At 54.1% G+C, this 115,343-nt stretch carries 69 protein-coding genes, 1 tRNA gene and 1 pseudogene (2 of these 71 only partly in view); 35 read left to right on the forward strand and 36 right to left on the reverse strand.

What is annotated here, in order from left to right; all coding sequences use genetic code 11:
* Window positions 1-2,734 carry the 3' portion of a biopolymer transporter Tol gene (locus Q8902_07070; protein MDP4199315.1) on the forward strand. 401 nt of this gene lie to the left of the window's left edge, so only the last 2,734 of its 3,135 coding nucleotides appear in the window; the start codon falls outside the window, past its left edge; it ends in the stop codon at window positions 2,732-2,734.
* On the opposite strand, the gene Q8902_07075 is transcribed toward Q8902_07070, so the two are convergent.
* Complete coding sequence (locus Q8902_07075; GenBank protein MDP4199316.1) at window positions 2,731-3,600, reverse strand: hypothetical protein; 870 nt, start codon at window positions 3,598-3,600, stop codon at window positions 2,731-2,733. The genes Q8902_07070 and Q8902_07075 overlap by 4 nt on opposite strands.
* 462 nt (window positions 3,601-4,062) lie before the next feature.
* Here Q8902_07075 and Q8902_07080 point away from each other — a divergent pair, with 462 nt between their 5' ends.
* The 6 genes from Q8902_07080 (at window position 4,063) to Q8902_07105 (ending at window position 16,385) form a co-directional block, all read left to right on the forward strand.
* Window positions 4,063-7,242 carry a hypothetical protein gene (locus Q8902_07080; protein MDP4199317.1) on the forward strand — a complete coding sequence of 1,060 codons (3,180 nt, stop codon included), beginning with the start codon at window positions 4,063-4,065 and terminating at the stop codon, window positions 7,240-7,242.
* Window positions 7,243-7,703: 461 nt separating this feature from the next.
* Complete coding sequence (locus tag Q8902_07085; GenBank protein MDP4199318.1) at window positions 7,704-8,366, forward strand: Ser-Thr-rich GPI-anchored membrane family protein; 663 nt, start codon at window positions 7,704-7,706, stop codon at window positions 8,364-8,366.
* 138 nt (window positions 8,367-8,504) lie between these two features.
* Window positions 8,505-9,227, forward strand: coding sequence for a hypothetical protein (locus Q8902_07090; GenBank protein ID MDP4199319.1), 723 nt, complete (start codon window positions 8,505-8,507; stop codon window positions 9,225-9,227).
* 215 nt (window positions 9,228-9,442) lie between these two features.
* On the forward strand, window positions 9,443-13,072 hold the full coding sequence (smc, locus tag Q8902_07095; GenBank protein MDP4199320.1) for a chromosome segregation protein SMC: 3,630 nt from the start codon (window positions 9,443-9,445) through the stop codon (window positions 13,070-13,072).
* 9 nt (window positions 13,073-13,081) lie between these two features.
* Window positions 13,082-14,389 (forward strand): nickel pincer cofactor biosynthesis protein LarC, encoded by a 1,308-nt coding sequence (gene larC, locus Q8902_07100; GenBank protein MDP4199321.1) that lies wholly within the window; start codon window positions 13,082-13,084, stop codon window positions 14,387-14,389.
* 49 nt (window positions 14,390-14,438) lie between these two features.
* Window positions 14,439-16,385, forward strand: coding sequence for an OmpA family protein (locus Q8902_07105; protein ID MDP4199322.1), 1,947 nt, complete (start codon window positions 14,439-14,441; stop codon window positions 16,383-16,385).
* A gap of 108 nt (window positions 16,386-16,493) precedes the next feature.
* Here Q8902_07105 and Q8902_07110 read toward each other — a convergent pair whose 3' ends face one another.
* Window positions 16,494-17,123, reverse strand: coding sequence for a T9SS type A sorting domain-containing protein (locus tag Q8902_07110; GenBank protein MDP4199323.1), 630 nt, complete (start codon window positions 17,121-17,123; stop codon window positions 16,494-16,496).
* A gap of 84 nt (window positions 17,124-17,207) precedes the next feature.
* Window positions 17,208-17,567: a hypothetical protein gene (locus Q8902_07115; protein ID MDP4199324.1), complete on the reverse strand. Its 360-nt coding sequence runs from the start codon at window positions 17,565-17,567 to the stop codon at window positions 17,208-17,210.
* A gap of 195 nt (window positions 17,568-17,762) precedes the next feature.
* Here Q8902_07115 and Q8902_07120 point away from each other — a divergent pair, with 195 nt between their 5' ends.
* On the forward strand, window positions 17,763-18,122 hold the full coding sequence (locus Q8902_07120) for a hypothetical protein (GenBank protein ID MDP4199325.1): 360 nt from the start codon (window positions 17,763-17,765) through the stop codon (window positions 18,120-18,122).
* Here Q8902_07120 and rpoN read toward each other — a convergent pair whose 3' ends face one another.
* A complete protein-coding gene (rpoN, locus tag Q8902_07125) occupies window positions 18,123-19,718 on the reverse strand; it encodes an RNA polymerase factor sigma-54 (GenBank protein MDP4199326.1) in 1,596 nt (531 codons plus the stop codon).
* Between the two features lie 353 nt (window positions 19,719-20,071).
* Here rpoN and Q8902_07130 point away from each other — a divergent pair, with 353 nt between their 5' ends.
* Window positions 20,072-25,432, forward strand: a complete 5,361-nt coding sequence (locus Q8902_07130) for a hypothetical protein (GenBank protein ID MDP4199327.1) — start codon at window positions 20,072-20,074, stop codon at window positions 25,430-25,432.
* A gap of 175 nt (window positions 25,433-25,607) precedes the next feature.
* Entirely contained in the window at window positions 25,608-26,990 is a 1,383-nt protein-coding gene (locus tag Q8902_07135) for an aspartate ammonia-lyase (protein MDP4199328.1), read from the forward strand.
* A 31-nt stretch (window positions 26,991-27,021) separates the two neighbouring features.
* Here Q8902_07135 and Q8902_07140 read toward each other — a convergent pair whose 3' ends face one another.
* Complete coding sequence (locus tag Q8902_07140; protein MDP4199329.1) at window positions 27,022-28,155, reverse strand: serine hydrolase domain-containing protein; 1,134 nt, start codon at window positions 28,153-28,155, stop codon at window positions 27,022-27,024.
* A gap of 285 nt (window positions 28,156-28,440) precedes the next feature.
* Between Q8902_07140 and Q8902_07145 the strand changes: the two genes are divergently transcribed.
* The gene (locus tag Q8902_07145; GenBank protein ID MDP4199330.1) at window positions 28,441-29,154 is read left to right on the forward strand and encodes a hypothetical protein; all 714 of its coding nucleotides are present in this window, start codon (window positions 28,441-28,443) and stop codon (window positions 29,152-29,154) included.
* Window positions 29,155-29,381: 227 nt separating this feature from the next.
* Here the strand turns inward: Q8902_07145 and Q8902_07150 are convergent, their stop codons facing one another.
* From Q8902_07150 to Q8902_07160, 3 genes are all read right to left on the reverse strand, one after another.
* A complete protein-coding gene (locus tag Q8902_07150; protein MDP4199331.1) occupies window positions 29,382-31,160 on the reverse strand; it encodes a T9SS type A sorting domain-containing protein in 1,779 nt (592 codons plus the stop codon).
* Window positions 31,157-34,822, reverse strand: a complete 3,666-nt coding sequence (locus Q8902_07155) for a hypothetical protein (protein MDP4199332.1) — start codon at window positions 34,820-34,822, stop codon at window positions 31,157-31,159. The genes Q8902_07150 and Q8902_07155 overlap by 4 nt, the downstream gene beginning before the upstream one ends.
* 161 nt (window positions 34,823-34,983) lie before the next feature.
* Window positions 34,984-35,175 carry a hypothetical protein gene (locus Q8902_07160; protein ID MDP4199333.1) on the reverse strand — a complete coding sequence of 64 codons (192 nt, stop codon included), beginning with the start codon at window positions 35,173-35,175 and terminating at the stop codon, window positions 34,984-34,986.
* Window positions 35,176-35,481: 306 nt separating this feature from the next.
* Here Q8902_07160 and Q8902_07165 point away from each other — a divergent pair, with 306 nt between their 5' ends.
* A complete protein-coding gene (locus Q8902_07165) occupies window positions 35,482-40,254 on the forward strand; it encodes a hypothetical protein (protein MDP4199334.1) in 4,773 nt (1,590 codons plus the stop codon).
* A gap of 64 nt (window positions 40,255-40,318) precedes the next feature.
* Here Q8902_07165 and Q8902_07170 read toward each other — a convergent pair whose 3' ends face one another.
* The 3 genes from Q8902_07170 to rsmG form a co-directional block, all read right to left on the reverse strand.
* Window positions 40,319-41,179: a glycosyltransferase gene (locus Q8902_07170; GenBank protein ID MDP4199335.1), complete on the reverse strand. Its 861-nt coding sequence runs from the start codon at window positions 41,177-41,179 to the stop codon at window positions 40,319-40,321.
* 115 nt (window positions 41,180-41,294) lie between these two features.
* Window positions 41,295-43,394: a DUF1926 domain-containing protein gene (locus tag Q8902_07175; GenBank protein ID MDP4199336.1), complete on the reverse strand. Its 2,100-nt coding sequence runs from the start codon at window positions 43,392-43,394 to the stop codon at window positions 41,295-41,297.
* A 155-nt stretch (window positions 43,395-43,549) separates the two neighbouring features.
* On the reverse strand, window positions 43,550-44,221 hold the full coding sequence (rsmG, locus tag Q8902_07180; protein ID MDP4199337.1) for a 16S rRNA (guanine(527)-N(7))-methyltransferase RsmG: 672 nt from the start codon (window positions 44,219-44,221) through the stop codon (window positions 43,550-43,552).
* An 84-nt stretch (window positions 44,222-44,305) separates the two neighbouring features.
* Here rsmG and Q8902_07185 point away from each other — a divergent pair, with 84 nt between their 5' ends.
* Window positions 44,306-45,349 carry a PA0069 family radical SAM protein gene (locus Q8902_07185; protein ID MDP4199338.1) on the forward strand — a complete coding sequence of 348 codons (1,044 nt, stop codon included), beginning with the start codon at window positions 44,306-44,308 and terminating at the stop codon, window positions 45,347-45,349.
* 46 nt (window positions 45,350-45,395) lie between these two features.
* On the forward strand, window positions 45,396-46,667 hold the full coding sequence (locus tag Q8902_07190; GenBank protein ID MDP4199339.1) for an aminoacetone oxidase family FAD-binding enzyme: 1,272 nt from the start codon (window positions 45,396-45,398) through the stop codon (window positions 46,665-46,667).
* A gap of 132 nt (window positions 46,668-46,799) precedes the next feature.
* On the opposite strand, the gene Q8902_07195 is transcribed toward Q8902_07190, so the two are convergent.
* Window positions 46,800-47,168 carry a hypothetical protein gene (locus Q8902_07195; GenBank protein ID MDP4199340.1) on the reverse strand — a complete coding sequence of 123 codons (369 nt, stop codon included), beginning with the start codon at window positions 47,166-47,168 and terminating at the stop codon, window positions 46,800-46,802.
* A gap of 374 nt (window positions 47,169-47,542) precedes the next feature.
* Here Q8902_07195 and Q8902_07200 point away from each other — a divergent pair, with 374 nt between their 5' ends.
* The 3 genes from Q8902_07200 to Q8902_07210 all read left to right on the forward strand — a co-directional run bounded on the left by Q8902_07200 (window position 47,543) and on the right by Q8902_07210 (window position 49,450).
* The gene (locus Q8902_07200; GenBank protein MDP4199341.1) at window positions 47,543-48,373 is read left to right on the forward strand and encodes a DUF4292 domain-containing protein; all 831 of its coding nucleotides are present in this window, start codon (window positions 47,543-47,545) and stop codon (window positions 48,371-48,373) included.
* Window positions 48,374-48,436: 63 nt separating this feature from the next.
* Window positions 48,437-49,207, forward strand: coding sequence for an ABC transporter ATP-binding protein (locus tag Q8902_07205; protein MDP4199342.1), 771 nt, complete (start codon window positions 48,437-48,439; stop codon window positions 49,205-49,207).
* 45 nt (window positions 49,208-49,252) lie between these two features.
* Complete coding sequence (locus tag Q8902_07210; protein ID MDP4199343.1) at window positions 49,253-49,450, forward strand: hypothetical protein; 198 nt, start codon at window positions 49,253-49,255, stop codon at window positions 49,448-49,450.
* A gap of 2 nt (window positions 49,451-49,452) precedes the next feature.
* Here the strand turns inward: Q8902_07210 and Q8902_07215 are convergent, their stop codons facing one another.
* Window positions 49,453-51,165 carry a class I adenylate-forming enzyme family protein gene (locus Q8902_07215; protein ID MDP4199344.1) on the reverse strand — a complete coding sequence of 571 codons (1,713 nt, stop codon included), beginning with the start codon at window positions 51,163-51,165 and terminating at the stop codon, window positions 49,453-49,455.
* 57 nt (window positions 51,166-51,222) lie between these two features.
* Entirely contained in the window at window positions 51,223-53,058 is a 1,836-nt protein-coding gene (locus Q8902_07220; protein ID MDP4199345.1) for a hypothetical protein, read from the reverse strand.
* A 144-nt stretch (window positions 53,059-53,202) separates the two neighbouring features.
* Between Q8902_07220 and Q8902_07225 the strand changes: the two genes are divergently transcribed.
* On the forward strand, window positions 53,203-54,174 hold the full coding sequence (locus Q8902_07225) for a YdcF family protein (GenBank protein ID MDP4199346.1): 972 nt from the start codon (window positions 53,203-53,205) through the stop codon (window positions 54,172-54,174).
* Window positions 54,175-54,188: 14 nt separating this feature from the next.
* On the opposite strand, the gene Q8902_07230 is transcribed toward Q8902_07225, so the two are convergent.
* From Q8902_07230 to rpsA, 3 genes are all read right to left on the reverse strand, one after another.
* Window positions 54,189-55,670 (reverse strand): nitronate monooxygenase, encoded by a 1,482-nt coding sequence (locus tag Q8902_07230; GenBank protein MDP4199347.1) that lies wholly within the window; start codon window positions 55,668-55,670, stop codon window positions 54,189-54,191.
* A 459-nt stretch (window positions 55,671-56,129) separates the two neighbouring features.
* Window positions 56,130-56,615 carry an IS200/IS605 family transposase gene (tnpA, locus tag Q8902_07235; GenBank protein ID MDP4199348.1) on the reverse strand — a complete coding sequence of 162 codons (486 nt, stop codon included), beginning with the start codon at window positions 56,613-56,615 and terminating at the stop codon, window positions 56,130-56,132.
* Between the two features lie 189 nt (window positions 56,616-56,804).
* Window positions 56,805-59,003 carry a 30S ribosomal protein S1 gene (rpsA, locus tag Q8902_07240; protein MDP4199349.1) on the reverse strand — a complete coding sequence of 733 codons (2,199 nt, stop codon included), beginning with the start codon at window positions 59,001-59,003 and terminating at the stop codon, window positions 56,805-56,807.
* A gap of 631 nt (window positions 59,004-59,634) precedes the next feature.
* Here rpsA and Q8902_07245 point away from each other — a divergent pair.
* Window positions 59,635-61,251 (forward strand): T9SS type A sorting domain-containing protein, encoded by a 1,617-nt coding sequence (locus Q8902_07245; GenBank protein ID MDP4199350.1) that lies wholly within the window; start codon window positions 59,635-59,637, stop codon window positions 61,249-61,251.
* Here the strand turns inward: Q8902_07245 and Q8902_07250 are convergent.
* The 3 genes from Q8902_07250 to Q8902_07260 are packed head-to-tail and all read right to left on the reverse strand — an operon-like array spanning window position 61,248 to window position 66,999.
* Entirely contained in the window at window positions 61,248-62,951 is a 1,704-nt protein-coding gene (locus tag Q8902_07250; GenBank protein MDP4199351.1) for a multicopper oxidase domain-containing protein, read from the reverse strand. The two genes, Q8902_07245 and Q8902_07250, sit on opposite strands and share 4 nt — an antisense overlap.
* Before the next feature lies 1 nt (window position 62,952).
* Entirely contained in the window at window positions 62,953-64,179 is a 1,227-nt protein-coding gene (locus tag Q8902_07255) for a kelch repeat-containing protein (GenBank protein ID MDP4199352.1), read from the reverse strand.
* A gap of 57 nt (window positions 64,180-64,236) precedes the next feature.
* Window positions 64,237-66,999 (reverse strand): PAS domain S-box protein, encoded by a 2,763-nt coding sequence (locus tag Q8902_07260; protein ID MDP4199353.1) that lies wholly within the window; start codon window positions 66,997-66,999, stop codon window positions 64,237-64,239.
* A 275-nt stretch (window positions 67,000-67,274) separates the two neighbouring features.
* On the opposite strand from Q8902_07260, the gene Q8902_07265 reads away from it, so the two are divergent.
* Window positions 67,275-67,347 (forward strand) — tRNA-Arg (locus tag Q8902_07265).
* A gap of 124 nt (window positions 67,348-67,471) precedes the next feature.
* Window positions 67,472-67,873 carry a hypothetical protein gene (locus Q8902_07270; protein ID MDP4199354.1) on the forward strand — a complete coding sequence of 134 codons (402 nt, stop codon included), beginning with the start codon at window positions 67,472-67,474 and terminating at the stop codon, window positions 67,871-67,873.
* Between the two features lie 26 nt (window positions 67,874-67,899).
* On the opposite strand, the gene Q8902_07275 is transcribed toward Q8902_07270, so the two are convergent.
* From Q8902_07275 to Q8902_07290, 4 genes are all read right to left on the reverse strand, one after another.
* Window positions 67,900-70,389, reverse strand: coding sequence for a thiamine pyrophosphate-dependent enzyme (locus Q8902_07275; protein MDP4199355.1), 2,490 nt, complete (start codon window positions 70,387-70,389; stop codon window positions 67,900-67,902).
* 235 nt (window positions 70,390-70,624) lie between these two features.
* The gene (miaA, locus tag Q8902_07280) at window positions 70,625-71,587 is read right to left on the reverse strand and encodes a tRNA (adenosine(37)-N6)-dimethylallyltransferase MiaA (GenBank protein ID MDP4199356.1); all 963 of its coding nucleotides are present in this window, start codon (window positions 71,585-71,587) and stop codon (window positions 70,625-70,627) included.
* Window positions 71,588-71,711: 124 nt separating this feature from the next.
* Window positions 71,712-72,347, reverse strand: coding sequence for a protein-L-isoaspartate(D-aspartate) O-methyltransferase (locus tag Q8902_07285; GenBank protein MDP4199357.1), 636 nt, complete (start codon window positions 72,345-72,347; stop codon window positions 71,712-71,714).
* 61 nt (window positions 72,348-72,408) lie between these two features.
* Entirely contained in the window at window positions 72,409-73,206 is a 798-nt protein-coding gene (locus tag Q8902_07290; protein MDP4199358.1) for a hypothetical protein, read from the reverse strand.
* 229 nt (window positions 73,207-73,435) lie between these two features.
* Here Q8902_07290 and Q8902_07295 point away from each other — a divergent pair, with 229 nt between their 5' ends.
* The 3 genes and pseudogenes from Q8902_07295 to Q8902_07305 all read left to right on the forward strand — a co-directional run bounded on the left by Q8902_07295 (window position 73,436) and on the right by Q8902_07305 (window position 79,485).
* Window positions 73,436-73,711: a hypothetical protein gene (locus Q8902_07295; protein ID MDP4199359.1), complete on the forward strand. Its 276-nt coding sequence runs from the start codon at window positions 73,436-73,438 to the stop codon at window positions 73,709-73,711.
* Window positions 73,712-73,896: 185 nt separating this feature from the next.
* Window positions 73,897-76,884 (forward strand): DEAD/DEAH box helicase family protein, encoded by a 2,988-nt coding sequence (locus tag Q8902_07300; GenBank protein MDP4199360.1) that lies wholly within the window; start codon window positions 73,897-73,899, stop codon window positions 76,882-76,884.
* A pseudogene (locus Q8902_07305) lies at window positions 76,877-79,485 on the forward strand (site-specific DNA-methyltransferase). Before Q8902_07300 ends, Q8902_07305 begins: the two are co-directional and overlap by 8 nt.
* 289 nt (window positions 79,486-79,774) lie before the next feature.
* Here Q8902_07305 and Q8902_07310 read toward each other — a convergent pair.
* Complete coding sequence (locus Q8902_07310; GenBank protein ID MDP4199361.1) at window positions 79,775-80,338, reverse strand: adenylate kinase; 564 nt, start codon at window positions 80,336-80,338, stop codon at window positions 79,775-79,777.
* Window positions 80,339-80,433: 95 nt separating this feature from the next.
* On the opposite strand from Q8902_07310, the gene Q8902_07315 reads away from it, so the two are divergent.
* The 3 genes from Q8902_07315 (at window position 80,434) to Q8902_07325 (ending at window position 85,018) form a co-directional block, all read left to right on the forward strand.
* Window positions 80,434-81,546, forward strand: coding sequence for a T9SS type A sorting domain-containing protein (locus Q8902_07315; protein MDP4199362.1), 1,113 nt, complete (start codon window positions 80,434-80,436; stop codon window positions 81,544-81,546).
* A 143-nt stretch (window positions 81,547-81,689) separates the two neighbouring features.
* Window positions 81,690-83,594: a hypothetical protein gene (locus Q8902_07320; GenBank protein MDP4199363.1), complete on the forward strand. Its 1,905-nt coding sequence runs from the start codon at window positions 81,690-81,692 to the stop codon at window positions 83,592-83,594.
* Window positions 83,595-83,665: 71 nt separating this feature from the next.
* Window positions 83,666-85,018: a replication-associated recombination protein A gene (locus Q8902_07325; GenBank protein ID MDP4199364.1), complete on the forward strand. Its 1,353-nt coding sequence runs from the start codon at window positions 83,666-83,668 to the stop codon at window positions 85,016-85,018.
* A gap of 54 nt (window positions 85,019-85,072) precedes the next feature.
* Here the strand turns inward: Q8902_07325 and Q8902_07330 are convergent, their stop codons facing one another.
* The 6 genes from Q8902_07330 to Q8902_07355 all read right to left on the reverse strand — a co-directional run bounded on the left by Q8902_07330 (window position 85,073) and on the right by Q8902_07355 (window position 94,956).
* Window positions 85,073-86,095, reverse strand: a complete 1,023-nt coding sequence (locus tag Q8902_07330; protein MDP4199365.1) for a hypothetical protein — start codon at window positions 86,093-86,095, stop codon at window positions 85,073-85,075.
* A gap of 40 nt (window positions 86,096-86,135) precedes the next feature.
* Window positions 86,136-87,803, reverse strand: a complete 1,668-nt coding sequence (locus Q8902_07335; GenBank protein MDP4199366.1) for a tetratricopeptide repeat protein — start codon at window positions 87,801-87,803, stop codon at window positions 86,136-86,138.
* A 72-nt stretch (window positions 87,804-87,875) separates the two neighbouring features.
* Window positions 87,876-89,867, reverse strand: coding sequence for a hypothetical protein (locus Q8902_07340; GenBank protein MDP4199367.1), 1,992 nt, complete (start codon window positions 89,865-89,867; stop codon window positions 87,876-87,878).
* Between the two features lie 146 nt (window positions 89,868-90,013).
* Entirely contained in the window at window positions 90,014-92,065 is a 2,052-nt protein-coding gene (locus Q8902_07345; protein ID MDP4199368.1) for a T9SS type A sorting domain-containing protein, read from the reverse strand.
* A gap of 209 nt (window positions 92,066-92,274) precedes the next feature.
* Window positions 92,275-94,290 (reverse strand): T9SS type A sorting domain-containing protein, encoded by a 2,016-nt coding sequence (locus Q8902_07350; protein ID MDP4199369.1) that lies wholly within the window; start codon window positions 94,288-94,290, stop codon window positions 92,275-92,277.
* Window positions 94,291-94,488: 198 nt separating this feature from the next.
* Window positions 94,489-94,956: a hypothetical protein gene (locus Q8902_07355; GenBank protein MDP4199370.1), complete on the reverse strand. Its 468-nt coding sequence runs from the start codon at window positions 94,954-94,956 to the stop codon at window positions 94,489-94,491.
* Between the two features lie 175 nt (window positions 94,957-95,131).
* Here Q8902_07355 and Q8902_07360 point away from each other — a divergent pair, with 175 nt between their 5' ends.
* On the forward strand, window positions 95,132-95,827 hold the full coding sequence (locus tag Q8902_07360; GenBank protein ID MDP4199371.1) for a porin family protein: 696 nt from the start codon (window positions 95,132-95,134) through the stop codon (window positions 95,825-95,827).
* Between the two features lie 503 nt (window positions 95,828-96,330).
* Here Q8902_07360 and Q8902_07365 read toward each other — a convergent pair.
* A complete protein-coding gene (locus tag Q8902_07365) occupies window positions 96,331-97,497 on the reverse strand; it encodes a VWA domain-containing protein (GenBank protein MDP4199372.1) in 1,167 nt (388 codons plus the stop codon).
* Window positions 97,498-97,635: 138 nt separating this feature from the next.
* Here Q8902_07365 and speY point away from each other — a divergent pair, with 138 nt between their 5' ends.
* Window positions 97,636-98,751, forward strand: coding sequence for a deoxyhypusine synthase (speY, locus tag Q8902_07370; GenBank protein MDP4199373.1), 1,116 nt, complete (start codon window positions 97,636-97,638; stop codon window positions 98,749-98,751).
* Window positions 98,752-98,919: 168 nt separating this feature from the next.
* Window positions 98,920-100,107 carry a citrate synthase gene (locus tag Q8902_07375; protein MDP4199374.1) on the forward strand — a complete coding sequence of 396 codons (1,188 nt, stop codon included), beginning with the start codon at window positions 98,920-98,922 and terminating at the stop codon, window positions 100,105-100,107.
* 401 nt (window positions 100,108-100,508) lie between these two features.
* Here the strand turns inward: Q8902_07375 and Q8902_07380 are convergent, their stop codons facing one another.
* From Q8902_07380 to Q8902_07390, 3 genes are all read right to left on the reverse strand, one after another.
* On the reverse strand, window positions 100,509-101,927 hold the full coding sequence (locus Q8902_07380; GenBank protein ID MDP4199375.1) for a rhodanese-like domain-containing protein: 1,419 nt from the start codon (window positions 101,925-101,927) through the stop codon (window positions 100,509-100,511).
* Between the two features lie 139 nt (window positions 101,928-102,066).
* The gene (locus tag Q8902_07385) at window positions 102,067-104,799 is read right to left on the reverse strand and encodes a T9SS type A sorting domain-containing protein (protein ID MDP4199376.1); all 2,733 of its coding nucleotides are present in this window, start codon (window positions 104,797-104,799) and stop codon (window positions 102,067-102,069) included.
* A gap of 19 nt (window positions 104,800-104,818) precedes the next feature.
* Window positions 104,819-108,136, reverse strand: coding sequence for a hypothetical protein (locus Q8902_07390; GenBank protein ID MDP4199377.1), 3,318 nt, complete (start codon window positions 108,134-108,136; stop codon window positions 104,819-104,821).
* Window positions 108,137-108,352: 216 nt separating this feature from the next.
* Here Q8902_07390 and Q8902_07395 point away from each other — a divergent pair, with 216 nt between their 5' ends.
* The 5 genes from Q8902_07395 (at window position 108,353) to Q8902_07415 (ending at window position 114,919) form a co-directional block, all read left to right on the forward strand.
* Window positions 108,353-109,081: a sugar phosphate nucleotidyltransferase gene (locus Q8902_07395; protein ID MDP4199378.1), complete on the forward strand. Its 729-nt coding sequence runs from the start codon at window positions 108,353-108,355 to the stop codon at window positions 109,079-109,081.
* 38 nt (window positions 109,082-109,119) lie between these two features.
* Entirely contained in the window at window positions 109,120-110,148 is a 1,029-nt protein-coding gene (locus tag Q8902_07400) for a dTDP-glucose 4,6-dehydratase (protein MDP4199379.1), read from the forward strand.
* Between the two features lie 7 nt (window positions 110,149-110,155).
* On the forward strand, window positions 110,156-111,001 hold the full coding sequence (locus Q8902_07405) for a sugar nucleotide-binding protein (GenBank protein ID MDP4199380.1): 846 nt from the start codon (window positions 110,156-110,158) through the stop codon (window positions 110,999-111,001).
* A gap of 74 nt (window positions 111,002-111,075) precedes the next feature.
* Window positions 111,076-112,911, forward strand: a complete 1,836-nt coding sequence (locus tag Q8902_07410; GenBank protein ID MDP4199381.1) for a long-chain fatty acid--CoA ligase — start codon at window positions 111,076-111,078, stop codon at window positions 112,909-112,911.
* A gap of 7 nt (window positions 112,912-112,918) precedes the next feature.
* Window positions 112,919-114,919: a hypothetical protein gene (locus Q8902_07415; protein MDP4199382.1), complete on the forward strand. Its 2,001-nt coding sequence runs from the start codon at window positions 112,919-112,921 to the stop codon at window positions 114,917-114,919.
* Window positions 114,920-114,967: 48 nt separating this feature from the next.
* Here the strand turns inward: Q8902_07415 and Q8902_07420 are convergent, their stop codons facing one another.
* Window positions 114,968-115,343, reverse strand: the final stretch of a protein-coding gene (locus tag Q8902_07420; GenBank protein MDP4199383.1) for an LptF/LptG family permease. It continues 773 nt past the right edge of the window; only the last 376 of its 1,149 coding nucleotides appear in the window; its start codon lies beyond the right edge, outside the window; its stop codon occupies window positions 114,968-114,970.

Genomic DNA, 115,343 nt, shown 5'->3' on the forward strand with positions numbered 1-115,343 from the left:
GTTCGAAGGGGATTTTGAATTATTCCGGCATGTCATTCATCATGAGTTGACCCACGCCGTCGTCAACGACATGTTTGTCGGAGGTACATATCAGTCCTTGCTAACGGGTGGAGGAATGGAAATTCCATCCTGGATGAACGAGGGCCTGGCGGAATACAATTCGCTCCATGGTTTGGACATCGAGACCGATATGTACATGCGTGATGCCGTGCTGAACGATGCGGTTCCGCCACTTACGCGCCTTGGCGGATATGTGCAGTATCGAGTCGGACAAACGATGTATTGGTATATCGATCAGCGATATGGCCCTGATAAAGTCGGAGAACTATTGCAGCGCATCAAGACGAGTCGTTCCGTCGAGGCTGGCTTCCGATCGACGTTTGGGATGACGATTCCCGAATTCGGCGACAAATTCCTGGAAGGCCTGAAGGTCCTATATTATCCCGACATTGCGCGCTATGCGGATCCGAATGACTATGCGGAAACCTTGGCGGACCACAAGAAGCTCGACGATTTTATGAATGTCTCCCCAGAGATTTCCCCACAAGGGGATCTCGTCGCATTCATCAGCGATCGGAGTGGGTACTACGATGTTTACGTACAGAGCTTGACACAGCCGAGCTCCATCAAAAAGATTTTGAATGGTGGCGGAGCGAGCGCGAATTTCGAAGAGTTGCATCTGCTTACGCCCGGTTTGAGTTGGTCGCCGGATGCGCGGCGCCTGGCGCTTGCCTCGAAGGCCGGCGAGACCGATGCGATTTTTTTGCTCGACGTCAATGGCGAAAATCAGCAGCGCTTGCCGAATATCGATCTCGATGGAATTCAGGGACTCAAGTGGTCCCCCGATGGCAAATATATCGCTGTTATCGGGATTAAAGACGGTCAGAGTGATTTGTATCTCTATGACATCGAGCACAAGCAGCTTCGAAATCTTACCGATGATGTCTTCGCCGATCATGAACCAACCTGGACAGCTGATTCGAAGTCGATCTATTTTACCAGTGAGCGAGAGAATAATCTCGTATCGGGTCAGTATCCCATCCAGCGTACTGCTGGTGTAAACTTCGAAAGTCCAAACCGGGAGATTTATCGCTATGACATGGCGACCAACGCTATCGTGCGGATTACCACGACGCCGAATGCAAATGAGTATTATCCTGCACTGACGCAGGATAATCATCTCTTTTATATTAGCGATGCCAATGGGATCAATAATATTTATCTGGCAAATGCCGATGGCTCGAACGCTCACCCCATCACGAATTCCGTATCGAAGATCGATCAAATCTCAATCTCGAATGATGGGACCAAGCTCTGTTTTTCAACGATGCACAAGGGCGGATACGATCTCTTTACATTACGGAATCCCATCGATCGTCACATCGATACCCTTGGTCTAACCGAATACCGTAAGAACAACGGTGGACGTCTCGTTTCTCGGATCGATACGTCGCTCAAGGCCGGCAACCAACCAGATTCAGCAAAGGGCTATGGGAATGTCGGTGTCGATTTGCATGATTATGTCTTTAGCCAGAACCCCGCTGAAGAACGTGGCACGCATGGCACGCGCGATCATCGCGCACCGGCCTCCGTCGTGACAAACTTCAAGGATTCGACCGGACACTATATCGTCCATGAATACAAGACGGTATTTTCGCCTGACGTTATCATTGGCTCTGCTGGCTATACCGGCTACTACGGTTTGCAGGGCACGACGCAGATGCTCTTCTCGGACGAACTCGGCAATCAGCAGATCTTCTTTGCCACTAATCTGATTCTGGATCTCCGCAATTCAGATTATATTCTGGCATACTACAATTTGTCGAATCGCATCAATTGGGGTTTGCAGGGATATCACAGCGCAGCCTTCTTGCAGGAAACCTCCGATCCTGATGCCCCAAACGAAATTCTTCCAATCGCCCGCTTTACTTCGACGGGTCTGGCGGGAATGGCCTCGTATCCATTGAATCGCTTTACGCGTTTCGATTTTTCGGTAACGGGTGCCCTATTCCAGAAAGATCTTATCGTTTCTGAGAATGTGCCGACGAAGAATGCCTACGCGATTTTTCCGCAGGTGAATTATGTCCATGATGACGCGCTCTACAGTTACTTCTATCCGATCGGCGGAACGCGATTTAATTTTGGCATTGCCGCTGCCCCGCAATTCGGAAGTGACTGGCTCGGATTCGTAACACCCACGATGGATCTTCGCCGCTATCTGAAGATCACGAGCACCTTCTCACTTGCGACTCGAGTGGCCGGTGCCGCAAGCTTCGGTCCCACGCCACAGCACTTCTTTATTGGCGGCGTCGACAATTGGATTAACCGGTTCTACAAAACTCAAGGCTTTCCAATCAACTCACCACAGGACTTCGCCTTTTTCACACCGGGTTTGCCGCTTCGAGGATTTGCCTATGATGAGCGGATCGGCACGCACTATGCGATGGCGAATATTGAATTGCGCTACCCATTCCCGATTAGTGTTGCAGGATTCCCGCTTGCATTCTTTGGCGATTCTTTCATCGATGCTGGAACCGCCTGGAATAATCAAGTCTATCTCTTCCAGCGGGCAGGCGATGGCAGTTGGATAACCCGCGATCTCCTGATGTCGGCCGGAACGGGTATCCGAACATATCTTCTCGGATTTTACACGCACTTCGACATTGCCTGGACCACCAATCTGGCATCGTGGTCCCATCCGAACTATATTATTTCGCTCGGCGAGGATTTCTAAATGTGTGGCTTGCCGGCGAGCGGATCCGTCCATAGATTGCTGGCCGGTGATGCTTCGAGTGCCGCTTGCGCCTCGACTTCGCGCCAGATCAACTGACACGGGAAGCGGTTCTCATTTAGCGCCCGGCAGAGTACCAGCGAGTCGAACGCATTGCCCAACTCCTGCAAGTGCTTCAGCTCCGGATAACCACGAACACCATGCAGCACCGTGAGTTGTATCTTATGCAAGTGCGCCAACTGCCCAATCGCTGCCAACTTCTGCCACTCCATGCCGTTCGTTTCGAGTGCATCGCGGGGCGAAATATCGATTGCCAGCCGCTCGATCTTCCGTTGCTGATACAGCGGAAGATTCGCCGCGAAATCGAACGTCAGGTCTACGGTCGGAATGATCTTCCGCGACGTAAACGTATCGCAATACGTCAGAAACAATTCTTCCGGCGTATCGAGTGGGAGGAAGATCCGGTAGATTCCCGCTTCCAGCATGGTACGGCAATCGTTTCGATGCCGGGGCGCTTCCGAAAGCGAAGCACACAGTGGAACATCCACGGCGGCGCGCATGCGCCGGATGAGGGCCAGGCTTTCCGCGTCCCACTGATCGCTATCGAAGAACTGAAGATTGATCATCTTCGAATTCTCTCGCCGCAGAAGCCGTGCTCGATCGACCGGGTCCTGCGAATAGATATCGCGCTCCGCGAAATGCGTCTCGTGCGCCAGGGCGCCGATTTGGCCGCCGCACAACCCGTGCTGGATCGGAATCGATGGAATGATCAGTACCATGAGTTCGCGCCCAACAGAGACGACGCGCCCAATAGTTTGTGTGGGTTTGTTCTTTTCATATTCATCCGCCGCCGCGGATTCATATTTCATAATTCATATTTTCCCAGAAAACGGGTGCCCAAAGTTAAAGTAATACTTTAACTCTCTCTTTTGAGTTGTCATTTAATGAACGCCCGGCCCGCACTCACGATTCGAAACGCCTTCTGTTTTCAATGAGCATGGGTGCCCATGACCCACGCAACTAATATAATACGCCGCTTGGCGATTGATACCTACCTTCAAAAATATATTTTCATAAATCTTCAGCCAGGCCTTGACTTATGGAAAAATAGTTTGTATATTGTCCTTTTATTGGTTCCGGTGCCCTTCACACCGGTGGTTGTTCTAAAAATATTCGCTCTGAGTTATGACACCAACTCTGCGTTCCGAAGTAGGTCATGCGTCCCCGCTTGACAATCTCCGATTTGTTGCAGTTTTCGCCTTCTTGCTGGCAGCAATGCTTGGGGGGGGGGGACAGCTATTCTTAAGGCGCAGACGCCACTCGCCAGATTCGTGCTCCCCACGAACACCACCGAAACCGCCGTCCAGCCCACGTTCCGGGTGATTACGAAGTATCGGATCGATACGAGTTCGATTCATTGGAAGCGCCTACTGATCGATGATAGTACTAAAGTTCAAGTCCCCACGATTTGCGTCCTACCCTATTCTTCATATCAATCGTTTGATACGTTAAGCTTTGCTGACACGATTTGGGCCCTAATAGCAGATACAGGAACGGGAACGATCATTAACGACACAACAATCGAATTCAAGGCTTCAACATTGCTTAATTCGCAGTTGTTTGAAGTTGTTTTAATGGGCCTCCGGGAGATTTCGGGGAGCGACACAATAAATGTCTCGGACACCGTAGCACGATTAAGGTTCACGACGATCGCTTTGCCTCCGAAGCTCATTACTATCAACGCTTTTGCGGGCAGTGCTCTCCGTATGCATGACACGGTCACCGCTCGATTCACAAGTAAGCTTGACAGTGCAAACACATCATCAGGGCCGATTCTCTCCCTTTTCGTAAGACATGCGACATTCGATACGACAAGTGATTCTCTGAGTGTCAACGACAGTACAATCGGGTCGCTTTCCTGGGTTGACGCGAATGATAGTTCAGTCGTACACACGCTGCCCACGACTCCATTCGGATTGGGCGACAATTATTTCATAAAATATGATCTCAGCGGTCTCACGGGCGATTCGACGCAGCAAGGGACATGGGATTTCAATTGCCGCAAGTCTTTTAGGCTTAATATCACTACACAGGCGACCGCCGGACTCACTTCGCTTCCAACAATCCATTTTGACCCGAGGATAAACGAGGAATACATGATCGCGGTCGATTCGTTAAACGATACAACCGCAATCCTTGACACGAATTTTGTTGGCAGGATCGTAAATGCGAATGATACGGTGACCTACGCTGCACCTGCCAGGTCGGCGTGTGCCGAATTTTGGAAATGGAGTTGTCCGGGATACCCGGCTTGGGATAACTCAACCGCGAATCCAATCGCGATATCGCTTGATCCCGACCATCTTTCTGATTTGAACCTCGTCGCTCTCTATAAGCCGATTCCACTCGATACGCTCATTGTGTCTGCCACGTGTCCAATCGGCTTCTACTGCGGCAATATTGAGATCAGGAGCGATTCGGTTGCATGCGGCGATGCTATTTCGGATACATGTGCCGACACGTGTAAGTACTATATTCAGCATCAACGGGTAGTAAGTCTCCGAGCTTACTCGAGTTCCAATCGATTTCAGTCTTGGAGTTCTTCCGATCCGAATATCGATGGTTCTACTTCGCCGTATGTGCAGTTAGTGATGAATGGTACGGAGAGCTTCGTCGCAAATTTTGCCCCTCCGCCCAGCCCGCAGCCACCGTTTGCGGACCTGTGCGCTTCAATCCAGAAGGACAATGGGCATTCGGGATGGAGTTGCAATTCGAGCATTGCGAACATTGTAATTCCAAGTTGTAACTTGTTGAGTGGGGGATGCATTAGTGTCCCCTATGGGTCATCAAACCCTGTAACCATCAAGATTCTTGATCGGACCTACGGCATTAAGAGCTATTCCGATGCTGGTGGTTTTCATGATTGGGGCGGGGTGGTGCATGACTTATATTCGGGCGGAGGCAATGGCACCTTCACATTAACGGAAGTTGCGCCAGCCAATGTTACATTCGTTGTCGCAAAATTGCGCAAAGTCACCCTAACCATTATTGTGGCGAGGACTGATAAGCTCCTGCCAAAAGGAACACTCGTGACTGGCGCAGAGCAAGGAAACTTCCAGAGCATGTGGTGTCAAGTATCCCAGCAAGATGGGAATGGCGAGGCACTGCCGTACCCTGGCGCTGCAAGCTCGCCAACCGTTCCAGACAAGATGAGCTTCACACTGGAGTATGACCTCGGTACAATAGTCAATCTTTCCCCTGGCGCGAATAACGGGTTTACTTTTTCCGGCTGGACCGGCGGAGGTACGAGTCCGTTAACATTAACCATGAGTGATAATATCACAGTCGGGGAGAATATCCAAGCAGCGTTCATGGTGGTTAGCATTCGTTTCACGCGCGATGTGGCCGTGAATGAACAGCGATGGTATGATGTAGTTGATTTGCCTGTCGATCAATGGGGTGACAATCAGGCCGACGTGTCCGCTCATCCAACTAATTCTCCAATGCATTGGGATACGACCGCTCCTCTTTCCTTCGTGGTAGAATTTAATCAGCCGATTGGAACAATCGGATCTGTTGATGGACACTACGGGCTTGCATACGAACGCTCCAAGGATTGGCGCCAAAGGCAACTATGTAGTCCGGCGGAGCCATCGTGGCATCTTAATCCTCAGGATCCATCCGGCAGCAGTATCATCGTAGATTTTGATTACGCCGGTTATCCCGACGTGTGGAAGGGTGAAGATTGCGCACTCGACATCGCAATGCACAACATCATCACGAACACGAACGGCGAACACCTTTCGAATCGAGTGCGATTGCCTTTTTCAACAGTCGGCCCTGATCTAAAGTGGGAAATTCAGTGGTTCTGGCCAATGGGCCTCTGCGACGAAAGTCTATTCGAGGTCGTGCTTGGTCTTCCAGGTTCACTAAGGAATGTCTATCAAACTGGTTTGTGGGCTTATGAAAGTTCTTCCAAGAATATTGCTCAACTTTCTCCGTTTGGCTGGCCAACTGATAAAAACCCACAAGATAGCAGCCAATATGGTTTAGTTTGCGACAAAAGCGCAGAAATAGACAAGAATTGTCTCACGGTCAATAGAGTTGCCGGTGATGGAATGCTGACGATGCGTACGGAATGTTTTACTCATGGGGGCGGATGCGAAGGCGGGAATATAAGTTCTGCAATCTCTTTCGTCCTTTGGGCCGCGGCTACAGTAGGGATGGACGGAGGCATATCGTACCTGGTTAAAACAATCGGTTTTGATGTCTTGCCCGCGGTGGTATCAAATCTGGGTCTAATATGGAGCACGTATCTAGAGACAGTCTCAAACTGGGGATGTGACAGATATGTAGGCTTTAGTTATTGGCCACCAGTCGGTCAAGCAAATTTTTGGGGATATTGGTTAAATGATGATGGGCATCATATTCCAGATCCAGATTGGGCCACCCCATACGGATACGGCGATTATGGAGCATTGAAATCCCATGTAAATGTAACCATCCAATAAAATGGTGAAGTTCAAAGTGACACTCTACATGTCTATTCTATTCGCTTTTAGTGCCTGTTCTATTCCGAACCACTTCGAAAGAAGCTATTTGGAGCGGGTTAAAAGAGCGGGAAACCATTTGAAGGTTTCAAACTCGAGCTTTGACTCAGTTTGGATGCGGGGCAGGCTATTCATTTCCAAGTATTCTGCATATCCCATAACCATCGACAACGATACACTTCTTGCAACAGCGCGTCCTTGTTTTTTCTGTGGGGGTTACGGTTACCGGATTGTTGCTTCGCATGATGGCGAGAGCGCTCACTCAATCGGCGCATTTTTTGAAATGGGTTTTTGGCATGCGTTTTATTCTGTGCTTATTCCGTACGGAATCCCTGAGAATGTAGACATTCTTGCCAGTTACATGAGAACGGACAGCTTGCCATACCCGGAATTAATTTCAAGGTAATTTACAAATATCAAGCATGACGAAAAGTACATACATCCTCATTTTTCAGTTGGCTCTGATTGTGCCAGTTGCACTCGCTCAAGCGCAATCAGTTTTCCTCACGCCGGCGGGCGGCGAGGAGATCGCGGCGGGATCGACGCAGACGATCACATGGAACAAAGATTTAGCCAAAGGTATGCTCACGCTCTCGTTGTGGGATGGTGGTCACGCGAAGTGGAACACTATCTTCGCGAACGTGCCTTCGGAGGAAGGACATATCGCGTGGTCCGTTCCTGCGAATCTCGCGGGCAAGCGGTTCCGCATCAAGCTTTCGTCAACGGACTCGCTGCATGGCTCCGGTCTCACGCGGACGTTCTTTACCATTACTCAGCCACCCCCCGCCCCTCACATTGAAAAGGCGGAGAAGTTCGCGAAGCTCTCAGCCGTTCGCGTTCATCCCAATCCCGCACGCGATCAGGCGCTGATCTGCATCGATGAGATAGCGGCTGGCGAGCCGTTCATCGCCGAAGTAGTCAGCATGACCGGCGAGCATATCGCTACGCTCTACGATGCGACGCCCGAAGCCGATCTCGGTCTGTGCCATCGTCTGGATTGCTCGCACCTCGCAGCCGGGACCTATTTCGTCCGCATCGCGAATTCGACACAGGGCCGGACGGTGAAGTTTGAAGTGGCGCGGTAGCCCCGCTTCGGTAAGCGTAATTGCTCATCGCCCCGCACGGTTGCCGTTCGGGGCGTTTCCTTTTTCGAATGTCCGGGAATGCGCCGCTATGCAACGTTCGTTTGCCGTTGCAGAATACCAGTTATCCCACACACCGCATTGTTCTCACCGTCGATCGGCCCGCTGCTTTATGGCTTCGCGCTCCTGCTGCTGTTCTTCGTGCTCATGAATGCCGACCGGCGGTTTCGTGAGCATGTGAGCCGCTCCATGCTCCGCCCTTTCAATTTTTTCGCGGACCTACGCGATCGCCGGCTGCTGCCGAACGCCCAAACGACCTTGCTGGCAGTGATCCTTTCCGGCTCGGCGGCGCTGTGTCTGGGCGCGATCCTTCGGCATGTTTATGCGCTGGAAGCGACCAGAAATGCTGCCGGACAAGTGCTGCCGGTCGGGCTGCGCTCCTGGGCGCAGTCGGAAGATGGGAGTTTCTTCGGCATGGTGCTCTGGCTCACGCTGATCGTGCTCACGGTGATTCTCTTTATGGTATTGGTGCTCCGGTTTATCGCGATCTTCAGAAAGGGCCGGATCATGATCGGGGACACGTACAATGTCGTTGTCTGGTCAGCGCTTCCCATTGTGGTGCTGTTGCCGTTCGATTTACTACTGCCCCGAATGGATGTGGAATTGAAGACAATCATACTCGCCGTGTCGATTTTGGTCGTGCTAATCCTTTGGGTGTATTACCGGCTGCTCAAAGGTGCGGGAGTGCTTTTCGATGTCTATCCGGCACGGCTGTACATTTATGGAACGTTCGCCTTGCTTGTCGTTACGATTCTTGTGCTTGGCTACCTTCAATCGCTTCATATCCTGTCGAATTTTCGATGAACGGGGATTCCGCGGATTAACGGGGATTCCCCGGATTGATTTTTGGGATTCTTCGCTTGTGATGGTTGCCGTAGGATTGCTCGAAGTGAGGTGATGAGAATCTGCGAACGGTTTTTTCAGGAAAGACTTTGCCCTGGCTTGGGTTCAAATAGCGAGCTCAATATCCTGCAATTTGTCTGGGAGATCCCCATTAATCCGCGTAATACAGGTTCTGAATGTATCTATCAAAATTAGAAATCATCGGGTTTAAGTCATTCGCGCAGAAGACTCTGCTGAAATTCGATGCCGGTATGACCGCAATTGTCGGTCCCAATGGCTGCGGCAAGACCAACGTGGTCGATGCGATCCGTTGGGCGCTTGGCGAGCAGAGAGCCAGCACGCTCCGCAGCGATCTGATGGAGAATGTCATCTTTAATGGGACGCGGACGCGCAAGCCCCTCGGCATGTCGGAAGTTTCTCTGACCATCGAGAACACGAAGGGTATTTTACCCACGGAATACCGCGAAGTGACAATCACTCGCCGATTATTCCGCTCCGGGGAGTCCGAATATTTGCTGAATAAGGCGCAGTGCCGCCTGAAGGACATTATCGAGCTCTTCATGGATACCGGCATGGGCGCCAACGCCTATTCGGTGATCGAACTGAAGATGATCGAAACGATCCTTTCGGACCGCACCGAAGAACGGCGCAAGCTCTTCGAGGAAGCAGCCGGCGTCACGAAATACAAAGCTCGCCGCAAGGAAGCGCTTCGACGGCTGGAGCAAGTCGCGCTGGATCTCTCTCGCGTGGATGATATTGTCAAGGAAGTGACGAAATCGGTCGCGACGCTGGAGCGGCAGGCCGAGCGTGCCAAACGCCACGCGGAGCTATCCGGCGAATTGCGGTCGCTCGAGATCGAACTGATCGAGCGCGAATTCGCCCAGCATATTGGGCGGATGAGTCCGTTGCGCGAGGAGCTATCCTCGGCGGCAAATCAACGCGATCAAATTACGGGCGAACTTTCGAAATACGAAGCATTGCTCGACGTACTCGAGCGCGAAGAGCACGATTTAGAAGCACAGCTTGCATCGGGCGACCGCGCTGTCCACGAAAAATCCGCGATCATCCAGCGGACCCGCGAGACGATTGTAGCTACCGAGGAGCGTCTCCGTTCACTCGCCGAACAACGTGAGCGTGCGACGACAGAGCGTGAGCGACTCATTCTCGAAAAGCAAGAACTGACCGAGCGGCTCTCCGTGATCGGCACCTCGCATGAGGAAGCGACTCGCAATCGTGCTGCGATAGAGGATGAGATGCGGGAGAAAGAGCAGATCAAGTCCCAGGCGGACGATGTGCTCCGCGCCAAACGTCAGGAATTGTCGAAGGCGCGCGATGAAGTCTATACGCTTCTGAATCTTCGCAACCAACGCTCGAACGAACTCGAGCGCCGGCGCGCCCGGTCCCACGAGATCGAACGTCGCCTGGCGCATATCGAAGCGGAACAATCCGGCATCAGCGGAAAGCGCGAGACACTCGAAACGCAAAGCACGGAGCTTGCCCGTGAACTCGAGACGGCCAATGCCGCCGTTGCCGCCGCCGAGCAAGAGGGGCTCGTGGCACAGGACCGAAAGGAGCAACTCAAAACCGAGTTAGACACGAAGCAGAACGAGTCCTTCGCATTGCAGGGCGAAATTGGCAAGAAGATCTCTAAGATCGAGTTTTTTACAAGTCTTGTGGAACAAGGCACCGGCGCTGGTGAAGCCGCGGAATACCTGATGGCTGAGCCTGGCTGGGCCTCACAAGAGCCGATCATGGTCGCCGACGCATTCACCACCGATGCGGCCTACCGCGCCGCGTTTGAAAGTGTATTAGGCGAAATCGCGTATTATCTCATCGTCCCCACAAGCCGAGATGCGTTCGAAGCCGTCGAAGTCCTTCGGCATTCACAAAAGGGCAAGGCGACTTTGGTCGCGCTCGATCGAGTGCCGGCTCCCACTGAAGCCTTGAGTCAGGGCGCGGTTTCCACTGGTGCGAGGCGCGCGCTTTCGCTTGCCAAGTTCGATGAGAAATATGGCAATCTTTTCCAACTCTTGCTGGGAAGCATCGTAATCGTCGATACGGTCGATCAGGCCTATGCCACGCTGGATGCGGATCGATCGGTCGAACGATGCGTAACGATCGAGGGTGAAGTCATTACACGTCAGGGTTTCGTCCGTGGCGGATCGCGTAAGAGCACCGAAGGCATCGTAATTGGCAAGCGCGAGCAGATCGAAGAGCTGGAGATTGAAGTCGAGAATCTGAAAGCGCAACTGGAGATTTGCGAGCAGCGCGTGGCAGAGCTCAACTCGGCATTTGAGGCGATCAATATCCGGGCAGCGGCGGCGCGAACTCGCGAGCGCGAGGAAGCGCGACGCGCCGTACAAGTGCGATCCTCCCAGGTCGAGTACGAACTGCGTCGCTCGCTCGAACAGCTTAACGCGCTCGGTGAGGAAGCGGGGCGGTTACGCAATGATCTTACTCCACTAACAGAATCACTGGCCGCGATTGCCGGTGAAGTTGCGGAGTTCGAGCGGCAGCATTCTGAAGCGATGGAGGGCGCCGCGCGTTCGCAACTCGCTGTCGAAACGGCCGAACAATTGCTCGCCGATGAATCGCGCCGCTGGACCGAGGTGCAAGTGCACTACGCGGGGCTTTCGAGTGAGATCACACGTCTGGAATCCGAGCGCCTGGGTGCCGAGCGTGCTATTGCATCGGCCACGCAGCTTGCGGAGCAACGCGTTCGCGAGCGAGAGCGCGCTGAGACCGACCACGTTGAGCATACAGCGAAGCTCGAGACGTTTCGCACAATGCTGACCGGCCTTGAAGCAGAGCTTGCCAGTGCTACCGGGCAACGCGACGAACTTGCTGAAGCCAAGCGGACCAAGCAAGCGGAAGCACATACATACCGCGAGGCCCTGCGCGAGGAACGCGCCCGTCACAATAAGACGATTGATATTACCCACGAACTTGAACTTAAGCTCCAGGAGATCGAGCAGAAGGTCCAGGCCCTTCGCGAGCGTGCCGCACAGGAGTTCGAAATCCTTTCGCTCGAACTGAAGTCGTTTGTCGAAGACGAGACCGGCACTGAAGGCGAAGCATTCAGCTTTGGAGATGCGCGCGAAAGTGTGCGGGAGCTAAAGCAAAAGATCAAGAACTTGGGAGCGGTCAATCTTTTGGCTTATGATGAATTCCAGAAGGAGAGCGAACGACTCCAATTCCTGACTGCACAGCGCAAGGATCTGAACGATGCGCAAAGGAATCTCGCAGAGACCATCGAAGAGATCAACCAAACCGCTACGCGCCAGTTTGTTGAGACATTCGAGGAGGTGCGCAAACACTTCCAGGATATTTTCCGGTCGCTTTTTGCAGAGGGTGACGAATGCGATCTCAATCTCGAAGCCGACAAAGATCCGCTCGAAGCACAAATCGAAATTACGGCCAAGCCACGAGGCAAGCGCGCTCAGTCCATCGACTTGCTTTCGCAAGGCGAGAAGACTATGACGGCAATCGCATTACTTTTCGCGATTTATCTCGTCAAGCCGAGTCCATTCTGCATCTTAGACGAAGTGGACGCACCGCTCGATGATTCAAACATCGATCGCTTCCTCACGATCATTCGCCGCTTCGCGCAAAACACGCAGTTCATCGTCGTGACGCACAACAAGCGCACGATGGCCGCCGCCGACGCGCTCTATGGCGTGACGCAGGAAGAGGACGGTCTCTCGAAGATCGTCAGCGTCCGCCTCAAACGCGAAGGGATGATCGTTCGTGGTAAAGGCGCCGAAGCGCAGGCAGTTTTGGCGGAAGAGTTGCTCGAAGCTGCATAGGAAGCCTGTATGCGTATCGCCTATTTCGATTGCTTTGCCGGTGTCAGCGGCGACATGACTGTTGCCGCAATGATCTCGGCCGGAATGCCGGTAGAGCATTTGCGCACCGAACTTGCTAAACTCCCGCTCACGGGCTACACCATCTCCACGCGCCTCCTCGAGCGGAGCATGATCTCCGCCGAGAAGTTCGATGTCAATCTCGAACATCATCATGATGAGCATGAGCATCATGATGAGCATGAACATCATAATGAAGGCCATGAGCATCACCACGATGACCATGGGCACCATCATGGCAATCATCATCATCACGAGCATCATGAGACTCATGTGCACTCGCATGGGATGAGCTATGCGGAGATCTATTCGCTCATTGGCGCAAGCACGCTTGCAGAACGAGTTCGCGCCCGGGCGCAAGCGATCTTTCATGCCATTGGAGAAGCTGAAGCGCAAATTCACAACGTGCCGCTGGAGAAGATTCATTTTCACGAAGTTGGCGCGATCGATTCGATTGTCGACATTGTCTCGGTCGCAATTGGGCTGGAGTATTTCGAGGTGGAGGAGTGTCGCTCGCGGGTTGTGCCGCTCGGCGCAGGAGGTATGATAGAGACAGCACATGGTCTTATGCCGATCCCGACGCCCGCGACACTTGAAATCCTGAAAGGGTATCCCACCGAGCTCGGTCGTGTCAGCACGGAAATGACAACGCCGACCGGCGCCGGGATTATTCGCGCCCTCAGCGGTGGGTTGCTCGCAACCAACGATCGCATTGAGCCCGTCACAGTCGGCTACGGCGCCGGTACGATGGAGTTCAAGGAAGTGCCGAATTTACTGCGAATTGTGATCGGTGAATTGAACGTGGCTCCGAGCGCGGGTGAAGCATTTCCCGATATTGATTATGTTATTCAGTTGACCACTGCGATCGATGATATGACGCCGGCCATGCTCGCTTCGGTCCAGGAGCGACTGATGGAAGCCGGTGCGCTCGACGCCTATCTTCGCTCGATTGTCATGAAAAAGGGCCGTGCCGCGCAGGAATTGGTGATTCTTTCGAGTGAGGACTTAGCTGAATCAATGCTCGGGATTCTAGCGCGCGAAACCACAACCCTTGGCGTTCGCATCGAAAAGATCGAGCGGCGCATTGCCCGCAGGAATGCCGTGCAGCTTAATCATGATGAATTTGGCCCGGTACGTGCCAAGGAGGTAGTGCGGAATGGCCGTCGGGAAACAGAAATTGAGCATGAGGAGGTGAAACGAATTGCCCGTGAGCATGGCTTATCAATGCGGGAAGTTTCCGAGCACTTCAGGCATGTGTAGAATTTGCCTTGCACATCCTGAGATTACGTAGCGTTCTTAGTTTGTTAGCATGCGCTCCCGGTTCCTGTCCATCGGATTTCTTTTGACGCTCGCGCTGTGTCCGTTTGGGACGCCCTCTGCGCGCGCGCAGTTTCTCGCGCTCCGATCGCCGTTCGAGCGCTTTACCGACTATCGTCTCATCATCGGCTGGGGTGCTTCGACGCCGCCAAATTCGCAGTGGGATGAGTTCACGCATTCCACTTGGGCGGTCACGAATAAACAGATCAACTTCAATCAATATGCTTCGATCGAGTACGGCCAGTTTCGATTGGGCTTTATGGCATACAAGTTTCCGACTTCCGTGTTGCCGTTCGTCGTATGGAATCCACAATTTCAAATCGATCGATTTGGGGTCGGCGGTGATTCCAACCGATTGGCGCTTTCGATTCGGGCCGAGAATCTCTTCGCTAAACGGGATGCGAATGAATACCTGGGCAATGGACAAAGCGACAAGAGCCGGTATCCCGATCGCAATTCTCTCTCGTTTCTCGTGACCTATTGGCTTGGCCACAATCTCGATACAAGTGACTATGCCCGGTTCCTACGAGAAGCATCAGCCGAAGATATGCGCGAAGATGTCGTGGCAGGTCCGGTGCTTCCAGGTTCTGGCAGCGAAGTGCGATACTCCACACGAAATGGCTTTAGTATCGGCTTTGGGCTTGGCTCCGGAAAGTATTCCGGCTCTGGTCCAATTTCGCGATATCTAAATTTTCTGAGCAATTACAATCCCTATACAGACAAAGGCTTTCCCGGCTTCAACCCGATGGCCCTGCTCCGGTATCGGCTACGCAATTTGATTGCACAACTCGATATTGCAGGCGATGATGTCAACATCGGAATCGTGCTTCGCAATCTGAGGCATCTGGATATTGAGACCGGATTGCTCCGGCTCGAGCATGTATTCCCTCGTTCTTCAAGAGGTCCGCACCGGCCGGAGGCATTTCTTTCGATGCGGTATGCTATCTCACTCGGCAAGCAAAGTGGCTTTTTCGAGTATGGCGATGCAATCCTGAACCAACTCGCGGATTCGGATGGCGACGGACTGACCGATCTCGAAGAGATCATGATCTATCACACTGATCCGAACAATCCGGATTCGGATGGGGATGGAATTCCGGATGGCGATGAAGTCCGAATCTACGGTACAAATCCGCTCAATCCGGATACCGATGGCGATGGGTTGAATGACGGCGATGAAGTTCATAAGTACCACACGAACCCCCGGCTCGCAGATACAGATGGTGACGGGCTCAACGATGGCGATGAGGTCCTGAAGTATCATACCGACCCTCTGTTGCGCGATACTGACGGCGATGGACTGGCCGATGGCGATGAGGTCAATAAGTACCACACTGACCCAACCAAACCCGATACCGATGGCGATGGACTAACTGACGGTGAGGAAGTGTTGACCTATAAGACCAATCCGCTATTACCCGATACGGATGGCGACGGTTTGACCGATGGCGAGGAAGTCAAAAAGATGCACTCGAATCCGCTCAACAAAGACACGGACGGCGATGGTGTTCCCGATGATCAGGATGGATGTCCGCTCGAACCGGGACCCAAGGAGAACAACGGTTGTCCGTTGGTTGCCTTTAAAGTCGGTCAGCGTATTGACTTGCCTCGCGTCGAGTTCGAGACCGGGAAGGCGACCTTGCTCGATCAGTCGTTCCCGGCGCTGAATCAATTGCTCGGACTCCTGACCAAGTATCCGACCGTCCGCATCTCGATTCAGGGACATACGGATAATACGGGTGATTCCACATTCAATCAGCGCCTCTCGGTATTGCGTGCAGCGTCCGTCAAGAGTTGGCTGGTTGATCACGGTATTCCACCATCACGTTTGGAAACCGCCGGATATGGCCAAACCCGGCCGATCACTACAAACTCTACCGACGCCGGCCGCGAGACCAATCGGCGAATTGAGTTTATTATCATCGAGTATAAGGAATAAGGGACACTCGAAAGTCACTCAAGTCGATTCCGCGAGGCTTAAAGGACTGCTGAGACCGAATCGAAACCCATCATCTTTTCAGCCTCACGGAATCACGATGCAGACAACTTACCTGACCACAATCATCTCGCGTCGTAACACGGCTTCTCCCGCCTGAAGGACATACTGATAGCTGCCGGAGGCAAGCTGTTTGGTATCGATCGTGAGCATGTGGAATCCCGCATCCATTTCCTGATCTGCAGCCTTAGTGACGAGCCTTCCGGTCCCATCATAGACTAACAACCGGACGTGAGATGGGATATCGAGTGTGAAATGGACCATTGTTACATTGTTCGCGGGATTGGGGAAGATCGGATCCATTGAGAGAATATTCGTTGCAGGATTCTCGACTCCTGCTCCCGCGCTCGCTGTAAAGCTACCGACCATGCCAAAACTGAAGTGGATATTGCAGTGGTAGGCGTAGCTCCCTGGGGTCGTCACGGTGTAACTAAATGTCGTAACACCACCACTCGTCATTTGGAATGATGATGCGCCAGCCGGGACGCTGGTTGAGGAGAGCGGATGATTTGTAAAATCACCGGACCAGACGATGACGTCGCCCACATTTACCGAGAGCGTCGATGGTTCGTAGGTCAGACTACCGCCCACTCCGAAATTGATGGTCCAAGTCTTCGCATGAGCAGTTCCAGCTGTTGCGAGTAGTGTCAAAAGTGAAGCAATATAGTAAAGTCGTTTCATAAGATTCTCCGTTCATGGTGGTGAAACACTGTCAATTCCAAAACTCATTTTCACTGGTACGAGCCCGAAATGCTTGCCGAAAAATTAGTCGATCTTTGCGGCAGGCGGGTCGGCAATGAAGCTCCCTGTCATTCCCTGATCGGAATGCTTATCGCATTCGTAAGTATAGTTACCGGCGACGGTGACAATGTAGCGGAAGAGTTTGCCCTTCTCAATATGCTCGAACGTCGCTGCCCCTGACGGGGCCTTGGTCAGCGTCAGCGGGTGGTCCTCGAAATCGCCTTGCCACAGGATCGTATCGCCGACGGCGACGGTCAACGATGCCGGTGTGTACTTGTTATGCAGTTTGCCGCCGAACGAAATCACATGCGTCGTTGCTCGCAGCGTGCCGGTTGTCATCGCGATTGCACAGAACAGTCCGAGGACGATTCCAATATGCTTCATGTATCCTCCTCTATTAGGTGAGTGTGTCCAATCGTAAGACACTTCAGAGGCCGATGGAATTACAAGCTCTGCAATAGATAAAATGTGCATACGAGGAACGGAGGAACAAGGCATGGAGCCGCGCTCGTCGGAACCTACAAGATCACGAACGTGTCCTGAATCGCGCTTTTTAACCAGCTTCTAATGACTTCCTCCATGTCTTCCAGTCTCATTACCGTGATTCGCTGGACAGCACGAATTGCCGGCTTACTCATCGTTCTGGTTGTACTCACGTTGGCCATTGGGGAGGGACTTCCGAATCCGACGGCGATGACGTTCCCTGAAGCAATTATGTCGGTCTTCTTGCTCTTTATGCTAGCAGGAATCCTGATTGCTTGGAAACGCGAGCTTCTAGGTGGTGCTATGCTGTTGGCCGGATATCTGGGTTACCGTGCGCATGAGCTATTGAATCGGCTGCCGATGCAATTGTTCTCGTTCCTGGACCTATTCCTTTTGCTCGGGCTGGTGAATATTGCGCTGTGGCGACTGGCAAAACGCGAGCGGATGCAATCCTAACTACATCAGCTTTTTGCGCAAACGGGCCACGGGCACATTCATCTGCTCGCGGTATTTCGCGACCGTGCGCCGAGCGACATCGAACCCTTCGGTATTCAGCAACTGGACAATTTTTTCATCGCTGAGTGGCTCGCGCCCGTCTTCGGCATCGATGATATCCTTGATGCGGGACTTCACGACTTTGTTTGCGACGGCTTCGCCTTCGCTATTTTCGCCACCTTCACCCGCGTGAGTCGGGATGGCCTCGCTGAAAAAGTACTTGAGTTCGAATACGCCAAAATCCGTTTGGCAGTATTTGCCATTGACGACGCGGCAAATAGTAGAAATGTCCATGCCGATATCCTCGGCAATGGTCTTGTAGATGAGTGGCCTCAGGAGCTTTTCGCCATGTTCGAAGAATCCCCGCTGATGCGCAATGATGGACTGCATGACTCGCATCATGGTTTCCCGGCGTTGGTAAATCGCCATGATGAAGAACTTAGCGGCCTCGAACTTCTTCTTGATGAAATCCTTGGCTTCCGCATTCAGATGCTGTCCATGTTCCGGCGCTTGCTTTCGGATTAGATCCTTATATGCCGCATTGACTCGAAGTGGCGGAACACCCCGCTCGTTCAGCGTAATGAGAAAATCTTTCCCATCGGGCGTCTTTTCGATATAAAAATCAGCCGTGATATACTTCGTGCTCTCCGAGAGTTCGCCGCTCGGCGCGCCCGGTTTCGGATTCAGATGCTGAATCAGTTCGATCGCTGGCTTCAGCTGGGTCAAGTCCATGCCCAGGTGTCGCGAGAGAGCCGCGAACCGGCGATTGACGAAATCATCGAATCGGTCGTGCACGATCCGTCGCGCGACTTCGCGCGTTGGATTATGGTTCGGCATGACTTCGAGCTGGACGGCCAGACACTCCCGGAGATCCCGCGCCGCACAACCGGCCGGATCGAGTTTCTGAATCTTGTGAAGGATTGCTTCCGCTTCGGGTAAGGTGTATTCAACACCATAAAACACGCCAGCGTCTTTTGCAACTTGTTCGAGCGGTACCCTCAAATACCCGTCCTCATCAATCGAACCAACGATTTCTTCAGCCAGAGCGCGGTACTTGTCAGGCAAGTTCAGCATCGCGATCTGGTTATAAAGCGATTCTGTGAACGATTCTTGTGCTGCGTGTGGCACATCTTCGCGGTCCTCATCAAACTGTCCGGCCGTCGGCGTCTTCCAGCCTTCGGTATCGTCGTTCATAAAGTCCTCGAACGAATAATCGTTTTCGGCGGCGGAAGTCTCTCTTGCGCTGTCTTCTTGCATGCGCTCTTCCCGATCGGCGGCACTGACCGCGGAGCGTTCATCCATCGATCCTTCGAGCGTCCCACCGGCAGCTTCCGCAATGGGCTCGGCCTCTACCCGCTCAGCAATTTGTTCTTCCGTCGGACCTTGCTGGGCCGATTCTTCTTCCTCGGAAGCCTCTTCGAGCATCGGATTCTCTTCGAGCTCGCTCTTGATGCGCTGCTCCAACGAAAGAATCGGGAGTTGCAGCAGCTTCAAATACTGCACCTGCTGCGGCGTGAGCCGCTGCTGGAGCGATTGACTTTGTCGTAACTGAAGCATGGAAGTGCAATCCTTAAATACGTTGGTTCACGGTCGGCAAACTTGCCATGCGCCTTAGAAGCGCGAGGCGGCCATCCACTAAAATGTGGGGAAGGCGATTAGAATTCCTCAATTATTGTGAGATCCAGCTAATTCCATGCCAATCGTGGAAAAACGGGTAATCGGACTGAAAATCCAAGGTATCGATCTGGCTCCGTTCCTCTCGTTCTCACCGAGGGGTGACTCAAGTCATGGTTTTTTCGTGACTTTTATCGGTAAGATCATGACTTCTGGCACTTGTAATATGAGCCTGTGATCGCCATCTTTGCAGCAACCGCAAAAATCCATTTTTCGGGGCTTAACTTGATCCTTCCATGACATCATACGTCCGTCACCATTCCATTCCAGCAGCAGTGTTAGTCATTGCATCAGTAATGCTCGTGCTCGTATTACCGAGTACGGGGATTGGGCAACCGAGGACCACGCCCGTATCCGAAGCGTCCGCTGTCCGCGGCGAACAGACTGTTATGACGCCAAACGCGCGGCACGATATTCCACGAACAATTTCGTATCAGGGTGTCCTCCGTGGAGCAAACGGGGCTTCCGTAACCGATGGAGAATATGCGATAACGGCGCGACTGTATTCCGACGCCGATGGCAAGAGCCTGGTCTGGCAAGGCACGTATCGAGTGACTGTGGAAAATGGAGTCTTTAACTTGACGCTAGGTACCGGGGCGTATCCATTGCCCTCACTTCATGCAATGGACGCGCCCATGTGGATCAGTATTCAAGTCGGGGAATCCGCCGAGGCACAGCCGCTTGCACCGCTCTCAGCCTCACCCTATTCCTTGAATGTGGCCGATAGCTCGATCACCTCGAAGAAGATCAGCACCGATTATGTGAAGTCCATTTCCGTCAATGGTCAAAAGCTAACGGGTCAGGGCCGTGATGTCAGTATTGTGACGGGTGATGGTATCCTCGCTTCCGTCGATCCGGCCACGAATTCAATTATCCTGAAATCCGATGCGCTCAATGCATCCAATATGAAAGGCGCTGCCCCGCAAGGCAATACGACGGTTACCGGCACACTGACCGTGACGCAATCGACCTACCTGAACACGCAGAGCGGTCAGACCTACCTCGGGACCAATAGCGGAAGCAATCCAGGGATCCTGAATCTGTACCAGGGCTATGGAAGTCACATGGCGATCCTGGAGCCTCCGGACAGTTTAACCAGCAATCCGGTAATCAAACTGCCGAGAGACAGTGGCAAGCTTCTGACCGAATCACGCAGCCTCACGGCGGGCGCGGGGCTTACTGGCGGTGGCGACCTGAGCGCAGACCGGACGCTCTCACTCGATCTTGGACATGCCAATACATGGACGGCCGTACAGACTTTCCCGGAGGATTCCGCACAAGGCAACAACCTCATGGCGGTACTTAATACCAGCCCCAGCACTCGTATCACGCGGCAAGGCAACACATTCAACGAGCCGGGTCTGCTTGTAAGGTTGGACGGTTCGGGGAATCTGGTTCTGGATGATAGCCTCGTTCTAATGACGTGTTGCCATCAACATAAGGATTCTGTTAGAATCCCATCGGGCAGCGGTACGCTGGTCCTCAACGGACAGAATACCTGGTTGGGTGATCAGACCCTTCCGCAGGATTCGCTGCAAGCGAACAACCTCATCGATGTGCTCAACCATAGCACGCGCCGCGTCAACCGGCCAATTCTGGATTATGCCGCACTGGACGCCATGAATGTTACCACTCAAGGCAATGCCTTCAACGGGCCAGGAGACTTGGTGCAGTTGGATGACTCCGGGGGCCTGAGTCTACCGGGCAGCATGAATGTTGTTGGCACCTACAAGATTGGTGGGGTTACTGTATTGGAGGATGTCGGGACTCTAACACTCGGTATAGACCATAGTGTAAATCTCGGACTTTACAACACGTGGCTGGGGGATCATACGGGGCACTCAAATACCAGTGGATCCATGAACACTTTCGTCGGGGAGGATGCAGGATACTCTAACATTGACGGCGATAACAATTTGTTTATCGGCTATAATGCTGGTGTTTTGAATACTTCGGGAGGCGGTAACATGTTCTCCGGCTCTTTTGCAGGACAGGAGAACAGCACCGGCAGTTTGAATACATTTTCGGGTGTAAATGCCGGCCAATTGAACTCGACTGGCACTGGCAATACATTTACAGGATGGGACGCCGGATACGCTTCTCTCACGGGAGACTACAACACATTCTCGGGCGAGGGCGCAGGCTGGTCTAACGCCTCGGGTTCAGACAACACCGTCCTTGGGCATAGGGCCGATGTTGGCGTCAACAATCTGACGAATGCTACCGCAATCGGTTCGCATGCTCTCGTGAATCAGGACAATTCACTGGTGCTTGGCTCAATCTTTCAAGTGAACCAGAGTGGTACCAGCACCAAGGTTGGCATCGGAACGACGACACCCGCGCAGGCACTCGATGTCGAAGGCAGCGCCGGCTCAGGCTTATATGGTAACATTCAGTTCTCACATGCGCTGATGCCGAATGGACTTCCCGGCGCGAATGGTGAGATTCTAACTTCGACCGGTGCGGATAACCCGCCCGTATGGTTGGACTTTTGCACTCTCTTGACTGCTGCGATTGCCGGTGGCTACTGCACAGGGCTCACCGGGCTTGTTGGGAATGACTGGCATCTTAACGGCAACGCGCCCACCAATCCAGGCATCGATTTCCTGGGTACGACGAACAACACGGCATTTGAGATCCATGTCAATCATGCCGGCTCAGCCTCTGGTGGCAATCAGCGTGTCATGCGATACGAGCCGAATGGAACAAGCGCCAACATTATCGGTGGCTTCAACGGGAACAACGTCGGCGCGAACGTCTATGGAGCCACAATCTCCGGCGGTGGCGCAAACGGAAATGTTAATATAGTTGCCGACAACTTCGGGACAATCGGCGGTGGATGGCATAATCAGGCCGGTAACAGCGGTGGCAACACCTCTTATGCGACCGTTGGTGGTGGTAATCAGAACACCGCATGGACAGGTGGTTCCACAGTAGCGGGCGGTGAGATCAATGCGGCCAACGGATCGGATGCGACCGTTGGTGGCGGCGAGCATAACACCGCCGGAGGATTTATTTCCACGATCGCGGGCGGAAATGGGAGTGTTACGAATGGCGCTTATTCATCGGTTGGCGGTGGGTTCAAACATGTGGCGAGTGGCTATGGCTCAGCTGTTGCCGGCGGTGCAAATAACACGGCGAGCGGAGAGTTCACCGCGATACCCGGCGGCCAGGGTCTGACTCTATCCGGCGCAGGAAGTTTTGGTTTCCTCGGCGGCAATAGCAATCAAGATTACTGGAATCCCTACGGAAACCACAACATGAGCGTGAGCGCCGCAAACACCACCGTCCTCGGGAACACCGATCTCTGGCTTGCTAACAACGACGCTGTAGCTCGCGCTCTTTACTTCTTCGCGCCAAACCCGACGCCGGCGGGACCCTTCCCCGGCACCACAAAGTTCACGGGGTTCGTTGCAGGTGCTCAGACGGCGAGCGTGATCTATACCTTGCCTCTCGCGGATGCGACATTCGCTGGCGAAGTGCTCTCCTCAAATGGCGCAGGGAGCCTTAGCTGGCAAGATCCATGCACACTCCTCGCAAATTGCCTCTCAGGGTTTGGTCTGACACCAGGTTCAGGATGTTCGACGAACCTCTTCACCAATCTGAACGGGATTACTACGACCGGCACGGCTCCCGGATGCTGGAATACCGGACACGGTAATAACGCCCTCTCAATGGGTGTCAATCTGACTGGCCGCGACAACACGGGCATCGGCGCGAATGCAGCGATGAACAACACGGATGGCAACTGGAATACGGCTATCGGAACGAACGCGATGCCATATAATCAGAGCGGCGGCAACAATACTGCCGTCGGTTGGTCATCGCTCTTCAATAATACATCAGGTGGGAACAGTGCTCTCGGTGCACACTCGCTGGAGAACAACACGTCGGGTGATCACAACACGGCGGTCGGCATAGGCGCGCTGCTTGGGACTACAACTGGATCCTCCAACAGTGCCTTAGGCGCTGGCGCGAATGTTGGCTCGGGTGCCCTGAGCAATGCGACCGCGATTGGCGCGAACGCGGTTGTATGCAGCTCGAACAGCCTTGTGCTCGGATCGATCAGCGGTCAAAACGGAGCACTCTCCAGCACGAACGTCGGTATTGGCACGTGTTCGCCGCAGCAGGCGCTCGACGTTGCGGCGAGCCCAGGCAACTATGGCAACGTCCAATTCTCCGGCGCGCTTATGCCCAACGGTCAACCGGGCGCGAATGGCGAAGTGCTGACATCGGCGGGTCCGAATAGTGCACCAATATGGCTGAATCTCTGCCAGAGCGTGGAGAGCTGCCTCGCGAATAGTTCGCTGTTGCCGTGTCCGGGAACGCAGTCAGGTGATCTGCTCGAATGGGATGGCACAAAATGGTGCGTCTCGCCAACGATGACCAACAAAGCCGGTGCGCTCGTCGATCAGAATGGCACGGGCGTCAATCCGAATCTTGGCCATGCCGCTCGCATGATGTGGATTCCCAGCCTGGCGGCGTTTCGAGCCGGTGACATCAACGCCGGGGATGATGGCAATAGCTGGGGCAATTCCGGAACTGACTGGGATGATCCCAATATCGGCTATGGATCGGCGGCGTTCGGTCAGGGGACGAAGGCAAGCGGAAATCACTCCTTCGCTGCCGGCTATAGTGTTTTTGCTACGGGCGTTCACGGCATTGCGTTTGGAGCGAATGGAACGACCGCGAGTGGAAATAATACGATCGCCTTAGGATCGGGAGTCTATGCCTCTGCCGACAACGGCGTGGCAATGGGGTGTGGGTCGTATGCCCAGGGATTGTACTCCACGGCAATGGGGAATAACTCCTTTGCAAGTGGCATGCACGCTACGTCGATCGGCGATTGGGCGCGTGCGCAAGGACAGACATCCATCGCCGCAGGTGAACAAGTGACTGCTGCGGGCAACTATTCCTTAGCGACCGGCAGCGGGATCAAGGTCGGGGATTATAGCTTCGGATTCAACGGCTGGACAGGGTTCCTGACAACGGATATATCGGCATTCGCAAGAACGGCCTATTTTGGTAATGTCGGTCTTTGGATCGGCAATACGGACGGTACCGCGCGCGCCTTGCGATTCTATGCGCCGAATACAAGCTTGACCTATACCGGTGCATCAACACGATACACATCCTTTGTGGCAAGCGCGTCGCAAGTCAACGCGAACATTCAGTACACACTTCCGACGGCGCAGGCAACGTCGAATGGCCAGGTCCTCACCAACGATGGAACTGGCACGCTGAGTTGGCAGCAGGCGAATAGCGCGTCTGGGGTGCCGATCGTACCGGCTGCCGTGGGAGACTTAGTCGTCGTGGCGGGTGGCAACGCTGTTGGTAATGATGCCTTTGGAACAGTGAACTTCAGTTGCAGCGCCTATGGGGCGGGTACGCTGACCGTCACATATGGCACAGCCTACACCGGTGCGAATCCCGTGGTCGTGCTGACCCCGGCGAACGATCAGGCCGCCTTCAGTACGAACGGTCTCGAAAAATACTGGGTCGAATCATTGCCGGGCAAATTCGTAATCCACATGTTTATCGGGGCGAGTTTTGGATCCGTTGCTGGAGCAACGTTCAATTACGTCGTGATGCACTGAGCTTAGCAGTTCTACACGCGCCCGAGGAGAGTTCGACGGATAAGCCAGCGGCAGATGTCGCTGGCTTTTCGTGGTTCATCGAGGGCGTGACACCTGAACTTTTTCGGGTTAATTCTGAAGGATTCGTTGTTTGGGGCGCCGAACAATCTTTTCCTCTAACAGCCTTAGCATTACTATGAGAACCGAACGCGACTCCCTCGGCGTCCTCGAACTTCCCGATGACGCATATTACGGTATCCAAACCCTCCGCGCCGTCCAGAACTATCCGATCTCTGGGCTCAAACCACATCCGACCTTTGTGCGGGCCTATGCGCTCCTGAAGAAGGCATGTGCCAAAGCGAACGAGCGCGCTGGGGCGCTTAAGCCCGAGCTCTCGAAAGCCATTTGCGATGTCTGTGACGAGATCATCGAAGGCGGCTTGCGGGATCAGTTCGTCGTCGATGTCTTCCAGGCCGGAGCCGGCACGAGCACCAACATGAACACCAACGAGGTGATCTCGAATCGTGCTCTTGAAAAGGCTGGCAAACCCCGCGGCGCATACGATCAGATTTCGCCAAACGATCATGTCAACATGTCGCAATCAACAAACGACAGTTATCCGACGGCCATGCGACTCTCTGCGATGCTGATGATGCGGGAGCGCATGTATCCTGCCATCGAGACTCTACGCGTTGCGTTCGAACAAAAGGCCACGGAATTTGACGATGCTGTGAAATCCGGCCGCACCCATTTGCAGGATGCCGTACCGATTACGCTCGGACAGGAATTTGGCGCATGGGCAACGATGATGCGCCGGCACACGAAACGCCTGATGGGTGCCGAGAATGATGTTGCCTATCTTGGAATTGGCGGCAGCGCTGCGGGATCAGGCCTCAACACGCCGGTCGGCTATCGGGGCTTTGTGGTTGAGGAGCTTCGCACTTACACGGGACTCGAAGTAAAGGAAGGTGTCGATCTTTTTGAACTCATGCAATCGCTCGCGCCATTCGTACACCTTATGGGTGCCATGAAGAATCTTGCGCTTGATATTATCAAGATCTCTGGCGATTTGCGGATGCTTTGCTCGGGACCCATGACCGGCTTCGCTGAAGTAACACTGCCGGCGGTCCAACCCGGATCGAGCATCATGCCCGGAAAGGTCAATCCATCCATACTGGAAATGGTATCGCAGGTCGCCATGCAAGTCGTAGGCTGCGAGCAGGTCGTTTCTTACGCATCGCAAGGGGGCCAACTCGAACTCAACGTAATGATGCCCGTCGTGCAGTTCAACATCGCGTTCGCAATCGAGATCTTTTCGAACACACTCGAAGTCATGGCGCGCAAGTGCATCGATGGCATCGTTTGCGATCGTGAGCGTATGCGACACTATGCAGAAACGAGTGGCAGCCTTGTAACTGCACTCGCTCCGGAGATCGGCTATCTCAAGGCGGCTGAACTCGCAAAAGCATCCCTGAAGAAGCGCAAGACAATCCGCGCACTCGTGCTCGAGGAGGGGCTGATGGAAGAGAAGCACCTGGACGCAGTTCTCGATCTGAAGAAGATGGCGAAAGGTAATTGAGCTTCGGCACTTTCAGAGCATACCGCTCCGGCTACTGAAGGTATGCTCTGATTGCCGCTCCAATCACTTCTTCGGCGGCTTGGACCGCAGCATCGTTTCCTGCATTGCATGTGACCATCACTGCAAAGTGTTTGCTCGGTGCGACCCAGACATTCACAAAGTTCATCGTATTGGACCCGGCATGATTCAATGCAATCCCGCCTGCCCATGACCGGTTCGTAATGATCCAGCCATCTCGATAGTCCATACTATCCGACCGTATGTAGGCAAGTTTGTCAAAGAATCGTCCCAGATTCAAACCGGGCAGGTGCATTGTTGAACCTGGGAGGAAAAGTCGAATAAACTTGCTCCAATCCTCCAGTGACAAGTGGAGGCGTCCTGCTGGATTCATCAGGGCGGGATTATCTGCGGAGAGCACGTTATCGATTGGTATTAGCCTGCCCGCCCTGTCCTCGTGCTCCCATGTGTTGTCGTTCGTACTACGAGTATTCATCAGTCCCCACCCTGCAGATGTAATTCCCAACGGTTGAAAGACGAGTGAATCCATAAGCCGTTCGTATTCTGTATTCGCCGCTCGTTCTGCCATCGCCGTTGCGATAACATAACCGGCATTGGAATAACTGTACTTCGACCCAGGCTTAAACTCCGGCGGATATGCGAGAAGCGTTGTGAGTAACTTTAACCGCTGATCTCGAAGGGGTCCTCGATAGGCATCGAAGAGTTTGCGCGAGAGTGCCTGTGGCCAATCATGCCATAGGCCTGCACGGTGCTCGAGGAGCGTCTCGAGTGTAATGGTATCATAACCCGGTAAGATCTTACCTTGAAGTTCGGGGAAGAGTTGGCCGATCGTCGATTGGTAAGTCAGGGCATGCGAATCAACGAGCCGTGCGATCATCGCAGCAGTGAACGCTTTCGTATCAGACCCAATATGCCAGAGATCGTTCAGCCGTTCACGTGCTGTGTCTCCCAGCTTCCTCAGACCAGTAACATCAACAAGCGCCAGCGTGTCTGCAGCAATCACGGCAATGCCCATTGCTGGTAGCGCGTGCTTCGAACAAGCGGTTTGCAGGGCTTCACGCACTGTTATTGACGCCGTCGTTTCGGACTGAGCATGCATGTCCGTAGCAAACACAAATAGAATCGCACCAAACAATACCAACTTCATGGATTGTACCTTACGGTTGAGTCTGCGTCCTTTTACTTTTCCTATTGTATAATCGTCGGCAGCCCACATTACAATTTCTAAACTTTCTATCAAAAAAGCGAAAACGAAATTATGGCACGGTCTTCGAACAATCCCATCTCAGTTCATTTACATTTCTCAAACACGTGCAACGGGCGATTCTCTATCGAAGTCACCTTGACGATTTTGACATCAAGAATTATACGTTGCATTGGCGATAAGACGGGCTTCCGCGTTGCCAAGTATTTCACTAATTATTAAACCGTTATGTCACTCAAATCAATCAAGCATCTTATCACTGCTTCAGCGATCGCCTTTTTTGCTACTATAGGTGTATCCAGTGCCTTCGCACAAATGGGCGGAGTCGGACAGCTTCACGACGAAGTAACCTGGCCGCAGACCATGACCGTTACCGTTGGAGGCGCGGCGAATGCCAACTGGCAGGAGTCCGGTAGCTTTTCCGTCGATGGCCTCAGCTACGATCAATCGCATGGACTTGCGAACCCGCAGTTTTCAGTCGGTGTGGAAATCCCGATCCTGAAAGACATGATGTTCGCACCGCGTATTTCCTATAACGATTATAGCGTACAATTCGACCAGGCCGAGGGTGGTATTCAGGACCCGCTTGTCGTCAGTTTGCTCACCGTCGGCTTAGACGCGATGTTCAAATATAGCTTCAATAACTTCCACGTCATGGCCGGTGGTGAACTGGCAACGCCAGTCAACGCGACCTATGCGCACAGCTCGCATATCGAGGACGCCACGCATTCCACAGTCGAAATTCCACAGAAGGAAGACTACCTGGGTGCCCTCAAGGGTGGCGTTGGCTATGACATCCCAATCAATAGCGGGAACACCATCTGGCTGACCCCGGAGGCCTTCTACACCTACCACCTCAACAGCGCGACCCGCGTCAACGGTAACGAGCTGAAGGTCACAGCGCTTTCTGGCGGAGCAAGCTTGAAGTTTGCTCTCCCGTAACCCAAGGGGTTTGCGGAAAGACAAATAGGCATAACGAGCGCCGCGAACAAATCGCGACGCTCGTTCTTTTTTGCACCGTTCATTTTAATATTTGAGTTTAGAATTCATAATGGCACCACTTTCTTGAAAAGAAAACTACATTTCACTTCGATATTTGAGTTTAATTTTCATAATAGCACCATTTTCTTGAAAACTCCCAAACCCGTGTTCCCGAAAATTCAAAAATTCTATCGAATAATCTCCACCCGCCGCGACGCACTGAATCCGCCGCTCGAAAGCCGAAGATAGTACACTCCCTCCGGCATCGCGGACACGTCGAAGGAGCAAACTCCCCCTCCTGCGAAGCCAAGCGGAGTAGGCTGGGGGGTGGTGGTGGCGTTAACCAGGCGCCCCAGCATATCATACATCTCCGCGCGCAGCCCTGCGGGATTGCCGCTCACCCGGACCTCGATCGCATCCCGCGCCGGATTCGGCACGACGCTTACAATCTCGAACGGCGACTGGCCCGACATATAGCGAAGTAGTGTGGAATCGCCGCAGCCGGTGAAGTCGATCTCCACCGAATCCGGGCCGGCCACCGAGAGCGCGGCGCAGTCGCAGTTCAGGCGCTTGCCAAAGAGATGCGCGGAGTCGAGATAGACTTTGGCGGAGGACGCCGCAAGCACGGTGCGGAATGTAAGTTGAATAATTGGATTCGGAAGCTGCACCGTATCCGCATCCCGAATCGTGAGCTCGAGCACGCCGCCGCTCGAACTTGAATCGACAATCGTCCAAGAGGCAGGCAACTTCAACGCGCTGAGATCGAGCGACGGATCGAACCGCAAAACGAAATGCGCCGAGTCGATGCCGACCGATGGATTTTCGGCCGATGAGTAGTTGACAGTCACCGAATCGCCAACCGGTATCTCGATTTTTTTCGAGCCGTCGGCGAAAGCAAATCCTGTCTGGAAATACTGCATCGAATCGATGTTCAGCATCCAAAGCGTCATGCCTGTAGCATCTCGATTAATTATCGAGACGTACGGGTAGCGCATCCAAAAGCGGTGATCGTATAGGGGCAACTCGCGAGTGTCCCACGGTTGCCCGCAAAGCGGTACCCATGAGCGTGCCTGATCCCGGGATAAATAACAGCCATCCGCCATTTGCACGATCAAGTGTGCGGAATCGCCGCGAATGGTACCGGTTGTTCTGGGGTCTGAAAAGCTGGAAGGAAATGAGGAGACCACCGACCAGCTATCCCAAAGGTCATCAGTTCGAAGTATGTTGGCGTACATATCCGTAATCGCGAACTGAGTTTGCGTACCGGCGATTGCCACGGGTTGCCAGCATTCGCTGTCAATTGCTAAAGGCACCCAGCTCCGCCCGCCGTTAGTCGTGCGAAGCCATGGCGCTCGGAATCCATCTTGACCGCCTTCAGCGACTATACCCCTCAAGTCATCGTTGAACGCAAACCCATTATACCCAAAGCCTGCGTTCAGCACCGGCTGCCATGTCGAGCCTTCGTCCCAGGAGACTAAGAGGTCATGGGTACTCCCAAACGTGGACCAGGTCGAGAGAAACAGACCGCCATTAAGTTTGTCATAATAGATGCCATTGCCATAGCTATGGCTGCTCGCAAGGAACGTCCACGACTCGCCCTGGTTCGTCGTCTTATAGACGCCCTGGTTGTTTTCGGCAAACCAGCCGGTAAGACTATCCTTGAATGTGATATCGTTAGCCCAAGATCCAACACCTACAGGAATGGCACGCCAGGTAGTACCCCCATTGGTAGTCTTGAACATAACCTCCTCGAGTAGTTGGGCGGTGGTCACGCTGTCGATGCCATAAACAAATCCAACGCGCGGGGGGCCGGGCAAGTCCAGAAAATACACGGTGCCATTCGGCGCGGACCAATGCGCCGTTACCATGACAGGATGCCATTGTGCCTCCGCAGTCTGTAGCACACCGACCACGCTCAGCACGAGGCTGAGCGTGATCGAGCGATTAAGACAGTGCGGAACTCTCATCTTCCCACAACGGTAAAGAAGAAGTCGCGGTCATGCTGAGAGCAGCCCGAACCCATACCGTTGTAGGTGTGGACGAAGAACGAGTTTCCGGCTATCCTTGAGACGGTTGCATACCCGCATCCTTCTCCACCGTTCTCTTCGACGGTCACGTTGATAGCAGCAGTCGTTAAGGTTCTATTTGTGCCATCCGAATTGTAGCAGTCAATACGAATCTGGTACAACCCGAGCCCGAGATGCTGTATGAATGCGCCTGTCGCAATCCCGAAGCTGTTCGGGACGTATATTGGTACGCCAATCGCACTGGTGCCCGGCACATCCCCCCACGCATTAATCACATTGTCCTTGTATGTTGCGCCTTGAATAGGATCGTTGCGAGGCGGACCACCCGTTCCATTGCCGAGCGAATCGTGGACGATGGAATGGCCGTTATCGGAAACTTCGAAGGCGTTTGAGCGGTGGGCGGAATCGGCAGATGTCCCATTGCCGACAACGAAGGTCCATAGATCTCCGATCGAAGGAAGGGTATCCACGAGGGGACTAATATGATATTGAGTCCGCTTAAGATTTGCGTTGTACTTGCCCACAACTGTCTGAAATTCATACGCTTCAAGACCAATGCCTCCAGGAATCGCCGCACCCTCGCCCGTTGCGTGGTTCTCGTACCCCCCGCCAACAGCGCCGTAATGGCCGTTGACAGTATTCTTATACCCACCACTGATCGCGGCCATAATTGGGGAAGCATACAATGCATCGAGGAGTGATGAATCAATCCACCGCCCGTCCAGCCAGCCGATCGTATCCTGCACACCGCCGGCGATCACGCCGACGGAAGCCGGCGAACTGCACCAGCAAGAGCTGACCTGCTGCCGGTCGATGAGATTCCACAACCCGCCCCCGATCGTACTGTAGCGGGCTCGTATGGTATTTGTATCTCCACCAGAAATTGTGGAGGCGAAGGCGGCAGTGTCAATCCGGTTTTTGATGCCGCCTCCCATCGTGCCAACCGGACTTAGAATAGCATTGAATTGTCCACCGCTGATGGACGAAAGAAACGCGTTCGTGTCAATCCTATTGTTCCCGCCACCGGCGATGATGGAGAGTCCTGTGGTGTCAGTCATGATCCTGTTACCGAATCCACCTCCAACCGTACTCAGTGGCGAAGCGATCGCATTGCTCTGGCCTCCAGCTATGGTGCCGCCCACTGTATCGATATGATTACTGTCACCACCCGAGATCGTCGAGTAATCGGAGGAAGCACCGATCACGTTCTTGCGTCCCCCGGCAATGGTACTAATGCTCGAAAGAATCATATTGCTATCACCACCTGCGATGACCGCATGGTCCGCGCTCTTCCCGATCGCGTTCTTCTCGCCTCCGCTCACGGCTGCATACGTCGCCGCCGAGTCGATCAGATTATGCGAGCCACTCCCAATCGCAGAGTACCATGCCGAGTTGATCATGTTGAACTCGCCATCGCCAATAATACTATAAGCCGAGTTATGGATCGTGTCGGCATGGCCAGCGACAATCGCACCCGAATATTTCGGATTGGACCATGTCGGTGGATCGTGCCAGATGGCGTTATCATATCCGGATCCGATAAACGCCATAGGCGTTCCAATATAGTTATGCTGGCCGTTGCCGATAAATCCTTCCCATGCATCCGAATCCAGCAGGTTCCGATAGCCCCCGGCAATGCCGCCGAAGCTCTCATTGATTTCGATATTGCCGAAGCCACCACCGATCCAGTTGTGATCCGTCCACAACGCAATTCGGTTCGAATCACCGCCACTGATGGCATTATACGGACCTTGAATATAGTTATTCCGCCCACCCGCGATCACGCTGAAATCAGACACACTATCGAGTATGTTGGGCTGCAATATCGAGCCACCCGAAAGTATCGCCGCGCCGCTGAGTCCCGGTGCGATGGTGTTCGCGCTCGAACCGCCAACGATATTCGGCGAAGTAGTGCCTTCCTCGTACCGCATGACGCGTTGGTTACCGCCGGATGTATCAAGCGTGTTATTGTGGATGTGTATCTCGAAACCCATACTATCGAGCGTACCGATGAAGTTCGTTGGTGTGGTAGTGCCACTGTTTCCAGTGAGGCTCCAGAAATTGCCACCTCCCGTGCCAGTATCGACATCTTTCCATTCGAGCGCGACGGGATATGGAGTACCCGCGCCGCCGCTGCCAAGGGTCTTCACCGCCAAGACGCGACCGACCTTTGGCGAATCGATGGGAAGAGTATAATCGTATGAGTAACTTTGTGCACCTGCTCGGAATGAACTGAAGAGTGCGCCAGTCAAATTATAGGTTAAGGAAGTGTTCGCAGCATAGAATTTCAGCTTGCGCGCTCGATTGTCCACGTTTCCGAGCATGAGATCGACGTTACCGAAATATGCTATTTGCGTCGAGTCCGAAAGATTGGTAATCTTGGGTGGCGATGTTGTCTGGTCAGCATTGAAGCCGAAAGAGTACTTGCCAAGTTTGAGATTTGCACCCCCTGCAATAGCCGATACGCTCCCGGTTATGGTATTTTGCCGACCTCCACTGATAACAGCGTCTGTGTCCCCTTCGGATGGGAAATTGCCAATCGAGTTGAACTCTCCGCCTCCAATCACACTGAGAGAAGTCGTCCGATCGATCACATTTGTGTCGCCTCCGCCTATGACCGATGCGTCGCCGTTGATCCGGTTCTGATGCCCACCTCCAATGAAATTCCATCGGTGATTTCCATTGTCTCCAGAGGGGAGGAGGTCCGGATCAATATCATAAATCGTATTATCCTGCCCTCCCCCAATAGTGTTATGGGTAATGACAGGATTGAGTTCGTCGCCATCCCAGCCATCAAAGCCGAGCTTCTGGAATCCGTAAATTGTATTTAGCTGGCCTCCACCAATGAAATTGTGATGGACGTTGGTATCTCCGCCTGGTACGTTCGTTTCGATGTAATTATCCTCACCACCGGTCAATGTGTTCTTCCCCCCGCTTGCGGTTCGATTCTTAATCGTATTATTAAACCCGCCACCGAGGAAATCCATGGTGCCTGCCGAAACATTTCCGCTGCCTCCGTTTGCATTATCCCAAGTTTGGACCTTCGCACCCTTGCTGTTAATCGCCTTGTCGAGCGCGAATAGCAAACTCGAAGAGACGGGATCGTAGGTTGCTTCGATTCCATTACCTGCAGCGATGTTGAGGGAGGTTCCGTTGCCTGTCACCTTCTGGCCGTTGATGCTGATCGAGCCGACGTAATCCGTCGCCAACTTCGCGGATGTAATTGAGCTGTCTGCAACATTCATCGCAAGCGGCACGGCACCAAGTCGTGTGCGGTGAAGTGGCACTCCACCGTTCACCCCGACCGAAACCCTCAGAGACTTGTCCATATCAGATGCTTTCGGCAGCGCTTTGCCAGTGCCTAAGCTAAGATTGAACACTCCTTGAGTCACTTGAGTCACGAATTCGTCCGACCAAATCTGGCTGCCTCCAATTTCGGCGGTCCAGAGTGAAACGGCAATACGGAACGACCCGTCTCCCGGCGAGCCATCCGAATTCGTGATTGTGCCTTGATAGCTAATGATCGGGCCACCGCTGGACTGCGCATGGGCCGTGTGACTCAAGAACAACGAAACGAGTAATAGCACGCAGAGTCTCTTCATAGGATTTCCTCCTAATTATTGGGAGCGTTTGACACATCTATCCTCCATGAGACGAACCCTGCGACAAGAACAACTCGGCAAAGAGCACCTTGTTACAGGCATTTCAACAAAACTTGGCTACAACGATACAAAGATCCAACAATTCTATCGAATGTGCCTCCTTACCGCACTTCTTCCCACACCTGATCGCTCGATCGGTTCTTGAGCAGCACGGCGAAGCCATTCTTGATCCAATCGAAATAGACATGCCGGTAGCCATACTTGCGGTAACGTCTCCGGCGCCGGGGTCGCGCACCTCCACGAGGCCTCGAGCTTCCCGCTTGACGGGCCTGCTCCAACAACCGTTTTCTCATTGCCTCGAAATACCACGGAATAATCTCGTCTTTCCAATAGGGCGAAAGAAAAATGTCGTATTATTGCAATTGGCCGTTCGATTGCGATGTGCCTGGGGCGTCCGGTATACTGATTAGCCGCGAAGCAAGGCATCTCATTGAAGCGGTCCCGTCACGGTTTCGTCGCCGATCTTGCTGCGGATTCTTTGACCGCCACGACTTGTGCGTTCTGCCTTAAGACGTGTCATATCCTGAGTCTGGTCAGGTTCGAGTGTCCCCGCTGTCAAGACGGTTGATATTGACATTCCACTATTGAACCAACGAGCCATGAATATCTATTTGCGTTCTTCGTTGCTTGGAGCATGCGTGCTGCTTGTCTCTTTGCCTGCACTGCGCATATCCGGTCAGACTCTCCCCGGCACCGCCGTTGTGTCGCCAAAGCCAGTCTTGCCGGAACAACGAATCGGGACGGAGGTTAGGACGGACGTACCACACCTGATATCGTATCAGGGATTGCTTCGAGCGGCGAGTGGATTATCTGTTTCCGATGGAGAGTATACCATCACGGCTCGGCTCTATTCCGATGCGACCGGCAGCCATGAGGTTTGGCACGGCACATACACTGTGAAGACGCAGAATGGCGTCTTCAACATTTCACTCGGATCTGGCGAATCCCCCCTCCCTCCGCCGGCGAAACTGAATGTTCCACTTTGGATTGGTATTCAGGTCGGGGAGACCACCGAATCACTGCCACTCGCTCCGCTCTCGGCTTCGCCCTATTCTTTGAATGTTGCGGATAGCTCCATCACATCTCAAAAGATTAGCACCGACTATGTCAAGTCCATATCGGTCAATGGCGAACGAATATCTGGGACGGCTCGTGATGTCAACATCGTGACCGGCGATGGACTCCTTGCCACGGTTGATCCGGCCACGAGTTCGATTCTTCTGAAATCGCAGGGAGTTGTGCCGACCACTCAGAAGGGCGCCGCGACGCAAGGCAACACCGTCGTCAGCGGCACGCTGACCGTCACACAAGCGACCTACCTGAACACCACGAGCGGCGAGACTTATTTGGGCAGCAACAGCGGTGGCGTACGCGGAGTGCTCAACCTCGCTCCTGGCTCGGGCACGAACTATACGGCGATCCAGGCGCCCAGCAGTATGTCATCGACGGTCATTTACACGCTGCCCGCTTCGCAAGGCTCTTCGGGGACGGTGCTCACCAACAATGGCAGCGGGACCCTGAGTTGGACCGCCGGGGGAGTCACTGGGAGTGGCACTGCCGGGACGATCCCGGTCTGGACCGGAGGTACCTCGCAGGGGAATTCTCATCTTACCGATGATGGCACGACGCTCAATTACTATTCGGGGCTCTTTACCGTCGATGGCTCCGCAGGCAGCATTGCCCTTGCCGGAAGTCTCTCATCGACCGGAGATGCAACGATTGCCACTGGACCATTCACGACCAATACTTTCGGCAACGATGGCAATGCTGTGAATTCGATTGGAAACGGTTCCAGCACCAGCAATGCATTTGGCAGCGGAGGCTTTGGTACTACTAACGAGATTGGGCTGTATGCCGATGATAATTGGATTGGGTCTCAGGCAACCCGTAACTTTATAGGGCAAGGCGCTGGCAGAAACGATATTGGAAATACCGGAGGTGAGATCAACGCGATCGGCGCGGCCTCTTCGACCAATTACATCAGAGGCACAATCCACATCAACGACTCGACGGCCATGCCGACCTATATCGGTACCGCCGGGTCTGGCATTGTCAATATTGGCAATACGACTGGCGGAACGACTATCGAAGGCGCAACGCACATTAACGATGCGACAGCCGCTACCACCAACATCGGCACAGGCGGAACGGGCATTGTCAACATCGGCAATACAAGCGGAGGAACGACCATAACTGGTCAAGTTATCCTCGCCGGTCTCTTCCCTGGCACTCCCGCAAAGTATCTTGCGCTCAATGCTTCGAATCAAGTCGTGCTCGCAAGTGGCGGCGGGATCACTGGCTCAGGAGTGGCGAACCAAGTCGCCTACTGGAACGGAACGACCTCGGAAACTGGCAACTCCAATTTTACCTGGGATAATACGAACCAGTTGCTGAGCGTCGGCAACGGGTACCAGATCGGCGCAAGCACGGTGTTGGCCGATCCAGGTACGCAGAACATCTTCATCGGTGTCGGAGCGGGTGTGAGCAACACGGCGGGCAATGAGAACATGTTCTCTGGAGTCGATGCGGGTCACTCCAACACGTCGGGCGAACAGAATACCTTCTCCGGGTTCCAGGCGGGTTATGGCAACACGTCCGGCTCAGACAACACATTCCTGGGAATCTACGCCGGGTTTCCGAACACGACGGGCTACAACAATACCTACGCAGGTGCCCTGGCCGGTTTTGCCAACACGACGGGCATTAATAATGCTTTCTTCGGAGAGGAAGCCGGATTTGCCAACACGACAGGCTTTTATAATACATTCTTAGGTCAGGGCGCCGGTTTCTCCGAAACGAGTGGGTCGGGTAATGTCTTCTCCGGAGTCGATGCCGGATTTTCCACCACAACGGGTACCCAGAATACCTTCACAGGTATGCAAGCGGGTTACGCGAACACGACTGGCCAGTTCAATACCTTTACCGGCTTCAATGACGGATTGAACACAACCGGAGTCGATAATTCCTTCTTCGGTGCCCTTGCCGGAGGTACCAACTCATCGGGCCATGACAATACCATCATGGGGTATAACGCGGATGTCGGGAGTGCCGGCCTCTCAAACGCGACCGCCATCGGCGCAGGTGCGGTCGTCGCCAATAGCAACACGATCCAACTTGGTAACGGCAGTGTGACAAAGGTTAATACATCCGGCGCTATCCAATTTTCCGGCGCGCTCATGCCGAACGCCTCGGCCGGCACGACCGGGCAGGTCCTGACTTCGCAGGGACCGGGAACCCCTCCAATCTGGGCTCCTGGCGGCGGCGGAATTACAGGCTCTGGTACGGCGAATCAGATTACCTACTGGAATGGAACGAGCTCCGAAACCGGCAGTGCAAACTTCACATTGGATACAACAAACGAGTTGCTGAACGTTGGCAGCGGCGATAATATTAGGAGCGGCTATCAGATCAACGGAAGCACCGTACTTGCGGACCGCCCGAATTACGACATCTTCGTTGGGGTGGGCGCCGGAACAAGCAACACGACAGGCGCGAACAATACCTTCCTGGGATACTTGTCTGGTACCACAAACGCCGATGGTTCCAACAATTCGTTCTCAGGCTATGAGGCTGGTTACTCGAACACATCCGGTTACGAGAATACATTCTTGGGTTCACGGGCCGGTTACAGCAACACGACGGGATATGACAATGTGTTTACGGGACACTGGACTGGTCTTTCCAACACGACGGGATTTAACAATACGTTCTCCGGAGACCATGCCGGTGCTGGCAACACGACAGGCAATTATAATACGTTCTCGGGCCAGCTCTCCGGCACTGCCAACTCGACAGGCTCCTATAATACCTTCACCGGATCCCAGACCGGGGAGGGCAATTCCTCGGGCGCATTGAATACGTTTACGGGATACCAAGCCGGATATTCCAATACAACCGGCAATAATAACACCTTCGAGGGGGGGGCCGTCGGGTATTACAACACGACAGGGTCTTACAACATCTATATCGGACTGACGACCGGTTACAACAGCTCCACGGGCTCGGATAACACATTCGTTGGAAGCAGTTCCGGTATTACGAATACCACAGGTGGCCATCTCACGTTGCTCGGCTATTCATCGGATGTCGCAAGTAGTGGATTGACGAATGCCACGGCTATCGGCAACGGTGCGGTGGTCGCCGCGAGCAACACAATCCAGCTTGGCAACGCGAGCGTGACACTCGTCAATACGCATGGAAGCCTGCAATTCGCCGGCGCACTCATGCCTAATGATTCGGCGGGCACGACCGGGCAAGTGCTGACCTCGCAGGGTCCCGGAGCACCGCCGGTTTGGACATCAGGCGGAGGCGGCATCACCGGTTCCGGTGCAGCGAACCAAGTCGCATATTGGAATGGCGCGAGTTCGGAAACCGGCGATGCCAACTTCACTTGGGATGGCACACATGAGCTGTTGAACGTCGGCAATTCCGGTCTTGGCGGCTACCAGATTTATGGCAGCACCATCCTCTCGAGTCCGTGGGGATGGTATAACATCGCTTTGGGAGCGGACGCCGGAGTTCACAACACCAGCGGCGCTCAAAATACATTCCTGGGTGGTGGAGCGGGTAACCAAAATACGACGGGCCACGATAATATGTTCTCTGGATCGTACGCTGGCACTTCCAACACGTCTGGCTATTCCAATACCTTCTCGGGACCATACGCCGGTGAGTCCAACACGACAGGCAATTCCAACACGTTCTCGGGACTTGAATCCGGTTTATACAACACCACGGGTTCTAACAATACATTCGTCGGAGAATACGCCGGCTCAAGTAACTATGGCGCCGTTCGCAACACAACAGAAAGCAACAATACGTTGCTGGGTGCTTCGGCACAGATTGGACTTGCGGGCATTACAAATGCCACAGCGATCGGCTACGGAGCAGTCGTCGATACCACGGATGAAATCCAGCTTGGAAACGGGTACATGAAGTTGGTCAATACCTCGGGTGCTTTCCAATTCTCAGGTGCGCTGAAACCAGGTGGATCGGCTGGCACGAACAATCAGGTGCTTACTTCGACTGGCGCGAGTAGCGCTCCCGTCTGGCAAAATGCCACGGCGCTACTTGGCTCGGGACCATTGGTGGTCAGTTACGCGTCCGTTGCGTCCGGCAGCAGCCTTACCGGCAGTTCTGGGTCGCCGTATGGCTACGCGGTCGTCGACGTGCAGGACGATGGCACAAGCGCCCCGGCAACACTGACATTGCCTACCGGCGCTCCGAATGGACAGGTACTCATGGTAACAACGGAGGACGTGCAGGGACTCATGATCACCTCCAGTGCAATCAGCCTCATCTATCCGACACAGTCCGAACGCTTCATCTGGACGGGTGGCGGTTCGGGTTCATGGAAGCGAGAGACTCCATAGGAAGTAACGGGTGGATGTGTAATGCATAGCGGGTGGCTGGAAGCGGCGGCTCGCTATGCATTCTTTACCGGACTTCTTCCCACACCTGATCGCTCGATCGGTTCTTGAGCAGGACGGCGAAGCCATTCTTGATCCAATCGAAATACACATGCCGGTAGCCATACTTGCGGTAGCGGCGCGGGGACTCATAGACGAGCAACGCATGATCGAACCGAATGCTGCCGATCGAACGCAATCGGCGATAGAGATCGAAATCTTCGCCAGCGGCCATGCCGGGATTGTATCCGCGCAATGCTTCGAAGGCTTTGCGGCGAACGATCTGGCACTCGCCGCGGCCCATGCCGAGTCCAAATGCATTGCAGATCTTCACATAGCGATTGAAATACGCATGGAACAGCCGGTCACTTAATCGCCGCTCTTCGGGAAACACTTCGACACGCGTGGCAATCGCGGCGAGTCCTTCATCGACAGCAAACCGCTGCTGCGCGCGTTCGAGAAATTGCGCGGCATCGGCCAGCAGCGTATCGGCATTCAGGAAGAGCAACAAATCGGCACGCGCAAGTGAGGCGCCACGGTTGCGCCCTTCGGCAATCGTTTGCCGCCACGCGCCTTCATGCGTCGCAATGGAATCCGCGTAGGCGGTGGCAATCCCAATCGTGTCATCGGTCGAGCCTCCATCGCTGACGATAAGTTCAAGCGCGAATCGCTGCCGGATCTCGGTAGTAAATTGCGAGAGACACCGTTCGAGTAGTTTCTCTTCGTTCTTCGTCGGAATGACAATCGAAATCGCAGGCTCCGCCTGTCCCGATCCGGGAAGTCCGATTTGGATTGGCTGCTGCCGCGAAGCGCGCTTGGGTGTCATCGACATATCAAACACTCCAAAGAGAAGCTCATTCCAACTGTCATTGCGAGCAGTGCGAAGCACGGTCCCGTGGTATCGAGGGAAGCAATCCCTTGCCGCGAAGCCAAGGGGCTTCCCGAGCGGGATTGCTTCTCTCCACTTCGTTTCGCTCGCAATGACATCATCAAATTCTTGTTTGCTATAACGACTCAAAACCTACCGTCATCTCAGCCTTCCATTTCTTGTTGCCTGGCAGATCAATTGTCCATATAGGCATCAGAATCGATCCTTGAAAGATCCGCTCGAATCCCGACTCGCTCGTCGAAACTGTTTCGATCGGGAAGCGGATGATCTGGCTTGCGCTCGGCGCGTGCAATGCAATTGCCAGCCGCAAGTACTCATCCACTAACCGCAAATGTCCTCCCTGAGTCGAGCCGCTGCTATTCATCTGCGGCTCGGCAAGGCGCACACCGTTCGATTCGAAATAGCGGTCGGGCGCCGTTGGCGCAAGCAGATTGAATGCCCATTCGGACGCAAAGCACAAACGAACGGGCTCCGGCGATTCGTTCGTAAGCCGGTAGGTCACAATTATCTGACCATCCTGCAATGCCAGCGTTTTCACCATGTGAACAGAATGCTGGTCAACCGTACCGGATCTTGAGAGTGACAGCACATCGCCCGCATAATTCGACTCAAATCCCGAAGTCACGAAATCGCCGAGTTCTTGATGTTGATTCGTCCGCAATGCCTCCGCGGTCATTCCCGGCGCGAAGAAATGCTCGATCAGCGAACCTCGCCGGTAAGCGTCATAGATCAAAAGCTTTTCGAGTCCCGGCTCCTTCGACTCGACCATATCATGGATCGACTTGGTGCCTTCTTCATGTGGCTGACGTGCCACCTCGGTCAGTTTGCGATGATAGGCTTCCTCACGGCGCGAGATGACATTCATCGCATGGAATTGCCTCGGCTTGAAGTCGATCTCCGCGATCATCCCGCCGAGCGATGGCTTGACGTAGAGCGATAGCTCCCGAGATTCCAGAACGATCTCATCGGCGCCATCGCAATCGATATCGCGGGATTCCATGCGAACGCCGGAGAGTTGCTCCGCTTCGTCGAGCAACCGGTCCGCGCGGACGAGCGCGGAGTAATTCGCATGTCGTAAGTTCGGCAAATACGCGCCGCCAAACACGCCATGCCAATAGGGATCGTTACACTGCGAAGCGAGCAATTCGTGCTCGGCCTCGGCAATGTCAAGTCCAAGCGCGCGCACCGCGGCACACCGCTCGCTCGTGCGCAACATGTGTTTGTGCAAGTGATTGACTTCGGGATACTTCGCGAGGAACGTGCGCCAGTATCCACCACGCACAAATGGCATCACATGGTCCCACCGCTTCTCATGATGTAGTGAGTGCACGAAGTCTTCGTGCTCGTGCGTTCTGCGCGCGGTTGGCAGCGACCACTCGTTCATCTCGGCATAGCTTGCGTTTGGCAAATACACGCGGCCGCGCGGCGGAAGTGCGTCGATCACTTCCCCGGGATGCATCATGCGAATCCAATCGGAATTCTCATCAAGCTTGCGGAATAGCTCTTCGAGCCAACCCGCATGCTCGCCTGAACCATAGACATGATCGTAGGTGCGCGGCCACACGCCGAACTTCTCACCATCATCGGCAAAGCTGACGACATTCGTGTCGTTTTCGCTGGAGGCATCCCGCAGTACGCGGATTGTCTCATCGACTGCAGCAAAGGGAATCGTATACCGGAGCGCCTTCGAGATCGGAAAGACCGCGAGCGTTTTGCCCAAGTCTTCCGTCAGATAGTATCCATTCAAATCCTCCTCGCGCAACCCCGCATGGAGGAAGTGTGTATCATCGAGCAGCACGTAGCGCATGCCGGCATCGTGCAGCGCCGATGCGAGTGGCTGCTCCCACACGCGCTCGGCCAGCCACATCCCACGCGGCTCTGTGCCGAAGAGATGCCGGATGCGCTGCGAGAGTAACGTGATTTGCTTTTGCTGATCGTTCGCGGGAATCACCGAAAGGATCGGCTCGAAGAATCCGCCGGAGATAATCTCCATCTGTCCACTCGCGACCATCGCGCGCAATCGCTTGATGTGTTCGGGATGCTTTGCCGAAATCCAATTGAGCAGAATGCCGGTGAAGTGCGTTGCGAAGCGAATGGGGTAGCGCGCGGCCAACTCGAAAAACGGCCGGTACGATTTCTCGAAAGCCTCTTCGAAGACATGATCGAAGTTGCCGAGCGGCTGGTGGTTGTGAGTGGTGAAGGTGAAGATGACCATGGGTCCGAAACTGAGAATAGAACCTGGATTACGCGGATTGAGGGTGTCGCAACCATGGTTGCGACAGATTACACGGACGATTTGCCGGATTTGTGAGTGGTAAACGCAAGAAGGGCAATGAAAAGTCTGTGCCGATCCAGCGTCAGATTTCTGAACTACTTGTTGAAATCCACGCGCACGAGCTTCTTCTCATCGCGCTGGAAATCGGGATAGCCGATGAGATCGAGGGGTTTCTCCGCAACGTGGGCTACGAACTTCAGTCGTTTCGTCCGGTTGATTTCTTCCGAGAGATCGCCGCCTTTGAGTGAAAAGAGCACGCCGCCCGGCTTTAGCAACCCGCGCGACCACTTCGCCATATCCTCCAGCGGCGCAACAGCGCGAGAGACGATCGCATTGTAAGCGTGAGAATGCTCCGGTACTTTCGCAAATTCTTCCACGCGCGCGGCGATGGCTCGAATGCCAGTGAGCCCAATGGCTGAGATCATCTCGTTCACGGCCATGATCTTCTTCTGTGTGGAATCGACGAGAGTAATATCAAGCGTAGGTACGGCAATCTTAAGAGGAATACCGGGCAGCCCTCCGCCCGTCCCGATGTCGAGCACGCGCTTATCCCGAAAGTCATAATCACAAATCGCTGGCATGGCGAGCACCAAAGAGTGAAAAATATGCCGGTCGAGAATGTGATCGGTATCTTTGCGAGAGATGAGATTGATCTTCTCGTTCCACTCCGCGAGGAGTCGCGCATACTGCTCCAACAGCGACTGCTGTTGGCTGTCGAGTCGCAGTTGATTTTCCTGAATTACGATTTGTAGCTCGGTTATTGTCATCTTTGCAAGATTCAGGAACAAAGTTCTCGCGGCATGCCTTCCATCTAAGTCGCGCCTATGCTATTATAGGCACCTATCCTTGTCATGCACCGCGGAACAGAATTACGAACGCCAAATCGGTTCGAACGGACCTCGCTCGAAGCCTTCGAAGATGGCTGGGAAGCACCCGAACTGCGGGAGCTTCCGGTCATTCAAACAGAATTCCTGCCGGACCACACGAAGTCGATTCTTGCTAAGAATGACAGCCCGGATGTGGGCTTTCAGTATTCCATCAATGCCTACCGCGGTTGCGAGCATGGCTGTGCCTATTGCTATGCGCGGCCCACGCATGAATATCTCGGCTTTAATGCTGGCATTGACTTCGAATCGAAGATCATGGTCAAACATGATGCGGCAGAACTGTTGCGTTCAGCATTCGATCGGCCGTCATGGAAGCCGCAGGTCGTACTCATGAGTGGCAACACGGATTGTTATCAGCCGGCCGAGCGAATCTACGGCATCACGCGGCAATTGCTTGAAGTATTTCTCGCATATCGCAATCCGGTCGGGATCATTTCCAAGAACGCATTGGTACTTCGCGATCTCGATTTGCTTTCCGAATTAGCTTGTATGAATCTGGTCTCAGTGCATCATTCGGTCACCACACTCGATCGCGCACTTGCTCGCAAACTCGAGCCACGGACATCGACTCCGGAACGGCGACTCGCTTCGATGCGCGCGCTTACCGATGCCGGCGTGCCGACTGGCGTGATGATCGGTCCCGTCATCCCCGGACTGAACGATGAGGAAATTCCGGCGATCCTGCAGGCCGCTCGCGATGCGGGAGCCAGCAGCGCCGGATACAATATGGTGCGGCTGCCATATTCTGTCAAACCGATATTCGAGGAATGGCTCGATCGCAATGTCCCGATGGAAGCGAAGAAGGTGCGCGCACGGATCGAGATGGTGCGCGATGGGCGAATGAACGACCCAGATTTTGGAAGCCGCATGCGTGGGACCGGTGCGTACGCGGACTATATCAAGGATGTCTTCAAAAAAACATGCACACGTCTCGGCTTAAACCAGGATCATGCCGAACTCACCACGGAGCATTTCCGACGCCCGGGAGAGATGACCCTGTTCGATTGATGGTGCGCCGCTCAATCGGTTTTGTCGCGAGCGGTGTTGTGCGCATGTGACCAAATCGATTGCGATCGTGGGTGGGGGAGCGGGCGGCATCTTTGCAGCACTCGGAGCTGCACGAACTGCTCGTGAGCATGCGCAACATATTGCGGTACATCTGTTCGAACGCAATGCACGTCTCGGAATTAAGATTCTCATCTCGGGTGGGGGCAAGTGCAATATTACCCATGCAGGTCCAACGAATGAGGTACTGCGGGAGGGCTTCCCGCAAAAGAACGAGCAACGATTCCTTAAATTCTCGCTGCACACCTATACCAACAATGATGTGCTTGCGCTGCTCGCCGCGCATGATGTCTCGTGTCACGCACGGGAAAATGGTCGTGTCTTTCCCAATTCAGGTCGAGCTGATGATGTGCTCGCCGCGTTCGAAGCGGAATTGCAGAACGCGAATGTCATACTCCATTTGAATTCGCGCGTCACCAAAATCGAATCTATTGCCGGTGCGTGGGAAGTCGTCACCGATAGGCAGTCATTGAAGGCTGACGCATTGATACTGGCTACCGGCGGCACGAGCTATCGCAAAGTGGGAACGACCGGTGATGGCCTGACTTATGCCGCTCGGCTCGGACATACGATCGTGCCGAATCGCGCGGCTCTTGCGCCGATCTATTTGAAGCATCCGCCGGAACAAGATCTGGTCGGTATCGCACTTCGTGATATTGAACTTCTGATTGTTCGTGACAAACAGACACTCAGCGCGTTGCGGGGCGATGTCCTATTGACCCACCGCGGGCTCTCCGGTCCTACCGTGCTCGGTATTAGCCGCGAAGCCGCAGTGCATGCCGAACGTGGTTCGATTGAATTGGCTGCGAACTTGCTGGGCATGAATGAAGAGCAAGTGCGCACCACACTAACCGACCTTCAGGGCACTCGCTCGCAGCAGCAAATCAAGACGTGGCTCGAGGAGTTGCTTCCAAATCGATTTGTGCCGCACATTCTCGCGCAGGCCCGACTACCAATCGACCGGAAGTGGCACGCACTCACGCGGGAAGAACGGGTCCGGTTGCGCTCGGCACTCACACACTATTCCTTTGGCCTGGTTGCGGATATACCGGTCGATCGCGGCGAGGTCACGGCCGGCGGAGTAAGCCTCGCGGAGGTGGCACCTGCAACGATGAAGTCGTGGCTTATTCCGAATCTCTATTTTGCCGGGGAGATGCTTGACATTGCTGGCGAGATTGGCGGATACAATCTTCAGGCGGCATACTCGACCGGTTGGGTGGCCGGATCAGCAGCGGCGCAATCCATTTTGGAGCACGCATAAAAAAAACGGCAGTCCCCGTTAAGGGCCTGCCGCCGTGTTCTGCTGCTATTGCTTCTTCAATGACTCTCCTGTGAGTGAGGTCATTCCGGGCGGATGCTGCTTATCATCCGCGCCGCTCGGTGAGAGTTACACTTAGTTCATTTGATCCTTGCGAAGTGAGGCATCACGCTCGAGTGTCGCCTCTCGCATGACCACTGTGAAATCCTGTTCGATCTGCTGAGTGTGCTCGCTTTCCGGTGTCGTGATGAGCACGTCCTTCGTCAGGATCGAATCGCCTTCGAGGTGTACCCAGTATGATTTACCGGGCTTGAGGATCACGAGATATTTTCCCGTCTCCTTGTTCGATGTACTGCTGGTGATCTCGCGCGCGGTATCTCCGACGACGCGGACACTGACGCGCACCGAGGTCGGCTTCGCGTTATCCTCGGAACGAACAGTGCCTTTAAGTACGACAACTGCGTGCGAAAGTTGCGCGCGCGCGGTCGTGCCCTGCCCTGTCATAAAAATTATAAGGAGTCCTGTGAAAATGGCAGCGTGAAGAGAAATTGGCTTCATGTATGGGCGAAGGTGAATGGTGATTAATGGAGCTTCCGGTGTGATGGCAAAAATACGATGCGTCGATTACGGTGTTATGACGGGAGAGTTACCCGTTCATGGCATGATTCAATGTTCACTAAAGGCTGCAAATACGCTGCTGACACTCCATTACGTCCATTTGAATGCCAGCTTTCCGGATCACACCAATTTGCGTTTTATCTACTTGTCTTTGGCAGGTTCCCAATCCAGATGGTGGGCAGTCAAGTGAACACCTGGGAGGTCGGACTGTATACTCTGGCATTTCTGTTACTATATCATTAATTCTTCGTATTATTGTTATGATACCGCGTTTTAGTATCCTTCAGGCCGCGACCCTTGCATCGCTTGCCCTTGTGGGTTGCTCCTCATCCACGAGCACGACCCGCACGCCAGCCGCACCCGTAAAGGCCGCGAGTGCCATCGAGATCGGTCGGCTCCGCACCGCGCTCGATGCTGAATCCTTCGTCGCACGTACTCTCTATGTCGAAGGCGATATCACGCTCGATCAAAACGGCGAATCGAATTCGGCCACCTTTGTGATGCGAAGCAAGCGACTCAGCGAGACAGGCCGAATCGATTCATTGAGTATCGAGATCAAAGGACCCTTCGGTATTAAGGTGGCGCGTTTTCTTGCGGCGCCGGAAGGTTACAAGTTTTATGACGTCCTACATGGCGAAACGATGAGCGGCAAGACAGATGCGCATGCCCTGGAAGGGTTGACACATCTCCGTGGCCTTTCACTCGCAATGATGAGCGATCTTGCGTTCGGACTCGCGCCGGGCATCGATGCCGTTAGCGCCGAGGATTCCGTCACACTATTAACCTCCGGCACTCTCGAACAGCTCATTGTTCGGCGCCCGGAGGATGTATCGGAAATAATCGATCTGGAGAGTAGTAGTCATAGTGCCGCTTCGCCGGTCCTTGTCGATCGGTATCGACGGTGGAATGGCACGGCAACGGATGGGCCACCAGCGGTTGCAATTCGTTTTTCAAATCGGACACTCCTCGATGGCTTCTCGATTCCGAAACACATTGAAGCGAATGCTGGAATTGACAAACTCACGCTCGATTACACGAGGATCGAACTGAACCCCAGTCCGATCACGGTGAAAATCAAAATGCCCAAGTAAATCGTGCTACGCTCGGTACTCGTTACTTTCTTTTGTTGCGCGAACCATATTGTTGAGTAAGGCATGATCGAAATCCTTCGTCTCAGTAGGCGTTACGGCGACACTCTTGCCGTAGAGGACTTGTCGCTTCGGATCGAGACGGGCGAGATCTTTGCGCTGCTCGGACCGAATGGCGCAGGAAAATCGACGACGGTGAAGGTCTTGACGGGCCTGATCCGACCCTCGACCGGACTGGTCCGCGTTGCTGGCTTTGATGTCGTCGAGAATCCCATCGAAGTAAAATCGCGCACCGGGTATGTGCCCGAGAATGCTGTACTTTATGAGAGCCTCACGGCCGATGAGTATCTCGATCTCATCGGTGAACTTCGACACATGGAGAAGGAACGGCTTCATGCTCGCCGGGATGAGTTGTTCGCACTCTTCGATCTGCAATCGGAAGACCGAAAGAAACTACTCTCGGAATTCTCCAAAGGGATGAAGCAGAAAGTCCTGCTAATCGCTGCGCTCGCACATAATCCGGAAGTGTTGATTCTCGATGAGCCGCTTTCAGGCCTGGATGCCAGTGCCGCGCTGATTTTCAAGGAAGTGCTTCGCCGCTACGCGCACGAAGGCAATAAGACAATCTTCTTCTCCTCGCATGTTCTCGATGTGGTCGAGCGGCTCTGCGATCGTATCGCGATCATCAGCAAAGGGCGTCTCATCGCAATTGGTACCGCGCCGGAATTGCTCGAACAAGCCGGGGAGCCTTCGCTCGAACGTGCATTCAATCGGCTTACCGGCGGCGCGGACATCGAGCGCTCGACCGAAGATGTCTTGCGCGCGTTGCAGGAATGATTCAGCACGGATTGCGTTGCCGTCCTAACACACATCGGAGGAATTATGCCAGCAGTGTCTGTATCGGCATCCATTGATATTCGCAAGATCGAGATCACCGAGGTTGTTCGTATCAGCGATTGGCTCGACAAGTATATTCGTCTCGAAAATCCGGCGCTTACCGATAGCGAATTACTGCTCGATGTTCTGGTCCGTTCGACCAGAGAGTACGAAGGGGATTTCGGAGTGTTCGAGCAGTCATAGACTTAGCCTTTCCGAAACTGTGCCGTTTTCCACTCCCGAAAGAGCGGCTTGCACTTGTTCCTCTGGTATTTGCCGGTGCTCGTGACGGGAATATCGCTGCCAAAGACAATCACCTTTGGCGCTTTTGCATGTGGGAGTTCGGTGCGACAAAACGCGATGACATCATCGGCATTAAGGGACGCACCCTCATTCGGCTGCACATAGGCACCGACCTCTTCGCCATAAAAATCATTCTCGAACCCAACGGCAATCGCAGCCTTCACACCGGGACACCGAGCGAGCACTTCATCGATCTCGAGCGGTGAAATGTTGACGCCGCCGCGAATGATCAGTTCCTTCAATCGTCCCGTGATAAAGAAGAACTTGCGCGTCTGATCGTCGAGCTGATAAAAGCCTTCATCACCCGACCGAAACCAACCATAGTTGAACGTCTTCTCATTGGCGTCAGCATTTTCGTAGTAGTACTTCATCACGTTGACGCCGCGAATGGCGATCTCGCCTTTCTCGCCTGCCGGGAGTTCGTGTCCCCGCTCGTCCGCGATCATCATATTGTTCTGGGGTATCGCCACACCGATGGCCGGAAATCCGAAATCGCGCATCCAGTGACGATGTTGTTCCGGCGTGAGATCGATTGGCAAGAAGCACGAGTAACAGGTGGTTTCGCTCAGGCCATAGCCGTGCACGATGGAAATGCCGAACGTCTCTTCGAATTCCTGCGCTAACTCGACTGTGAGCGGGCCGGCGCCGCAGATGATATGCCTGAGAGTGGAGAGTGGAGAGTGGAGAGTGGAGAGAGCGGACTCGTTGCTCTCATTGCTCTTATCCAAACGATGAGTCCCGTTAGTCCTACTATATTCCAGCAAGAAGGCCAGCAAGGTAGGCACAACGCTTACCACATTCACCCGCTCGTTTACGATTCGTTCGAAGAAATGCTCGGACTGAAATTTCTGGTTGAGTATGACGGTGCCACCAAAGTACATTGGGGTGACGAGCGTTACGACCGTGCCATTGACATGATGGATCGGCAATACACACATCATCCGCTGAGAATTCGTCATCGCGTGCCACTCGGTAATGCCCCGGGCATCGCAGAGCAAGTTGTATTGCGTAAGCACGACTCCTTTGGGGTTGCCCGTCGTGCCACTGGTATAGACGATGAGAGCCTCGTCGCTGATCGTGACCGCTTCCTGGCTGGTATAGAACGGAGATGCCTGATCGACCGAGTCCTCGAAGCTTCCCGGAACATCCACTCCACACAGCAGGACAGAGGCAACAGTGGGGACCGACGCGAGAATCGGCAGGATACGCTCGGAGTAGTCCGATCTCAAAAAGGCAAGCTTCGCCTGACTATTCTCAAGGATATACCGGATGCGGTGGTCGTCCTCTGAAAGACTGACCGGGACGACACAGACTCCCATAAGCCACGCGGCAAAATACTGGAGAACGGTATCCGAATGATTGTGGCTGATCGTTGCAACCCGATCCCCTCGCCGGATGCCGTGCGCATGCATGACATTGGCGCATTGCGAGACAAGCGCGAAGAAATCCTTATATCCCAATTGCGTTCGGTTGCCGGCCAGATCATAGAAGATCAAATACGGTTTTGTGTCATAATACCGCGCTTGCCGGAACAGCAATTCCCCAATATTCTGATAATCGATCTTGCCCGGATCCGGATTATCAATCGAACGGGCGTGCGCAATTCTGGCGGTCAAATCATCCGATAACATGCGAAACGCAACACATCCGTGGCGTCGGGGGTGTCCGGATTCTCAACCACGCTTAACACGTTTGACCTTTCGCTTCCCTAACAGAGCTTTGCGAAGTGCGAGTTGAGATGGACGGTCCTTTGCGCTAACCAATGCTTTGCTTTTTGCCGAAGGCGAACCTGGAACGAGCACGGTTACCGCATGTGCGTTGTGGACGACTTTCAACTTCACGGGCTCACCGCGTCGAGCAGCGGCTTTGGCCTCGGCAACTGCTCGCTCCGATACCCGTTCGCCGTTGATTGCCGTTACCGTATCGCCCTTTTCGAACGGCGAATGCACGACCGTGTCGCGCGGTGTTGCTGTAATGATCGCCGTACCGGCAGCATTCAATGCCAGGTCCAGACCCAATTGACCGTTGGACTTCATCGCCTCGGGTAATTCTTTTGCCGCCCCGAGTTTGTCCAGATAGGCCTCGACCGGTAGTGGCTCCGTGCCGGCGATGTAGCGTACGTAGATCGTATCCAGCGGCGTATCGGAGAATTTCTCGATGGTGTTGATAAACTTCTTATCATCATAGGTTCGCCCGCTCGATGCCTCTGAGGACATGCGAAGGAGGACGTTGTCAAGCGAGCGTTGCCCGTGCGTTCGCGATCGAATCTCGATGTCCATGAGCAGTGCTGCCAGAGCACCACGTGCGCGCAAGGCCTCGCAGTGTGACGGTTCGTATTTAGCCGCACGTTCGGACAGCGTTTCGAGCGAAATATGATCGGACGATTCCGCGCATGCTTCCCAGCGGTCGATGGCATCGAAAAATGCGGACGGGGTCAGATAGCCATAGCGCACCAGCAAAAGATCGGCATAATAGTCTGAGAGGCCTTCGTTAAACCACAGCGAGCGCGCGGAGAGCGGCAAGGCAAAATCAACCGGACCGAGTGCCGAGATGTGGAATTGTTTGCCGTTCCATGTCTTAAAAAATGTGGATGCGATCAGGTGCTCGTCGTTCTCTCCGTTCGCGGCCCAGTCGGCGCCTGCGATGGTAAAAATGCTCGATCCGGCATGTGCAAGACCGAACCGTTCGGCACGACCGGAACCTGCATAAACTGCGAACATATATTCCCGAAACGGCACCTTGCCATAGAACGAAGTCTCTGCAAGTACGACCCGTCGCGCCCGCATCGCAAAGGAGTCGATCGGAAAGCTCTCATCGCCGGCGGCAACGACGAGATAATTTACACCGCTTTCAGCGAACGAGGAAGTCTTCAGACCGGGCGCAACGATCAGTGGCGCATCTGCCAGCGATTCGTAATCTGATACTTTATAGACCAGTTGATGAAATCGAGCTTCGTCAGTAAAATCTCCATCGCTCGCGGATTCGAGCGTTGTCGCCACCAGCCAATCCTTCGGCACCGTAAGAATGATGGTCGCAGGGATGTCCTTGTTATCATTCACATACCCGAAGAGTGCCTCTGTATTCGCGAAGACTCCGTCTGCGTCAATCTTTGCAATGCCAACGAGGGGCGTAGTATTGTCCGAAGCTGAGTTCTCGATGCGGTATCGAATCTCACCGATCGACGTGGCATTTCCGATCTTCCATCGATCGGTTTTCACCCGCTTGATCGAGAGCTCGTGCCCGGCCGTGTCATACGCGGTCAAATCCTTAATGAACCGGCCATAGTGAAATTCGCTGTAGATTCCAGGCACCCAAACCGGCATCTGAAAGGTCAGGGTGTCTGGGCGCAGATCCAGCAACTGGATCGTGATGGCAGCGTAGTGCTCCGCGGCATGAGTGAGATCCACGCGATACACCAGCCGCTGGGCGTTCGAGACCAATGGCCAGGTCGCGACCAGCCAACAAAGTAGTAGGGCTCTCGCAAGAGCCCGTGAAATAGCTTTCGACATAAGGAAAAATTATCCGAGGGGGCGCTTCGGAGAGCCCATTAAGATGAAGGTCAAAGGCCGTGCCATACGCCACTATGAATTATGGGACGGGAAATTTTGTCTTTGCGGATTATTCTGAACTCATCCACCACATTTCGTCGGATTTTGCTCGGCTTAGTCTTGCTCGAGCAAATCCGCGCATACATCGTTCTGACTCAGGCGCGCTATTCCGGCCAGGGTCTCGCGACGGAGTATTTTCGACTCAACACGACCAGTGACTTGCTTTCCCTGGGCTTTGCGATCCTCATTGTTGCACTGACCTGTTGGGGCATGCTGTTCCCACGACGAATCGGGGAAGGTCGTACGCTGACACTTGCGCTGTTTTCGACCGTGATGCTCTGGCTCGACTATGGCGTCCGCAGAAGCGAGGCCAGCGACTTTTCGCCTGAGGCCGCAGTGGCACTGTTACTCTCCATGTGTCTCTTACTGGCCGTTCTACTGACGCACTCCAGACCGCAGCTTTCCGTTTGGGCAAAGTCCTTTCGGATATTGCGCAACACGGGAGTGATCCTGCTGTTATTCGTCCTATTCGCGTTTGGATATGCCTTTGTGTTCCCGACCTATTCGGGTACGCAAGAGATTATCGGGTTCAATGCCGATGCCGGTGTGGTCCTCGGTGCGGCGGTGTGGCGTGGACATGGGTTAGGTGACCGGCCAAGTCCAGCGCTTCAGGAGCGCCTCGACGTTGGATATGATCTTCTGGTCCGGCGGGCCGTGCCACGGTTGGTCCTGACCGGAGCGAGTGCGCCCGGCGAGTTAGCCGAGGCAGAGGTTGCCCGGCAAGATCTTCTGAAGCGTGGAATCGATGCCTCGCAAATCATCATGGAGACGACATCGCATACAACTCTGGAGCAGGTCCGCTATATGCGCGAAGAGTTGCAGGGAAAGCAAAACTGGTCGCGTTTTGTCCTCATCAGCGATCAGTATCATCTTGCGCGCGTGAGTGAAATGTGCCGGTTCAATCGGCTGAGCACAATTGCCTGCCCATCACGGATTCGACAATCATTTCTGGACCTCCTCTATTATCGTCTTCGGGAGAGCGTTGCGCTCATGGAGTATTGGCTCCTGGGGAGATAGAAGGTCGCCGGGGCCTAACCTGCTGCCATCACGGCAGGGGCATGTATGACATGGTTCGCCTTGGTATCCGAAAACAGATACTCGATCACCTCGGCTGCGGTATAACTTCGCTCGCCATTTTGCAGAAAATGCCCAACGCGGTGCAAAGAATCACCGGCGGTAACAAGACCCTGCTCCACATAACCCGATAGTTGCTCTTGCGCCAGACCAACATTCGCCATGAGTGCATTGCAAAGACATTTTCGTCCGACAGTATCCTCGGCCTTGCCACCCTTCTTCACGTAACTATTGACCGGTTCGCCGGGACAACGGTATCCAATAGTCCCATCGGGGCGTTTGTAGGTCGATCGTAAAAACCCAAGTTGGCAAAGGCGCGGACGTTCACCGTAAAGTTCGTTATCCGAAAGCGTCTCTTCGAGTTGGACAATCTTGAACGGAAAACCGGTCGGTGATGCCGCCGGATCGGTAAAGACTTGCGCGTTACCATTTGCGACCTGCTCGAGCGTCTGCCGCTTGAGCGTTTCCTCCAGGCCGGACTCTTCGCAAAACGCGAATGGGGTTCCGATTTGAACGCCGGTGGCACCGGCAGCCAGTGCTTCCTGCAGTGCAGTCGGCGTTCCATAATCTCCGGCGAGCCAAAAAGGAAGACCCAACTCCCGGAATTTCTCCAGATTGGCGGCATCGCGCGGCCCATAAACTGGCTCGCCCGATTCGGTCAGACGCAATGGGCCACGGGGCGGCGCATTGTGCCCGCCGGCAAGCGCGTTCTCGATCACGAAGCCATCGATGCGGCCGTTGGCTTTTTGCACGAGCATCTGTGCAAGAACGTCGGATGAAACAATGGCCAGGAAGTTTGGACGACGTAGCGGAGGCAATGTCATCCCAAGCACGGCTTTCGGATCGAGCGACATTCGCGTTTCCTCGTCGGAGGAGGCGGCGCCATCTACCTGGATGCGCATGGTAGTCGTCTCGTGATTGGCGAGGCGATCCAGAATTCCGGGAATTTCGCGCGGGATGCCGGCGCCCATGAGCACATAGTCCACATCCGCAAGCATGGCACCATAAAGCGACGCCAGATTTGGGAGTTGGACTTTCTCCAACAGGTTAATGCCTACGACGCCGGTGTGGCCTTCCTTGGCAAGATACACCTCGCAAAAATTCGCGGCGATCGTGAGCGCGAGCAACTCCGCCCCAGCGGCGAGCGTGAACATCGGGACGCTGTGGACGGCACGGCGTCCCGTGGAACGCTGCTTGTTGAAATGCTGCTTAAGGATGCGCTCCGCAATGGCGGGGACAGGAAACTTGGCCAACGCGCGACGCAAATGACCACCGATATCACCATCCTGGAGCCGCTGAGCGAAGACGACGTTCAGCACCGTTCCGGACACGACGCCGAGCTGCCCCTGCCGCGAAACAGCGCGAGCCAGGCGCCAACCAGAAATAGCCACGCCCATCCCGCCTTGGATGATCGGAGGGTGAGTCCCTGCGGTATTCAATAATTTCCTTTGAATCGTGTAATAGAGGACACTGCGCGCATTTCCGCTACTGAACAGATAAACCCAACACACGACGGGGCAAAGTCATTTCCCGGTTGAGTGAAGCGCCCTCTAAACCATGATTATAGGCGATTTTGCTGTCTTAGCTGGGGGCTGCAAGTCTCATTTCTTAATCTCTAGAATCTCTCAAAATCAAGGCTCAGACAGCTTCATCCCCTTCCCGCTCTGCATCCAGCCGTCGCCACGAAGCACGTACCAGTAGCACCCAGGCGAAAGTGAGGTGGCATCGAGCGGATTTCGCTCGGGCCAGCGGGATACTCTCGCTCCAATGAGCGAACGAGGCGGCCCGTGTTTCGCATCCATTTCATACAACGAAGATAATACGTCTCTCCAGGTTCCGCAAGGTCACTTCTCACTACCTCCAAGAACCAAAAGAGGCGCCGCCCCTCCGATCGCCTCTCACTCAAACAACCACCGCAAGTCATACTCGATGCCGCATGCATCCAAAATGCCCACGACCTCATCCTCATACTTCTGCTTTCGGTGGTGCGATTCCTGATTGTGGATGTATCGCTCGACCGAGTGCGTTGCGGACGGGCTGACGCTAATCGCGCAATATCCGCGCTGCCACTCGAACTTCTGGTGCAACTCGTCGTAAACCCACTTCGAGGAATTCGTCTTAATCAGGCGGAGGATGTCTTTCAGCGCCGCCTCGCGTGTGATGAGGGCTTGCAAATGAATGTGGTCCTCCATGCCGCCCGCCGCGATGAGTGTATGATGCTGATCGCGAAGAATCCCACCGATGTAGCCGTAGAGCCGGTCCTTCCACTCGGGCTTGATAAGCGGCTCGCGATACTTCGTGCTAAAAATCAGATGAACGAAGAGAGATGAAGAAGAGAGATGAATATGATTGTGGCATCGTGGGAGGACCTCCTTTCGATGCAAAGATACGAAAAATACGACATGGGGCTCACGCCGCCAGGCTAAGACCTTTCGCTGCTCCGCAGCTACGCATCAGCCTCGAAGCGGCGGAAGGATTTAGCCTGGCGGCGCAAGCCCCAGGGATCCAGATAAAACCAAAAGCGGCGCCGGTCTTTCGATCGACGCCGCTTCTGAAACAACTATTAAAGCCGATTATCCTTCGACTTCGTCTGTCGGCTCTGGCACGACTTCACCCGGCGCGGGTGGCGCGGGCTCCATCATTTCCTCGGGGAGATCGAAGTGACCGAGCTCCTTCGGTGATGGTGCTTGCTCGACGAGTTTCGCGAGATCGACTTCGCCAGTGCCTTCGGCCGGTGTGGTCTTCTTGCGGCCACGACGTGGCTTGCCATCGGCGGGCTCTTCGCGGCGCTTCTGCATCTCTTCCAACGTCTCCTTCGGAATCGGATGCTTCGCGTTGAACTCTTCGAGTGCCTGGCGGTCCTGCGACTTAAGCCACTCGGTTGCCGATAGCACGATCTTGTGGTTCTCTGCATCGAACTCGATGACGCGCAGGCTCAGTGTGTCATCGATGTGGAAAGAATCCGAAATCGTTTTGATCGGGAAGAATGCAAGCTGCGAAATTGGCACGAAGCCATCGATGCCCAGTCCCGACGGGTCTTGCAACTCGACGATAACGCCCTTCTCGATAATGCGCTCGATCTTTCCTTCGACATCCTTGCCTTCACCGTAGATCGTCTCGAGATTCTCCCACGGATTATCGAGCACCTGCTTGTGACCAAGCGAGATACGACGATTCTCGAGATCGATCCCGAGGATCATCACGTCGATTTCCTGGCCCTTCTTCAGGACTTCACCTGGATGACGAACTTTCTTCGTCCACGACAGATCGCTGATATGGACCAGACCATCGACACCCGGCTCGAGTTCGACAAAGGCGCCGAACTGTGTGATGTTGCGGACGATGCCATGATGCTTCGATCCCATCGGATACTTCTCGAGGAAGAGGGTCCAGGGATCGGGCTCGAGCTGCTTGAGTCCAAGCGAAATCTTCTTCGAATCCTGATCGATGTTGAGGATGATTGCTTCTGTCTCGGCGCCCAACGTGAGCAGCGATGATGGATGCTTCACATGCTGCGTCCACGACATTTCGCTGACGTGGATGAGGCCCTCGATACCCTTTTCGAGTTCGATAAACGCACCGTAGTCCGTCATCGAAACGACCTTGCCCTTGACGCGCTGGCCAACGGCATAGCGCTGTTCGATCTCGGCCCACGGATGCGGGGTGAGCTGCTTCATGCCGAGCGAAATCCGGCGCTTGTTCTCGTCGTAATCGAGCACGACCACGGTAACGACCTGATCGAGCTTGACCACTTCGGATGGATGCTGCACGCGGCCCCACGTGAGGTCCGTGATATGTACGAGACCATCGATACCACCAAGATCGACGAACGCACCGAAATCCGCGATCGCCTTGACCGTGCCTTCGAGCACCTGTCCGCGTTCGAGCTTCTCGACGATTTCCTTGCGCTGATCGAGCAAATGCTCTTCGAGCAAGACCTTGTGACTGACGACGACATTCTCGTTCGGGAAGTTGATCTTCACAACGCGAACATCGAGTGTCTTGCCGAGGAACGCATCGAAATCGCGCACCGGCTTGACATCGATCTGGCTGCCTGGAAGGAATGCCTCGACGCCGAGAACATCCACGACCATACCGCCTTTGATACGGCGCATGCACTTGGCCTGCAGGATTTCGCCGGTCTTTTGTGCTTCAATGATGCGCTGCCATGTGCGGGTAAACTCCGCTTGCTTGCGCGAAAGCACGAGGCGGCCTTCCTTATCCTCGATCGACTCTAAAAATACTTCGACTTCATCGCCGGTCGCGAGGTCCGGTGAAAGATTGAACTCACTCTTGGAGATCACGCCTTCGGACTTGAAGCCGATATCGATCGTGACTTCTCCATCCGTGATGGCAACGACGCGACCCTTGATGATCTCGCCATCTTTGAGCGGTGAAAGCGCACCGCCATACAATTTTTCGAGTTCGGCGTGCTCTTCCTTGGAGTATCCACCGCCGAGCTTAATGTTGGGATCGATGATCGTCAGATTGCCGCGATCGCGTCCACCACCCTGGTTCGATCGTATCGTAGAGGAGGTCGTGGGCCGCAGTTTCTTGCGCTCTTTTGCTTCAGTTGTTGCCGGAATCACAGCCGCCGGCGTCACATCCGGAGCGATCTGTGCTGTGGCTGGTGCGGCAGGTTCTGCAATCTCCGCGAGTTCTGTCTCCGGATGATGGTGACCGTTAGTAACTGGTGCCTCGAGAGTGGCACTGATTGTGTCAGTGGTAGCATCCGCCGCTACCGGCGAAATTTGTTCGTTAATGTCTGTCATGGTGTCTTCTAATCTCCGGGCACGAAATGGTTAATAATCCGGAGCGCCCGCACGGCCCGTAACGCACATGCCTCCGACTGTAAATGACCCCTTTTTCAAGGGCGGGTCACAACGGCGTCGCCTAATAAGTAGTGCCCTCACGACGCCGGGATGGTTTTAGGGTACTTCACCTCCGCCTTTGTAATGTGCGGGTTTGTCCGATGGTTTTCCGCCTGCATACGCTAGACTAATGTGGGAAAACATATTTATCGACTATTCCCGCAAGAGCGAAAACCGAAACTGCCCTCTCGCTCGATTCGGACTACTTCCTTCCGAAGTGGTTAGTCGGCAGGTGTATTTTTCAAGGGGAATGAACGCTGAAACTGTTGCAGCCTTGGGGCGGTCCCTTCCGCGGGAATGGACGTTTTGTACGATCTACAATGATCAGGGGTTGTAGCTTATCCCGCCCTCGAGTACATCGAACTGATGAAGGACCGGCAGCGATGGGTGAGAGCCCGTGCTCGGCAATCTTACCCCAGGGGTCCATTTCCGCCGCGGTACTGAGGGCCGGGGCTGCCGCCGCAGGCGTTGATTGTTATGGATTGATTTGTGGGATTGGAATCCAAATGACTTGACCGGGAGTTGAACAGTTGTGAAATCTTTCTCTTGCCCGTCAATCGGCAGCATTACTGCATGCCTCTTCCTGCTGCTTGCTCCAATAGCGTTTCCCATAATCGCTTCGGCGCAAACCTCGATCATTGCGATCGTTGACACCACCTTCGCTCAGGCAATGGGTGGAAAAGTCGAGACCGCGCTTGGCGCATACGATGATGAAGCAACCGACTTCTACGTCTATTTTGGAAGCAAGATCACAGTTTGCGGTAAAGTCGGAACTGCGGACCCAGCACTCGAGAGATTTGGAGTGATTCGTTTGAATCCAGAAGGCACATTCGATTCGACCTTTGGCACAAATGGTCGCGCTGTTCTCTCGTGGGGCCCATCCGACTACCCTAATCGCATCTACATGCAGCCAGACATGACGGTACTCGCCGCGGGCGTGAGCGGCCTGACGGATCTTGCCGGCGACCAGGTCCCTGCACTCTTCAAAATTAAGTCGAACGGAGAGCCCGATTCAAGCTTTGGTACCAACGGGCGCGCCGTTCTCCGACACGATGCGGCATCGCGCGGTGAATTCAGAAATTTATTCCCGGCTGGCAACGCCTTCATCGCCTGCGGTAGCATCACTGCCAATAGCGCGAACGGTTCAACCGGGTTCTATGCGGTTCGCTTCGGTCCGGCCGGATCGCCCGACTCCGCGTTCGGCACGAACGGTATGGGCTTTCTTCCGTCGAACGTCCATTCCGTGAGCGGCTTTCTTTCGAAGAATGCGACTGTCATCTTTACAGGCGTCTTGGAGACCGGAGGGAAATCCGTGATCGCTCTCGGACGCCTGACGGCATCCGGGCAACCGGATTCATCGTTTGGCGTGAACGGGGTCAAGAACACGGGGATCGTCTTGACCGCAGACACAGAGATTGTCTCGGCGATTCAACAAAACTTCGATCTCCTGGTTGCCGCGCCACTACAAGGTGCCTCGCAGACACGACCGTTCACGCTGGTTCGCTTTACTTCCGATGGAGCGATCGATAGCTCCTACGGAACGTACGGCCTCTCAACAATTCCGATCGCTCCGTATGCGACGGCTCGAGGCATTAACATCGCGAACAACGGCAAGACGGTCGTCAACGGCAGTGTCGGAAGGACGATCGAACAGTCCGCGACCGCTCGTATCGATCTCGAGGGCGTTCCCGATCCGACCTTCAACCGCACGGGTATGGCCGTGATCGATTTGGATCACGGTCTATATTCGAATTACTTGATTCAGTTCGTCGGTATCGGCGGAAAACATTACATGGGCTTTGGCGGCACAAGGCAAAATGGCAAATTAAATTTTATGGTCGCCCGTTTCAAGGACGATACTGTCCGCAGTGACGTTCGAATCGCTCAGCCGGTTCGAGGTTCGTTCCAGTGCTATCCGAATCCTGCTTCGAACGAGGTAACCATTACCGCGGCAAGCGGGTCAATTCAGGGACTCTCTGTTCTCCTCAATGCGCTCGGCAGATCGATCGTATCGAGCGAAAGTCCGCGCGTTTCTCTTGACCCTGGGGCGCGATCGCTCGACGTATCCGACCTTCCAAATGGATTGTATTACTGCATCATCGAATCTTCGGGAATCCGGTCGATGCAGAAGTTCATCGTCGCACATTAACGACAGAGCGCCGCGTCCGCCCGCATCACGAGCAGTCGGGCAGTTAGCCGGCCTAACTCAATCGTATACGTTCCGGACGCGAGGCCATTCGTGAGTAACAGGTATCGATCTGTCCCTGCCGAAAGGGTCTCTTTCACCACGGTGGCGCCCCGGGCATTGACGACTGTTAAGCTCTCGTCGCTTCTCAATGTCGGGAAATGCAGATTCGTAGCATCGGCTGCAGGATTCGGAATGATGTCGAGCGAGGACGCGTCCGCAGCTGACTCGTCCACTCCACTCTGCGGATCGACCTGGAAATTCGCCATCATCCCAGCGTCCGCATGCTCCAATTTGTGACAGTGAATGACGAACAGGCCGGGATACTTGTCGAACTTCATCAGCACATTCACTTTCCCAAACGGATCGAGGCGGATGACATCTTTCCATCCGCGCTCATGGACATCGGGCGGATTCCCATCGCGGTCGACCACCTGAAACTGCCCGCCATGCACATGGACCGGGTGTGTGTTCGCTCCTTCACTCTGGAACGTCCATTGTTCGAGATCGCCGAAGGGGACATGGGCATCGATGCGCGTAAGGTCGTATTGGAGATCGTTGATATGATGGAGCGCCGCGAAGGTCCAGACACGGGTTCGCTTTGCATCGGCCACAGTATGTGGAATAATGGCCGGGAGTGTCGTCGGGATCGTCCCTCCGGAGGTACCAGTCTTGCTGATTTGAAATTCCAGCAAGTTGAGTTCGGCCCCTTGCGGCACGGCCCCGGAGCCCGGTGCATCGCTGAACGTGAATGACAATGATTTGAGCGTCACAGACTGCCCCTGAGCATAGCGCGAGAAATCAATCAGAACGTCCAGCCGCTCCGCCGGTGCAAGGTTCACGGAAGTAACGGATGTCGGCGCATCGAGGAAGCCGCCGTCATTTCCAATCACGATAAACACGCTGCCATCCGAGAGCGCGAGTTTGTAAAAGCGGCCGTTCGATGCGTTGACAATTCGGAAGCGGTACAGTGTCGGCGCAATGGCGAGGAACGGGTTTGGCGTACCATTGATCAGGATCGTATCACCAAGCCAGGCGCTCATGATGTCTGCTCCGGTCGGATTGTAGATGAGTTGACGGTTTGCGTCCACTCGCTTATCCTGGACCATCAATGGGACATCGTACTCGCCGGATGGGAGTCCCATCGCCAGTTCTTCCGCGTCTTCAATCAGGAAGAAGCCGGCCATGCCCATGTAGACCTGCCGGGCTGTCGCCATGTGCGGATGAGGATGATAGAAATTGATACTGGCACGCTGAACGATCGGGAAGGAGACGCTATAGGATGATCCCGTAGCGATGACATCGATCGGGTGACCGCTCGCGGCGGCCGGAGCATCGACGCCATGCCAGTGGAGCACGGTTTCTTCCGCTAACTGATTGTGGACCGTTGCCGCAAACGTATCGCCCCTTCTTATTTTGATCGTCGGCGAAGGGAACGAGCCATTGATGAGGAGCAAGTTCGTCTCGACATCCGGATACACGCGGAACGTACCCGGTGCAAGTGTCAAATCGCCACCCGTAATGACAGGAGGAATCCGGAGCGGCTGAGGATCGAGCGAGAGCGCACGTGGATGGCTTTGGACCCACGCGAACAGCTCCGGCGACACGGCGGCGGCAATCCCGGCCTGAGCCGCGCGATGCAAAAACGTGCGACGAGTAATCATCCTATTGTTTCAGAAGCATCTCTTCGATCTCCGAAGTCCCGGTCCGGATTCGAATTGGATACGCTCCGTTCGGTAAACTGGAAAGGTCAACGGTGCTATTCAAGGGATGCTGTTCGATGTCCTCGGTCACCAGGACTTGCCCGAGGAGATTTGTGATCGTGATATGCAAAGGACTTTCCGACCCAGCCTGTATGGTGACGCGGCCATCCGTTGGGTTTGGATAAACTGCAATCGAGCCTCTGGAAGGGAAGAGCGAAACGCTACTTTGCGCGGGAGTGAACACCTCGTTCATATTCAAGAAGCCAGTGCCGTCTCGCCCACCCATCACATAGACTCGACCGCCGCACAGTGCCCCGCAGAGCCCCGCACTTCCATGCAGCGTGCCCGATGTTGAAGGGCTGGTCCACATGTTCGAGACGGGATCGAACAGTTCGAAGGTATTCAGATAACTGAATCCATCGAATCCGCCAAAGGTATAAATCTTACCATCAATAACGGCAGCGCACAGTCCTTGTCGCTGCGTAAAAGTACCCGTGACCGTCGGAACAGACCAGGTTTTCGTCGTAGGATCGAACACTTCCGGTGAAGGCAGCGAGGCATTCCCTTGCCCGCCGATAGCGTAGATTTTCCCACCGATGATTGTGGCTGTAAGATCGGAGCGCGGGGTGAGCGTTCCGCTGGTTACCGGTGTCGACCACTCATTCGTCGTTGGGTCGAAAACTTCCAGAGTGTTCAGCACACCGTTGTTCATATCGTAACCACCCAGCACAAACACCCTATTATTTAGGAAAACAGCGGCGGAACGCCACCGTGGCGTATAGGTCCCGCTCATCATAGGTGCGGACCATGCCTTCGAGACGGGATCGAAAATCTCGACGGTGTTCAGCGCCCCCGTGGCGTTCGCACCGCCAAACGTATAGATCTTCCCATCGATCGCGACCGAGCAGAGTCCTCTTCGAGGTGTGAATGTTCCAGTCGTGGCTACAGTGTCCCAGGAATTTGTCGAAGGGTCAAACACTTCAAGCCGGTTGATGTAGGATTGTCCGTTGAATCCACCGATTGCATATATCTTGCCGCCCACTACGCATGTGGTGAACGCTCCACGGGGAGTGAACCCGTTGGAAGAAAGGTCGGCCCAGCTACCGAGTAGATCCTCGGCGGTGGCGGGTTGAGCGCGGGTGTAAGCGGAAAAAGAAAGCAGGAAGAAAAAAAGCAGGCAAGCTCGCATTATCGATACGCAACTGACCCCAGACAAGAACAATTCTGATGCGAGATATGCCGTGACTCAGCGCGCCGAGCCCACGGGTTGGAGGTTTTTCTCTAGAACCTTGTATAATTGTTGGCTTGTGAACGGCTTGGTGAGATAATCGACGCAGCCGGCATCGAGTGCGGTTTGCCGATCCGTCTGTCCGGCAAAGGCAGTCACCGCAACAACCGGAATGCTGGCCGTGCGCGCATCGCGTTTGAGTTCGCGCGTCAGATCGAGCCCGGTAGTGAACTCACCGAGATTGATATCCATCAGAATCAGGTCGGGAAGCACTTGTGCGAGTGATTGCCGTGCCTGAAAGATATTGGTTGCCCGGATCACATTGTATCGCGGTCGTAGTAATGCTTCGGCAAGCTTCACGGATTCGGGCGAATCCTCCACGAGCAGGATGGAGCGCATGACTTCTGGTTCTGTCTCTACCACTGGTTCTGTATCTACCATTGGTACAGGCGAAGCTACCTCCACGCCTTGCGGCAGATTGCGGGGCAACTGCACCACGAACCGGCTTCCGGCACCGGGGGCGCTGTGCACTTCAATCGAGCCGCCCATGGCCAGTACGAGGTGACTTGCAATCGTCAATCCAAGGCCTGTGCCTTGATGGGTCCGGTCGAGGCCTGTCGATACTTGATGAAATTCTTCAAAGATGTTTGGCAATCGCTCCTCCGCGATCCCAAGACCGGTATCCTCAACAACCAGTCGAAAGTCGCCGCTCAAGAGCTCATCGCCAATCTTAAACGAATGAAATCCCGCTGGTACGTTTTCCAGGCAGTCCGATGCGGTGAGAATCCGGATAGTAACATCACCCTGCTCGGTAAACTTGATTGCATTACCGACGAGGTTTGTCACCACACGCTCGAACTGTTGCGGATCGATGAGGGCCATTGCGTTTTGGAGCGTCGGTGTAAACCGTAGGCGGAGTTTTCGGCGCGCCGCGAGCGGTTCAAGCAATGCACAGGTGCGCTGCACTTCCGCATTCACATCCACCATCAACGGCGAGAGGACCACGCGGTGGGACTCGACTTGGGCCAAATCGAGAATGCTGTTGATCGTCCCAAGGAGGCGTGTTGAGCTCGACTCGATAATGGACGCATAGTCTTTCAATTCAGGATCGGTCACACGCTCGGCCAGGATTCCCGCAAACCCCAGGATTGCCGTCATGGGCGTGCGGATCTCGTGACTCATATTGGCGAGAAAGCTCGATTTCAATTTACTCATTTCCTCGGCATGTTCCTTGGCGCTGAGCGCTTGGTTACGCTCCTGCTCGAGTTGAGCTTCGAGGGTTTTCCGTTCGGAGATGTCCTGCGCGCTTCCGACAACACGTACCGCCCAGTTCCGATTGTCACGCTCGATGACCCCACGGTCCCAGACCGAAATGTAATATCCATCCCGATGTTGAATGCGATATTCCATCTCATATTGCTTCTCGTGCCGCAATGCATTCTTCACAATCTCGCGAACACCAGGAAGATCTTCGGGATGGATTCGGCTGAGCCACCAATCGAGCTTGCGAGTAAACAGGTCAACATTGGGATCGAACCCAAGGAGCGGAAAGAGTCCCGGCGTATCGATGAACTCGCCGGTCTGAATGTTCCACTCATAGATGACAGCCGTGACCGCATCGGCAGCCAGCCGAAACCGGTCATTGGCTTGTCCCAGATCGCGCTCGGACTTAACACGTGCGGTAATATCATGCGTGGCTCCAACGAGACGAGTTGCTGTTCCCAATTCATCATAGGATACGATGCCTCGATCCCAAACCCATACCCAGTGACCGTCCTTATGAAGCATTCGATATTCTGCTTCGCAAATCTTACCGTTCGGAAACTGCTGAATGACCGCCCCGTTTGCTATGGCGAGATCTTCGGGATGAATGCGGGACTGCCACCACGTGAGCGTTGCCGTCTCCGGCTCCGCGATCGGGTCATATCCCAATAAGGCCAGAAGACTGGCCGACCGTCTGGACTCGCCGGTAGTCAAATTCAAATCGTAAATCATCGAATTGACCGCTTTGGAGGCGAGTTGAAACCGCTCGTTCGCTTCCTTCAACTCTTGCTCAGCACGAACCTGTGCCGTTACATCCTTCAAAAGTGCGATACGCGCGGGTTTCCCATGATATTCAATGGGGCCGCTATTCACGTCCACATGAATGAGGCTTCCATCTTTCTTCTGGTGGAGTTGGATGCCACGCACGGAGTTTCCTTCCTTCGCCATGAGTGGCAGAAGATCTTTGAGCCGTTCTCGTTCCGAAGGTGGGCGAATGTCCCAAATTGTCAAACTCGTAAATTCTTCCAGGCTGTAGCCATATTGCCGGCAGGTCGCAGGATTGACCTTCAGGATTCGGAGCGTTTCCGGATCGATCACCCACATTGCAAGGGGACTACTTTCGAATAACATCCGGTACTGTGCTTCGGAGGTCACCAACTGTCTCGATTCCTCCCAAGTCGCGGTCACGTCTTTCCCAAAAACTGCGACGGATTCGATCTCATCTCCACTGCGAATCGGGTTGAACGAAAATTGGATAATCGATCGGCCCGCGGGCGTATCGTAGGGTCGTTCAACGGAGAATTGCTCGCCGGCGAATGCGCGATCGTAGGCATCATTCCAAAACGAAGCCTCGCCCGGTGGAAGAAATGCTCCGAGGTCCATCCCCTGGGTGAGTTGGACGCCGTAGATCCGTTGCATGATCTCCTCCAGGATCGAATTGAAAGCAACCAGGCGGCGATCCCGATCGACCGAGCTAATTGCCTGGTCCGAATGATCGAGGACTGTTTTCAGTCTCATGTGAAATCGGGATAATTCTGCATTCGAATTTTGGAAAGGCATTTCTTCCAACATTCCCGATGAAATGTCAGACTGCATTTCCGGCTCTTTCTGATACGGTCGCTGCAATTTTGGCGAAAAACAAAGCGTTTAAGTACAAGTTCTCAGCTTAAGGGATATCTTCCAGGCAACCGTCAAGTTTTCTTACCATTGCTTTTACACCAACTCGCAAAAGCCGGTTCCCTCAGTAGGTTTTTCCGAACGCAGATGTGTGTTCGATAGTTAGTCGGTCAGCAGCACCAGTAGCTCAATGGATAGAGTACCGGTCTTCGGAACCGAGGGTTGGGGGTTCGAGTCCCTCCTGGTGCACATCGCGAGTCAAATATAAGACAGTCCCAGGATCACGTCACACATAGTTGTCAACATAAGTCAACTCATCCGGTGACAGGCGGCATAGGCCTTGTAGTTTTCCGAGTTATTTCGGAATATTATCATGAGCTACAACCGTAATCCCTATCTCTTATCCATACTCTGCGCTATTGGACTTTTCGTCGTGGGATGCACCAGCTCCCAAAAGTCTACGAATGGCTCAACCTTTAATAAAACCGCTACGGGCAGTATTGTCCAAGTGACCGAGGATGAGTACCACATCCACATGCCGACCGCATTTCCGGGTCCAATCGTCTCGTTCCATATCACGAATATGGGGGAGCACAATCATAACTTCAAGATCAAAGGTGGTAGTGTCGAGCAACAGCTACCAGCCGAGATCCTCCCCGGACAGAGCGCGGATTTAACCGCGCATCTCGCACCGGGACAATATGATATCTATTGCCCCTTATTGGGTCACTCCGATCTCGGAATGCGCCTGACCGTGACTGTTACGCAGCCATAGGTTTGGCCACAAGATCAGCCATACGATTACCAGATCTCTGGAAATTGGGTCGGGTCGCTCTCGCGCATGAGCGAGTATGCGGCTTCGAGGACGTCTTCGACTTGTGGTTTCGAAAAATAATCGCCGTCTGTCGCATAGGCCGGACGGTGGTCTTTCGCGGTGAGCGTCACCGGCTTCGCATCGAGCCAGCGATATCCATCCTGCTTTTCGAGAACCTCTCGGAGCATATACGCAGAAGCTCCGCCGGGGACATCTTCGTCTAAGAAGATGATACGGCTGGTCTTCTTAATAGACTCCAGGATTCTGCCGTGAATGTCGAACGGCAACAAGGTCTGCACATCGATTACCTCGAGCGAGACTCCAAGTTTTTCGAGTTCGACCGCCGCGTCCATCGCAATGCGGCACGACGCGCCATACGTTACGAGCGTAATGTCCGATCCTTCGCGTAAGATTTCCGGGATGCCTAGCGGTACCGTAAACTCACCAATGTTTGCGGGGATTGTCTCCTTGAGACGATAACCGTTTAACACTTCCACAATGAGCGCTGGATCGTCCGAGCGGAACATGGTATTGTAAAAGCCGGCGGCTTGTGTCATGTTTCGCGGCACGAGCACGTACATTCCACGCAGCGCACTCAGGATCATACCCATCGGCGAGCCGGAGTGCCACACGCCTTCTAATCGGTGACCACGCGTTCGGACGATGACCGGCGCCTTCTGTCCGGATTTGGTCCGCCATCGTACTGTTGCCAGATCGTCCGAAATTGTTTGAAGTGCAAACAGTAAATAATCGATGTACTGAATTTCGACGATCGGTCTCAGACCGCGCATCGCAGCGCCAATGCCCTGACCGACGATGGTCGCCTCGCGAATGCCGGTATCGGTCACGCGGCTTTCACCGAACTTCGCCTGTAAATCTTCGAAGCCTTTATTGACATCGCCGATCACGCCGATGTCCTCGCCGATGGCAAAGATGCGCGGGTCGCGTGCCAAGGCATGATCGAAACAGGCCTGCATCACCTGGCGGCCATCCACCTTGGCTTCGTTGCCAGTGTATTCTGCTTTGATCTCCGGCACCCGTAACGCGGACTCCGAACTCTCGCTATAAATGTGCGACGTATACTCGTCGAAGTGCCTGGCATCCGCCTGACATTTCCATGCCAGTAATTCTGCGGCGATAGCAGGATTCTTCACGAGGCGGAGCACTTTCCCGACTGCGCTGTATACGTCCTTATCGAAGGGCTCTTTGATCGCGTTCAGCGAATCCTTGATGGCAAGGACCTCGCTCCCGCTCTCGACCTGCGCCGCTATGCGCTCGAAGATTGCGCTCACTTCCGCAATGCCGGTTTGAATCGGTGCAAGATATCCATCCCACGCGGCTTGTTTGGCTTGATCGACGATCTTCTTATCCTCGGCTTCAATCGAATCAACTTCTTCCGCGCTTGCAATGCCGGAGTCAATAAGCCACTGGCGCATGCGCTTGACGCAATCATGCCGATCCTCCCACTCGAGGCGCTCTTTCGATTTATAGCGTTCGTGCGAACCTGAAGTCGAGTGGCCTTGTGGTTGAGTCAGCTCCGCGATATGAAGGAATACCGGTGTATGCTCCTTGCGGGCGCGCTCGGTGCCTTCGCGATAGGCCTTCACCAACTCTGCATAGTCCCACCCGTTGACTCGGTAAATCAGATAGCCTTCACCAAACTCGTTCGTCTCGAATCCTCGGAGTATGGCAGAAATATCTTCTTTGCACGTCTGGTATTTAGCTGGCACACTGATACCGTAGCCATCGTCCCACACACTAATTGCCATTGGGATACGCAGCACACCCGCGGCATTGAACGCTTCCCAGAATAATCCTTCAGAGGTCGAGGCATTGCCGATCGTGCCGAACGCAACTTCGTTACCGTGATCGGAGAATTGTTCGAAGCCCTCCTGCAATACTGGTGTCTCGCGAAAAAGTTTTGAAGCATACGCGAGTCCGACCAGGCGTGGCATTTGTCCGCTTGTCGGCGAGATGTCCGCGGACGAATTCTTCTGCTTCATGAGGTCTTTCCATGAGCCGTCCTCTTTCAAACTCCGCGTAGCAAAGTGGCCATTCATCATCCGTCCGGCCGATGCAGGTTCGGCCTCGATAGACGTATGGGCATACAACTGTGCGAAGAACTCCTGAATAGTGTAGAGGCCCGCAGCGAACATGAACGTCTGATCGCGGTAGTAGCCGCTACGCCAGTCGCCGTTTTTGAATGCGCGTGCCATGGCAACCTGCGGGACTTCTTTGCCATCGCCGAAAATCCCGAATTTCGCCTTGCCGGTCAGCACTTCGCGCCGGCCGAGCAGACTCGCTAATCGACTTTGATGCGATATTCGATAATCGTTGAGAATTTCTTCGCGCGTGAGTCCGAGCTCGCGCCAGGTTTCCGTCTTTGTTTTCTTGTCTGACACCGTATGGCCATTAGAGCCATTTTTGGGGAGGTCCGTCGTGTCAGATCGTTTTGCCTTTGCGGCCTTGGTTGGCATAGTTGCCGCGTAAACAGAAGGGGGAGAGGTTTTTATCCCTGAGCAATGCCAGAATTGCGCGCCGAACGCCCGGGTTCTGCAAGTTGGAGGGTTTGGATGGCTTCAACAGAGACTGAATCTTGATTTTATGAGATTGCCAGAGATAAGTCAGATTGTTTCCCCCGATTCAATCTGCCGCATGTCCGGTCAATCTCATAAAATCAAGATTCAGCCTCTAGGTCGAGAGTCCAGGCCGTCAGGCAAGGACTGGTTCTATCTGCCGGTACTTCTTCATCCACGTCACCTGCCGCTTGGCATATTGGCGGGTGCGGATAACAATTCGTTCGCGGGCCTCCTGAAGCGAGAGAAGGCCTTCGACAACATCGAACATTTCCCGATAGCCAATTGCACGCATCCCATAGGCTTCGCGCGTGACGCCGCGGCGCATCAGACGTTCGGCTTCGATGGGCCAGCCTCGCGCGATCATCCGATCGACTCGTACTTCAATTCGATGCCAGATTTCCGGGCGGGGATGATCGATGACGTGAAACTCCGGTTCATACTCGAATGGCTCTGGTTTGCGCTCTCGAGCGACACCAAGCGGCTCGCCCGTCGCATAGAAATGCTCCCAGGCCCGCTGCAAGCGGATCGGGTTCATCTCGCGGAGAATCTGATCGAATAGGACAGGATCGACTCCTCGAAGACGCTGGTGCATTTCCTCGAATCCATATTCCTCGATCTCGGACCGGGTCCGGTCTCGAGCGGCATCGAGTTTCCCATTGAGGGGCTCGACAGATATGATCCCATCGAAGAGGGCATCGATATACAGCCCGGTCCCTCCAACCACAATTGGTGTCTTGCCACGACTCATGATGTCGCGGATTGCTTCACGCCCCAGGCGGGAATACTCGGCGGCACTGAAGTGATCGTGTGGATCGAGAAAGTCGATCAGATGGTGCGGAATGCGCGAAAGGGTATCTTTGTCCGGCTTTGCGGTACCGATATCAAACCCACGATAGAGTAAGAATGCATCGGCATTGATAATCTCGACCAGCGGATCCGCTTCGGCAATCCTCAGGGCAAAGTCTGTCTTGCCCGCTGCCGTAGGACCTGTAACGACCAAAATTGTGCGTAAATATGTCACGGGGAGAGCATGGGTAAGGAGGTAACGAAGGAAAATCCCGTTCTCAGTTGTGAAAAACCGTTCATACTGTTTCATCACACAAAAAGAACGAGATTTTTGAGTATTATTTCCAGTCACCTCCGCGGTGACATTCTACCGGCAAGGCATATTTTAAGAAAGGCGTTTCGTAAGAAAAATATCGAGGGACCTCTCTAAGATGTCAAGCGGACCAGCCCTCTTTCCCGATGAGTGGGACAAACGCAAAATCAATCAGCTCCTCGGCCTTCAACTCGTCTCCATTCTTTCGGATCAAATACATGCGTTGCCGACCCATATCGCCAATGGGAATCACCAAGCGGCCACCATTTGGCGAAAGTTGTTTGGCGAGCGATTCCGGTACGTCCGGGGCGCCGGCAGTGACGAGGATGGCGTCGAACGGTGCGTATTCGGACCAACCGCGTGTTCCATCGCCAGCTCGGGAAATCACTCGATATCCGAGTGATTCCAAGCGTTTGCGTGCTACTTCCAGCAACGGGATATGCCGCTCGATCGTATAGACACGCATTCCCATTTGTGCCAGTATCGCCGCCTGATAGCCAGAGCCGGTGCCGATTTCCAGGATCTTCTCGCCGGGTTTTAGCCCGAGAACTTCTGTTTGATATGCTACGGCAAATGGCTGGGAGATCGTCTGTCCCTCACCGATTGGCAGCGCGGAATCTTCATATGCCTGACGCACGAATGTTGCTTCTAAAAATCGCTCGCGTGGGACTTTCGAGATTGCATCGAGCACCCGTTCATCGCGGATGCCTCGGGCGCGGAGTTCTTCGACCAATCGTTCGCGGGCAATTGAGACCATCCCGCCATGTTTCTTCGCTTGCAGTTGCACGTGTTCTTAACTACGAATTCAAAATGCTATACTAATATCCATAGACGATCCCGCCATCTTCGATCGAGAGCCATTCTCCTTCTGGCACGAACGAACGCTCGCGAGTCGATGGCGTGGAGAACCGGTCATCCAGAGGGATTTCGAACCGCACCGCCGTCCGCGCATCAACCGGCCCGATCAACCAATAGTCGCAGCAACCTTCATGTTGCTTGCGGAGTCCGAGCGCATCGAATACGCGCCGTAGCAATGCTTGCGAGGAATCGCTCGCGGTCAGCAGAAGCCAGGAGATCCGCCGGTAACTATTCGATTCTGCTGGCGCGCCGGTCGGAGTGATCGGAGCGCGACGGCTTTCGCCTGCGCCATCGCGCGGCACAAACACCATGTCGAGCGGTGCAATGCCGCGCAGACCAAACCCGGAGGAGGTCAGCGGTCCGTGCGGAATCGCCAGCGAGTCGAATCGCGCGAGCACATTCGAAACATCATCGACCGCGAAACTTACTCCTGCAACATGATCGCCGTATGCCGCGAGCGCGCGAGCCTTCCAATCACTCGTGTCCAATTTTGAGCTGGAGACGAAATCGATCGACTCTCCACTCGGCAACCGGATCGTGACCGGACCATAGGGCGCAAATTCTTCCGGGCCAAACGAAAACCCCTGCAGAAGAAACGAGCGCATCGTGCTATCCAAATTCGCCGTAAGATAGGTAATGCGCTCCAAACGGATGGAGGAGGTCTGCGCCTGCAACCGGCCAGGCGTGACCAGCGAGGAGACCGGGAACACCAGTAAGCAGATTGGGAACATCCGCCCAATTTGCTTCAGAATGGCCATTCTTGCTTTCAGACAATCACTCAAAGGCACTTTTTTGCCCGGTTAGCTGTACTCAACGCGCCTAACTTAGCTTCTTCTTATGCAAAGGAAACTTTGAACAGGGATCCTCGCGGGAGAGTTAAGCGAATCGCGAACAAGATAGTTTGACAAATTGCCGCCGATGATGGGCCATCGCGGGCGAGCGGTCATCAAACGATCACTACCCAACGAACAAACGACGCCTATGCGCATGCAGTCGAAAGATAAAGAAATCCTTCCGGGCACCGAAGAGCCGAGCATCAAGATCGGCACACCGCTCAGCCGATTGCAGGTCTCCCTCATCCAGGAATCGCTCCGCGAGACCGGATGGAAGCATTCGGACTACTTCCACGGCAACCACACGCCGGGCGGCATCCGTCCAACGTTCAAGATGACCGTCTTCCAGGCCAAAGCCGGACTCAAGCGCTCCGAAGTCGTCCAGAAAATCCAGGGCATCGTCGGGAAGTTCAAAGAAGAGAAGGCGTAAGCCGCGCGTTTCCCGAGGCGAGCGCCAGCCCCAGCGGGGCGAAATATTTCAAGCCCCCGGCGTAAGCCGGGGGTTTTGCGTTTTTGGTTGAGATCATGAGTCCCGTTAGGGATGGAATATAAACGCGAGGAAACCGAAACCTCCGAATTTCCTTTCCAGCATGCGCGATTAAACCCTGATTCAACATGCCGGAGCCTCCCCACCCTGTTACAATCGAGAATCCGATCATCAACTCGCCATACGTCGAGCCGAATCGGCACTTTAAGTTTGAAGATTACGGCATCACCGACACGATCGAGGATGGCCGTCGCACAAGCTCTTACTTCATCCCAATCGCGAAGGCAAAGAAGAAGCAAGGATCGAAGCAGCTCATACTCGACACAGAGTGGACGCAAGACCGCATCGAAGAGAACAAACTGGTCAATGACATTCGGCAGCGTGTTGCAATGTGGAGGAAGGGCGGATATGTTGGTGTCACGCCGGTTACGGCGCAACTGATCGAGTATTGGACTAACCCCGAGCGCGATAAGAAATTATTCTTCTGCCAAAACGAGGCATTAGAGACCGCGATTTACATTGCTGAAGTTGCCAAGAAATTCAACGATGCATGGATAGAGAACCGGCTTCGCGAAGCGAACGACAGTTCTAATCCCGGACTGCCGAGAACGGCATTCAAGATGGCTACCGGTTCGGGTAAAACGGTGGTCATGGCGATGCTGATTGCCTGGCAAACGCTGAACAAGCGGGCCAATCCGCAAGACGCTCGCTTCTCCGACACGTTCCTGATCGTCACGCCGGGCATTACAATCCGCGACCGGCTGCGCGTGCTCATGCCGAACGATCCGGAGAATTACTATCGGCAGCGGGACATCATTCCCGCGCAAATGCAGGACTGGCTTGGGCAGGCGAAGATTCTCATTACGAACTTTCACGCTTTCCAACTCAAGGAAAAGATTGCGGCCGGTAAGATTACGAAGTCTATTCTCTCCGATGGCAAGCCGGGACTCTTTACCGAAACGCCAGACCAGATGGTGCGGCGGGTGTGCCGTGAGTTCGGAAACAAGAAGAACATCATCGTTCTGAACGATGAAGCGCACCACTGCTACCGGCGCAGGCCCGATGATGAGGATGAAGAGAAACTGACCGGGGACGACCGCACGGAAGCCAAGAGTCGCGAAGAAGAAGCTCGAATCTGGATTTCCGGCATCGAGGCGATTCAGGCGAAGATCGGAGTAAAAGCGATTTACGATCTCTCCGCAACGCCGTTCTTCCTTCGCGGTTCGGGCTATCCCGAAGGCACGCTCTTCCCGTGGGTTGCCTCCGACTTCTCGCTCATCGACGCCATCGAGGCGGGAATCGTAAAAGTACCGCGCGTGCCGGTGGCCGATGACTCCATGACCGGCGATCAACCGACGTATCGCGATCTCTGGCTAAGGATTAGCAAGGACCTTCCGAAGAAAGGACGCAAAACCGAAGAGGCCGGAGCCGAGCCGAACCTTCCAGTTGAGCTGCAAGGAGCTTTGCATAGTCTCTACGGGAATTACGAGAAGTATTACCGGCTCTGGGAGCAGAACACGGAGGCTCGCGCACGAGGAATCACGCCGCCGGTCTTCATCGTGGTCTGCAACAATACCAACGTTTCGAAATTAGTATTCGACTTTATCGCCGGTTGGGAAAAGAAGATTGGCGAAAAGAACATCGTGCAAGCTGGTCAGCTTGCGATATTCCGGAACGACGATGGCAATGGCGGCTGGCTTCAGAGGCCGAACACCATCCTTGTCGATAGCCATCAGCTTGAGTCTGGTGAATCCATGAGCGAGGAGTTCAAGAATATCGCTGCGCGCGAGATCGAGGAATTCAAAGCGGAATACCGGGTGCGATTTCCCGGGCGCGACGCCGAAAATCTGACCGACGAGGATTTGCTCCGCGAAGTGATGAACACCGTCGGCAAGGCCGGCAAATTGGGCGAGCACATCAAGTGCGTGGTGAGTGTATCCATGCTGACCGAAGGCTGGGACGCAAACACCGTAACGCACGTGCTTGGCGTTCGCGCGTTCGGCACGCAGCTACTTTGCGAGCAAGTGGTTGGGCGTGCGTTGCGGCGAATGAGTTACTTCCCGAATGACAAAGGCCACTTCAATCCCGAATATGCGGAGGTCTATGGCGTCCCGTTCTCATTCATTCCGACGAGCGGGGCGACGAAGGACCCGAAGCCGGGTCCGATCCCGACACGCGTGCGGGCACTCGAAGAGCGGTTGGGATGCGAGATCACATTCCCTCGTCTGCTCGGATACCGCTACGATCTGAGCGGTGAACAGCTTCACGCAACGTTTAGCGAGGAATCACGGCTATCGCTTTCCACGGCTGACATTCCGACCATTACCGAGAATGCGCCAATCGTTGGAGAAACCAGCATTCACACACTGGAGGACCTACAGCGCCGCCGGCCAAACGAAGTCGCGTTCTTGCTTGCGAAGCTGACGCTCGAAAAATATTTCCGCGATGATGACGGAAACGGCAAACCCTGGCTCTTCCCGCAATTGCTCGCAATCACGAAACGATGGCTCGATGAGTGCGTGATCTGCAAGGACAACACCTTCCCTCAACTGCTGCTCCTCATCGAGTTCGCGCACGATGCCGCCGACCGAATCTACAAGGCCATCGTGGCTTCGAATGAAGGCACGGCAACGCTCAAGCCGATTCTGCGTCCATACGATACAATCGGTTCTACGAAGTATGTCGATTTCGACAGCACCAAACCAGTGTACCGGACGCGAGAAGACAAATGCCACATCTCACACGTGGTAGCGGATACGGATTCCTGGGAGCAGAAGATGGCGCAGTCGCTCGAAGACATGAAAGAAGTACGGCGCTACGTGAAGAATCAGAGTCTTGGTTTTACGATACCATATACGATCAATGGCGGAGGTCATGATTACAACCCGGACTTTATCGCATGTATTGATGATGGGCAGGACGATCTTCTGAACCTGATCGTCGAAGTGACAGGCGAAAAGAAGAAGGACAAACTTGCGAAAGTCTCCACAGCGAAGACGTTGTGGATTCCGGCGGTCAACAATCACGGCGGATTTGGCCGGTGGGCGTTTATCGAAATAGACGATCCCTGGAATGCGAAGAATACGATTCGAGAATTTTTGAAGAAACATGGCTAAGAAACCGACCACCCCCACAAAAGTCGAATCCATTCGGCACAAGGATAAACGGACGAACATCCCGACCGAAGAGCTGCGCGATTTCGTCACCGAGGACGAGGTGGCGCCGAAGACCATGCTCTATCCGCGCGACCCATCGCTCGATCCGCAGCTCGTCTGGAAGGGCAAGGACGAACAGGACCAGCAAGACCTCGCCGTCCCGGTCGTGCCGATTTACATTCAGGAGAAGATCCATCCGCAAGCCATTATCGACGCGCTGCCACGCATCGAGCGGGCGGAAGACGCGCCGAACCTCTTCGGCGATTTCAACGGAGGGCCAAAAGACTTCGAGCAAAAAGTCGAGTTCTACCAGCACGAGCAGAACTGGACCAACCGTATGATCTTAGGCGATTCGCTCCTCGTAATGACTTCGCTCGCCGAAAAAGAAGGACTGAAAGGGAAAGTCCAGACCATCTATCTCGATCCGCCGTATGGGATTAAGTTTGGCTCCAACTGGCAGGTGAGCACGCGCAAACGCGATGTGAAAGATGGAAGCGCCGCCGACGTAACACGACAACCAGAGCAAATTCGCGCATTTCGAGATACATGGAAATATGAGATTCATTCCTATCTCGCATATCTTCGTGATCGGTTGGTGGCTTCACGTGAACTTCTCACGGAGACGGGTAGCGTTTTCGTACAAATTGGTGACGAGAATGTTCATCTCGTCCGTTGCGTACTCGATGAAGTATTCGGAAGTGAGAACTTCGTCGGTGAGATCGCCTTCACAAAGACAGGTGGCTTCGGCTCGGAGTACATAACGGGCGTATTTGATGTGATTCTGTTTTATGCTAAGAACCGAAGCACGCTTAAGTATCGGAAGCTCTATGTCGCTAAATCGGATACAAGGAGCGGACTGAGCAATTATGGGTTGCTTCTATTGAAAGATGGTACAACGCGCAACCTGTCGAAGGAAGAGAAAGAAGATCCGTCAATTATCCCTGCGGGATCAAGATTGTTTGGAGTGCATGCGCTGACCAGCGGCGGCGGTACCACCCTGCACCAGCCATTTGAGTTCGAGGGCACTGTGTACAACCTTAAACCAGGAGACAACTGGAAAGCAAGTTATCCTGTAGGCCTTAATCGCCTAGTCCTTGCGCAGCGTGTTGCCTCAACTGCCAAGCGAGTCGGCTATGTCAGATACTTCGACGATTTCCCCCATGTTGAAATCAATAATCTGTGGACAGACACGAGGGGTGAAATGGACATTTCTTATGTGGTTCAGACGAGTACGAAGATATTGAGCGTTGCGTCCTCTTGACGACCGACCCCGGGGATCTCGTTCTCGACCCAACGTGCGGAAGCGGCACGACGGCTTATGTTGCGGAGCAATGGGGCCGGAGATGGATCACGTGCGATACGAGCCGCGTGGCGCTGGCGCTTGCCCGCACACGCATGATGGGGGCGAAATATCCCTATTATCTGCTTGCCGATTCACAGGAAGGAATTAAGAAAGAGTCCGAACTGACGGGTAAGATGCCGCCGGAATACAAGACGGACGGCGACATCCGGAAGGGCTTCGTCTATAAGCGTGTGCCGCATGTTACGCTTAAATCCATTGCGAATAATCCGGACATCAAGGACGGAATGACGCGCCAGCAAATAGACGCTGCGATTGCTCGCCACGCCGACAGCGAAACGCTTTACGATCAGCCTTACGAGGACAACAAGCGGGTGCGCGTGTGCGGGCCGTTTTCGGTCGAGAGCCTTTCGCCGCACCGTGTGCTTTCGACCGCGGAGGACGATCAGTCCGGCACGATGTCGGAAGAAGAGGCGAAGAAAGAACAAGACTTCGGGCAGATGATCTTGGACAATCTCCGCAAGGCCGGCGTGCAGAACACACACAAAGCCGAGCGGCTTACATTCGACCGTTTGGATACCTACGCCGGCGCTTGGATTCAGGCTGCGGGTGAATACACGGATGCCGATGGCAAGACGCGGCGCGTTGCCGTCTCGATCGGCCCGGAGCATGGGACCGTGGGGCCACAGCAAGTGAAGGAAGCCGCGAAGGAAGCGGTGCAGGGCGTTGGGTTCGACATGCTGATCGTCTGCGGCTTCGCGTTCGATCCGCACGTTGCCGAAGAGACGAAGCGGTACGGCAAGCTCGTCGTCTGGCCTGCAAAGATGAACCCCGATCTTGCGATGGGCGATGAGTTACTGAAGAAGACCGGCGCGGGAAATTTGTTTATGGTCTTCGGCGAGCCGGATGTCCAAATCACAAAGCAGAAGGACGGAAAGCTTGTTGCGGAGATCAAAGGCGTGGACGTGTACGACCCGACGACCGGGGCGATCCGCAACTCCTCGACGGACGACATTGCGTGCTGGTTCATCGACACGGATTACAATGGCGAGAGCTTCTTCGTCCGCCACGCCTATTTCACCGGCGCGGAAGAACCCTACGATAAGCTGAAGCGCGCACTCCGCGCGGACATAGATGAATCGGCCTGGAGCACGCTCTACAGCACCACGAGCCGCCCATTCCCAAAACCGGAAACCGGAAAGATCGCCGTGAAGGTGATCAACCATTATGGGGATGAGGTGCTGAAAGTATTTCCAGTTTAGCCATCAAAAAAAACTTCGTGAATTCTTTGATGGGCACCTTGCGCGCGGGGTGAGGAATGTTGTATGTTGTTCAGCAAGTGATAGGCACCAAGCTGGGGGAAAAGGATGAAGGATGAAGGCGGAGCAGGCCAGTTAGCTCATTGACAACTTAGGCGATTTCACGCAAATGGAGAGGGCGTTCATTAAATGACAATTCAAAAGAGAGAAAATCGCTTCAAGGAGAAAGAAGCGATGAATGCATTCTGGCGGAGGCACACTCCGTGAACTTCAAACGAACGGAGGCTGAAAACTATTGGAGCGCCTTCTCGATCCTCGCGGTCACATCCTCGACCGGCCCGAGTCCATCGACCGGCAGGACTTTGCGCTTCGTTTGGTAGTAGGTCTTGACCGGCTCGGTCTGGGTGTTATAGACATCGAGGCGGTGTCGAATGGTCTCGGGGGTGTCGTCCTTGCGTCCTTGTTCGAGTCCGCGATTGACCATGCGGTTGATCAGCTCCTGGTCCGGCGCGGTGAGAATGACGATGCGGACATCGGCGATGCCGAGTTCGGTGAAGAGATTATCGAGCGCGCGGGCCTGCTCAACGGTGCGTGGGAATCCATCGAGCAGGAATCCTCTGGACTTCTCGCGATTGGCTTCGAGGACTTCGCGGACGAGTCCGATGATAATATCATCGGGCACGAGCGCGCCTTTTTCGACGAAGCTTTTGGCTGTCCGGCCAAGAGCGGAGCCTTCAGCGATGGCGCTGCGAAGAATATCGCCGGTGGAGATGTGGACGAGGTTATGGCTGGCGGCAAGTCGCGAGGCTTGTGTGCCTTTGCCGGCGCCCGGAGGACCAAAGAGAATGATATTCATGGGGTCGATAACAGAGGGCATAGGGTATAGGGTTTAGGCTATGAAAGCAAAATAATACCCTAAACCCTCTACCCTATACCCTATGTTACGATACAATGCGTCTCTTATCTACGGCCTTCATCGTAGGGTCCCTGTTCCTCTCCGGTCTGGTTTCTGCGCAACCAAAACCGGTTGCGAGCAAGGACACCCTGAATTTCGGTCCGGTCGTGCTGCGCGATTCGAAAGTGCTTTTTCTATCGGTCCGAAATACCGGGAGCGTATCCATCGCATACGGTGGATTTGTCGGACCATTCGGCGCTGATTTTAGAATGACGCCTGTCAGCTATAAGCCAGTGCTCGATCCGGATAGTGCCATCGGATTCAACGTGACCTTCTCACCCCAGACGATCACAGCGAATCATATCCATCGGGACTCCGTCGAGTTTCAGTTTAGCGGTCTGCCGAATATCGTCGTGCAACTGGTTGGCGAGGATCACGTCCCAATAATGGATACGGTGGCGATTGACGATACATTTCTTGGCTTTGCGGGTCAGATCATCCGGATTCCACAACGTCTAGTTGGATCACTCGCCGGAGCACTCGACTCGATCTATGGCTTTAGCGAACTGGTGACCTACGATCCGCAAGTTCTGGCATTCCAGCGAGTGTTTCCGGGGGCATGTCTCAAGGGATGGCAAGTTGCTGCGTATCAAACCATACTCGGTCAGGTCCCTATCCGAGGTAATTCCGGCGGAACGGGGATGATCGGTCCGGGAGAGTTCATCACTCTGCAATTTCAAGTCATCTCTACAGCGAAGACATTTCAATGGACTTCGATTCGGCAAGATAGCCTCGTCTTTGGTCTTGGCTTCGAACCATTGATGTCGAGCGATCCTGGGAAAGCGACCGTGATCGATTCGTGCACGAGCGTCACCGGTTCTGCCCATGCTCCGGGAACGATGATTATGCAGAATGTTCCGAATCCATTTTTCTCGGAGACGACCTTTACGTTTCAGGTTGGTTCTATGCCTGGCGAGACTGGAAGTCATGTCAGTATTCGGCTATATGACTCGCGGGGTCAGTTGGTCGCAAACCCGGTGGATCAGGATTGCCCGATGGGTACGCATACCGCCACAATGCCGCGCGGTAATCTTTCGGCGGGGGTCTACACGTGTGTCTTTGAGGCGGGTTCGTATCGGACTATCCGAAAAGTCGTCGTTATGCCGTAGTCGGGCCGTCAAGCCCGGCATTCGAAACCGATAATGACGGTTGCGAGTTGGTAATAACGATGCCTCTCACTGGTCGCACAATGTTTGCAGGAGTACGTTCGCGAATGTCGCTTCGCTCACTTTTTTCTATTTGTATTTACGCCGTGATGCTCATCACGGTTTCCTCACTGCGCGCACAAATTCCGGATGATGACCGGCAAGCGCCGCCACTCAGTCCGCAGGAATATGCGCAGAAGCTACGTTTAGCTGAGGTCTATGAAGAGACCCATGATGTACAAAATGCAGCGCGCGTTTACGAGGAGTTATATCATACAAATCCTTCGGACCAGATCGTGTTCGAAGGCTTGACGCGCTGCCTCGTCTATCTCAAGAAGTTCGATGAAGCAGAGAAGATCGTTTCTTACCGGCTTGCGAAGGATGGCTCATCCGATGTGCTGCTGCTCTGGGCGCGGCTCGAAGCACGATTGAACAAGCGCACTGAAGCGCTCGATGCATTTCATAAGGCAGAGGAGGCAATGCACGCGACCGATTGTAGTCAGCTATTTCCGATTGTCTATGCCATGATGGATGTCTCCTACAATCAGGAGGCGATGCAAGTGCTCGATCGAATGCGAAAGCTTGCGACCAACGATGCAGAGGTATGTTCAAGCCAGATTGCCGGACTCTATCTCCGATTAGGGGATTTCGATCGCGCGGCGACCGAGTTTGTCGGAATTCTGAAAGGGGGAGAGGCGAACCTCGGGATGGTTGAGCAGCGGCTCGCAGAATATACCACCGACTCGATGTCGCGCACGGCAGTGTTGGGCTCGCTCGAGCGCGCAATTCACGCGGCGAGCTCGGATGGCGAGCCAGCGGTTGCCAATCTCCGCCTGCTCTCCTGGCTATATCAGGAGAAGAAGGATTACGCGAAGGCGCTTCAAACGATGACCCAACTGGATGGCCTCGCAGCCAACGCAGGCTCCGACCATACAATGCAAGGATTTGAACTCCTGCAATTTGCTGATCGGGTTCGGAACGAGGGTGCTCTGGACGTTGCCGTTAAGGCGTATCGAGAAGCGCTGAAGCGGCTCGAATCCAGCAGCAGTGCCCGGAATAATTACTTCATCCAGCAGGCTCAGTTGGGGTCATTGAAGACGGAGGATGCCTATTACTCTATGCTTGGCTCCCCAAAGGATTCCATGCGGACGCTCATCATTGGCTACGAGGACTTTGCTGCAAAACCCGCAGCGGGCGGTATGACCGAACTGGCGCTCGATGCGCTGACACATGCCGGACAGATTGCTTTCCATGTTCTATTCGATCTGGACCGCGCAACGAAGGATTATGAGTCGGCGATTACGCTCTCTCATGGCGTGAGCGAGCCGATGCAGCGGGCGGCATTTGGTCTTGTGGATATCGCATTCGCGAAACAGGAGTTTCCGCTCGCCGAGCGCCGGTTGCAGACGATCGAGCATGCGCTGGCCCAACGTGCGACACCATCGGACAAAGAAGTGCGGAATCACATTTTGTATGACCGCGCGCTTTCCAATTACTATCAGGACAATTTCGATACATCACTGGCACAAGCGCAATCCGTCGCGAACGATGCCGGAAGCGATTTCGCGAATGATGCGATTCAGCTTTCGGGATTGATCGAGGAGAATGTTAATCCGGCGAACCGCCCGGCTCTAGCTGCTTATGCGAAGGCTGCTCTTGCAGAGGTCAGCCGGCGTTACGATACGGCTCAACTCGGTTATGCGAGTGTTGCGCAGCTATTTCCAAGTTCTCCCCTGGCCGATGATGCCACGATCCGATCCGCCGAGGTACTCGTGAAGTTAGGGAAAGCACAGGAAGCGGTTGGGGTGCTCGATACGATGCAAGAGACGATGCTGAAGAGTCCGCTACTCGATGTCGCCGCATTTCGCGCTGCCGAAATCACCGAAAAAGATTTACATGACAAAGCGCACGCGCAAAAACGATACGAAGATTTTCTCGCGCGCTATCCTTCTTCGACGTTTACCGAAACCGCCAGAGAGCGAGCCCGCAAGTTGCGAGGTGATGCATTCTGAACCGTGAGTTATACGGATGATGCGAATTCCGCGGATTGATTGTACGGATTGTATTGCTTCCGCTTGAGACTATGAGCAAGATTCCGAAAATCTATCCTGAACATCTGCCTTCGCATAACCCCGGTTCGTTCTCCCCGTTGGCCGAGCGGCTACGTCCGCAAACATTAGAGGAGGTTGTTGGTCAACGATCGCTGCTTGGTCCCGGTAAGCCGCTTCGTGTCATGGCCGAGCGGGGCAAACTGCACTCGATGGTCCTGTGGGGTCCGCCCGGAACTGGCAAGACAACGATCGCCAACATACTCGCTCGGACCGCTCGCGCGCCATTTTTTTCGCTGTCGGCGATCAGCGCCGGCGTCAAGGATTTACGGGAAGCCATCGAGTTGGCGCGTGAAGCCAACCGTACTTCCGAGGAGCGAAGCGTGCTGTTCATCGATGAAGTCCACCGCTTCTCGAAATCGCAACAAGACGCGCTGCTGGGTGCCGTCGAACATGGCGATGTGACACTCATCGGCGCCACGACGGAAAATCCATCGTTTGAAGTGATCTCGCCGCTCCTAAGCCGTGCGCGCGTCTTTGTACTCGAAAGCCTTTCGCGCGAAGACCTCGAAACACTGCTCGAACGCGCATTGAAAGAAGACGAAGAACTTCGCGAGTTGCATCTTGAACTTGGCGAGGACGCTCGCCGCACGCTGATGGTACTCTCCGGCGGCGATGCACGCAAAATGCTGAATGCACTTGAGCTTGCGGTTCAATTAGCGCCCCCGCCTTTTGAAGGCGGCGGCACGGGGGTGGTTTCCGCCGAATCCATTGAAGCCGCTGTTGGACGCAAGGCATCGCGCTATGACAAAGCCGGCGAAGAACATTACAATATCATTAGCGCCTTTATCAAGTCGATGCGCGGCAGCGATCCGAACGCCGCGCTCTACTGGCTGGCGCGTATGATCGAGTCGGGCGAAGATCCGGAGTTCATCGCGCGCCGCATGATTATCTTTGCGAGCGAAGACATCGGGAATGCCGACCCGAACGCGCTCTTGCTCGCGACCGCATGTTGGGATGCCGTTCGAGCTGTTGGATTTCCCGAGGCGACGATTATCTTTGGACACGTCGTGGCATATCTTGCGTCGGCCGTGAAATCCAACGCGACATATATGGGTATTTCTGCCGCGCTGGATGACGCGAAAAACAATCCTGATCAGCCTGTACCGTTGCATCTCCGCAATGCGCCGACAAAGCTGATGAAAGAACTCGGCTACCATGCAGGCTACCGCTACGCGCATTCCGAAGAAGGACATTTCGCGCGCGGAATGACGTATTTGCCCGAAGGCTACGAAGATAAGGTATACTACAAACCGACCGAGCAAGGCCGCGAGAAGACGATTCTCGATCGGCTCAAGGCATTATGGCCAGGGAAGTACAAAGTCTGAACCCGGATTCCATTAGTGAAATCAGAAAAACAGGCGTAATCTCGGGTTCAGACATTAACGCAGCAAGGCTACACGCCGCACTTCATGCACTGGCTGGCCGTCATCGCTTATGCCGGATACATCGAAGTAGTAAGTGCCTGGCGCATTTTGCTGGCCGGATGCCGATGCACCATCCCATGTCCAGTCCTGCACAAAGTTCGCCTCGCGCAATGTGCGGCCAAGAATGTCGGTCACCTTTACATGGAGATTGATCACTCCGTCCGAGTGAATCGTAATGGCGCCGTAAGCAGGGTTGGGATACAGCCAGAAATTAGTGGTGGATGACTGCGAGATTACGGAAGAGGGCGTTAGCCTAACTCCTTGAACCGCAATCGCGACTTCTGGAAGAATCGGATGATTCGGCATACTCACAATCAATACATCCGACCTAAAGCCGATAAACGTGCTCTGAAACGAGATTGGAATATCGAAACTCTGTCCAGGTGGCAGCGCGATCGGCCATTGGTTAAATGTCGTATCGAGGTGGAAAGCCTCACCGTATTGGAATTTAATCGATTCAATTTGAACGGTCGAAGCTTGAGCGTTTTGGATGCGGGCGTGAAGGAAGGCGCTGTCACTGGTGTATTGCATGGCAATCACCTGTGGTGCGTTTGTTAGATAGAAGGTCGAATAATCCGGCGCTGGCCCCAGAGCCGTCGCGTAGATAGTCAAGCTAAATGTGCAGGAATCTCTCGAAAATGTGACTGTGATTGTATCGCTTTTTAGCTTTGTTGGTTGAAAAATCACCAGAAACGGGAATGGCCTGGTGGAATCGACTGGCAATTTTCCATTCTGAATATAGAACGACGAATCATTCGGCGAAGACACAGCGACTGAGTCACGCCTCGTGAATGAATCGAGTAGGATCAGGGTGTCCGTGGTCCAGCCTCTATACATCGCAGACATGAAATGTGACCCGAAACCGTGACAACTCAGTGTAATCGTGTCATTTTGCTGAGCAGCAGCCCGACCATTTAGGGCCGCAACGATGAAGAATGCCTGAAGAATGCAGAGCGCGAGCGATTTTGAACTTTTCACTTCTGCAAATTTACAATGGAAAGTGCGCTCGTGCTTCATATCAGCCTCCGAGGCTTGTCAAAAAGGAGACCAAGTTGTTCACCCCCTCAAGCCGCAGCTTATGCCGGATCGACTGCCGGTGGTTTTCCACAGTCCGTACAGAAAGACAGAATAGATTCGCAATCGCCTTTGTGGGAAGGTCCAACTTGATCAGCGCAGCAATTTTCAGCTCCGTTGGAGTCAGTGACGGGTAGGCGGCCGATAGCCTTCCAAGAAAATCACGATGAATCTGGTTGAACTGGTGCTCGAATGTCTCCCAGTCACGATCGGTCCGAATGTGATCGTCAATTTTCTCAAGAATCGACTTTGCCCGGCGGGAGGATTTCATGGCCGGCTCGATCTCCAGCTTCAAATCGCAAAGGAATTCGTTTTTCTCGACAAGTTGCAGGGCCAGAGTCGTTAGTTCATTCGATTGTCGCTCCGATTCTGAACGGAGAAGTTCGGCCCGGGCATTCGCATCCATTGCCAGCCGCTCCATCCGTTCTCGCTCACGGTCTGCTTTCTCTATCTCAACACGGGCCGAGATTTCAATGAGTGCGCGCTGGCGTTGCTGACTGTTTATCTCTTCATTGAGCTTGATATATCGATTGAAATACTCAATGGATAACTTAAGCTTCCCAGCAGATTCATAAGCTTTTGCGAGGGCACTCGAGCATTCACATTCCAATGCGACCATTCCCGATTGCGAACTCACTTGTATCGATTCTTTGAGAGCTTTTATGCCTTCTACCGGCTTGCCCGCTTCGACCAGCGTTCGTCCATAACCCATCAGACTCGCACTTAACATGCGCTTGAGACCCAATAGCCGGGAAAGCTCAGCCGCACGCTCAAAGTGCTGTTGGGCAGCCTTCCCATGACCAGCGGCCATATCAAGTTCACCCAAACTGTTTTCGATGTACGCTTCCGATTCCTTGCGACCTACTCCGGTAGCAACATGCAATGCCGCTTTGAAGAATCGACGGGTTTCCCTGTCATTCTGTTGTTGTTGAGCGATAAGGCCACGATTATACAGGATGCTTGCCATGCCGGAATCATCCTCCTGTTCCTTCGCGAGCAGGTAACTACGCTCAAAGAAATGGTCGGCGCGGTCCAGAGCCTGAACTTCAAGATAAACTCTTGCGATATTTCCTAGGACAATAGAACGGCGCAAAGGATCGTCGGAGCGTTCGAGAATAGACAAACTCGCATACTGGTATTCCAGCGCTTTAGGGTAATCGCCCTGCTCCAGCGCAGCATTGCCAAGAGCGCCGAGGATATCGACCTCCGACTGCCGATGTTGCTCGCGCGAAAGCTTCAAGGCTTGTTCGTAGTAATCAATCGCTTCTTTGTATTTTCCTTGGTTGGAAAGTGCCAACCCAAGCGAAAACATTGGCCCTTCGACTAGATGGTGAGGACTGTCAAGTTCAATCGCTTTGTGGAATGACTTTTCGGCAACCGCATATTCGCACAACTGGAACTGAGCACAGCCGAGACGATAGTGGGCGCTCGCTTCTTTGTCGCGGTCCTTCCGTTTCTTCGCGAGTGTGAGTGCTTCCTGTGCCCACTTGGCGGCGTCTTTCGGACTTGACCGGTAGAAATCTCTGCTCGATTCAAGCAGGACGCGAAGGCGCTCTTCCGGAGAAGAGGCCTTCGCGATTGCTTGCTTCGCTGCTTCGAGATCGTGCTTCATTGGGAGTACAGTCCTGAAAACTAAGTCTGAGTGCTGAGCACGAGAGGATACTCAGCACTCAGTTCTTAGCACTTACTGAAAGATGAGGCGCTTCGATATGGTGAATGCATTTCCATTTTGGTCCACGCCGCTAGCACGGACGATATAGAATCCACCGTTTCGGGCTGGCGCGTCCCACGTTGTCTGCAGTGTGTTTGGCATGATGGCCAGCCGATTACCAAGGAGGTCGAAGATTTCGACCGAGGCTTTCGTCGCATTCGATACCCGGATTCCGATTGGTCCTTCGGCGGGATTCGGTGCAATCGATAGGCCGACGGTACTCGAGATAATGTTCGTGCTGATACCTGCATTGGCTTTCGTGTAAAACGCCTCCAGGTTAAACGGTGGCCACGGTGCAAGATTCTGGCTTGCTTCAATCGTGAGCGAATCGTGATAGAAGCCATTCGTATCGCCGGTGAACTGTACAATAACGCCAAATCTCTGATTCAAGGTTAGAGTATCCGGCAGGCCATGCGGCAATTCGCCAAGGATCTGAAAATGCGTGCCTTGCGAAAGTGATGCTCCTGTGACATGGACTTGTCCCGTAAGGTTATTAAGAAACCAGAAGGTGTCGACCGTCACATGCGAGGAAGTGGTCATGGCAAGTAATTCGCTCTGCGCGGGAAAGAGTTGCAGGCCGGTGTCGGTCGATGACGTAGCGTTTCCTTCGCATGCAATCATGCCCCAGCATGTACCTCCATCCGTGAAGACAAGATCGCCACCGAAATATCCGCTCCGCCGTGGCGCGGCGCGGAAACGGATCGTGACCGTATCACCCGAATGGACAGTCATGGGAAGTGATGGGCTGAGAATGGTAAGCGAACAGCTATCGGAGATATATTTGCTTTGAAGTACTAATGCCGAATCATTATGGACGATGAACGACGCAGAGGCATCGACATATCCACCGGCAATCACGTCGTCGAGAGTGATCGAGTCCCGGCCAACCGCGCTGATGCAGGGGTCTGTGTATCCATAGATCTGACCACCGAGTACGCCGGTCGTCCCGGAGGAGTCGCGCCAATTCACATTGATATTTGCGGAGTTGAAGCCGTAATATCGTGTTGGATGAAAGCATGCAGAGAAAGTAACGGAATCGCCTGCCTGCAGCCAGAAGGGCGTGCTGGGGGTGCCACTAAGGAAGAAGTCATTTTGTGCAGACATAGTAACGGACCGAATTTCGATCGCCTGCACCGTCGGGTTTGAGAGCACAAAGGTCCCACATCCAGTATCTCCGACCGATACATGACCTATATTCACGGACGTAATTGCTGGTACATACGAATGCGCTGGCACCGAATCAAGGACAGTGACCCACACGGAATCAACTTGCACGTATGGCGAGGCACAATAGAAGCGCACGAGCGTTCGCTCGTACCCTACGCCGTGCGAGTGATAGGTGATCCATACATAACGATTGGTCGGATAGGTGCCGGAAATTGAGAATGAACCACTCGGATCGAGCGACCAATGTGTTGTATCGGAAAGGGATGCCTGCATGGTGATCGCGCTGGATTGCAGATTGTATACGAGCATAGGGGCATTGACCGTATCACCAAAGCAAGTGAGATTAATCTCATGGGAATAGAGCGAAAAATCCTTCGTCGGAGGGACGATGTAATTGGTATCATACCCTGTGAGATAAATCGTATCCTCAGTATGTCCATCCGAGAGAACCACGGCATTGCGTGAGGTGTCATTCGCCAGGCTGGCAAACGCAACGCTCACCGTTCGCAAGGAAGTATCCCAGGAAGCCCAGGAAACGGAAGTGGCTCCGACCGTGAATTTGCCCGGATATTTGTATGGGTAATTGTAAATAGCTACAGTCTCAGAATCACTGGACATGTGCTGAATCGTGATGGATTGGCTTCCACTCACTTGCCAGAACATATTGTGACTGCTGGAGACACGAAATTTTGGAGTGGCGTGTGCCTGCGGAATCGCCAGGCCGAGAAATAGCCAGGCGAAGACGAGCGCGAGGCCCGTTCGGGTCAATCGTTTGGGATAGTGCTGCATGGTACTCATAGGTTGATTTTGAAGAAGTTGAAAATGCTTGATGACATAACTCATCGCGAAGGTATTCGTTACCCGTCTTGACTACTCAATTAATACCTATAACAACAAAACCCCCCGCCGGTTAGGGCGAGGGGTTAAGGAGTCGGACGGTACTCTTATCGTGCGAGAATGAGGCGCTTCAATAGGGTAAAGGCAGTGCCGTTTTCGTCCACTCCGTTCGCGCGGACGATATAGATGCCATCGCTCAGGCCAGTCGGATCCCATGAACTGGTGAGGGCATTCGGCATGACTGCCACACGATTGCCGAGGACATCGAAGATCTCGATGGAAGCCTTCGTGGCACTGGCGAGCATCATGGTGACCGGTCCTTCAGAGGGATTGGGGACAAGGCTCAAGCTTGCTGGACTGGAGGACATGATGGAGTTGACGCCGGAGTTTGCCGACTTCGTATACAACGCTTCGAGATTATAGACCGGGAAGCCCTGAAGGTTATGGCTCGCCTCGATCGTCAGCGAATCGTGATAGAATCCGCTCGTATCGCCACTGAACTGGACGATAACGCCGAAGTTTTGGCTCGACGTGATGGTGTCTGGCAGTGCATGCGGCAACGTGCCCGCGATGCTGAAGTGCGTGCCCTGCGAGAGCTTGACGCCATTCGATGGGATGATCACCGATCCACCATAGTTGTTGACGAACCAGAACGTATCCAGCGTGACCTGCGAAGATGTTGTCATTGCCAGCAGTTCAGTCTCCGCTGGGAAGAGTTGGAGCCCACTCGACGACGAATCGAGCGCGCGACCGCGGAATGTGATTGTGGAAGTGCAGTTGTCTCCATCCGAGAGCGAGATATAGCCCCAGTAGACCCCATTGCCGTATCTTCCTTGTCCCGCCGGTGTTGCGCGGAAGCGCACCGGGATGGTGTCGCCGGCATGGACCCGCGTGGGCAGCGATGGACTAATCACTTGAACCGAGCCGCTATCGGTCATGAACAAATAGGTGGTCCGCAGGATGGAATCCTTGTGGACGATAGCATACTCAGTCGCTTCGACATATCCACCGATGAGCACATCGTCGAGCACGACAGTATCGCCGAGGAGCTTGACGCACGAGGGCGTGTATCCTGTTGCCGTTGCATAAATTCTTCCCGACATGCCGGACGAATCGAGCCAATCGACATCCACATCCGCGCTGGAGCCGCCGAAGAAGCCCACCGCCGGATTGTAGCAAATGGAGAACGTATTCGTGGATCCTGCTGCCAGCCAGAATGGTGTGGACGGCACACTACTGAGCGACCAGTCATAGTCTGCCGAAATGTTGATCGCAGTAATTTGGATGGCCTTCGAGGTGGCATTCGTTAGCGTCACCGGGCCACACGTCGTGTCACCCTGCTGCACCTGACCCAACGCGGGCGCGGTGATACCTGGAATGTAGCTTGGGGGCGCAAACAGCGGGTCCGTTACATATATATGGATGACGGTATCCTGATAGTATGGAGTGTAGCACACGATGTTCACCGTTGCGGTGTCGCGCCAGACGCCGTGCGGATGGTATGTGATCGTCAGGGTTCTGGAACCACCTGCGGCCATCGTAGCCAGGAGTCCACCGCCACCGTTAATATCCCAATTGGTGCTATCCAGCAAACTGATAGACACAGTGATGGTTGATGTTCGGTGATTCAGGACATAGACCGTGCCGGATGAGGACGTCCCGCCGGAATCGCGGCGGACAGTAATATGTGGAAGCCCGTAATTCCAATTGAGTAAGTAGTCCACCGTATCGGTGACATGCGGTCCGTATCCCGTTAGATAAATCGTATCGATACGGTGGCTATCATGCAAAATGAGCACGGCCGTCGAGGTGTCGTCCAAAGCGGAGGAGAAGTACACACCCAAATAACGCGTGTTCCGCACGATTCCGGTATCTTGCGAAGAATCCGCCCAGTAGATGCTCGACTGATCCAATGTAAAGTTGGAGCTACCACTCAGAGTGGCGAAGACGGTCAGTGCTGTGGTGCCACCGGTCCGAGTTAAGGCTAGTGCCGTGGATCCGTTGGTAGACCACGTATATTGATGAGATCCGCCATAGCTGTAGGAGACAAAGGCACTCGCGTTCTGTGTCGCCGCGGCAAGTAAGAGAGACACAAGCACGAGAGATAAAAATGCCAGCGCGCGTGGGGCACGACGGGAGTGTTGTATCGAATGTTCCATGGTAAGCTGCAATAGGTTTGGATGTTCGAATGATCGCTCATTCTTCAAGACTCAACGGGATAACCCGGTAATCAAACAGAAGTTACAAAGTTTGACTACTCAAAAACTACCTAGATCGTATGGTCGATGGATGCGAGGAACGTCTCCGAACGAAGAAGGGACCTCCGACCCGGCGGTCGGCGGTCCCTTATGATACACGCTCGTTGCGGTTATCGAGCCAGCACGAGTCGCTTTGAAATCGCGAATGGATCGCCGTTCTGGTCCATCCCGCTGGCACGGATGATATAGATGCCCCCGCTCAGGCCGGTCGGGTCCCACGAACTGGATATCGCATTTGGCATGACCGCAACACGGTTGCCGAGCACATCGAAAATATCGATCGATGCCCGTTCAGCATTGTCGATGGAAATCGCAACCGGTCCGAGGGCCGGATTCGGGGCAAGCCAAATCTGTGCGGGGCCCGCGATCGCAACCCGGTGCACAGCAGCAGGAACGCCGGTGCGAACGGCTTCGAGATTGATCGGCAGCGATTGGATTGCGTAATCCGCATCGATATAGAGCGAGTCATGATAGAAGCCGTTCGTGTCACCGCTAAATTGCACGATCACACCGAGCTTCTGCGAAGATGTCAGTGTGTCAGGCACATTGCGTGGTATCTCGCCGAGGATACTGAAGTATGTGCCCTGCGCGAGATGCACACCGCCCAGCGGGATATGAACGGCCCCAGAGTAATTATTGACAAACCAGAAAGTATCGACCGTGACCTGGGACGAAGTTGTCAGTGCCAGCAGTTCTGATTGCGCCGGGAAGAGCTGCAAGTCACTCGTAGATGACTGCATCGATTGGCCTTGAAAAACGATCTCGCCACTCCAACCGGTATCTGACAGCGGGATGTAACCCCAGTAGTATCCCGCAGTATCCGCGCTCGGCGTCACGCGGATTCGGATCGAAACCGTATCACCGGAGTGCATCTGATGCGGCATGCTGGGAGCGATAATCGAGACCGAACCACCACCGGAGACATACGAACTGCCGCCAGCCAATGTCAGATTTTTATGCGCCACAAAAATGGCTGTGGCTTCAACATACCCGCCGACGATCACATCGTCGAGACGCAGCGAATCTCGAATCGCTTCGAGAGCCGCAGGCGTGTGGGCATAGGCATTATCCGCGACGGTCCCCGTCATGCCATTTGAATCCCGATAGGATACGTAAATGCGGTCCCCGGCATAATCTCCAATATCTCCTTGTGGAGGATGGAAGCAAACCGTGGCAGTTCTGGAGCCACCGGCCGGGATTGCGAATGGCAGCGGGTCGAATTGTAGACTCCAGTATGTCGAGTCGGACGCACGGATATACGTGATCGTAATCGCCTGAGACGTATGATTACTGATGGTCACCGTCCCGCACGCTGAATCTCCCGGCTGTACCTCGCCCAGATCGGGAGCGGTCACGGTAGGAACATAGGACACCGGTGCATAGTGGTTGTCCGTTGCCTGAACCGTCACGATCCTTTGCTGATAGTAGGGCGAAGCGCAAGTTAGGGTAATTGTGACGTTATCGTGATAGACTCCGTGCGGTTTGTAGTTCACATTGAAGGCTCGGCTTCCAAAACTCGAGACCAGAATACTCTCCGAGCCGCCGTGGCCATCCAGATCCCAGTTGGTACTATCACTAAGCCGCGCCACAACATAAATGCTACTGGATTGGCGATTGTAGAGCCATTCGCTCGTTGTTCCGCCGAGTTGAGTCGAGTCACTCACGAAGATGGACAGCGCCGTATCCGAGACCGTGAAGTCCCTCGAATCCTGAGTGCCATATCCGATCAGTTCGATCGTATCTCTCACAACGCTATCGGAGAGCACCAGGTAGGCGATGGAAGTATCGTTCGCGCTCGAAGAGAACCGCACTGAGAAATACCGTGGGAACATGTAGCCGGTATCTTGGGAGGAATCAGGCCAATAGACATTCTGGTAGTCAAGGCTAAACTTCTTGCTGCCAGATAGATACGCATCGACCGATAACGGCGTATATCCTCCGATGCGATTGATAGTTACGGTCTTCGCGCCATTGCTGGTCCAAACGAGTTGATGCGATCCCGTATAAGAAAACGTCACCAGGGCTCGCGCGTCACGTTCCGTGCATAGCATGAAGGATACCAGCAGGAGAGACATAAGACACATCGCACAGGCACCGCGCCAGATGTGGCGAATCGAATATTTCATGGTAAAATAGCAGTAGATTTTGATACAATGAATGAGCGATCATTCACACAAGCTCGCACAATAACCCGGTAATCGGCAAGATGTTACCACTCCTGACTACTCAAAAACTACTTAGACGGAAGCGACAACAGAAAAAAGTGCTAGCGTGCTGTCATCCGCAGCACGCTAGCACTTGAGAATTATCGTCGTTAGGGGCGATTAATCGCCGTCATCGCCGCGATCACCTTTCCCGTTCTTTGCCCAACCCGTATGTTTTCCGTTGTCGTGATGGGCATTTTCCGCATAGCCGTTATTATTGCCATCGTTGTAATAGCTTCCGTTATATGCGGCAAGCTGCTGCTCTAAGTCCCGCTCCCGTTGATCGAGCTGCGCGAGTTCCGCGCGAAGTTGTGCCTTATGCTGGCGGATCGCGTTGAGTTGGGCCTGCGCCTGGTTCGGATTGTAGACCGGCGTATAGCCAGGATTATATGGTGTATATGGCGCCGGAGTCGTTGGTACGTATATCGGTGTCGTACCCGGAACGGTTGGAACCGTCGACGGATAGGTCGTCCCGCCATTACTTGGCGTTCGCGGACGCGTGCCCGGACCAGCCGTTTGCGCGTAACCGTATTGTCCAACAAGCAGTGTGATGAGTGTGAATGCTAAAATGGTTGTGATTCGTCTCATATCGAGTACAAGTTAGTGATGTACCTTGTATTCGTACAACTGCCGCGCCTCGTTTCATGAGGCGTGGCCCAAATGACCTGAATAGCGATTCACCGGAAACTCACGATAGATTCGTACGCCCCGGCAAAGTTCTTGTGCATGTCACAGCGTAGCTCACTTTTCCAAACTACATATTATGCGACACTTACGATTGATGGCCCTCGGGCTTTTCCTTCTCACAATCGCGCCGGCACTGGCATCAGCGCAACGCTATGCGTATACACCACAGCCATCCACGATGATCGGGGTGCGCGGTGGACTCGGCATTGCCAATGAAGCGACGCCACTCTACACGAACTTTACCGTTTCGAGCCATACCGGATTTCTACTCGGCGGACAGCTCGACTACTGGTTTCAACCTCAATGGGCGCTGAGCGTACAACTTCTCTATAATCAGAAGGGCGATCACCTCGATGGAGTCAGTCCGGACAATGGTTTGCCAGAAACAGATGACTTCACACTCGGCTATATCGAAATACCTGTGCTGGCTAAGATTGCACTCGGCACGAGCAATGTGAAGCCATACTTCTTCGCCGGTCCGGATGTCGGAATCCTGCTTGCAGCGAGCGACCATCAGGTGCAGACCTCCGGCGGAGCGACATACTTCGACCAAACGGTCGATGTGAGCAACAGTTTTAACTCGCTGGACTTATCGCTGCTCTTCGGCGCGGGTGTGTCGTATCAAATGACCGGCGGTCCGCAACTCTTCCTCGATGCCGGCTACGCACTTGGCTTAGTCAATGTCGAGAAGACGGCGGCGACTGGAGTAAACGAGTCACTCATGTCGCGAGACATTCGCATCGCGGCCGGGGCGATGTTTCCGCTGCAATAAAATGCTCTTGTAGCGGATTGTATTCGGGGAAGTAGCTAATCCCTGCTTCCCGGATATTTCTTCTTCCGATTCCGCACATAGTCGACAAAGACGAACGGGCCCAGATCATTCAGCCCGGAGTAATATGCGTGGCCTTTGTTGGATTTCGTGAGTATACACGGCGGCACGCACTTTCCGGTTATCCTGGCAGAGGCCGTGCGCGGCGGAGCCTGCCCTGAGCCTGTCGAAGGGTCTCTACAATTAAATCAATAATTCATCGAAAATGTGCTATGCCGGAGGTATCGAACCATGTTATATTAGATGGAAGGGGGTCTCTTCGCTAATTACCAATGACGAATTATGAAGTGCAAATGCGGTGCAATGTCGGCTTATTTGCAATGAGAAAACAGACGCCTATCTAGGGGACACCGCAGCTGTTTCATGAAAAATTTCCCAAAACGTAATATAAAAATATATAGCGTGTCTGTTGGAACAGTGAGTAAAAAAATCGCGAGCCAAGCGAGTCAATCCCTGCTCCCCGGATATTTCTTCTTCCTATTCCTTACATAATCGACAAAGACGAACTGCCCCAGATCATTCAGGCCCGAATAATAGGCGCGGCCTTTGTTCGACTTGGTGAGTTCTTCGACGAATCCGATGAGATACGGATCGCGGGCGACCATGAAGGTCGAGATCGTGATCTTCTCGCGGCGGCAGGCGAGCGCTTCATCGAGCGTCTTGTTGACGATCTTCGGATCGAGTCCGAACGAGTTCTTGTAAAGTCGGCCCGCATCATCGAACATCGCCGATGGCTTGCCATCCGTCACCATGAAGATCTGCTTATTTACGTTGCCCGATCGTATCAGCAATTGCCGCGCGAGCCGAAGTCCCGCTTTGGTGTTCGTGTGAAATGGTCCAACTTCGAGGAACGGCAGCTCGCTTACGGTGATGAGCTTCGCCTCATCGCCAAACGTGACGACGTAAAGTTGGTCCTTCGGAAATTTGGTTTTGATCAGCTCCGAGAGTGCCAGCGCAACCTTCTTTGCCGGCGTGATACGGTCCTCGCCGTAGAGAATCATCGAATGGGAGATGTCGATCATGAGCACCGTAGCGCATGAAGTCAGGTGCTCGGTCTCGTAAATCTCAATATCATCTTCTTCTATGCTGACAAAAGATGAAGGATGAGTGATGAAGGATGAAGGTTCTGATCGGTCATCATCATCGTTCTCTCGGAGTGCTCGTTTCTGTGCATTCAGGAATGTCTGGGTAAAGTCGATGTTCGACGATTGATCGCCGAAGTTGTAGGGCTTGGTGTTCTGCGTCCGCTCGATGCCCGAGCCGGTGTGCGGGGTGTCGTGTGCGCCGCTTGGGGATTTGCGGAGCGAACGGAACATCTCCAGCAGTGCATCACGCCGAATGTTCTGAATTGCTTTGTTTGTCGGTTTGAGCAGGGCATTCTCGTCTTCTTCGATGAGGCCCATCCGCTTGAGTTCGTCCTTGAACATATCGAGCGTCATGTCGGGGCCGAAGATCTTGTATTGTTCGTCGAGATATCGCATCCATTCGAGGACTTCATTGACATCGCCGCTCGTCGTGAGCAACAACTGGCTAAACAGCCCGAGAAGCTGCTTCAGTCTGTCTTCGGCCGTTTGGCTCTTGCCGGGAATCCATTTGGAATAGGCGACGCGCATACTTAATCTAACTCCTTAGAGGTGAATGTGGTTTTGCACAGCGCTTCGATTGTCATTCCCGCGAAAGCGGGAATGACAGCTAATGAGCGGAGCGAAACCGAAACCATGCGTATTTTTGCGTCTAAACCTAACTACTACATGCGCTCACGCTCCAGATATCTACAAGGAAAACCGATCGTTCCGAAACCCATGCCGCGCGCGATGAAGGTCGCGGATCTAGTCGATGACTACTTCCAGGCCTACAATGCAGGCCGATTGCATGAGGCTTGCCATCTCATGACCGAACGGATGCTGGGCGACGATGTGACCATTGGCCTCTCGCTTACCGGTGCGCTCACACCTGCGGGGCTCGGCGGCTCGTGCCTCGTACCTATGATCGAAGCCGGGTTCATCGACTGGATCGTCTCGACCGGTGCAAATCTCTATCACGATACCCACTTCGGCATCGGCAAAACGCTCCGTCGAGGCAAACCGAATATGGATGATGTATTGCTGCGGAAGGATGGCGTGATTCGGATCTATGACATTCTCTTCGAATACGATGTGCTGCTCGATACCGATGCGTTCTTCCGCAAGATCATTGCTGGTCCGGAGTTTCAGCGACCAATGTCGAGCGCGGAGTTTCATTACCTGGCAGGCGGCTACGTGCGCGCCAGGGAGAAGCAACTACGCATTTCGCATAAGTCCCTAATCTCAACTGCCCACGAATATTCCGTCCCAGTCTATACCAGTTCACCTGGCGATAGCTCGATTGGCATGAACATAGCCGCAATGGCGCTGCAAGGCAACAAGCTGGTAATCGATCCGAACCGCGATGTTAATGAGACGGCAGCGATCGTCCTCGGAGCCAAACGCGGCGTGACCACAAAGCGCAAAGGCAAATCCGCCGTCTTTATCTTAGGCGGTGGGAGCCCGAAGAACTTTCTCCTGCAGACTGAGCCGCAGATTCAAGAAGTCATGGGCATCGAGGAGAAGGGCCACGACTTCTTCCTTCAGGTCACAGATGCCAGGCCGGATACCGGGGGACTCTCAGGCGCGACGCCATCGGAAGCGGTTAGTTGGGGCAAGATCGATCCGGATCAGTTGCCGGATACCGTCGTGTGCTATGTGGATTCAACCATCGCGCTGCCGATCATCGCGCAGTATACGCTATCGAGACATGAGAAACGCAAACCGAAACGGCTTTACGACCAGATACCGAAGTTGATGGCAACGCTCGAACGGGAGTATCACAAAGCTCAGAAGCGCAAGTAGGATGGCCCGGCCTTGTCCATCCGCAATGTGTCGGCCGCGATCCAGTCTAAACCTCGCAATCGAACGAATTTTTTCCCCGGCATTCTGTTTACCGCACCGCCCGGTGGCGTGGGCCCATAGATGGCCCGCCGTCCCAGGCACTTACACAATCTATATCCTCCATCGACCATGGCTGAAGAACACGCTGTAGCGACACTCACCACACCCACCAACTCACACAACGGCACGTCCAAACCAGCTCCGCAAAAAGCGGGACTCGAAGACGTCGTAGCCGGTCAAAGCTCCATCTGCCTGCTCGACGGCAAGCGAGGAATTCTCGCATACCGCGGCTACGATATCCACGATCTCGTCAAAGGCTCATTTGAAGAAACAGCATACTTGCTCCTGTATAGCAAGCTGCCGAATACCTCCGAACTCGCTGAGTTCAACGCCAAGCTCGTCAAGAGTCGTAGCGTGGCAAAGCCGGTCATGGACCGGATCAAAGAGATGCCGCGCAACATCCATCCGATGGCTGCGCTCCGCACACTTGTCAGCGAAGCCGGGCTCTACGATACGCAAGCCGAGGACATGTCACGCGAAGCGAACATCGAGAAGAGCATTCGCATGATCGGGATGTTCCCGCTGCTGGTTGCATACTACGATGCCTCGCGCAATGGTCGCGAATTCCTGCAGCCAAAGGCCTCGCTCGGACACGCGGCCAATTTCCTCTATCTCTTGCTCGGCAAAGAACAGGACGCCGAAGTCGTCAAGATGTTCGACTCGGCGCTCATCCTTCATGCCGATCATGAGTTTAATGCTTCGACCTTTACCGGCCGCTGCATCGCAGCGACGCTCTCCGATATTTACTCCGCCGTTACGGGTGCCATTGGCGCACTCAAAGGGCCGCTCCATGGCGGCGCCAACGAGCAGGTCATGAAGATGCTGCTGAAGGTCGGCGATCCGAAGAAGGCCAAAGAATGGATCACCGATGCACTTGCGCGCAAAGAGAAGATCATGGGCTTTGGCCATCGCGTCTATCGCACCGAGGACCCGCGCGCTACGCATCTGCGCCAGTTCTCCGAGCGCATGGGACAGCGTACTGGTCAGCCGCAATGGTACGAGATGTCCAAGACGATCGAGCAGTTTATTCTCGAAGAGAAACACCTCTACTCGAATGTGGACTTCTATTCCGCGAGCACCTATTATATGATGGGTATTCCGCTCGATCTCTATACGCCGATCTTCGCGATCAGCCGCGTATCCGGATGGACGGCGCATTGCCTTGAGCAATATGCGAACAACCGCATCATTCGCCCGATGGCCGAATACACCGGTCCGGTCGATAGCGTGTGGAAGCCAGCCGCTGAGCGCGCCTAAGAGCAAATTCCTCTTTACCAAAGAAGGATGAAGGTGAAGACCTTCATCCTTCTTCTTTTTTTTTACCTCTCGATTCGTATTCTTATTCGATGTTAATCCGATAGTGTGGTGGATTACCAGAGTAAGTTATCCGAAATCACTCATCGGGTCCACTGCAGATCGATCAATGGCCCGCCGCTTGGATACCTTCTCCCTATGGCGAGAATCCCTTTCCGTTTCTTTGCGCGGGTCATTTTGATGACTGCTTCCTCTGTTTTTGCAATTCTATCCCTTTCTACTCATATTCAGGCGGAAGAGGTTGTCTATGCCGTCGCATCAATTGCCGCCGTCATGCTGGCAAGCATGTTCAGAAAGAATGTTCATCATCATAGGCACGCCCGGGCAATCAAAGAGCAAACGCATCAGGCAGGGACTTCCTGATGCGAAACTATGGATCCTTCCAGAAATGGTCGAATGCCGGCATAACCGCCATGGACGTTTCGGATCCGATTGAAACCATAACGGCTCAGAATACTGGCTGCAACCATCGAGCGATAGCCCCGGGCGCAATGGACCAAGTACTCAGCTTTAGGATCGAGTTCAACGATGCGCTCCTCCAATTCTGCAAGCGGAATATGAACGGCGCCACTGACATGCTCGGCCCCGAACTCGGTGGCATTCCGAACATCCAATACTGGTGCGCCATGGGCATAGAGCGATGCGAATTCCTCGGGATCGATAGATTGAATTCCCTCAACCGCACGGCCGGCATTTTTCCATGTGTCAAATCCGCCATCGAGAAAGCCGATCACATTTTCATAGCCGATTCGGGCCAGCCGGCTGATGGCTTCGGCTTCCTGGGCGGCCGGTGCAACGATCACCAGCGGGCTGGAAATATCAAGCAAGGTGCCGGCCCACCAGGCGTAACTTCCATTCAGGCCGATATTGATCGAGCCGGATATATGCCCCTGTTCGAACGAATCGGCAGCGCGTGCATCGAGGATCAAAGCGCCTTGTGTCAGTGCCTGATCGAAGGCTTCGAGTGTTAACGGTTGAACATTCCGGCTGAGAACTTCAGCGAGCGGCGCATAGCTGGTCTTGTTGATTGCAGCATCTTTGAAGTAATATCGCGGTGGGGCCGAAAGGTCATTCGTCAGCATTGCGATAAATTCCTCCCGTGGCACAGCCATACTTGCCGCGCGCAGTGCATAGTTTGCAAGCTTCTGTTGCCCAATTGTGGAGACTGTTTCTTTGCCGATGTTCTTTCCACAGGCTGAGCCTGGACCATGTGCCGGATAGAGGATCACATCATCCGGCAACGGGGCAATCTTTGTTCGAAGTGAGTCGTACATCATCGAGGCCAGGGACTCCTTCGTCATCTTGCCATCGAGAAGATCGGGGCGACCAACATCGCCGACAAAGAGTGTGTCGCCGCTGAAGAGAGAATGCGGTTTGCCGTGTTCGTCATTGAGCAGATAGCAGACCGATTCCGGCGTGTGTCCCGGTGTGTGGAGTATTTCGATTTCCAAAGTCCCAATTTGGAGTCGTTCGCCATCCTCCGCTTCGTGGAATGGGTAATCCGCTTTGGCGCCGGGACCGTAGACGATCGGTGCGCCGGTCGCGGCGGTAAGATCGAGATGGCCCGATACAAAGTCGGCATGGAAATGCGTCTCGAGGATATACTTTATTGTGGCTCCGCGGTCGGAAGCCAGAGCAACGTACTGGTCCGTCTCTCGGATCGGATCGATGATAACGGCTTCCCGCCGGCCTGTTGCACCAATCGATTCAACATAATAGGCAGCTTCGGCAAGGCAGTTCGTATAGAGTTGTTCGATATACATAAGGGATCAATCTGTAATCAATGCGACATGCAACGAAGTGAGCCGGAAGCAATCTCGTTCCCAAAGCAACTACCATGCTTAGCTTTGCCTCGGCGTCAACAACAGTTAGATCGGAAGCAGGCGCCAGGCCTAACACATTTCAATGGATTATCTGCACCCGCCGCGAGGCGCTGAAACCTCCATTCGAAATTCGAAGGTAATAGGCTCCCCCTGGTAGAGTAGATACATCGATCTGTAGCGCCGTGCCGTGCGCGTCCTGAGCCGGAACAGCCGCGCGTCCCAGGACATCATACATCTCCGCGTGGAAGGTGGCGTTCTCGCCATCTTCCACGGCGCCCACCACGTGGACTTCAAGCTTATCGTTTGCAGGATTCGGACGAATGTCATCAATCGTAAATGCGCCTTGTGACATCACCTCTCCCATGGGACCAAAGCCGCAAGCAGAAATAAGGACGAAGTTCGAACCGGACGTATCGATCGACGCGATGCATGCAGGCAGAAGGCCCGTCTGATTCTCGAATGTGACATTCGAGAGTTGGAGGGTGGTTGTCTGCATCGAAGCAAGATACACTTTGAATGTAAGGATACCCACTGTATCGCTTGCCGGCAATGGTGTAAGATTGAAATGCTGCACTTCTGCCGTGGGGTCGCCGGTCGTGCTCGTTGGCATAAGTCCGATACCTGCGAAGCTCAGGAAATCATCGTTGTGCGTGAGATCGAAATGAATCGCAGTGAAGGGTCGGAGTGCGGCGCTCCGGTGTCGCAGGACCACGTACACGGTCACGGTTTGGCCAGGCTTCACGTTGTCCGGATGAGAAAGTACAATCGAAAATGGCTCCGGATATACAATGCTCGCACGCAACGGGATGGGTTGAAATGCGCTATCGGCGTTCGTGCGGAATAGAAGTGCGGCGCTGATACTCGCGGGATGGCGTGTCGTGTCCGGTATTGCTGTAATACGAACCTTCGCTGAGCTGCCGCCTGGCAGCACAAAGGGATAAGAGGTGTCGGTCACAAAGTTGCCGTTCTTCGCACCAATCGAATCGCCGAACACGATCACCGTATCGCATCCGGGATTGTAGAGTGTGATTGTTGTGTCGCGCTGTTGGCATACATACACGGTGCCGAACGAAAGGACCGAATCGGAAGTCAATACCGCAAGTCTCGGCAGCGCGGACAATCGAATCGGTATTCTTCTATAAAAGAACCCGAAGTTTGTGTCTACTCCCGAGGCATGTGGGAAGTAGTAGTAATTATTGAGTGTGGAATCCAGCCCAAGATAGTGTCCGAAGATCGTGATGCTGTCCGAAATATTGCCAACGATCCCGGTTGGATCGAACGCGAACAGCAATGAATCGTGATAGAGCATGCGGGCCGTATCAGGTATGGCCGAGACCAATCGAAAACGTGAAGCGATCGAGTCCGTAATCCACACCGAGTCGATCGCGAGCGTCTCGCAGGAATCGAGCGTGATGAGTGCCACCTCAGTGTCGAGCCTGCAACTACCGGCAAATGTTCGGGGCGGGGCGATCAGGGCGGTCGGAATGGTAACGACATGGACCGTCCGCGTCTCCGACCAGTCTGAACACTGCCAGTGATTATCGAATTTGAGTACCACATTGCTCACCGGGTGATGTGGATTGTATGCAAGCCAAAATGTATCCGCGGCTTGCTTGGTGAGAACTGTGGACGTGGGCCCGAGCAACGAAAAATCGCCGAGACTATCGCTCGCAATACTGATCTGTTCGCTCATGCTGTCAACATCCGACCAGAAAGGGATCGGAATCCGCATCGCATTGCACATGGAAGTAAGTTCGAGTGGAATATTGAATGTATCCTGCTGCATGAGCGGCGCGCCGTTCGAGTCCGTCATGTTGGGGCCACTGTGGAGCATGTCATCACCGCCAGTGAAGGTCATCCAAATTTCGCGGTAGACCCCCCATGCCCCAACTTGCCGCAATACGCTCATAGCGGCGTGCTCGCCCATTGGTCCGAATGGATAAAGCAGATGCGGACCGTTAAGGACGGTGATGATCGACTTCCAGGTCAGGCCGTCATCGGTTGTGCGGTAGAGTCCACCGGTATCCGAGATGTATGCGGTGGTGCTTGCTCCTGTGAGCCATTCCGGAAATGGCCCGGAGCCGGTCGGGACCGTCCGCCAGGTCAAGCCAAGATCCGTCGAGCGAAAGACCGTGCCCCACGCGTTGGGACAGAGATACACACTCTTGCACCGGTCGGCAAAGGCTCCCGCACTGCTTGGATCAATTCCGTTAACGATGGACATCCAGGTCCTACCTCCATCCGATGAATAATAGATGCTTCCACTGCCCGTTGCGATGCAGTGCGTCGTATCCAGCCGCGCAAAAGTCTGCATGGGGTCTTTCAGGCACTGGATGTTACCGGCGGCATCCGCATAAATATCATTGGCATTATTCAGATGGAGTCCCGAGTATTGCCAATGCACGCCGGAGTCCGACGAGACGAGCACGTCCTGTTCCGTTGCGGCATACAGCTTTCCTTGAATGAATCGGATCTTCCGGACCATTGCGATGCCCGACGGCATCGTGGAGTGGGTCCATTTGCCACGCTTGGACAAATAATAGATAGTATCGGTGGGGATTCCTGGTGTGAGCGCTGCAAGGCCATGCGTTGCGTCGAAAAAATAGAACGCGGTGACTTTCCATTCTTTGTCGAACTGAGAAATAAAGTTCTTCGTCAGTCCCGTCCCGCCGCACATCATCCATTCGGGACCACCGAGTCCGTTTTCGAGAGAGTCAGCCTGCGCCCGTGCGATATTCGCGCTGAAACTCATCGTGCAGACAAGCACCAGAATGCTGAGGATGAGACGTTTGATCCTCAGTGACGCTATCATGCTTGCTGGCCTATTGAGCCTATCGTTCAATCGACACACTCCGTGTTTGTGAATAGCCGTTGGAGAGGATGCGAAGATAATACAAGTCCGACGGAAGGGCACGAACATCGAACGTAAAGTGATCGCGCACAGATCTTTCGGACATTTCTTGTGGCGGAATCGCAACGCGCCCGAGGGCATCATACAACTCAGCATGAAACGTGGCGCCGGGTTCGGTACTAATCAAGCGCACGCTAATCTCATCATGTGCGGGATTGGGACGAACATCGTCGACCGTGAAGCTGCCTGAATTCAGGAAATCACGGATCATGCCATCGCTGCAGCCGGGAATATATCTGAAGATGGAACCCGTGTCCGCAAGCGAGCCGACGCAGTCGTTCGGCAGGTCGCGGCGGTTATCGAGCACGATATTCGAAAGTGTGAGCGGCGTCGTGTCTGCTCTCGCAAGATATGCTTTGAACGTCAACGTTCCGATTGTATCACTTGCCGGAAGCGAGTCGAGTACAAAGTGCAGCGTCATTTGTCCGTTGACGTTCGGTCCACTCGTACCCAGAAGTCCGGCACCGATCGCGGTGTCAAATGCGAGGAGATCATCATCATGGGTCAGATCGAACGAGAGTGAGCGAAGCGATGTGCCGCGTGCAGCAGCGCCGCCCGTGAGTACCAAGACGAATGTCACCTCTTTACCTGCGGGAGCACTTTGCTCGCTGAGTACGGCAATAGACAAGTGCTCGGGATAGATGACTTCAATCCATAAGTTGATCGTGTCGATTTGCAGAATAGAAGCTTCGCTATAAACAATCATCTTGCCGAAGATTTCCAACGGCGCGCCAGCTGTGTCGGGCGCGACATGAACGGTAATCGGTAGCGAACCAAACGGTGGAATGGAAACCGGGAAACTCGAATGGGAGGAAAAGGATGGATTCGTAAATGCGAGACTATCGAGCCAAAGCGTGTCGCAACCGGGATTCGCAATCGTCACGATCGTATCCCGGACTTGACACGTATACACGTCATTGAATACCGCACCATCCAGCGAGGCATCCAGGTAAGACTCGCCGGGAATGATCGTTCCGGCGACCCATAGACTTGTATCATGCAAGGGAGCGCCGCTATTCCGTGCATATTGGAAGTGGATGGAGCCCGAATGGAAGCCTTTGATTCGCCCTCCAAGACGAATTGTGAGAATAGTAGAATCACCAGGCAAGAGATCGGACGAGAGTGGCGATAGAAGTGAGAAAGACGTATCGACAGATCCACCGGCAGTGCCAGAAATCGTCGCTGGTGTGAAGAATAGTGTATCACATCCCAGATTGCGGATTGTGTCGCGCAGTATCATTTCCCCTTTGCAGAATGACACCAGACCCCCATCCAGCGCAGTGCTGGTCATTTCCAAAATGCCATAGTGCGGATAGCCGGTGGCTGCGAGTGGCAGAACGATCTGCTTGGTTTCACCGGAGACGACCCGCAAGGTGAGTGAGCCAGCAAATGCGCCAGTATCTGGCGCGCCGAACTCGATTGGAACCGATGCTGATTGACCAGCCTGAACGATAATCGGCAGAGGGATCGTTGGCCGCGTAAATCCACCGCCTGCGATCGAAATGCTCGTGATCGTGTCCGGCGTGCAGCCTTTGTTGATGAACGTGGCAGAGGTGTCCTGCAATCGCGCACAGAGAATTGGGCGGTCAACGGCAAGTACCGAATCCCGCGTGACGAGAGCCACGCTGGCAAGCGCAAACATGCGGATCGGGACGATCTCATAAAAGAAGGCGAAGTTCGTATCCTGACCCCACGAATGAGGAAAGTAGTAGAGCGTATCCAAGACCGTGTCGATGCCGAGATAGTGGCCGAAGACTTTCACGTTCTCCGAAAAGTTGGCAACAATTCCGGCCGGGTCAAATGAGAAGAAGAGCGAATCGTGATCGCCAAGGCGAGCCGTATCCGGAAGGGGGGAGGCAATTTTGAGACGCGCGGAAATCGAAGGTGGGATTTGCACAGAGTCGATCACGAGTGTCTGACACGAATCGATGAGAAGCCGTGCTGCCTCGGTGTCTGGTTTGCAATTGCCGGCAAGCGCCGGTGGAGGAGCGATCGTCGCTGTTGGTATCGTAATAATATGTACCGTTTGAAATTCCGGCCAGTCCGAGCACTGCCAGTGATTATCAATTCGGAGCACCGCGCTGCTCATCGTGTGATGCGGGGTATACGATAGCCAGAGCGTGTCATGTTGCCGAGTATTGAGATGGGACGACGTTCGCTGGGCGAGCGCAAAGTCTCCAAAGCTATCTCTGGCAATCGTAATTGTTGCCGATAACCCCTCAACATCACTCTCCAGCGGAATAGGAATGAGCAGCGGCTGGCATGGCGAAACAATCCTGAGAGGAACATCGAATGTATCATGCTGATTGAGCGGAGCGCCGTTCGAATCCTCCGTGGCCAGGGCGCCATGCAAATCATCCAGCCCGCCCGTTGTTGCCATGAAGATGAATCCATCCGGGATGACGACATGCTCACCCATTGGTCCAAACACGAAGAATGGGCTTGACCCATGATTCACGGTTATGACCGATCGCCAGGTCAGGCCATCATCCGTGGAGCGGAACATTCCAGCCATCGATGTCAAGTAGGTGGTTACGCTCGCACCTGCGACCCACTCGGAGCCTGAGCCGGAGCCAGTATTCTTCAAGGTCCAGGTCTTGCCGGAATCGACCGAGCGCCACGCCGTACCCCAGGAGTTTGGACAGACATACGCTTTGCGACATCGATCGGCAAATGCGCCCGTGCTCGCGAGATCGGCCACTGGGACGCCGGTCGTGGTCCAAGTGAGTCCGCCATCACTCGATATGTAGATATTACCCGTCCCTTGCGCGATACAGTTCAGCGTGTCGAGCCGAGCGAAGACCTTCATCGGATCGGTTAGGACCCGGATATTGCCTTTACCATCCGCATAGATGTCATTGGCGTTCGTAAGGCCAAGCCCGGAGAATTGCCACGTGCGGCCCGAGTCAAGCGAGAAGATGAGATCCGCATTCGTAGCGGCAAATAGCGTATCGTGGATGAGGCGGAGCGCACGTATCGAGGTTACGCCGGCAGGCGCAGAGACGAATTGCCAGCGGATTACCGGGTAACTAATGAGCGCAAATTGTCTGCCGCCAGCGAGTACCCCATGAATGGGATCGAAGAAGAAGATCGCGGTAGGCGAAAGCCCAATATTACCACCGACCATTTGCCACTGCGGCGAACTCTGCGCTCGAATACCATTTGCGTCGAAACTTGCCAGGCAACATAGCAGTGCGAATGCGCCTGAGACACGCCTAACCCATATCAGTTTTGACATTCTTCCGGTCCAATTGTAACAGAGGTCTCAATTATAGAAGACCAACGAGTCGGCAAAAGGTAACAGGTTAAGAGTCAATTTTATCGTCCAAACGGCCTATTTCCTCGAATTTGGCTTATCCAAGTACGGAGTATTGCGAAATTTAGGTACTCGAGTCTTCGTTCTCGGTCGCAATGACACTCAGGACTCAGCACTTAGCACTCAGGACTTAAGCCCTTGACCCCTGTAGGCATCATCCTCGCCGGCGGCTCCGGTTCGCGACTGCACCCATGCACGGCCGTGACGAACAAGCATTTGCTGCCCATCGGCGAAATGCCGATGATCTTCTATCCGATCAAAAAGCTCGTGGCTGCGGGCATTCAGGATATTCTGATTGTGACTGGCACCGAGCACATGGGCGATTTTCTCTCGCTGCTTGGCAGCGGTAAGAATTTCGGCTGCGCTCTCAGCTACCGCGTGCAGGATGAAGCCGGGGGCATTGCGCAGGCACTTGCACTCGCCGAGCGGTTTACGAACGCACAGCCGATGGTCGTTATGCTCGGTGATAATATCTTCGAGGACTCACTTTCGGCGATGGTCGGGGCGTTCACCGCGAACTCCGAGCATGCGCACATTTTACTCAAGGAAGTGCCGGATGCCGAGCGATTTGGTGTCGCAGAGTTAGATGGCGGGCGAATTGTTTCGATCGTCGAGAAGCCGGCGAAGCCCCGATCGAATTTTGCCGTAACTGGCATCTATTGCTATCCGCCGGACGTGTTCGATATTATCCGAGCACTCAAACCTTCCGCCCGAGGCGAGTATGAGATCACGGATGTGAACAATGTTTATCTCGGGAAGGGACGACTATCGGCTACCACACTTACTGGGTACTGGACTGATGCCGGGACATTCCCATCGCTGGCTCGGGCGAACGAACTGGTGAGGCAATCGCCACCGAAGTTTTAAACCTGGATTTCGCGTAATCCCCCTTAATCCGTGTAATCGTGGTTCTACTACTTACTGGCGCAGCCGGTTTTATCGGAGCGAACTTCGCGCATCTTGCGACTGCGCGCGGACACCGCGTAGTTATTTACGATGCGCTCACCTATGCCGGCAATCCAAAGAATATCGAGGGCATCGGCACATTTGTAAAAGGTGATATTCGAGATGCTTCCGCAGTGGCACGGGTGCTGGAGACCAAAGTGATACCGGGCTTCGCGGCCGGCGGCCATCACGCGTTCGATGCCATAATCAATTTTGCCGCCGAGAGCCACGTCGATCGCTCGATCGCCTCAGCAACGCCGTTCGTCGAGACGAACGTGCTGGGTGCCGTGACCATGCTCGAAATGGGTCGCACGCATGGCGTCCCGCTGTTCGTGCAAATTTCGACAGACGAGGTATATGGTTCGATCGAGGGGACGGCAAAGTCTACGTTCTCGTCGCCACTCAATCCTTCGAGCGCGTATTCGGCATCCAAGGCTTCGGCCGACTTGCTGTTGCTCTCATACCATCATACGCATGGCATGGATGTTCGCGTGACCCGCTGCACGAACAATTACGGTCGTTTTCAACATCCGGAGAAATTTATTCCAACGATTTTGCGATGTGCTCTGACGGGTGAGCCGATTCCGGTTTATGGCGATGGCCGACAGGTTCGCGATTGGATTCACGTGGACGATCATTGCGAAGGCATCTGGAGTGTGATCGAACGCGGAGAGGCAGGCGGAATCTATCATTTTGGAGGGCCAGGAATGGAGGGAAATGACATCGCCCACGATGCGGGAGTTGAGAACATCTCGCTGATTCATCTTTTGCTAAGAATTCTTGCCGAACGAACGGGACGAAAACTATCCGAACTAACGGCGCTTATTCAGCATGTTTCGGACCGCCCCGGCCATGACCGCCGCTACTCGCTCGATTGGGAAGACTCCCGGCGCGGGCTTGGATGGCAACCGCAGGTGACGCTTGAAGATGGCTTGCGACAGACAGTGGATTGGTGGCTGGCCAACCAAGACTGGTGGTCCGGCGTTTAATCACAGAATGCAAAAACTCCTTATTCTTGGTCGCGGGCAGATCGGATCGGCACTCGCGCAGGCCCTCTCGGAATTCGAAATTCACGTGTGGCCGAACGACATCGATGAGCTTTCGCAGGAAGCCATCGAGACGATTGCGCCCGAGGCAATCATCAACGCTGCAGGCAAAACCGATCTCGCCTGGTGTGAGGCAAACGCCAACGAAGCGGTGCGCTCGAACATGGAAGCGCCGATAAGACTCTACGAGCGCATCCTGGCGCACAATCGCGATCGTAGCGACCGCATTCGGTTCATCCAATTCTCGAGCGGTTGCGTGTGGGATGGGCCGTATAATGATCGAGGCGAGCCGTTTGGTCCTTACGATCCGCCAACTCCAGCCTGTCTCTACTCATGGACGAAAGCCGCGGCCGATGCAATGCTTTTATCTATTGATGCGAACCAAGTCGCGGTGCTCCGTGCTCGGCAGGTCTATTCCAGTGCGTCCGATGCCCGGAACACGCTTGTGAAGCTTTCGAGGTATCCACGCCTGATCGATACGCCGAACTCGATGACCAGCATGACGACGATTGAGAAGATGGTGCGGCATGTGCTGATGAACGAGGATTGGGCCGGTATATGGAATGTGTACGATCGTGGGGTAGTCACACCCTTTGAAGTGGGTGAAATGCTTTTTGAAGCAGGTCTCTGTTCGAGACCGGGTCATCTCTCGAAGGAAGAGCTTGACCAATTTCATCACCCCAAACGTGTTGACGTTGTATTGTTTGATGCACGCTTTGAGGCAGTCGTCAACCCGCCGAAAGCTCACGACGAACTGGAGCGAGCGATTAATCACCTTAGCCCGATACTTGCCTAAGTCTCTTCCGTCTGCGAGTGCGGACAAAACTGTTTCACGCCGGCTTGCATTTGGCAGTCCATTACGATTATCAGATGAATCAGAATCATCCGAGTCCAGCCAATCTAATTGAACCCTTCCTCGCTCGCGAGAAGAGTGCGCTTGCCGGCAAAGTCTATCTCCGGTACAAGCGCGTCCACGGCGAGCCGTTCCGTGACATGACCTATGCGGAGTTTTGCCGGGGTACGCGGGAGATCTTCGCCGGACTCGTATCGCTTGGTCTCACCCGAGGCGATCGCATCGCTCTCATCAGCGAGTCGCGCCCCGAGTGGCTCATGATCGAGTTCGCATCGCTCGCGCTGGGCACCGTACTCGTGCCAATGTTTCCGACGCTTACGGCACAGCAAGTGCAATTTATCGTGCACAACAGCGGTGCGAGAGTGCTCTTCGTATCGAACGACTTGCAGTTCGGCAAAGCGCTGAAAATTATGGGAGACTGTCCCGCGCTGGAGCGCGTGGTGATTCTCAACGACGCGAGCAACCTGGCGAAGTCCGATGCACGAATCATGCATCTTCGGGAAGTTCTCAGTGGGGCTCATCTGTCTCAAGGATCCCATCCGTCTCAGGATTTCGATAGCGAGGCAATCGCAGCCAAGCCCGAGGATGTCGCCCTGATGATTTACACGAGTGGCACAACGGGCAACCCCAAGGGCGTGATGCTTACGCACCGGAACATCCAGGCGAACATCGATGGGGCTCTGGCCGCACTGCCAGAACTTACCGATCGCGATACAGCGCTTTCCTTCCTGCCACTTTCGCATGCGTTCGAGCACCTGGCGATGCAATTCTTTTTTCAAATAGGATTTACGATCGGGCTGGCCGAGTCGGTCGATACCGTTGCGGATAATCTGCTCGAGATTCGCCCGACGATCATGACCGGCGTGCCGCGCTTTTACGAGCGGGTGCATACGCGGATCATGCGGATGCGCCAGCAAATTTCACCGCTTCGCCGCCATATATTCGATTGGGCGGTCGGCATCGGCGGCTTATGCGGTATGGCCATTGAAGGAAAGCAGGTGCCGCTCCACGCAAAACTGCTAAAGCGACTGGCCGAGCGGCTTGTCCTGCAAAAGATCCGCGAGCGGACCGGCGGGCGGGTTCGGTTCTTCGTCTCCGGCGCGGCAGCGCTTCCGGCTGATGTCGGACGTGCATTCGCAAGTTTTGGTCTTCCGATTATCGAAGGCTATGGCATGACCGAGTGCTCGCCGGTCATTAGTGTGAGTCCATACAATCATCTGAAGTGGGGGACGGTCGGCAAGCCGATCGGGAATATGCAAGTGAAGATCGCCGGCGATGGGGAAATCTTAGCGCGTGGCCCAAGTGTGATGAAGGGCTACTACAAAATGCCCGATGAGACGCGCGAGATCATCGACTCCGATGGCTGGCTGCACACCGGCGATGTTGGCGAGATCGATTCCGATGGATACATTCGTATCACGGATCGGAAGAAACATCTCTTCGTTTCGAGCGGTGGAAAGAACATCGCACCGGCACCGATCGAATCAGCGTTGCTGCAATCGCGCTATATCGAGCAGATCATGCTCATCGGCGATAAGCGGCTGTTCTGCACTGCGCTCATCGTACCCGATTTCGCCGCGCTCAGGGAAGATGGCAAAGCTTCCGGGGATCCGGTGGCGCTAGTCGAGCGTAACGTTGTGCGTGGCGTGATTCAGGAAGAGCTTGAGCGCCTGCAGAAGGAGTTCGCGAACTACGAGCGGGTCCGAAGGTTTGTATTACTTCCAGAGCCATTCACCGTCGAAAATGACATGTTGACCCCAACGCTAAAGGTAAAACGGAAGTCTGTCGAACAGCGTTACCGGGAATTGATCGAATCCCTTTACCTGCTGCGTCCTGCGAATGAACGAACATAGAGATCCCATGAAGATCATCCGATATCCAATTCTCATAAGTGCTTTCATAATCTCCGGCCTTGTGCCGCGAGCTTTCGCCCAATACGCGCCATATAATCTATCAGTGGCAGCGTCCGCCTCGATTCGGGAACAACCCCCTCAGATCATCCTCTCGTGGCTGCTCGATGACAGTGCCATGAGTTATTCGATCTTTCGGCGCGTCGCACAAAGTGGCGATCAGTGGAATCTCATGGCCGGGGTTGGCAAAGCGCTGACATGGACCGATACAACCGTTGAGACCGGTGTGGAATATGAGTACAGAATTCACAAAATATGGAGGCATGGAAGCACGAGTAATCTGCCGGGCGAGGGCTATCTCCAGACTGGAATTGACGTGCCGGCGGAAGAGTCGCGCGGGACGCTCGACCTGATTGTGGACGATACATTTGCGAACGACCTAAGTACAGAACTTGCCCGTTTGACCAGCGATATTCGCGCGGACGGTTGGTCCGTCGTTCGGCACAACGTGAAGCGATCGGATAGTGTCGAAGCGATTCGCGCCATCATCATGGATGATTATGCCGCGATTCCCGATTTACGAACCGTATTCCTGTTCGGTCATGTGCCCGTTCCATATTCTGGATTCCTCAATCCGGACGGACATCCCAATCATTATGGTGCCTGGCCGGCTGACATTTACTATGCGGACATGTCCGGGGATTATACAGATGTCCAATCGGACACGAGCTCTCTACATTCTGTCGCGGCAAATATTAATATTCCCGGGGATGGAAAATTCGATGAGACTGCCGTAGGCGGAGGGATTGAACTTGAAATTGGCCGAGTCGACATGTGGAATCTACCGTCATTTTCCAAGTCCGAAAAGGAACTGCTGCGTCAGTATCTCAACAAAGATCATGCGTTCCGAACAGGAGCTATGACAGCGCCAAGCCGCGCTCTTATTAGCGACAATTTCGGAACCTATGGCGAAGGCTTTGCGAGTTCGGGCTGGCGAAATTTCCCGAATCTCGTCGGAAAAGAGAATGTCAAGCAACTTGGGTGGTTCACGACGCTGGACACCGCGTCCTACCTTTGGGCCTATGGGTGCGGCGGAGGTTCCTTTACGAGTTGCGGTGGGATTGGAACAACGACGGATTTTGCCACCAAAGAGTCTCGAGCCATTTTCTCGATGCTCTTCGGCAGCTACTTCGGCGATTGGAATGTCCAGGATAACATCCTTCGCGCACCACTGGCCGGCGCAATGACGCTAACCTGCTGCTGGGCCGGTCGGCCGCAGTGGTACTTCCATCCAATGGCCATGGGTCATTCCACTGGTTATTGCACGCGATTGACTCAGAATAATCTTGGAGATTATGATCCGGGATACGGGGCCGGATGGGTCCACATTGCGCTCATGGGCGATCCCACATTACGGGAAGCGTTTAACGATCCTCCGTCGGAGTTCGCGAGTATCGCCGCGACGGTTGTCTCCAATCGGGCGGTGAATATCCGGTGGACCACACAGGCCTCAGTCGATGGATATAATATCTATCGCGCCCACCACACTTCGGATCCATTAGTGAAGCTCAACAGCGTCCCTCTGGCGACATTAGAGTTTACGGACAGTCTGCCCTTCCTCGATAGTAACATTTACGAAGTTCGTCCGGTCTCGAAGTCCGGTGGCGTTCATGGGAGTTACTATACTGCCGGTCAGGCAAGCAATCCCGTCACTGCAACAGGTCTAGCCGACGTGGCGCCTGCGACGTACACGAGCGCGGGCCTTCGAGTCGAATACGATGGACCGCTTGTTTCCATCTCGCTCCAATCTGGTTCTTCTATGCCCGGACGCCTCTCGCTCTACGATCTTACGGGACGAGAGGTCCTGACACTGGATGGATCTGTGGTCGGTAAAGGAATGCACAACTATATCATCGATACACGCGCTCAAAATCTTTCGTCCAGCATATATTTCGCGCGCTTTGTTGCGCCCGATGAACAAGATGTCGCAAAGATCCTCTTGAGCCGTTAGTGCCTGACCGGACTCATGGGACGTATGAGTTCCATGAGTCTCGTTGCTCTATTTCTGCGCCTTCCAGATTACCACGATGGCGCCGGCGAGGAACAGAATATTCGCCAGCCATGCCGTGAGCACGGCTGGCACCTGACCGGTGTAGCCGAAGGTCTGTGAGACCTTCGAGAAGGTGAGGAATGCGAACGCGATTCCGATCGCGATCGAAAACTCGAATGACAGACCGCCGCGCTTCTTGCGAGAGGCGAACGGGACACCGAAGAGAACCACGATGAGTGATGTGAACGCGAGAGAATATTTGCTCTGGTAATCCACGAGATCGCGTGCGACGTCCTGTCCCGATCGGCGCTTGAGTTCGATCCGTCGCGCCAGCTCCGGATTTGTCATTTCCTCCACTTTCAGCAACCGCTCGCGAAGTTCGGCG

Source organism: Bacteroidota bacterium (genome assembly GCA_030706745.1).
Taxonomy (GTDB): Bacteria; Bacteroidota; Ignavibacteria; order Palsa-1295; family Palsa-1295; genus PALSA-1295.

What these genes read in the sequence shown, in the direction of transcription:
- Q8902_07075 (MDP4199316.1), bottom strand. Translation starts at nt 3,600, where the DNA reads ATGAAATATGAATCCGCGGCGGCGGATGAATATGAAAAGAACAAACCC.
- Q8902_07085 (MDP4199318.1), top strand. Translation starts at nt 7,704, where the DNA reads ATGACGAAAAGTACATACATCCTCATTTTTCAGTTGGCTCTGATTGTG.
- smc (MDP4199320.1), top strand. Translation starts at nt 9,443, where the DNA reads ATGTATCTATCAAAATTAGAAATCATCGGGTTTAAGTCATTCGCGCAG.
- larC (MDP4199321.1), top strand. Translation starts at nt 13,082, where the DNA reads ATGCGTATCGCCTATTTCGATTGCTTTGCCGGTGTCAGCGGCGACATG.
- Q8902_07105 (MDP4199322.1), top strand. Translation starts at nt 14,439, where the DNA reads ATGCGCTCCCGGTTCCTGTCCATCGGATTTCTTTTGACGCTCGCGCTG.
- Q8902_07110 (MDP4199323.1), bottom strand. Translation starts at nt 17,123, where the DNA reads ATGAAACGACTTTACTATATTGCTTCACTTTTGACACTACTCGCAACA.
- Q8902_07115 (MDP4199324.1), bottom strand. Translation starts at nt 17,567, where the DNA reads ATGAAGCATATTGGAATCGTCCTCGGACTGTTCTGTGCAATCGCGATG.
- Q8902_07120 (MDP4199325.1), top strand. Translation starts at nt 17,763, where the DNA reads ATGTCTTCCAGTCTCATTACCGTGATTCGCTGGACAGCACGAATTGCC.
- rpoN (MDP4199326.1), bottom strand. Translation starts at nt 19,718, where the DNA reads ATGCTTCAGTTACGACAAAGTCAATCGCTCCAGCAGCGGCTCACGCCG.
- Q8902_07130 (MDP4199327.1), top strand. Translation starts at nt 20,072, where the DNA reads ATGACATCATACGTCCGTCACCATTCCATTCCAGCAGCAGTGTTAGTC.
- Q8902_07135 (MDP4199328.1), top strand. Translation starts at nt 25,608, where the DNA reads ATGAGAACCGAACGCGACTCCCTCGGCGTCCTCGAACTTCCCGATGAC.
- Q8902_07140 (MDP4199329.1), bottom strand. Translation starts at nt 28,155, where the DNA reads ATGAAGTTGGTATTGTTTGGTGCGATTCTATTTGTGTTTGCTACGGAC.
- Q8902_07145 (MDP4199330.1), top strand. Translation starts at nt 28,441, where the DNA reads ATGTCACTCAAATCAATCAAGCATCTTATCACTGCTTCAGCGATCGCC.
- Q8902_07150 (MDP4199331.1), bottom strand. Translation starts at nt 31,160, where the DNA reads ATGAGAGTTCCGCACTGTCTTAATCGCTCGATCACGCTCAGCCTCGTG.
- Q8902_07155 (MDP4199332.1), bottom strand. Translation starts at nt 34,822, where the DNA reads ATGAAGAGACTCTGCGTGCTATTACTCGTTTCGTTGTTCTTGAGTCAC.
- Q8902_07160 (MDP4199333.1), bottom strand. Translation starts at nt 35,175, where the DNA reads ATGAGAAAACGGTTGTTGGAGCAGGCCCGTCAAGCGGGAAGCTCGAGG.
- Q8902_07165 (MDP4199334.1), top strand. Translation starts at nt 35,482, where the DNA reads ATGAATATCTATTTGCGTTCTTCGTTGCTTGGAGCATGCGTGCTGCTT.
- Q8902_07175 (MDP4199336.1), bottom strand. Translation starts at nt 43,394, where the DNA reads ATGGTCATCTTCACCTTCACCACTCACAACCACCAGCCGCTCGGCAAC.
- rsmG (MDP4199337.1), bottom strand. Translation starts at nt 44,221, where the DNA reads ATGACAATAACCGAGCTACAAATCGTAATTCAGGAAAATCAACTGCGA.
- Q8902_07185 (MDP4199338.1), top strand. Translation starts at nt 44,306, where the DNA reads ATGCACCGCGGAACAGAATTACGAACGCCAAATCGGTTCGAACGGACC.
- Q8902_07195 (MDP4199340.1), bottom strand. Translation starts at nt 47,168, where the DNA reads ATGACAGGGCAGGGCACGACCGCGCGCGCGCAACTTTCGCACGCAGTT.
- Q8902_07200 (MDP4199341.1), top strand. Translation starts at nt 47,543, where the DNA reads ATGATACCGCGTTTTAGTATCCTTCAGGCCGCGACCCTTGCATCGCTT.
- Q8902_07205 (MDP4199342.1), top strand. Translation starts at nt 48,437, where the DNA reads ATGATCGAAATCCTTCGTCTCAGTAGGCGTTACGGCGACACTCTTGCC.
- Q8902_07210 (MDP4199343.1), top strand. Translation starts at nt 49,253, where the DNA reads ATGCCAGCAGTGTCTGTATCGGCATCCATTGATATTCGCAAGATCGAG.
- Q8902_07220 (MDP4199345.1), bottom strand. Translation starts at nt 53,058, where the DNA reads ATGTCGAAAGCTATTTCACGGGCTCTTGCGAGAGCCCTACTACTTTGT.
- rpsA (MDP4199349.1), bottom strand. Translation starts at nt 59,003, where the DNA reads ATGACAGACATTAACGAACAAATTTCGCCGGTAGCGGCGGATGCTACC.
- Q8902_07250 (MDP4199351.1), bottom strand. Translation starts at nt 62,951, where the DNA reads ATGATTACTCGTCGCACGTTTTTGCATCGCGCGGCTCAGGCCGGGATT.
- Q8902_07255 (MDP4199352.1), bottom strand. Translation starts at nt 64,179, where the DNA reads ATGCGAGCTTGCCTGCTTTTTTTCTTCCTGCTTTCTTTTTCCGCTTAC.
- Q8902_07260 (MDP4199353.1), bottom strand. Translation starts at nt 66,999, where the DNA reads ATGAGACTGAAAACAGTCCTCGATCATTCGGACCAGGCAATTAGCTCG.
- Q8902_07270 (MDP4199354.1), top strand. Translation starts at nt 67,472, where the DNA reads ATGAGCTACAACCGTAATCCCTATCTCTTATCCATACTCTGCGCTATT.
- Q8902_07275 (MDP4199355.1), bottom strand. Translation starts at nt 70,389, where the DNA reads ATGCCAACCAAGGCCGCAAAGGCAAAACGATCTGACACGACGGACCTC.
- miaA (MDP4199356.1), bottom strand. Translation starts at nt 71,587, where the DNA reads ATGAAACAGTATGAACGGTTTTTCACAACTGAGAACGGGATTTTCCTT.
- Q8902_07285 (MDP4199357.1), bottom strand. Translation starts at nt 72,347, where the DNA reads ATGGTCTCAATTGCCCGCGAACGATTGGTCGAAGAACTCCGCGCCCGA.
- Q8902_07290 (MDP4199358.1), bottom strand. Translation starts at nt 73,206, where the DNA reads ATGGCCATTCTGAAGCAAATTGGGCGGATGTTCCCAATCTGCTTACTG.
- Q8902_07295 (MDP4199359.1), top strand. Translation starts at nt 73,436, where the DNA reads ATGCAGTCGAAAGATAAAGAAATCCTTCCGGGCACCGAAGAGCCGAGC.
- Q8902_07300 (MDP4199360.1), top strand. Translation starts at nt 73,897, where the DNA reads ATGCCGGAGCCTCCCCACCCTGTTACAATCGAGAATCCGATCATCAAC.
- Q8902_07310 (MDP4199361.1), bottom strand. Translation starts at nt 80,338, where the DNA reads ATGAATATCATTCTCTTTGGTCCTCCGGGCGCCGGCAAAGGCACACAA.
- Q8902_07315 (MDP4199362.1), top strand. Translation starts at nt 80,434, where the DNA reads ATGCGTCTCTTATCTACGGCCTTCATCGTAGGGTCCCTGTTCCTCTCC.
- Q8902_07325 (MDP4199364.1), top strand. Translation starts at nt 83,666, where the DNA reads ATGAGCAAGATTCCGAAAATCTATCCTGAACATCTGCCTTCGCATAAC.
- Q8902_07335 (MDP4199366.1), bottom strand. Translation starts at nt 87,803, where the DNA reads ATGAAGCACGATCTCGAAGCAGCGAAGCAAGCAATCGCGAAGGCCTCT.
- Q8902_07340 (MDP4199367.1), bottom strand. Translation starts at nt 89,867, where the DNA reads ATGAGTACCATGCAGCACTATCCCAAACGATTGACCCGAACGGGCCTC.
- Q8902_07345 (MDP4199368.1), bottom strand. Translation starts at nt 92,065, where the DNA reads ATGGAACATTCGATACAACACTCCCGTCGTGCCCCACGCGCGCTGGCA.
- Q8902_07350 (MDP4199369.1), bottom strand. Translation starts at nt 94,290, where the DNA reads ATGAAATATTCGATTCGCCACATCTGGCGCGGTGCCTGTGCGATGTGT.
- Q8902_07355 (MDP4199370.1), bottom strand. Translation starts at nt 94,956, where the DNA reads ATGAGACGAATCACAACCATTTTAGCATTCACACTCATCACACTGCTT.
- Q8902_07360 (MDP4199371.1), top strand. Translation starts at nt 95,132, where the DNA reads ATGCGACACTTACGATTGATGGCCCTCGGGCTTTTCCTTCTCACAATC.
- Q8902_07365 (MDP4199372.1), bottom strand. Translation starts at nt 97,497, where the DNA reads ATGCGCGTCGCCTATTCCAAATGGATTCCCGGCAAGAGCCAAACGGCC.
- speY (MDP4199373.1), top strand. Translation starts at nt 97,636, where the DNA reads ATGCGCTCACGCTCCAGATATCTACAAGGAAAACCGATCGTTCCGAAA.
- Q8902_07375 (MDP4199374.1), top strand. Translation starts at nt 98,920, where the DNA reads ATGGCTGAAGAACACGCTGTAGCGACACTCACCACACCCACCAACTCA.
- Q8902_07380 (MDP4199375.1), bottom strand. Translation starts at nt 101,927, where the DNA reads ATGTATATCGAACAACTCTATACGAACTGCCTTGCCGAAGCTGCCTAT.
- Q8902_07385 (MDP4199376.1), bottom strand. Translation starts at nt 104,799, where the DNA reads ATGATAGCGTCACTGAGGATCAAACGTCTCATCCTCAGCATTCTGGTG.
- Q8902_07390 (MDP4199377.1), bottom strand. Translation starts at nt 108,136, where the DNA reads ATGTCAAAACTGATATGGGTTAGGCGTGTCTCAGGCGCATTCGCACTG.
- Q8902_07405 (MDP4199380.1), top strand. Translation starts at nt 110,156, where the DNA reads ATGCAAAAACTCCTTATTCTTGGTCGCGGGCAGATCGGATCGGCACTC.
- Q8902_07410 (MDP4199381.1), top strand. Translation starts at nt 111,076, where the DNA reads ATGAATCAGAATCATCCGAGTCCAGCCAATCTAATTGAACCCTTCCTC.
- Q8902_07415 (MDP4199382.1), top strand. Translation starts at nt 112,919, where the DNA reads ATGAAGATCATCCGATATCCAATTCTCATAAGTGCTTTCATAATCTCC.